Source organism: Haloarcula sp. Atlit-47R (genome assembly GCF_003665985.1).
GTDB lineage: Archaea > Halobacteriota > Halobacteria > Halobacteriales > Haloarculaceae > Haloarcula > Haloarcula taiwanensis.
The window spans coordinates 997,095-1,107,180 of record NZ_QPLQ01000001.1 but is presented as its reverse complement, the minus strand read 5'-3'; the positions used below and the strand labels follow the sequence as shown (position 1 = coordinate 1,107,180).

Sequence of the window (110,086 nt, the reverse complement as noted above, 5' to 3'; positions counted from 1 at the left end):
GTCCCCGTCGACGACGGTGACGGTGAGGGTCACCTGTGACTGTCCGGCAGCTGTTCCCGCCACCACACCGGCCCCTACCAGCAGTGCCAGCAATACAGCTGGTAACACGGTACGGTGACAGCGCATACCTGATTAATAAATGGGTGGACGTAAATCAGTACTGCCGGTAGGGACTCCCTACGGCCGTCTCGACTGCTGTGAATCGACGACCCGCTCAACTTCGGACGGCTCAAGCGGCGTCAACGGCCCGGACATTGTTCGAGAGAGTGCTGCCGCCGCGACGCCGTGGAGCAGCGCTTCGTCCGTGTCAGCACCGGCGGCCAGTTGCCGGAGCGTCGCGCCAATAAAGGCCTCGTGTTGCCCCGATTCGTCGACGGCGGTCGTCTCGATAGCGTCTTGCTCGTGGACGACGCCGTCGTGGTAGGCGACCGCGCCGTACTCGCTCCGCGTGAGCACCACGCGGGTGAGGTCGTACTCCGTCGCGAGCGTGTGGACGATTTCACGGGGACCCCCCGTCGTGTCGAACACCGCGGAGACCTGCTCCTCGGCGGCGAAGAGGGTGTCGACGGCCGGCAGGAGGTCCGCGAGTGCGGCCCGCGCGTCCTCGGCGTCCCACAGCCCCGGGTGGAAATCGAGGTCCAGCGCCCGCATCCCCGCGGCCGCTCTGAGTAACGCCCCCGTCGTGTCGGCAGCTGTGTCCGACAGTGAGAGGGTTGCGCCCGAAGTGAACACTACGTCTGCGTTCTGTATCTCGCCCATCGGCAACTCGCCGGGTGTCAACGTCGCCATCGCGGTGTCGCCGCGGTCCTGTAGCAGCCGCTCGGCACGGGGCGGGTCGGCGTCCTCGTGGAAGGTAAGTCCCTGCCGGCCGGCCGCCGGGTCGGCCCAGACGACCTCGGTCTCCAGTCCGAACTCCTGCAATTCGGCGACGACGCGCCGGCCCAGCGGCGTATCGGGGACCTTCGAGAGCCACCGCGCGTCGGCTCCAAGTCGGCCGGCCGTCGCCGCAACCCCGCTTGCTGTCCCGTCGACCCGAATCGACGCCTCGCGGGCCGTTTCGAACCGCTGTCCGTCTGGGGGTGCAAATCTGAGAGCAGTCTCGCCGAACGTTACGAGTGACATACCGCGTGCATCGGGAGACGAAGGTTTAGTTTAATCGGCTGTATCGACTGCTGTGTCGGTGGTCAGACCGGAGTCCTTCGCTATCGCCGCCGACCGCCGTGACCGGGGTAATCACGCTCGAACCGGTCTTCGAGTTCTTGCCGGTCGATGTGGATGACCGTCGGTCGTCCGTGGGGACACGCGTAGGGGTTCTCACAGTCGTCCAGCGCGGCGAGTAGCTCCCTGACGGACCCCTCAGTCAGCGACGTGTTCCCGGTCACAGAGGGGTAACACGCCAGGTCGCCGAGCAGTTCGTCGGCCGCGGCTTCGACCGTCGCCGCCGCTTCGTCGTCGCCGGCGACGAACGCGCCCAGTACATCCCTGACGATGTCCGGGCCGGCCGCGTCGGCGATGACGCCTGGGAGGGTTCGGACCTCGACGGTCCGCTCGCCTGTCCGCGCCGTGTGAAAGCCCAGGCTCGCCAGCGCGTCGCTGCGCCGGTCGAACACCTCGGCCTCGCGGGCGGTCAGTTCCAGTTCCACCGGTTCCGCGAGCGCCTGCGTCGTCGTCTCGCCCTCGAACCTGGCCTTGAGCCGTTCGTAGTTGACTCGCTCGTCCGCCGCGTGCTGGTCGACCAGTACGAGGCCGTCGTCCGTCTCCGCGACGACGTAGGTGTCGGCTAACTGCCCGAGAATCCGCATCGAAGGCAGCGATTCGTGGGTCGCCTCTGGGTCGTCGCCGAGGCGTGCCTGCTCCTGTCCGCCGGTGAACTTCCGGTCGCCGCGCTCTGTCTCCGTCCGGCCCGCTGTGGACGCTTCCCGGCGCGCATCGGGGCTATCTCCACTCGAAACGCTACCCTCTGCCTGCCGATTCTCGAAGTTGCCTGACGTATCGTCTTTCGTCTCGGCTGTGGAGGGGCGTTTCGTGTCGACTGACTGCTCTGCTGCGGTCGTGTCGCCGGACTGATGAGCCGCTGTCTCCGTCTGGGCTCCGTCAGACCGCTCTGTGTGTTCAGCAGCCGATTGTCCTGTCGTATCAGCACTGCTCTCCGCTGTTGTGCCGTCCGTCCGCGCTGATGGTGCTGTTTCGTCCGCGGTGTCCCGGCCGTCCGGACGCGACAGCTGGCGCTCGCCACTGCTCGCTCCCTCCGATTCCGGCGTTATCTCTGTCTGCTCTGGTGCTGACCGGCCACGCGGCGCTGTCGAGCGCAGCAGCCCTTCTCGTAACAGCGCGTCCTCGACGGCGGTCCGGACCTGCTCCCGGACGCCCTCGTCGTCGGCGAATCTGACCTCCATTTTCCGGGGGTGGACGTTCACGTCCACGTCGCCCGCGGGCACGTCCAGGAAGAGGACGGCGAAGGGGTAGCGGTCCGGCGCGATCTGGGTCCCGTAGGCGTCGACGACGGCGTCCCGGACCGTCCCGGCGCGGACGTACCGGCCGTTGACGTACGTCGAGAGGTACTCGCGGCCCGCGCGGTTCGTCTCGGGGTGGGAGACGAGGCCGTGCACGCCGTCGAGTGGCCCGTCAGGGAAACTCTCCGCCTCGTCGCCACCCCCGTTTGCTCCCGAACCCGCACCGACCGAAATCATCGACTCGGCCACCTCCCGGCCGTAGACAGACATGACGGTCTCGCGCAGGTCGCCCTGGCCGGTCGTCGAGAACGTCTCCCGGTCGCCGTGGGTCAGCGACACGGCCACGTCCGGGTTCGCCAGCGCGTAACTGGCGACGACGGTGTTGACGTGGGCGAACTCCGTCGACTCCTGTTTGAGGTACTTCCGGCGGGCCGGGACGTTGTAGAAGAGGTCAGCGACCTCGATGGTCGTCCCCTCGGGACAGCCCGCGGGGCCGACCGACGTGACCTCGCCGCCCTCCAGCACCAACTCCGTCCCCACGTCGCCCCCGCGGGGCCGGGTCCGAATCGTCAGCCGCGAGACCGCCCCGATTGCGTGCAGGGCCTCGCCGCGGAAGCCGAGCGTGCCGACGCCGCCCTCCAGGTCTGCGATGTCGCGGATCTTCGAGGTGGTGTGTTTCTCGACGGCTGTCTCGACAGCCTCGCGGTCCATCCCGACGCCGTCGTCCGTGACGCGAATCCCGTCGGTTCCGCCGGCCTCGACGACGACATCGACCCGGTTCGCGTCGGCGTCGATGGCGTTCTCGACTAGCTCCTTGACGACGGAGGCCGGCCGCTCGACCACCTCGCCGGCCGCGATACGTTCGACGGTCCGGTCGTCGAGTCGCTGGATGTCGGTCATACGTGCCCCCGCATGTGACTGCTACCGGCTAACGAGCGAAGCGACTTGATACTGTCTGCCTTCGCCGCGCCTATCAGTCCGATCATGAAAATAGTTAACACAAACCAGTCCTGACCGTCGGATGGTGACGACCCATGTGCCACCACAGAGAACGCTCTTGGACCGAAGCGACGGCGGACGACGAGGCGACTGAGGAGGACGAGGAGGAGGAACTGCCGTCCTTCCTCAACGAGGAGGCGCCCGAAACCGAGGTGCTGACCGACGGCGGCGACGAGGCGTAGCAGGGGTTCCCCTCGGCAGCGGTGTTGGCAAACCAGCCCTTCTTTGCCGTGTCCCGCAAACACGCAATTCCGTCATGTGTGGGTATCGCAAACCCGATAGCTAAAGTACGCTCGCCGTCAGTCGCCACTATCCTGTGGATCTCGACATGGAACAATACGACCAACTATACCGTCTCTACAAGAGCGTAGACACGACAACGCTGCGCGGCTATCAGGAGTTCGTCGACCTGTTTCCCCCGCTCAGTTCGACCGTCGCGCTGGAACAGTGGGAGACCGCCAGTGACCGCCTCGACGACCTCAAGGCCGACATCACCGAGGAGTTCCCCGGAACCGGCGAGACCTACGCGGAAATCGCGGCCCGGCTGACCCGCGACGAGGCCTTCACCGCCTTGGACCTCTACTCGAAGTACGGCCGGTCGGCGAACGTGCTCGTACTGGATGTCGACGAGACGCTCCGCTCGGCCGGCGACACCGACAACGAAATCCCTCGCGACACGCTGTACCTCCTGACGCAGTTCCACGAGGCGGGCGTCCCCATCGTCGTCTGCACCGGCCAGACCCTCGAAAACGTCAAGGGATTCATGATACAGGGCCTTGGTAACGACCTCGTCTCCTCCGGACAGATGAGCATCGTCTACGAGTCCGGCAACGGCGTGTTCACGCCCAAACACGGCGCGGACACGAAGCGACTCCTGTATGAACGCCTCGACGGCGCGGTCGTGGACGTGTTCGAGTCGGTCCGCCGCCGTGTCCTCTCTGAGGCCCCCGAGGCCGTCGGCAAGCGCTGCCACCTCCAGGGCAACGAGTTCAACGTCACGCTAAAGCCCAACGCCGAGGTCGGCAGCGACAACGCCGTGGAAATCATCGACGAGTCCCTGCGGTACCTCTGTGGACTGGTCGGCGACGCTATCGCGGGGCAGGTCGATGCTGACGTGTCGGACCCGGCAGCGTACGCACGGGCCTACTTCAGCCGCGACCCGGAGATTCACGATGTCTTGGAGGCGGGCGACCTGTCGACCGATGCCGACATCGACGACGCGCCTGCGGCGTTCCGCGACATCCTCGAACGCGTCGACCTCGGCTATTACGAGGGCGACGCGGCCGAACTCGTGAGCCTCGAACTGGACAAGTCCGCCGGCGTTGAGGAAGCCTTCGACGTGCTCGGCATTGATGACCCGTTCGCGCTCGTGATGGGCGACAGCAAGAGCGACTTGCGGGTGATGCGCTGGATCGACGAAAGCGACGCCGGTATCGCCGCCGCCCCCGCCCATTCCTCGCCCGACGTACTCGATCACGTCAGTTCGCGCGACGACCTGGTGTACGAGGCCGGCGACGCCAGCACGGTCCTGCGAACTGTCTACGGCATCAGCCTGATCGAGCAACTGGACGAGCAGGGCGAGTGAGCCCGCTCCCTACGTATTGACCACACTGTCGCCGTTGCGGTGCTGCTCGGGCCACTCGCCGGCAGCGGGGCACTGCGGGTCGATGTCAGCGACGAACCGCATCGTCGTGATATTGAGTACGAGCCCCAGAAACCCGCCGCCTACGATTCCGATGAGCAGGCCGACCGCAGGGACGTTGACGACAACAGCGGTCGCCACCGCTGAGACGAGCAAAACGAGTCCCAGATAGCCGACTGTGTAGGCGAAGTACGCCCCACCGTTGACAGCCAGTTGGTACGAGCCTCTGGCTGCTGCCACAAACCCAGTCCGGCGCAGGACAATCAGATACGGCGTGGCCCAGAACAGATACCCGGCAGCTATGAATGCTGGAATCAGAAGAAGCACAGCGCCGACTATCGCGCCCCCCTCACCGAGGCTCCCGAAGCCAAACAGCCCCAGTGCCAGTGGGACGAGAACAACATACGGGAGGGCAGTTATCACCAGAAACGGGACAAAGTATGCTAGCACGCTCATCGCGAAGCCCTCGTGTCGACCGAGGAGTTCTGCCGCGATAGTTCCGAAGTAACCCGCACTCAGACCGGCACGTAGTAATAGCACTCCCGGTACGACCACCATCGCAAACGGAGCCGACAGAGGGAGGCCAACATTTGCCGTGACACCGCTGCCAGGTAAACTCACGAACTGCCAGACAGTCACGACGGACGCGGGGACGCCGAACTTAATGCCGATGTGGATTCCGTCGTAGGTGAGTATCTGTCGGATACTGTCCGTCTGCGTGACCGCCAGCAGCATTGGAACCAGTGCCAGCGGCAGTTGTTCGCGCGCCCGCTGCCACCCGTCGGCCAGCCGAACGGTGAATGACGGCATCAGTCGTGGTCCCTCGCTGACTCCGTCTGAGCGGGTGCCACGCCGTCTGGCGTCTGCGGGACCGTCGGTTCGAGGCGTCGCTGTGGAGCGTTCGTCCGGGTACTGGAGGGCATCGGCTTGGATATCCGTACACGCAACAATATGCGTTCTGGTGAGACTGCACCCAACTGTTAGGCGTCCGCCGACCGAACTGCCGCCATGAGTCTTGATACCGTGTTCGGACAGGTGCCGGACCCGCAGTCGTACTCGTTCCCGGACTACTCGCTCCCGCAGGGCGACCCCGTCAAACCGGTCGCACTGACCGCCGGCGAACTGACTGCGCTGCTTGACCTGTACGACGCGTTCAGTACCGTGGACCCGACGGGCATGGACTCGAACCCGTTCCTGCGGGCGACCAGCGAGTTCCTCCAGCAGACACTCGGTGCGCCGCTCACCCGACCGGATGAGCAGCTGCACGACGATATCGCGGCCTTGCTCAACGACTTTTCGGGAGACTTGGGCGAGCGATCAATGGGTGTTGTGGACGCGACACCGGCTCACCACCGGACGCTGTACTTCTTCTTGACCAGTTGCAAGGCATACCATACGGCCCCGCATCTGCGGTTCGACCCCGACCCGAGCGCCGTCGAGACGCTGTATGCAGTGTACGAACGCGTCACTGAGCAGGCGTTCTACCTCAAGCGGCCGAAAAGCGTTCTGGAGTGAGAGCCCGTGGTCCGGACTGTTTATCGGGCAGCGAAATAAATTGCCGCCAATGACAGCCGATCAGCCCGAAATCCCGGTCGTGTGCGAGGAGTGCGGGACACGGACATCGGTCGCGTTCGAGGACGTTGAGGACGCCGTCGCCCGCCACAACGAACAGCTCCACGACGGTGAGCCAGTCGCCGAAGTCGACCCCGACGTACTGGAGGAACTCGCCGACCGACTCGCGAAGGACATCGGCCTGCTGGAGTAGCCACTCGACCAGTGTCACTCGTATCGTATCACTCCCCCAGCGGGAGCCGCTCGTAGGCCTCGCGGTCAGCGCCGGCAGCGAGCGTGCGCGGTCGCAGTCGACAGACGTTCTTCACGGTACGCGGACCAAGCACGCGGGGCGAGACGAACCGCGGTCGCTCCGGCTCAGTTCCGGGACCGTCGCCCAGCGCGAGTACTGCGCCGTTGAGGTCGACGAGCGGGATGCACGCCAAGTCGCCGTTCATCGATTCGAACTGGACGTGGGTTGTATCGCCGGGCATCGCCGCCGCCTCCAGCAGGTCGAACACGGCGACGCCGGTGTACCTCCGTTCGATCCGGTCGCCGGAGGCACACTCGAACGCGACCGGCCCGCGGACGACATCGAACGGGAGCTGTGCGGGCGCCACGTCCCAGGGGACCAGTAGTGGGTCGGTCCCGTCGATTCGGACCGTCGGCCGTTCCTCCGACGTTTGCCCCATAGGTACAACTTCTGACCGGACGGACTTGAGATGTTCGTCGTTAGACCGCGCGGTCCACCGGGCAGACCACTCGGAGCCTCACTCCCGAGAGTGAAGCGAGTACGCGATAAAGAGCACGCCAACGAACTGGAAGGCGCGAGTGACGAGCGTCAGCGGTTGCTGGAACTGGCTGGGAAGCAGGCCCTGGCGAAGGAGGACTGAGCCGACAAACGCGACGACGAAGGCCACCGCCGTGAGGCAGAACAGCCCGACAGAGAGGTACTGCATCGCGCGACTGTTGTGCCGTCGATACCCGCGGTAGGCCTGGTAGCCAACGTACCCACCCAGTACTGTCGAGCCAAACGCAAGGGCGGTGATGAGCCAGTTCATCAGTGTCTCGATGGCAACCATGTCAGAGATTCTCCCACATTTTTGTGAATCGGTCCGCGGTGTCCTGTTCGTCCTGTCCCGGGAACGCCGGGGGTTCGGTCCGCTCGATTTCGGTTTCGAAATCACCGTCAGCAAGCGCCAGCGAGAACTCCGAGAGCGTGGCAGCGAAGACGCTGTAGTCGTTGCCGCCCGTCTCTATCTGGGTCTGTTCCTCGATGAGGCCGTACTCCTGAAGCCACTCGACCCGTCTGTACACGGTCGGTTGTGACATCTCACACTGGTCGGCGAGCTGTTTCGCGGACATAGGCTTGACACTCGTTGCTGCGAGGATGTCCCGGGCATACTCGTCACTGAGCAGGTCGAGGATGTCGCCCACGGCCGGGTCCTCACTCACGTACTGGACCAACGCCCCGTCCCTGAATAAAAGGTCCCGTCAGTTTCCGAGTCAGAAGTCAGCCACATTAGAGAAGGGCGCAGTGTCAGCGGAGACCGGCGCGATCAGGGCAGTTCCTTCGGGCGAAGGTGGGGCGAGGGAGGGGACCAGTTCACGGGCGGCGTGGCCCACATTCCTCCCCAGGGTGGCACCCCGGGGAACCCTAGGCAGTGTGGTGGACAGACAGCGGCTATCGCCGGAGGGCGGTGGTGGCACGGTGTTGTTAGGGCCGCTGCACTTGTAGTGAGGAGTGGTTCCATAATATAACGTGCAGTCGAACTTCTGACCCAGAAAACGGCGGCTTGATATGCCAGCGTGGGTGTTTCACATGCTACCGGGACAGCCGATTGACTGGCCGACCGTGACGAGTCGGTCCGCAGACACTCCTTCACCACGAATCGTGTACCGGTAGCGCTCACAGTTCCACGACACCGATGTTGTCAGCCCATAGCTGATCTGTACCGGTTGCCCGTCGATTGTCACTCCCTCGCTGGCGTTCTCTCCGACAACCAGCCGGTCGTACTTGGCAACAGTGATCAGACTGGTTCGGTTCGCGTAGCGGAGGCCGACGCTGTGGATTCGTCCCTGCGTCTGGGTCGCGTAGGTCAGTTCGTACCCCGGCGGAATGTCGGGTTTTGGAACCCGGACCTCGGTGTCGGCTTCGAGCGCACCGATCGACTCGTAGGTCTGTTGGTCCGGTGTCTCTGGGACGGTGACAGTCGTGTTGTCCGGGAAGTCAGGGGTAAACACGTCCGCTGACACACCGGTGTCGTAGGTGACGTTCGTATGCGTCGTCGTCACGACTGTTCGCTCACTGTCGGCTGTCCATGCGGTGCGTTTTTTCACCGGGAAGAACCGCTCTGTGTCTACCCAGATCGTCTGTTCGTAGGCCGCTGTGTCGTCTTTCGGTGCCACGTGGATGACGTACGCCTCACGCCCGTCAATCGATTCAATACCGCGGTAGCCGACCATCATCGAGCCGGCGGACACGCTCGGCCGCTGCTCGCCGCGGGGCACAACGGGCAACGGCTCAACTGACTGTGGCTCGCTTGTCGCGTTGGCTGCCGTGGACGTATTGAGACTCGCAACCAGGCGCTGCAGCCGTTCACCCCGGTCTGACTCTGTCCTGCTGAGAGAGATTCGCGTGGCGCTCGCGCGGCGCTGGTCGTACAGCCACAGCGCCGATCCGTTCGACACCCGGAGATCGTATCGGTCGACAGTACTGCTGATGACTGCCAGCCGTTTCTTCTGTGTCCCTGGCTGGAGTACGGCGTCGTAGGTCGTCCGACTCGCGACCGTTCCGTTCCGGCTGATAGTGGTTGTCTGTGTCGAATTGACGCCGTCTATCGCCTCGTAGCGTTGTTGCACGTCCGCGCTGATCTGAGGTTGATCGGCGGTCCCGGTACTCGCGAATGCGAGCGACCAGACCGCAACCGCAAGCACACCAATGACGACCACCGTCGCGATGGTGAGCACCAGTCGTTCCGAGGTGAGGTGTCGAGTGACCATTTGTGGGGTACAGGGCGGGGACTGCCTGACGCTGTGCGGTCAGTCCGAGTGACAGCGTTACGTATCACATTACCGGCATCATAAGTAAAAGCATCTGTCTACCTCGGTCAGTAGTCGCCGAGCACGCCGAGCCGTCTGGCTCGCCGGGTCGTGTACTGGAACACGACGTACCCGAACAGGACGTAGCCGACCGGGACACCGATGAGGAGGCCCAGGTCGACGGGGGAAAACTGCCAGAGTCGGGTCCCGTCGACCATCGCTCGCTGCAGGAGCGCACTCCCGTGAGCCAGCGGCAGAATTCGCGTCCAGCCGAGTTCGAACACGGGCGCGGAGATGAGGATGATGAACCCGAACTGGAGCAGATTGAGCCAGTTCCCGATGCGTTTGTACAGTACCGCGACGCCGCCGGCCGCGAAGCCCAGCCCCAGCACCGAGGCGATAGTCAGCGACGCGACCACGACGACGGTGAGGACGTTCAACTGGAGCGACGTTCCGGTAATCGCAAGCATCACTGCAAGCACCACTGTCGAGGTGATGAACGTCCGGACAACTTTCGCGACCCCCTTGCAGAACGCGACCGGCGCGAAGCCAAACGGCGTCATGACGTGCCGTTCGAGGGTGCCCCACTGGGCTTCGCTGCCGATATCGTTCGAAATCGACTGGTAGGCCCCGACCGAAAGCGACCACAGGAAGTAGCCGACGATGATTCCCTCGATGGAGTCTGTTATCGCCTGCCCGGCGAGCATCCGACCGCCGTAAAACAGCAGGCCGAAGAAAAACACCGAGATGACGACCCCGCCGACGGCGTTGGCCGGATAGCGGACGAAGATGAGGTACTCGCGGTACAGCACCGCCCGTGCGAGATCGAGATAGCCCGCCTGCATGCCGGCACGGGCATCCTCACTGCCGTCCGTGTGCGTGTCGGCGCTCGCGGTCATCGGCCCGGCCCCTTCCGTTCCTGCCCGGTAATCTCGACGAACACGTCCTCAAGGTCTGGTTCGACTGTGCCGACGCCAGTCAGCGTCACGCTGTGGTCCCGGCACAGGGCCAGCAAGCGGTAGAACCCGTCGCTGTCGGTCGCCACCTCGACTCGCCGCCCCCGCTCGACGTTCGTCACGTCGACCACCTCGAAGCGCTCCCGAATCGTCGCAAGCAGGGCATCGGTGATGTCCGGACTGGTGACGGCGAAGGCGTTCGCGGTGAACTGGTCGAGCACAGCCGCCACGCTGTCGTCTGCGATGATCTCCCCGTCGTTCATGATGATAACCCGGTCACAGACGTCCTCGATGACGTCCATGTCGTGGCTGCTGACGACCGCTGTGAGGTCGCGCTCGTCGACGATGCGGCGCAGTTCCCGCCGCAACGTCAGCGAGCTTTCGACGTCCAGCCCAAGCGTCGGCTCGTCGAGAAACACCAGTTCGGACTCGCTGGCAAGTACACTCGCCAGCGACACCTTCTGTTTCATCCCGCGGGAGAGGTCTCGGACCGGTTCGTCGGCCTTCTCCAGGAGGTCGAGTTTCGCCAGCAGGCGCTCGTGTCGGTCGGCAACAGCAGCCGGCTTGACACCCTTGATGGTCGAGAAATAGCGCAGGTTCTCACGGACAGTCAGCCGCCAGTAGTCGTTTCGCGCCCCTTCGAGCATCCCGTCGACGTGACGGTACGCTGCCCGCGGGTGCTCGCTCATGTCGATACCTTGCACCCGGACACTCCCGGAATCAGGCAACACCAGCCCGAGAATCGATTTTATGGTCGTCGTCTTGCCCGCCCCGTTGGGTCCCAGCAGGCCGACGACCGTGCCCTGCTCGATGCGAAACGACACGTCGTCGACGGCCGTCACCGCGTCCGAACCGCTGCCGAACTGCTTCGACAGCCCCTCGACGGCGAGTGCAGGCGTCGCTCCGTCTCTCGACGCAGCCGACTGCTCGGCGGTCCGCGGACCCTGCCGAGCAGGGCGCTGGGATGACATGACCAGTACTGAGGGCTTCAGAACCAAAAGGCCAGTCACGTCTCGCGGTAGGTCTGTCGTCGTCGCTGTCCCACATTCGGGACTGGCTGGTCTGCTCAGGCGGGGTCGAGGTCTGTCACCTCGAACCGTGCGCCGCCGGCCTCGCTCTCGGTAGCTGTGACCGTCCACCCGTGGACCTCGGCGGTTCGCTGGACGATTTTGAGACCGAACCCGGTCCCGCTCTCGCCAGTCGAATAGCCTCCTTCAAACGCCTGCTGGCGGTCGTCCTCAGGGATGCCCGGCCCGTCGTCGGCGACGTAGAAGCCGTGCTGGTCCAGCTCTTCAATGACACCGATTCGCACAGTTACGCCCCCGCCACGCTGGTCAGCGTCTCCGTCAGCCGACATCTGAGCGCCCGCGGACCCGTGTTCCACACTGTTGCGGATAAGGTTCGATAACAGTCGACGGAGCTTTGCCGTGTCTGCCCGAATCTGTCGGTCGTCCTCGACGACGAGCGTTGCCTGTTCATCTTCGACGCTCTGCCAGCATTCCTCAACGATGTCGGCGAGCGCGACGGTTTCGAGGTCGGTCGCCGTTTCGCCGGCACGTGCAAACGCTAGGAGGTCGTCTATCAGCGCTCGCATTCGCTCATGGGCACGCGATACCGTGTCGAGTGCGTCGCTGTCACATTCTTCTCTGGCCAGTTCCAGATTCCCCTCCGCGATAGTCAGCGGGTTCCGGAGGTCGTGGCTGACGATGCTTGTGAACTCATTGAGGCGCTCGTTCTGGCGTTCCAACTGCTGTTCGTATGCCCTGTGCTGGGAGATATCCCGGCCGATACCCACCGTCCCAGAAACTGCTCCATCGGTGTCTGTCAACCGAGTACCCGAAAACTCGTATGGAATCCGCTCTCCATCGGCAGTCAGGACCTCTGCTTCGACAGTTACCCGGCCGCCGCTTCGTGTCTCATGTATCGCCGAAGCGATCGTCTCGTGCTCGTCACCCGGGAAGAACTCAGAGACGGACATCCCGTCGATCTCGTCGTCGCTGTATCCTGTGACTTCGGGGATGCGCTCGTTCCACCGCCGGAGGCTGCCGTCCGTGTCGACGACGTAGAAGAGGTCGTCAAGCGTATCGAGCGCTTGATCGATGAACTCCCGTTCCTCGCGGAGCTGGTGGTCGCGGTCGAGACGATTGAGGGCCGCTGTCGCGTGGACGGAGAGCGTCTGTGCGAGCGTAACGTCCGTCTCATCGAATGCACCTGTCTCGCACGAGCCGACGAGGAGGACGCCGTGGTCCCCGAGCGGGAGGATGATCTCGCTACGGATATCGGTCTCTGGATTGTACCGGCCCGGAACCGACGTGATATCGTCGTGGACCTTCGCCTCACCGGTTTCGAAAGCCTGCCACGCGAGTGATTCTCCGGCCTCGAACACCGGCGGCGTGCCGAGGAATTCCTCGACCTGTTCGGTCCAGGCGACCGGATACAGACGCTCGCCGTCGGCGAAGTGGACGCCGTTGGCCGGCATGTTGAGGATTGTCCTGGCAGTGTCCACTGTGATCTGCGCAACCGCATCCGCAGTCGTGGCTCGCATGAACGCCCTGGCGGTGGTATGAAGCTCTTCAATAGCGCGTTCACGACGTGTACTCTGTGTGTATTCGATGTCATCGGCCGTCCGCTCGACGGCGTCGACGACGGTGTGTGCCAGTCGTGCGTACGGTTCGGCCCCGCCATCGGCCCGGATGTACTCGGTGACGCCCGCGGAAATCGCGTCGCTTGCGGCTGCTTCGCTCCCCTCACTGGCGAACAGCACGAACGGCAGGTCCGGCGCTCGCTTGCGGACCGCATCGAGGAACTCGACGCCGGTCTGCTCCGGCAGCTCATAGCCCGCGACGACACAGCCGAACGTCCCACTGTCGAGCCGTTCGAGTCCGTCGGCGACGCTCGTCTCCGTCTCGACCGTAATGCCACAGTGCGCCTGTTCCAGAGCGCTCGTGGCCGCCTCGACGATAGCCGTGTCGTCGTCGACGTGGAGAACGCGAATCCGGTCGGTCATTGGCTTCTAGCAGTGAAAACTTCCGTATACACCTTCCCCCGCGAGTATCTCCGTTGAAAATTGGATGCTGCCCGCTACGCGTCGTCCAGCTCGGCCTGCCACTCCTGTACTTTCGCCATCAGTTCGACCGGCGGCGTCTCGTTGACATCCAGCTCCGTCAGCTCCGACAGGACAGCCTCGGTTTCCGGGTCGAGCGACGCTGTTGCTGCATCGCCATCGACGGCATCAGCCGCGGTCTCGCCGGGCACGTGTTCGGGATCACCGTCGGTCGCAACCGGCTCAGCAGCCGAACCAGCCGTCGTGTCCCCCGACTGGGCCACGCCGTCTCTGAACTGTCCCGACTCCAAGTCGAACACAGCCTGTGTCGTTCCGCCGCCGTCCCCCTCGCTGCCACGCACCTCGATGGCCTTGTCGTCGCGCAGGCGGTCGAGTACTTCGTGTGACCGGTCGACGACCGGCTCTGGGACGCCGGCGAGATCGGCGACGTGGACGCCGTACGAGCGGTCGGTCGGTCCGTCTCGGACTGTTCGGAGGAACGTCACGTCGCCGTCGCCCTCCGCGGAGCGTGGCTCGCCGTCGACCGCGACGTGCACGTTCTCGACGGTCGGCAGCTCCTCGCCCAGCGCCGTCAGCTCGTGGTAGTGGGTCGCAAACAGCGTCTTCGACCGGACGGAGTTGACGATGTACTCCGTCGCTGCCCAGGCAATTGAAATGCCGTCGAAGGTAGCCGTCCCGCGGCCGACCTCGTCCAGTATCACGAGTGATTCGTCTGTCGCCGAATGGAGGATGTTCGACAGCTCCTGCATCTCGACCATGAACGTCGAGCGCCCCTGTGCGAGTTCGTCCAGCGCGCCGACGCGGGTGAAGATGCCGTCCACCAGACCGACGGTCGCCGACCGCGCCGGCACGAAACTGCCCACCTGGGCGAGCAGCGTGATGAGCGCCGCCTGGCGCATGTACGTCGACTTCCCGCTCATGTTCGGGCCGGTGACGATGAGGAACTGCCGTTCGTCGTCCATGTAGAGGTCGTTCGGGACGAACTCGGTGGTCTGTTCGACGACCGGATGACGGCCGGCCTCGATGGACAGTTCGTTGCCGTCGACGACCGCCGGCCGGGTCCAGTCGTTCTCGACGGCATGGACCGCCAGTGACGCAAAGGCGTCGAGTTCCGCCAGCGTCCGGCCCACGTCCTGCAGTAGCGTCGCGCGCTGGGCCACGCGCTCGCGGAGTTCCTGGAAGCGCTCGTACTCCATGTCGTGGCGGCGCTCCTCCAGGCGCAACACGTCCCGTTCTTTCTCGTCGAGTTCGGGCGTCGTGTAGCGTTTGGAGTTCTTGAGCGTCTTGATGTGCTGGTAGTCGTCGGGAACGGTGCCGGTCTCGCTCTTACCGACCTGAATGTAGTAGCCGTCGGTCTTGTTCCGGTCGACCGAGAGGTGGGTGATGCCGGTCCGCTCCTTCTCGCGGTCCGGCAGCGTCTCCAGCCACTCCAGGGCGGCCTCGTGCTCGTCGATGATTTCGTCGAGGTCGTCGTCGTACCCGCGCTTGAACAGGCCGCCCTGGCGCACTGTCCCCGGCGGGTCCGCGACCAGTGCCCTGTCGAGTTCCGCAGCCAGCGCGTCGGCCGCCTCGCGGTCAGCGCCGTCGAGCGCCTCGGCGAGCGGTGACTCGGCCAGCCGCTCCGTCTCGGTGACGGCGTCGGCAACCTGTCCCAGCAACGCCAGCGTCTCCTGGACCGCTCGCAGGTCCCGTGCGTCTGCACTGCCTGACGTGGCCCGGGCGGCCAGCCGTTCGAGGTCGTAGGCGTCCGACAGTGTCTCTCGAATCCGCTCGCGGGCCATCGCTGCCTCCGACAGCGCCGCCACGCAGGCCTGTCGGCGCTGGAGTTCGGCCCGGTTTCGCCGTGGTCGCTGGAGCCACTGCTGGAGCAGCCGCCCGCCGGCGGCCGTGACGGTGTGGTCGATGGTGTCGAACAGCGACCCCGAGCTGTCGCCTTGCATGGTCTCGGTGAGTTCGAGGTTGCGCTGGGTCGTTGCGTCGAGGTCGACGTGGTCGCGCTCGCCGTACGCCTGGAGGCGCGTGACCGCCGCCAGCGTCCCGACACCGGTGTCGTCGACGTAGGAAAGCACCGCGCCGGCGGCTCGCAGTGCCACGTCCTGATCCCCGATACCGACGCTGTCGACCGTCTCGCTCCCGAACTGCTCGCGGACGGTGTGGCTCGCCCGCCCCGGTTCGAACGACGCTGAATCATGAAGCGTCAGCGCCGCGTCCGTCCGTTCGCGCAGGCGGTCCAGAAACGCGTCGTCGTTCCGGAGTTCCGGGCCGGGAAGAATCTCGGCCGGCCCGAACGTATACAGCTCTGTCAGCGCCTCGCCCGCGTCGGCGTCGTCCAGTTGTGTAACCTGAAACTGGCCCGTGGTCACGTCCGTCGCGGCGATGCCGTAGGTGTCACCGCTGTCCCGGCCGGCCTCTCGAACCACCGCGGCGAGATATTGGGCCGACTCGTCGCCGGTCTCCAGATGCGTCCCGGGCGTGACGACCCGCGTTATCTCGCGAGCGTGGCCGTTCTCGGTCTCATGCTGGTCGGCGATGGCGACCCGGTAGCCCCGTTCGACCAGCGCGGAGACGTACGGTGTCAGGTCGTCGACCGGGACCCCGGCCATCGGATACGACGAGCCATGTGAGGACTTCTGGCTCACCTTCAGGTCGAGCTCGTCGGCGACGATCTCGGCGTCCTCGGCGAAGAACTCGTAGAAGTCGCCACACTGCATCGCCAGCAGGTCCGCGTCGGTCCCCTCCTTGAGCGTGAGGAACTCTCCGACGATTCCCGTCGCCTCTGTCATACACGTCCGTGTGGCCGTCCGCGGCGTAAGGATTGCGGGTCGGGAGAGTGTGGTCGAAGCCGCCGGACGTGACCAGTGAAGGGGCCACAGGCTCAAGTGTCGAATATGGATGCGACAGAGACCATCGAGGCTTACTACGCAGCGTTGCGGGCCGGCGAGCCGCTCGGCCCCTTTTTCGCCGCCGACGAAGACCGCTCGGTGGTCAAATTCGGTATCTCTGAACAGTTGGCCGGGACCGACGCTATCAGGACAGGACTGCGGGAACAGACCGAGACGACGACCGACTGGGCCGTCGAGAGCCAGGCGCTCGAGGTGACAGAGCGCGAGGGCTACGCGTGGTTCAGCGACGTCGTGCGACTGTGCTGGACCGACGCCGAGAGCGGGGCCCGTCACGAGTACGACACCCGTTGGAGCGGGACGCTGGTGGCCACAGACGACGCTCGCCCGTGGCAGTTCGTTGGGATGCACGTCAGCACTGCCGACGACCTGCGTGCGTGACTCAGTCCGCGGCGAGCGTGGCGAAGACGAACTCGCTGTCGCTCCCGAGCGGGTCCGTCGCAGTGACCGTCTCCGTCCCGGTGAAGCCGGCGTCGGCCAACTGGTCGAGCGTCGCCCGCCGACCCGGTGCCGAAAAGAACATCGACCCGCCCATCCAGCCCCGCCGGACGGTCTCGAATTGGCCGCTCGGCAGCGTCAGCAACACGACACCGCCCGGACGGAGCACGCGAGCGAACTCACGGTAGACAGTCGGGTGCTGGTCTCGCGGGACGTGAAAGACGGCGTGATAGGCAGTGACGGCGTCCACGCTGTCGGTCGCGACTGGGAGCGCCGTCATGTCCCCCTGTACAAGCCGGCTGTCGGGCACTGTCTCGGCGGCGAGGTCCAGCCCCGCTCTGGAGAAGTCGAGACCGACGCTGTTCGGCGGGAGGTTCGCAAGCGTCCGCGCGCCGTCACCACAGCCCACGTCGAGGACAGTCGGCGCTTCGGAGAGGCGTTCGAGTAAATCGTCGAGCAGAGCTGCGTCCGATCCGGTCGGGTCACGCCGCTCGGCGTAGGTTTCAGAGACGCTGTCCCACGCGCGGCGCACCTCGTTGCGGTCCATACATCTTGTGAGCGCGCCACACAGTTATGCGTTCAGCTACCCCGACCTATTCCGATGACTCGTCGAGGGCGTCAATCGCCGCGCCGAGCGTGAACTGGCCCTCGTAGAGCGCGCTGCCGACGACGACGGCGGCGGCCCCGGCCGACCGGAGCGCCAGCACGTCGTCGACGGTCGCCACGCCGCCGCTGGCGACGACGGGCATGTCGACGGCTTCGACCAGCCGGCGGACCGGCTCGGTGCGAACGCCCTCTAACTGGCCTTCCACGTCCACGTCGGTAAACAGGATGCCGCCGGCCCCGAGGTCGGCGTACCGCTCGGCAGCGTCAGCGGGGTCCAGTCCGGTCCCCTCGGTCCAGCCCGACACCACGACTTCGCCGTCCTTCGCGTCGAGGCTCACCAGCACACTGCCGGGGTGTTCGGCGCTGATTTCGCCGACGACTTCCGGCGTCTCGACGGCGGCGGTTCCGAGGATGACGCGGTCCAGTCCGCGGTCCAGCAGCGAGACGGCGTCCTCGGCGGTTCGGATGCCGCCGCCCAACTGCACGTCCACATCGGCTCCTACTGCGTCAAGGACGGCGTCGATGGCCGCCGCGTTCTGTCGCTCGCCCTCGAACGCGCCGTCGAGGTCGACGAGGTGGAGCGTCTTCGCCCCGGCGTCGACCCACCGCTGAGCGGCCTCGACCGGGTCGCCGTAGGTTTTCTCCGTGCCGCGTTCGCCGCCGACAAGCTGGACCACTTGTCCGTCCTGCATATCGACCGCGGGGATGACCTCGAACTCGGGAAACATGGCCGGTGGTCCGGCGGCAGCCGTCGAAAGCGTGTCGGTCCGATGCGTGCGGACGCCAGTGACCCGCATGCTTTTACGCTGTGATGGGAAAGGTCCGCCATGGGTACTGCTACACTCGTCCTCACACCGCTCGCCCGCCGGCTCGAAGCGCTCATGTTTGGGCCGTACGAGCGTGAGTACCAGCTCTTCGAACAGGCCGTGATGGTCGTCGCCGCCGGTCTGGCGCTGGCCTGGGGGCTGGCCGAGTTCGGCGTTCTCCCGCTCGGTGCCGGCGCGGTGTCGGTACTTGCGACCGCGGCCAGCATCGCCATTTCGGCGTTCGTCGTCGTCGGGTTGCTACAGTTTCTCGTCCTCGCGAACGTCCTCGAACGGACGAACGAGGATGTCGCCACCAAAGCCGCTGAACTCGAAGAGGCCGCCGAGCAACTGGAAACGACAGCTGAGGAGCTAGAGACGACCGCCGACGAGGTCGAAACCGCCGCTGAGACGGTCGACAAGGCCGCCGAGGATGTCGAGCAGACCGCCGACGAAGTTGAGCAGACCGCCGACGAGGTGGAACAGACTGCTGACGAAGTGGAGGAAACCGTCGACGAGGTCGAACAGACAGCCGACGAAGTCGAGCGGACGGCCGACGAAGTCGAACAGACTGCGACCGAGGCTGGCGACGAGGACGCCGCTGAGAAGGTCACCGAGGTCAAGGACAAGACGACCGAAGTCAAGGACAAGACAACGGAAGTCAAAGACAAGACAACCGAGGTCAAGGACAAAGCGACAGAAGCGAAAGACAAAACGACTGAACTGAAAGACAAAACGACTGATGTCAAGGATAGGACCAGCGATGCGAAACAGACCGCTGAATCAGTCACCGACGAGGTCGAAGCGGCCAAGGAAACGGCAAGCGAGGTCGAGGAGACAGCGTCAGAAGTCGAAGAGACGGTGCCGGCTGACAACGGCGATGGCGACCGCGACTGAACGGCTGTGACGGTCGGCCATCGATTGTGCGCGATGGACGGGCGTACGGGCTGCTCTGTGGCCCATCCCGACGAGACGCCAGCGTTGAATCGTGTGTCTCCGAGAGCGGTCACGAACGGTATTATTTAGACCCGTCAGGAGTTGCTGTTGGACATGGTCTCGATTCTCTTCGCTATCGGGCTTCTGGTTGCCATTTTCGTCGGTTTCAACATCGGTGGCTCTTCGACCGGTGTTGCTTTTGGTCCGGCAGTGGGGTCGGACACGCTCTCGAAGGAGTGGGCCGCCGTCCTGATGTCGGCGTTCGCACTCCTCGGCGGGGCAACCATCGGAACGGAGGTCATCGATACGATGGGCGGTCGCATCGTCCCGAGCGGACAGTTTACCCTCCTCGCGAGCGTCGTCATCCTCTTTTTCGTTGGACTTGCCCTGCTGGTCTCGAACCTGTTTGGGGTGCCGGCATCGACTTCGATGACTGCCGTCGGTGCTATTGCCGGTCTCGGCGTCGCGACCGGGACTATCGACTGGACCGTGATGGGGCGTATCGTCTCGTGGTGGCTCGTCGCGCCTATCACTGCGTTCTGGCTGTCGGCAGTCGTCGGACGCTACCTCTACCCACATCTCGAAGTCAGGGTCGCCTTCGAGAGCACGGGGCCGGACACGTCGCGGCGTGAGCGGATCGGACAGTTTCTGGTCGTCGCTATCGGCTGTTATATGGCGTTTTCCGCGGGGGCGTCGAACGTCGCCAACGCTGTCGCTCCCCTTGTCGGCAGCGGCGAGCTGGGGCTCTATCCGGGCGTCGCGCTCGCTGGTGGCGCTATCAGCATCGGTGCGTTCACCATCGCTCGGCGAACGCTCGATACGGTCGGGAACGATCTCACCGAACTCCCGATTCTCGCGGCGCTCATCGTCGAGACCGTGAGTGCGACAATCATCGGGTTGTTATCCTGGGCCGGAATCCCAGCGAGTCTGGCGGTCTCAGCAACAATGTGCGTCGTCGGTCTGGGGTGGGGCCGGGCCACCCGGACGACAACTCTGGCTGACGCAGCGGGCGCGGCTGTCACCGGGGCCGCCGCTAGCGGTGGAGGTGGTAGCGTTACCGTTGACGCGCTGACGACCGACCGCGATGAAGCTGCGTGGTCGCCACCGGAGGAGCGCGAAGTCGAACCAATCGGTCAGGAAGACCCGGAGTCCGTAACCTCGGCGGCAGACCTCTTCGACCCCGCCGCGACTGGTCGCGTTGTCATGCTCTGGATACTGGCACCGTCGATGTCAGCCCTTGCGTCGTTTCTGGTATTCCAGTACGTTCTCGCCTACTGATTCACTCACGTCTGGGATATTCGCTCCCGGCCCCGACAGTCGTCACCGACAGAACGGTGCATCACTGCGTCTCGCCACCTCGGTCGCACAACGCGCTGGCGAAGGCGGTACCCTTTACCTGACGACGACAGTTGGTAGCGTATGGTCGAAGTTCTCTTTGCCCTCGGTGTTCTGGTAGCTATCTTCGTCGGCTTCAACATCGGGGGGTCATCCACGGGTGTCGCGTTCGGGCCTGCGGTCGGATCGAACACGCTTTCGAAACTCTCGGCAGCGGCCCTGATGACGATATTCGCGATGGCTGGCGGGCTCCTTGTCGGCCCGGCCGTCGTCCAGAGCCTGGGCAGTGACCTCGTCGCCACGCAGTTCTCGCCGCTGATCAGCATCGTCGTCCTGTTTTTCATCGGCGTCGCGCTGTTCCTCTCGAACGTGGTCGGGGTTCCGGCGTCGACGTCGATGACGGCCGTCGGCGCTATCGCTGGCCTGGGCCTCGCTCGCGGGACGTTGAACGCCGCCCTGATGCTCGAAATCGTCTCGTGGTGGCTCGTCTCGCCGATTATCGCCTTCTGGGTCAGCGGCGTCATCGGGCGGTACTTCTATCCGAGACTCGTCGAGTGGTTCGCCGTCTCACAGAGCGAGGGGGCGCTACTGGATTTCGACCGCTCCGGTGCGATTCCGCGGCCGGCGCTCGGCGAGAACACGACACCACGTGAGTTCGTCGGGACCGTCGTCGTCATCGGTATCGGATGTTACATGGGCTTCTCTGCGGGAGCATCGAACGTCGCCAATGCCGTTGCACCGCTTGTCGGCAACGGCTCTCTGGAGCTGTACCCGGCCATTCTGCTCGGTGGCGGCGCTATCGGCCTCGGTGCGTTCACCATCGCCCGCCGGACGATGGACACGGTCGGCAACGACCTGACCGACCTCCCGCTGGTCGCCGCCATCGTCGTCGCGGCAGTCGCCTCGACTATCGTCACCTTCCTTTCCGCGCTGGGTATCCCTGCCAGTTTCGTCATCATCGCCACAATGAGCATCGTCGGACTCGGGTGGGGTCGTGCGACGCGAACGACGAGCCTCTCAGACACTGTGCAGGGAGAAGCACCCGTCGCGTCTGTCGGTGCGCTGACCACCGACGCGGAAGCCGCAGACGCCCCGACTGTCGGTGGCAACAAAGGGACGCCGAAGCCGGCCGAGACCGACCCCATCGGCGAGGAATCGCGTGAGGACATCCCGTCGGCGTCGGATCTGTTCGAACCCGGGACCACTGCGAGAGTAATTTTCCTCCAGAACGTCGTCCCCTCGATTGCGACCCTCGCGGCGTATCTGGTGTTCAGGTTCCTCCCGATCACCTGAGCAGTAATCGGCCCCGCACAGCAGTCCTCGATTCACGGCGAATCCCCGCGTTGTCCCTCATTATTTTGCACGACCTAAAACGGAAGGGCAAAGTCTAACAGGGCGGGGTTCGAACCAATCAGGTGATGCCCACGGTAGAGTACCTTAACTACGAAGTAGTGGACGACAACGGCTGGGACATGTACGACGACGACGTCTTCGCAGAGGCGTCGGACCTCGACCTCGACGACGAGGACCACGGGTCCCTTGACGTGAACGAAGGCGAGTACATTCTGGAAGCCGCCGAGGCGCAGGGCTACGACTGGCCCTTCTCGTGTCGCGCCGGTGCCTGTGCGAACTGTGCCGCCATCGTTCTCGAAGGCGACATCGACATGGATATGCAGCAGATCCTCAGCGACGAGGAAGTCGAAGACAAGAACGTTCGCCTGACCTGCATCGGCAGCCCGGACGCCGACGAGGTCAAAATCGTCTACAACGCCAAGCACCTCGACTACCTGCAGAACCGCGTCATCTAACGCGGCTCCTGCAGCGCACTACACTTTCTGCTTCCAGTAGCGACTGCCACTGACAGCTGTTGTACCGGAACCATTAGGGGGGCCGCTGTACTGCGTATAGCCGTGCTTGGGTCGATACCGGACCTGCTTCGGCTGGTCGCCGTCCCGGTGTTCGGGTGGGCGGCCTACCGCGATGTGAAAACCCGCCGGGTGCCGAACCGGACCTGGACCCCGCTTGCCGCGCTGGCGGTCGTCCTCCTGCTGTGGGACGCCTACACCGTCTGGACCGGCCCGACAGCGGTCGGCCAGCGGCTGTTTCTCATCAGGGTCGCCATCAGCCTCGGCTTCGTCATCCCGCTGTCGTACGGCTTCTGGCTCATCGGTGGGTTCGGCGGGGCCGACGCGAAGGCGTTCATGCTCGTCGCTGTCCTCTTTCCGGTGTATCCGGTGTACTACCTGCCGACTGTCGCGCTCCCGCTCCAGCAGAGCGCCATCGGCGTCTTCTCGCTGACGATTCTCTCGAACACCGTGCTCGCCGGCGTCGTCTACCCGCTGGCCGTCGCCGCCGGGAACCTCGCCCGGGGTCGTTTTTCGCTGGCGATGTTCATCGGGCGGCCCGTTTCCGTCTCCGCCGTCACCGAGGAGTACGGTCGGCTGCTCGAATCGCCCGACGGATTCGACCGCGGCGGTCTCGACCTCGATGCGCTCCGGATGTACCTCCAGTGGCGTGGCTGCTCGCTTGCCGATATCCGCGCCGACCCGGACCGGCATCGCCTCCCGACCTCGCTACCGCGGGTTCCCAACGACCCCGGCGACGGCTCGCTGGCGACCGACGGCGGCGACCCGGTGGCCGACGACGTGAACGGGACGGGCGGTCGCGGTGACGACGCATCCTCCCAGGCTGTGACTGATGACACCGACGCCGTCGACGACCCGTGGGGTGCCGAGCGGTTCCTTGACGATATCGACCACTCGGCCTACGGCACGTCACCAGCCCAGCTCCGTGATGGGCTGGACGTGCTGGTCGAACAGGACGAGGTGTGGATTTCGCCCGGGATTCCGTTCCTCGTCCCGATGTTCGCGGGGCTGGTCGTTTCACTCACCTACGGCGACGTGCTGTTCTCGCTGTTGCAGGCAGTCGGGCTGGCCTGACCCCAGACAGCAGAAGACCTATTTTCCGGACACGCCTCGGCCTGAGTATGACCGACGTCGACCTTGCGTTCGACGAGCAGGAGTACATCCCGGCTGTCGCGCAGGACGCAGACTCCGGCGAGGTGCTCATGCTCGCCTACGTCACAGAGGAAGCGCTCCGGAAGACCCGCGAGACAGGGGAGGCTCACTACTACTCGCGGAGCCGGGACGAACTCTGGCACAAGGGCGCGACGAGCGGCCATACACAGGCCGTCGAAGAGGTGCGGGTCGACTGTGACGGGGACGCGCTGCTGTACGTCGTCGACCAGACCGGCGGCGCCTGCCACACCGGCTACGAGTCCTGCTTCCACCGGACTGTCGACGGCGAGACGGTCGGCGAGCAAGTGTTCGACCCCGACGACGTGTACTGATGGCGCGGTCCGATACTGAGACCGAACTCAGCGCGGGCACCCCGGACGTCGTCGAGCGCCTCGAACAGGTCGCCGAGGCGCACGACCGGGCACAGACGCGCGTCGAGGAGGTCGGCGCAGACGCGCTCCGTGACTGCCGTGACATCTACAGCGAACTGCGGAACCTGCTCGAAAGCTACGACGGGCGGGCGACCGGCGGCGGCGACTTCGAGGCGTTCATGGAGTTTCAGGGCCGCGTCGGGACGCTGACCGACGACCTTCCCGAGGACCTGCCCGAGCGCGATACCTTCGAGGAAATCGACGACTTCCTCCAGCAACGGCGGCTCACCGAGGGCGACTTCGAGCAGGCCCGCGAGATGCTGTCGCCCATCGGCGACCTCGTCGGGCGGCTCGACGAACTCGACGACGCACGCGAGCGGTACAAGAAGGCCCGGACCGAGGCGAACCGTCGACGCAACGAACTGAGCGACCGCATCGATGATCTGGAACGCCTCCAGCGTCTCGGCGACGCCGACCTCGATGCCCCGGTCGAGCGCCTCCGTGAGCCAATCGAGCGCTACAACGACGCCGTCACCGAGGCGTTTGCCGAGTTTCGGCGCAATATGCCGGCTAAGGACGCGCTGGCAGTCATCGACCGGGCGGACGCGTACCCGCTGGTCGAGTTCCGGTCCCCACCTGCGGAACTGCTGACCTACGTTCGCGAGCACGACGCCGGCCGGGAGCCGATTCCGAAGCTACTGGAGTACGCCGACTACTCTACCTCGAAGCTAGACCACTACGTCGACGACGCCGCGGCGCTCCGCAGCGCCGTCGCCACCCGACAGACGTACCTCCGGCGGCTCGACGCCGAGCCGGTACGGATCAACTGGCCGCCGCCGTCGGCCGATGCCCTGCCGTGGTACTGCCGGGAGTACCGCTCGGTCGTCGCCCGATTTGCCGACGAGTCCGTGGTCGCGGCGCTACGGGAGGTGCGTGGACTCGCGGAGCGGGACGACTACGAGCGCCTCCGGGAGAGCGCCGTCGCTCGCTCGGAACTCACGGAATCAGAGCGCGAGCGACTGGCAAGCGGCGCTGTCGAACAGGAACTATCGACCGCCCGCGAGGCCAGGGCGGCTATCGACGACGCGCTGGAGACTTATTCGCCGCTGTAGGTGTCTGTCCGCTGGGTCGCGCGACTGACCATCGTTTCGGCCAACTCTTCAGCGCGGTCGAGCGTGCGCGCTTCGGCATAGACACGGACGACGGGCTCTGTGCCGGACGGCCGAGCCAGCACCCAGCCGTCGCCGTAGTCGAGGCGATAGCCGTCCGTCGTGTCGAGGTCGGCCGTCGCGTCGTTCGCGTGGGCCTCAATGCCTTCGAGCATCGCTTCGCGCTCGTCTTCGGTCTCGTATTCGAGGTTCCGCCGGACGTTGTAGTAGTCGTCGTAGTCCGCGGCCACCTCGCTTGCGGGCCGTTCGGCGACGAGTTCGAGGAACTTCGCGGCGGTGAACGCGCCGTCCCGGGCAATGCGGTAGTCGGGGAAGAGGATGCCGCCGTTGCCTTCGCCGGCAATCGCGACGTGGGTCCCCTCGTTCTGGAGTTTGCGGATACGGCTGACGATATACGTCGAGCCGATGGGGGTAAGTGAGAGAGTCGCGCCGGCGTCTTCGACCACGTCCACAAGGCGCTGGGAGGCGTTGACCGCCGAGACGACGCCGTCGTCCGACTCGATTTTTGCCGCCGCGAGCGCGGCCAGCGCGGCGTCGCCCTCGATGTGGGTTCCGGCCTCGTCGACGAACATCCCGCGGTCGGCGTCGCCGTCGTGGGCGAAACCGAGGTCGGCGTCGGTCGCCCGGACGAACGCCCGCAGGTCTTCGAGGTTCTCCGCGACGGGTTCGGGGTCGCGGCCGGGGAAGTGGCCGTCGGGCTGGGTGTTGACGGTGTGGACTTCACAGCCGAGTTCGCGGAACAGGTCGGGGCTGGTGAGGGAGCCAGCACCGTGGCCGGGGTCGACGACGATGGTGAGGTCGGCGTCGGCGATGCGGTCGCGGTCGACGGCAGACAGTACCTGCTCGCGGTAGCGGCGGCGGGCGCTCTCGATGGCGGTGTCGGACCCGACCGTCTCCCAGTCCGCGTAGGCCGGCGTATCGTCCCGGAGGGACTGTTCGACGCGATCGAGCGTATTCCGCGTCAGTTCGACGCCGTCCGCGCCGATGAGTTTCACCCCGTTGTACGCGGCCGGATTGTGGCTCGCGGTGATCATCACGCCCGGGACTGCCTCACGCTCGCAGTAGGCCTGCAATCCCGGTGTCGGCACGACGCCGAGGCGGTCGACGTCGAACCCGACGGTCGTCAGGCCGCTCGTCGCGGCGTTAATGAACGTCCGCCCGGTCGTCCGCGTGTCCCGGGCGATCGCCACGCGGTCGTGGTCGTCACGCCAGACGTCCCCGGCGGCCTGTGCAACCCGAAGGACGTACCGCGGTGTCAGCTCATCGCCCGCGACACCTCGGACGCCACTCGACCCGAACACTTGCATTCGAGCGAGTGTCTGATGCGGAGGGGCTTAGGAATGTCGCTGTCCGAATTCAACAGTCATTAGCCCCGTGACCGTTCAGTGAGCGTATGGCAAACGACGACCTCATCGCGGCGCTGCGGGACGCTGACGCCGTCAAGTTCGGGGAGTTCGAACTCTCTCACGGCGGCACGTCGAGCTACTACGTCGACAAGTACGTCTTCGAGACCAACCCTGCCTGTCTGGACCTCATCGCCGGGGCCTTCGCCGAGCGCATCGCTGAGTGGGACACGGACGCCACACTCGCTGGTGTTGCCCTCGGTGCAGTCCCGCTGGTCGCGGTCACCAGTGTCGAGACGGGCATTCCCTACGTCATCGCCCGCAAGCAGGCAAAGGAGTACGGCACGGGCAACCGAATCGAAGGTGACCTGACCGACGGTGACGAGGTCATCATTCTTGAAGACATCGCCACGACCGGCCAGAGCGCGGTCGACGCCGCCGAGGCACTTCGCGAGGCCGGCGCTGTTGTCAACCGCGTGCTCGTCGTCGTCGACCGCGAGGAGGGGGCCAGCGAGAACCTCGCCAACCACGACCTCGAACTGTCCTCGCTCGTGACTGCCTCTGACCTGCTCGCCGACGCACCCGACGATATCGACGTGTAGCGCAGGCGGAATCGCTGTCGACGGTGCGCGGCCGAGACACAGCACCGATGTGTTCTTGACGCTGGCTCGCTTACAACCGGTGTAATGGCTAATCTCGAACTCTATGAGCTCGAAGGCTGTCCGTACTGTGCAAAGGTAATCAAGAAACTCGACGAGCTGGGCCTCGACTACGAATCCCACATGGTCCCGCGGTCCCACGACGAGCGGACCGAAGTGAAGAAGGTTTCGGGCCAGACGGGCGTTCCCGTCCTCGTCGACGAGGACAACGGCGTCGACGGGATGCCTGAATCCGACGACATCGTCGAGTACCTCGAAGAAACGTACGGGCAGTAGACTCGGCGCTTACGGTAGTTCTCGTTTTTATGTGACAGCGAAGACTGAGAGCGCCCGCTCAGGCGACTTCCTCGCGGTCTTCGCCACGCTCCATAATGAGGTCGCGCAGGTCGATGGCGTCCTCGATGTTTTCCATCTCCTCTTTCTCGATGAGCGCGGTCCCCTCGACGGATTCGCGTCGGAGCTCGTCGACGACGTACACCGACCGGGTCCGGGTCACCTCGCCGACTGAGGACATGATGCGCGCTCGCTTTTCGGCCGTTTCGGTGAACGCCGAGTGACCGGCAAGGACCTGCCCGTGTTCGTCCTCGCTCTCGTTGACGCTCTTGAACGGCGCGCGGTCCGTCGGGTGGACCTCGAAGCCGATACGCGTGAACACCGTCACAATCGGCTCGTCTTCCGGTGCAACGTCTGGGTCGTCCGGTGTCGGCTCGTCGTCTCGGACTTCTTCAGCGCCGTCGAGGACGCTCACCGGCGAGGTCAGCGGCGCGTCGAACAGGTCTTCCAGTTCGGCGGCCACCTCGACTGAGGCGTCCATCCCGTCCTCGTATTTCGAGACTGTCCGCCGGGAGACGCCCAGTTCCTTCGCCAGCCGGCCAAGCGACCAGTCGCGGTCCTCGCGCACGTCGGCGAGGATCTCGGAGTCGATGTTGACGTAGAGTCCGCCCGGGGCGGCGTAGATGAGCGGCGGGACCTCCTCGACGAACAGGTCCATCGCGGTGTCGGGAGACAACACGGGGACGCCGTGCCGGAAGTACACAACACCGGGTTTCAGCTCCTCGTCGCGCGTCCGGAGGCCGATCACGATCGGTGTGGCATTCAGATACGTGCCCAGTCGCCGCATCTCGCCCCCGGTCTGTGCGTCGAAGGCGTCGATGTTGCCCAGTATCTTCAGGAGCAACACGTCCTCGCCGCGACGGGCAGCGATGTCGAAACTCTTCGGGCGAATCGCACAGCGGTCGCTGACGAGGAAGCCAGCGTCTTCGAGCATCGCCATGACGTTTTCCACCAGCGCCGACCGTGACATAGTACTCTGTACCTCTACTGAGTCTAGCCCGCTCACCCATTATATGTATTGCGCCGTCCGTTGCCTCTCAGGCCGAATTGGGGGGTCCGTGACGAAAGGCGTTTGACCGCTTCGGGGCTACAGCGTAGCGTGACTGTCGTCGGCCTCGATGATACGGACTCGCGCGAACGGGGAATGTGTACGACCTACGCCGCCGCCACCCTCGCAGAGTCGATACGGAACGCTGGGGGGACCGTCGAGCGACTGCTCCTCGTCCGTCTGAACCCCGCCGTCGAACACAAGACCCGCGGGAACGCGGCGCTGGCGGTCCATACTGACCTCGACGCCGACGTGGCGCTGGGGCTAGTCGAAGACGTGTTTGACATGGCCGAGACCGACGACCCACGGACCAATCCCGGCGCAATCGTCGCCGACTGTGACCCCGACGCCGTCCCACCGCAGGTCGCAACGTTCGCCCGCGAGGCAATCCAGTCGATACAGGACCCGATGGCCGCGACGACGCTCGCTGACGTGGTCGGGTTCGCCCGCTCTCAGCGGGGCAACGGCCGCGGACTGGTCGGCGCGCTTGCGGCGGTCGGGGCCTGGGCCGCGCTGTCGGACTGGACCTACGAACACATCGCCTACCGGGAGCAAGACCGGTGGGGCACCGAGCGGACGGTCGACAGCGCGAGCGTCCGGGCCGCGGCTGAGGAGTACTACCCCGACGTGTGGGACACTGTCGACCGTGCATCTGGCTATCCGGTCTGTGTGCCGCGGACGCCGTGTCCGATTCTCTACGGGATTCGCGGCGACGACCCCGACGCCTGCCGCGCCGCCGCCGACGCTATCGACAGCGAGCCCATTGCTCGTCGGGCGACGTTCGTGACGAATCAAGGGACCGATGTGCATCTACAGGATGCCGCTGTCGACGCGGTCACGGCCGACAGCGCCTACCGCGTTACCGGCAACGTGGTCGAAACTCCGGAGACGCGGGCGGGGGGACACGTGTTTCTCACCCTCGAAGGCGACAGCGCGACCCTCGACTGTGCGGCTTTCGAGCCGACGAAGGGCTTTCGCGACCGGGTCCGCTCGCTCAGAGTCGGCGACCGAATCACCGCCTGTGGGGAAGTGACTGACGGGACGCTCAAACTGGAGAAGTTCGCGGTCCGGAACCTCGTCCGGACAGAATCCGTCACACCGGACTGTCCGGACTGTGGTCGGTCGATGAAATCCGCTGGCCGGAACCAGGGCTATCGGTGTCGGGACTGCGGGACCAGCGCTGACGGCAAAGCTGAACAGTCCATCGAGCGAGGACTGGAGTACGGGTGGTACGAAGTGCCGCCGGTCGCGCGCCGCCACATCGCGAAACCGCTGGTTCGCGGCGGCTTCGACGCGCCTACTCACCCGTCTCGCTGAGAGGAAGTGGTTCGCTGTCTCCCCGAAGCGTGTCGAACACGGGGCGGGACGATCAGGAGAGCGCTGACAGCGTTTGTGTGTGGTTGGCGGAGCTGTGTACTCCGCTCGCCCGGTGGTCATTCGGCGTTCAGCTTTTGCCTGCTATTCGGTTCGAATTGGCTACTGGCGAGTAAGCACCACGAATGTTCCAGTAATACGGGGATATACGTCAATTTAGACTACGGATAACAATGTTGATATACCGTTATGTGGGACCATGAGCACGGACGGGTCGGATACTCAGCGGTGACATACGGCAGACGGCGACATCGCCGAGAAGCTATTGACTGTCGAACACGAGCCGGCTGCGGGTGGTGGCCAGCGTTCAGTTCTCTATCCGCCCAGCAGCACGGGCTCCGGACTGGCTGGCCGTTTCGTCGAACCTTCTCGTCTCTCTCGACGACGTTCAGTAGTCCTTACGCCCGATAATCGACTGGTAACAATAGTAACACCTGTCGTGAGTCCGGACATGGACTCCGATACCCGGTCGACGAGCGAGGTGACGGCGGCGACTGCTGACGACGAGGGAACGCTGCCTGCCGTGGTACGCTCCCGTCCCGACGGCACCGAGCGGCTCATCTGTTACGCGCCAGATGTCGACACGGCAGACGTAGAGGACCAGTGGCTCTCCGTCGATGCCGACTTTCCGGTCTCGACGCTGCTGATGCGTTAGTTGTTTCGTCCGGTCAACGCGACAACCACGTCGTCACCGTCCTGGAGTTCTCCCCGCTCTCTGAACTGCGTCAGCGCCGCTGTCGCCGTCGCACAGGTCGGTTCAACGTGAAACCCCGCTGCACCGAGCCGATCACGTTCCCGCGCCGTTGCTGCCGCGGAGACAGCGATGGCGGCCCCATCGGTCTCGTCGATGGCGTGCCGTATTTGCTGGCCACGCGGCGGGTCCCGGATGTGAATCCCGTCGGCGAGCTCGTTGGCAGCAGCATCGTCTGAACTGCTCCCGTCCTCGTCAGCGATAGGACTGTACCCGACCGCTTGCGTCCCCAGTATCCGAGGGACAGCATCCGTCCATCCAGCTTGCTCAAGTGCCCGAAATCCGCGGTAGAGACCGAGATACAGCGTCCCGTGACCGAGCGGCGTGACGACGGCGTCCGGGACGGTCCAGTCCCGCTGGGCGGCGATCTCGTAGGCGGTCGTCGCCGTCCCGGCGAAGAAGGCGGGGTTCCAGGCGTGGCTGGCGTACCACCCCGACCCGCTCTCCACGGCGTCGATACAGGCCTCGGTTACGGCCTCTCTACTTCCCTCGACTGGGAGCACGTCTGCGCCGGTTCGTTTGATGCGGCGAACCTTCGCGTCTTTTGCGCTCGCGGGGATGTATATCTCCGCGTCCAGCCCCGCCCGCGCCGCGTAGGACGCGACTGCCAACCCAGCGTTGCCCGAGGAGTCTTCGAGTACCCGGTCGGCCCCGACGTCAAGCGCTTCGGCGATGACCGTTGCCGCGCCGCGGTCCTTGAAACTCCCAGTCGGGTGGAGATACTCCAGTTTAAACGAGGCGTCCCACCCGGGCGCGTCGACCAGCGGCGTCCAGCCCTCGCCGAGGCTGACTCGCTCGTCCACAGGGAGGAACTCGGCGAAGTCCCAGACGCCGCTGGTCCGTGAGAACTGCCCTGGTTGGCTGTCGGGCAGTGGCTGGCTGGCGTAATCAAGCGGTGCCCCACAGGAACACCGCCAGGGACTCTCGCGGGGGTACTCTCGGTCGCAGACGCTACAGGTTCGCATGGGCTTGCTCCGTGGCGAACCGTCCAAAAGCTGGCGGCGTCTGCGGTCGCGGTCGTCGGTGCCTGCGGCCAGTGTTGTGGAGCCCATAGCGCGGTGGCCGGGCGGCCGCTCCGTCGGCCGCCCCGGGGAAAGGCAGGTCAGTAAGCGAGCAGACGCGGCGCGAAGCGCCGCGTTTCACAGGACCGAGCGGAGCGAGGTCCCGCGTTTTCCAAGCTCTTGTAAGCGGAGTTCGCGTAGCGACTCCCTTGCGGTGAAAAGTGGTTCCTAGTAGGTATCGATGTTCGTCCCGACTGAACAGACGTATTCGCCGGTCGCAACCTGCGGGAGCCGGCGAGCACGCCAGAACACGCCACTGGAGTCGGCAGTGATTTCGGCCTTCGGGTCGCCGAACACGTCGGTCACCTCGAACAGCGTCTCGCCGCGGGAGACGCGGTCACCGAGGTCGGGCTTGAGGTCGATGAGGCCGCCAACGGGGGAGCCGTACTGTTCGAACCCGGTGGCACGAGTCTGGGGGCGCGTATCGTGGTGGCCGTCGAGGAAGCCGTAGTAGTGCAGGACGTTGAAGACGCCGTTGACGCCCCGCTGGATAGAGCCTTCGTCCCAGCCGACACAGCCGCCGAGTTCGGGGTCGATCGTCGGCACGCCCTCGTCTGGGGCAGCGCGGGCCAACTGCCCGTCGGGACCTTTCTGGTCGAGGATGTAGCCACAACCGAACACTTTTGCGAGTTCGAGACACTCCTCGTGGAGGCGATGGCGGGTGCCACACCGGACCCGCACCTCGTCGATCATCTGTGAGGTCGAGCCCTGATGCAGGTCGAGCACGTAGTCGGCGCTGATGGCGGCGTTGAACGTCGCCGCGGCAATGCGCTCGCTCGACGTTCCAGTCTTGTCGCCCGGATACGCCCGGTTCATCTTCGTGTCGTCGATTGGATTACGGTGCTCGGCGACCTGAAACGCGTGGTAGTTGACGACGCCACAGACCAGAATCGTCCCGGACAGTTCCGTCGGGTCGAGTTGCGGGAGCGTCCGCTGGATGACGCCGACACCGTTCAGTTCGTCGCCGTCGCTGGCCGCCTGAATGTAGAGCGTCCGTCCGTCGTCGACACCGTTGACGACGGCGACCGGTAGCCCGAACGTCGACCCGTCGCGGGTCTCACCGACCTCCAGCCGCCCCGTGTCTTTCTCACCGGGAGCGGCGGTCGCCGTACCGAAAGTAACCATTGTTCCCACGTTTGCCTTGGGAGCCTTTACTGGTTCGGATTTCGCCAACAGTTGCGCCGGATCGACGGCATCTTGGGGACGCCGACCCTACTGGCCGGTGTGTCCCAGTCCGAGCCACAGAGCGGCAAAGCGGCAATGGTCGCGGCGCTGAACGTGCCACGCAACGCGAAAATCGGATTCGTGCTCGCTGGCCTGTTTACCGCGGGGCTGTTCGCTCTGTTCGTCCTGCCAGGGGCCCAGCGACCGATCGGATTCTACGTGGCGCTGGCGTTCGTCCTCGCGACGTCGCTGGGCGGGCTGCTGACAGCGCTGTTCACGGCGGTCTCGGCTGTTCGGCTCGCCAGGCAGTAACGAGCTACTCTCCCCCGGTCAGGTCCGTAAGCCGGTCGCCCCCGGTTCGAGTTCCTTTCGCGATGAGTACGTCGCCGGTTCGAATCTCCGTTTCCGGTCCCGGCGAGATAACCCAGTCGCCGCCTTTCCGGCCGGTGCGTTCGCTCTCGCCGGCCGCCCGCCGGACAGCGATGATGCGCATGCCGGTCGCCGTCTTGACTTCCGCGTCGCCGATGGTCCGCCCGGCGAGGTCGCTGTCGGGGTACACCGTGGTCCGAATGATAACCTCGTCGGACTCCTGGACGGCCTCGGCGACGACCGGGTGGGTCGACAGCCCCCGCAGGACGCCCTCGCTCATCTCCAGTGCGGCGTCTGAGATGACCTCCGTCGACCGGGCTAGGTGGACGAGGCCCCGCAGCGACACGGGGTCGTCGATGTCGGCGGCGGCCCGGAGCGTCCAGGCCTCGAACCGGGACTGGAGCGCGTCGACCTCGGCTTCGAGCTCGACGACCTCCTCGGCGACCTCCGTGCTGTCGAACAGCACCGCGCCGTAGGCCAGGTCGACCGCCAGTTCGCCCATGTCTTTCATCAACACGATGGAGTCGACGGCGCGTTCGAGGTCGCGGACGCCACCTTCGGGCGGCTCCGGCGGCTCGTACGCGTCCCCGGTGGCGTCCCGGTAGACTTCGGCGACGCCGGTCTCGGGGCCGCGAAACAGCACCACGTCGCCCGCTTCGAGGCGCGTCTCCCGGTTGGGATTGAGCAGCCAGTTCCCCTGCCGGCGAATCGCCAGCGCGCGGACGCCGGTCTCGGTTTCGAGGTTCAGACCCCCGAGCGTCTCGCCGGCTAGCGGGGAGGCCGAGCCGATTGTCGCCCGCACGAGCGTCTCGACCGCCTCGGGCAGCGCCGCCCGCATCGTGTCCGGGAGGCCGATGTCCTCCAGTACGACCTTGGCGATGTCGCCGGCGGCGTCGCTTATTTTCTCTGCGGCCCCGACCATCCCCAGAACTGGGGCGAGCGATTCCGCGTCCGCTGTCGACCGGCAGGCCATCAGGAGGCTCATGCGTGCGCGCAACTGGAGCACGTCCATCTTCTCCTCCAGTTCAAGCACCTCTGCGGCCACGTCGTCGCTCCCCAGCAGGACGGCCGAGTACGAGAGGTCGATGAGCAGCTCAGCGGTGTCTTTCATCTCGGCCAGCACCTGCTTGACGCTGACCGGTTCGTACTCGACCGTCCCTGTCGGGTCCATAGCCGCCGGTTCGACGGCCCCGAGCAAAAGCGTTCCTCACTGTGTGGAACGGTAGCGTGATTTCTCGACGGCCCCCGACGTGCCGGCGCGGGCGGCGACTATGTACGGCTCGGGTCGATTCACGCTACTTTTCAGTCCAGCGAAATTTGTTTCGGCATGTCCGAAATAGCCGACACTATCCACGATTTCGGAGAGTCTACGCCCCGTGTTGTCGCTGACCTCCACAGCACCACCTTCGAAATCGAGTACATCCGCGACGACGTGGCGGGCAGGTACTCCGATAGAGATCTCGACAAAGCGTACAAACTCATCATGGCACACACCGTCACCGGCGACGATTTCAAGTCGCTCATCGGCGAGGGGCGATTCAACGCACAGACGTTGTTTTTCGAGGACATTATCGTGTTTTTCTTCCCATCGAAACGATACGAGGGGGTTTTTGCGTCCTTCGATTATGACGACAGCTTCCCCGTGAACGACCTCGTGAGGGCAGTCTCGGAAACGCGGTCGGACCGGTAGCGGCTGCTCGACGGCGGTGGGACCACAGGCTGACCAGTCACCATCACAGGGCTGAGCCTACTGAAACGGCGGTGACGGCGACTAACAACTGAACGAACGTCCAGTCTCGCGATCCTGACATTGTGCCACACACGCTCAGAAAGAAAATGTTTTTCCCGGAAGGTAAGGAACTGATTGCGTATGTCCGACGACCTCAAGAAGGGACTCGAGGGTGTCATCGTCGCCGAGTCCGAACTCAGCGTTATCGACGGCGACGCTGGCAAACTCGTGTATCGGGGGTACACCATCGAGGACCTCGCCAAGGGTGCCAGCTACGAAGAGGTGCTGTACCTGCTCTGGCATGGCCACCTGCCCAACCGGGACGAACTCTCCGAGTTCAAGCGTGCGATGGTGGACGCACGCGACGTGGACGACGACGTCATCTCGACCGTCCGACAGCTCGCCGAGGCGGACGAGGACCCGATGGCAGCGCTCCGGACTGCGGTGTCGATGCTCTCGGCGTACGACCCCGCGCCCGAGGACGCCGAACCGACCGACGAGACGGTCAACCTCGAAACCGGACGGCGGATCACCGCCAAAATCCCGACCATCATCGCGGCATTTACCCGCATCCGCGACGGCAAGGAGCCTGTCGACCCTCGTGACGACCTCGACCACGCGGCGAATTTCCTCTACATGCTCAACGGCGAGGAGCCCGACGACGTGCTCGCTGACGTGTTCGACCAGGCGCTCGTGCTCCACGCCGACCACGGTCTCAACGCCTCGACGTTCTCGGCCATCACGACGGCGTCGACGCTGTCGGACGTTCACAGCGCGGTCACCTCCGCCATTGGAACGCTGAAAGGACCGCTCCACGGCGGCGCCAACCAGGACGTTATGGAGATGCTCAAAGAGGTCGACGACGCCGAATCCGATCCGCTCGACTGGGTCAAAAACGCCCTTGACGAGGGCCGCCGCGTCTCCGGCTTCGGCCACCGCGTCTACAACGTCAAGGACCCGCGGGCAAAGATTCTCGGCGAGCGCTCGAAGGAACTCGGCGAGGCCGCCGGCACGCTCAAGTGGTACGAGATGTCGACCACCATCGAAGACTACCTCATGGAAGAGAAAGGTCTGGCCCCGAACGTCGACTTCTACTCGGCGTCGACGTACTACCAGATGGGCATCCCCATCGACATCTACACCCCCATCTTCGCGATGTCCCGCGTCGGTGGCTGGGTCGCCCACGTCTTCGAGTACATCGAGGACAACCGCCTGATTCGCCCGCGCGCCCGCTACGTCGGCAAGAACCCCGACGAGACCACGTTTGTGCCGCTGGACGAGCGATAGGCCCGTACCGCTACTTTTCGTCTGAAGAGTGGGTTACTGACGGCCGTGAGCGCGTTTCATCGCGCGAACCGGGGACGGGCAGGGCGGCCAGCATCCGGCGGCGACGCCGCCGGTTCTCGGAATCGGCCCAAGATGCATCTCCTGTCGAGTCTCTCCAATATCGAACTCTGCGGTAACGGACGCGTAGCGACTGTCCGCGAACGAAGTGAGCGGTTCACCGAACGCGAGCATAGCGAGCGTTCGGCCTTTTTCGCCACCGAAAGACTCGCGAGGCTCGTCTTTCGAGCCTTGCTTTGCTCCGCTCAGCAAGACCACGTTTTTGCGCCGAGCGGTGCGTGAAGCGCACCCGAGCCCGAAAAAGGTGGTTAGCCAAACACCGATTTGAACCGCGTCACGCCGTCGTCGGTGCCGGCGATGACGAGCTTATCGCTCGGTTCGATAGTCACATCAGGACCGAGGTCGGTGACAACGGTGCCGTTGCGCTCGATGGCGACGACCGTACAGCCCGTCCGCGAGCGGACATCGGCCTCGCCGAGTGTCGTATTCCCAAGGCTGTTGGCGGCGACGCGGATGACCTCGACTTGCTGGTCCATCGAGATGACGTCTTCGTCTTCGAGAATCGTAGATGCGAGCATCCGGCCGCTGACCGTCGACAGTGCGAGGACGTAGTCAGCGCCCGCACGGTACATCTTCTGGACGTTCTCACTTTCCTCGGCACGGGCGATGATTTCGACGTCCGGATTGAGATCACGGATGACAAGCGTCGCGAACTCGGTATCGGTATCCGACGACAGGGCGAGGATAACCGTTCTGGCTGTGCCGACGCCAGCGTGCCGAAGCTCCTCGGGTTCTGTGGCGTCCCCGACGACATCGACGCCCGGCGCGTCGGCCTGATCGAGCACCGTATGTGGCACCCCGGCGTTGGTAAGCGCCGACGTGATGGTCTGACCGACCTCGCCGGCACCGATGATCACCGTCTCCCCGCGGCGGAAGCCACGCACGCTGGAGAGGGTCATCTGCTTGAGTTGCTCCAGCTGTGACTCGGTCCCTGACACCAGTAGAACCGTACTACCGTCGAGTTCAGATTCGGGGTCGGGCGGACTCACGAACTGGCCGCGGAACCACGCGCCGATGACGTTGACGCCGGTCTCCTCGCGGATGCCGCTGTCGGCCAGCGTCGTTCCGACGAGGTCGCTCCCCCGGTGGATCGGGAGTTCCGCGATATCGAAGTCCTCGCCGATCTCGATGGAGTCCCCGAGCGTCGTCGAAATGCCGGTCGTCACCTTGCTTGCGAGGCTCTCGCCGAGTAGGCCTCGCGGTGAGAGAACGGCGTCGGCACCGGCGAGGTCGTGATACTTCGCGCGGTCGGGCTCCTTGACGACGCTGACGGTCTGGACGGACTCATCGACTTCGCGAGCGGTGAGGATGATACTGGTGTTCACCTGGTCGGATGCGTCGGCGACAAGCGCACGGGCGGACGATAGGTGGGCCCGCTCAAGCCCGTCGACGGACTGCGGGTCGGCGTGGATGACGTAATACCCGTCCTCATAGAGGTCGTTGGCCCGGTCCCGGTCCGGTTCGACGATGACGTAGTCAACGTCCCAGGTGTCGAGTTCGGTGACGAGCGTCTCACCGCGGGGAGAGAACTGACAGATAACGACGTGGTCGCTGAGGCCGTTCTCGACCGTGTTCGGGGCTGTCGTCTCCATCGCCTCTTCGAACAGCGGAAACAGCAACACTGGCAGCGCGAGAAAGATGAGCACGACGCCGGTGATATCCATCACAATAACGAGTAGCCGCATCTCTGTGGTGCTCCACGGCGCGTCCGAGCCGTATCCGGTCGTGGTGAACGTTTCGACCACGACGCGAAGCGACCGCAGAAACGGTTGCGGGTCGTTTTCGAACGCCGCCATTCCGTAGTCGTATGCGAACGCATACCCCAGAATGATGCCGCCGAGCGCGACGATATACACCAGCGTCCGTCGCAGCCAGGTATCCATCTACTACTTTCTGGGATACCGAGTGTAAAACAGTTCTGTCCGGCTAGCCAGATCTACTTGACGGGATGCGCGGCAGGGTGAGCGGCTCTACCCGCTCGCAGTCCTGCACTTTCACTTTCACCGCGCTACGACCGGATTTAAGTTAATCGCGTTCGTTCTCCTATATGCAGTCACACGCTCCCCCTTTCCGTTTCAGGACACTACCCGAGCAGTCCCGGCTGTCCCAACCGCCGATACTGCATGGTCGGCCGACAGTATAACATGGTCCGGTGAATAGCCACTCCCATGCTCTCATTTGAGGATGTCCTCGCAGCACAGGACACTGTTTCTGAGACAGCCAGACACACACCGCTGGATTACTCGCACACCTTTTCCGCGATGACGGGCGCGGATATCCATCTCAAACTCGAGCTGTTCCAGCGTACGGGGTCGTTTAAGATACGGGGCGCGACCAACCGCATCGCGTCGCTCTCGGACGCCGAGCGGGCAGCTGGCGTCGTCACAGCGAGCGCCGGTAACCACGCCCAGGGGGTCGCACTGGCCGCCACGCGAATCGGCGTTGATTCGAAAATCGTGATGCCGGAACGGGCCCCGGTTTCGAAAGTGAAGGCGACCCGAAGCTACGGTGGCAACGTGGTCCTTCACGGTCGGGACTACGACGCGGCCGCCGAACACGCCCACGACCTTGAGCGAGAGGAGGGCCGGACCTACGTCCACGCCTTCGACGACGAGAAAGTGATGGCGGGGCAGGGGACCATCGGACTGGAAATCTACGAGGACCTCCCCGGCGTTGATACGGTCGTCGTGCCAATCGGCGGCGGCGGACTCATCAGCGGTATCGCCACAGCGCTGAAGGGCAAAGACGAAGATATTCGCGTTATCGGCGTTCAGGCCGAGGGGGCGTCAAGCGTCGCGGAGTCACTGGAGAAGGGCTATCGCATCGAGCGTGACAGTGTCGAGACCATCGCCGACGGTATCGCCACTCGTACCGTCGGCGAGCAGACGTTTGCGGTCATCAGTGAGCGGGTCGACGAGGTCGTGACGGTGTCGGACTCGGAAATCGCTGTCGCGCTGACGACGCTGTTAGAGCGTTCGAAAACGCTTGCTGAGGGCGCGGGTGCCGTGGCGCTGGCCGCCGTCATGGAGGAGAAGTTCGATTTCGAGGACGACGAGACAATCGTCCCCGCGCTGTGTGGCGGGAACATCGACCTGAATATGCTGACCAACGTCATCATGCGCGGCCTCGTCGAGACCGGCCGCTATCTCAAGATTCGGACCGTCCTCCAGGACCAACCCGGCGCGCTGGAAGAACTCGTCGAGGTCCTGTCACGCGAGCAAGTCAACATCTACGGCATCGAGCACGACCGGACCAGTCGCGACGTGGCGATGAGTTCGGCCGAGGTCGAACTGGACCTTGAGACCCGCGGCCACGACCACGTCGACGAACTCATCGACGCGCTCACCGACGAGGGGTACGAGGTCGACGTGCTGGTCTGACTCGACGCGCCTGCGTCGCGCCCGTCCCGACGGCGTCCTCTCGATACTTGTATCTGTCACTGGCCTGCGCCGATTTCGGCGGGGTTTTAGCCGCGGCGGCCCCCGCTTCGTGTATGCGACGGCTCGCACAGACAGTCCCTGCCGAGACAACAGCACGGAGCGGAGGGCGTTGATGGACCCGCGAACGAAGGCCAGCCTCCTGTGGGGCGTCGTCGGGGGCCTCGCGTTTCTGGTTCTCGTCCAGGGGTACGAACTGCTGGCCGGGATTCCGGTGTCAATACCGGCCAAAGCCGGTGTCGCCGTCGCCGTCGGCATCGGTGCGACGCTCGCCTCTTACCGTCTGCAGCCACGGCTGGTCGGAAACGAAAGCCCTTAATCGCCCGCCCTCGCACTCTCGAAGTGCGTGCCAGGATGGCCGAATCTGGTAAGGCGCACGCCTGGAAAGCGTGTTCCCATCTGGGATTCTGGGTTCAAATCCCAGTCCTGGCGTAGCGAGGTTCGAACGGTGTGCGAACCTCGGAAAACGCGAACGGTGCGCACAGTGAACCGTGAGCGAGTATTTTTATGACTGACTGCGAGTGAGGAGCGACCGCTTCTAACAGCGTAGTGTAACCACCGCACCGTTTTCCCGCCGCCAGTACTGATACTCGGTCGATGGTCGAACAGCGCGACGGTGACGAGATCGACTTGCTGGACTCCTCGATTCGGACGACCAGCGGAGCGCTGGTGTCAACGACGCTGTTCGTTCTCAGTGGCATCGTCTACGCGTTCGTCACGTCACCTGCGGCGACCGGGACCTATTTTTTCATCGCCCTCTCTGTCTCGCTGGTCCTGCGTCCGATTCGGGGCATCAGCCAGGCGCTGAAGAAGGTCGGCAGCGAACGGGGTGAACTCGTCGGTCCGTATCTCGGTCTGGCGGCGCTGTTCGCCCTCGGGTATCTTCTCATCGTCGGTGTGATCGTGGCTGCGCTGGCCGGTGTAATCGTCCGCAACACGGTGGTTTCGCCGGGACTGCTCGTCCCAATCGGCCTCTACGCGCTTTCGGTCGCGGTGTCGATGATTGTGTCGAGCCTGGTTGGTGCCATCGGCTACCCGAGCGTGGAGACGTGGCTCACCAGCACGCAGAGCGCCATCCAACTCGTCGTCCTGCTGGCGCTGGCTCCGACACTGACGACCGCCGTCGACCTGCTACTTGTTGTTGCCGGCGTCCGGCTGGCGGTGCTCGGTCCGGTCGCCGTCGCGCTGGGTGTCGTCCCGACGCTGCCCGACCGACACGCCATCGAGCGTGCCTGGGACTTCGCCAAGTGGAGCATTCCGGACCAGATTTTCGACCGCCTGTCGTACAACATGCCGGTGTACGTACTGGGCATCGTCGCGACCCCAGCGGCCGTCGGTATCTACGAGGCGGCCGATCGGTTCGCCGACTTCGGCGCGACGATTTCCTGGCATCTCTCCTCTCCGCTACTCACGAAGGTCAGCGGGGACTCCTCTGTCGGCGACACGCGTCTCGCCTACCTCGACGGTGCGGTCACCGGCGGAACGGGCGTCACGTTCGTCGTGTTCGGCTACCTGCTGGCCGCACACGACGTGGTCGCACGGATCGCCTTCACCGGCTCGGAGGGTGTCTTCTCGGCGACGGTCCTGCTCGTCGGCGGCGTGAACATCCTCCGTGGCTTCTGGACGCTCACGTCACATGCCATAGAAGGGGTCGGGAAACCGAGCGTGAGCTTTCGGACAAAGCTCTACGGACTGGCGTTCAGCGTTCCAGTCCCGGCGATATTCGGTGCGGAGTTCGGAGCTGTCGCCGGGGCCGCCGGGTACGGAGTGATGAATCTGGTCATCTTCGGGTACGTCCTCTACTACTCCCGGTCTGTCTTCGGACGGATTCCGCTCGAACCCGGGGTAGCAACAGCCCTCACCGTCGGCCTCGGCGTCTCGTTCGCACTCACGACCGGTGCAGTCGCTGGCCTCACGCGCGCTGGTCTCTCTCCGATTGTCGTCGCCAGCGTGGCCGCCGTGACGTGTCTCGCCGGCTTCGGCGGCTTCCTCGTCGCCGTGTCCTCACCGGCCAGACTCGTCGCTGCTCGGACGGCAACGCTGTGGCGCAGTCGCGCTCGCTCCCTGCTCGGGTGAGCGCTGGCCGTTTGTCGCTGCCGTTCAGAGCCAGCGGTAGAACTCGAGCGTGTACCCCTCGGGGTCTTCGACGAACGCGGCGAAGGCATCAGCGGCGTCGACTTCCGTCGGTTCGAGGACCGGCGCAGCGCCGGCGTCGATGGCCGTCTCGTAGGTCCCCTCGACGTCGTCGACGGTGAACGCGATGTGGTCCACGTCGGCGCGGTTTGGGGCAATCGGGGTGGTCCGGTCCGGGTCGTAACGCAATTGCAGGTCACCGTCGCCGCCCCGGCCGAGGTAGACGTTCTCGACGCCGTCTAACGTGAAGCGGTTCGTTTCCTCGAAGCCCAGCGTGTCGTAGAACTCTATCGCACGGTCGAGGTCCGAGACGCAGATAGCGGTGTGTGCGAGATCCATGCCGCGGCGTTGTGGACGGGTCGAAATGAGTGTGGCGGTACCGCCGGTGGCGCGGCCAGTTACAGCAGGTCACCGCGAGCAACGGGAACGACGCTGCCGCCGACCCGGACGTTGATATCCTCGCCGCTGCCGTCAGTCGAGAGATGCAACAGCGACGGTCGCCCCATCTCGTAGCCCTGCTCGACACGGGCCTCGACGGCAGGGCTCCCGAGCATCTCGTGGCGGGCGAGATACGCGGCCAGGCAGCCGTTCGAGGAGCCGGTCGCGGGGTCCTCGGGCACGTCGTAGAACGGCGCGAACACGCGGACTGCGAGGTCGTTGGCCTCGCTCCGCGGCGCTCGACAGACTGCTAGGACGTTCTTCGCGTCGCGGTCGCCGGTCACGGCGTCGTAGGCGTCCCGATCCACATCGATGGCTTCCAGCGCGTCGCGGTCGGCCACCGGGACGACAATTGTCGCCAGCCCCGTCGAGACGATTTCCACCGGCCAATCGTGGTCCAGTCGGTCAGCCGACAGGCCGAGGACGGCAGCGAGGTCTTCGTGGGCTAACTGCTCACCGAACTCGGGGGTCGGCTGTGTCATCCACAGCGTCTCGCGGCCGTCGCGCTCCCCGATGTCGACCGGGACTTCACCGACGGGCAGGTCCAGCGTCACCGTTTCGGGGGTTCCGTCAGCGATCTGGTCTCGGATGACCTGTACCGTTCCGAGGGTTGGATGGCCGGCGAAGGGTATCTCGGCTGCGGGCGTGAAGATACGGACCGGCCACGCGCCGTCGCTTGGCTCCCCGGTGACGAACGTCGTCTCCGAGTAGTCTATCTCGGCGGCGATGGCCTGCATCTCGTCCTCGTGCAGGTCGCCGGCGTCGGTCACGACGGCCAACTGGTTCCCGGTGTATCGCTCCCGGGCGAACACGTCGACGATGTGAAACGGGTGGGACATACCTGTTCGCTCGGTGGCGTCCCCAAAGAACACTCCGGCTGCCTGCTGTATGATACCAAATCACCTGAAGCCACCGGCTATTTCTCGCTGTCACCCATCTTGTGGGCATGGAAGCTGTCGCAATCGCCTGTTTCGACGGGTTCGACGAACTGGACGCAATCGGCCCCTACGAGGTGTTCGAGAACGCGGCGCGCTTTGGCGCGTCGTGGGACGTGACCCTCCGTTCAGTCCGGGAGAGCGGGACCGTCACCGCGAGCCACGGACTCCGGGTCGAACCGGACGGCCCGCTCGCCGACGTGACCCCGGACCTGCTTGTCGTTGCTGGCGGCGGGTGGAACGACCGAAGCGATGCTGGCGTCTGGATGGAGACCGAGCGCGGAGACCTACCCGAGGCTGTGGCGGCAGCCCACGACCGCGGCGCGACCGTCGCCGGCGTCTGTACCGGCGGGATGGTGCTTGCCCGCGCCGGCCTGCTCGACGGTCGGCCGGCGGTGACACACGGCGGTGCACTAGAGGACCTGCGAGCGACGGACGCGACCATGGTCGATGCCCGGGTTGTCGACGACGGCGACGTGCTGACCTGTGGCGGCGTCACGTCCGGTCTGGATCTCGCCGTCCACCTCGTCGAACGCGAGTGGGGCGCGGACGTGGCCGCCGCTGTCTGTGAGGAGATGGAGTACGAACAACGGGACGACGTGTTCCGCGGCGAATCGGGATAAGAGCGACCGAGCGGCTCAGGCGTTCGCGCGGGCGTCTTCAAGCAGCGCTTGCACGTCGACGGCCTCGCCGGTCTCGCTGCTCTCGATGGCGGCGAAGACGATGGCCATCGACTGGAGGACGCTGTCGACGTTCGTCGGCATCGGCTCGCCGCCGTCGATCCAGTCACAGAACTGCTCGATGAGCCAGGCGTTCTTCCAGTGGGGGCGCTCGGCGAGTGGCACCGACTCGCCGTCGCCCTTGCCGATGCTCTCGAAGTTCCCGGTGTGGTAGTCCTCGGCGTGGAACCGCTCGACGTCGCGGCGGTCGAGGACGACGGTCTGGTCCGCACACTCGGCGCGGAACTGTTCGTGTCCCCAGCCGTTCAGCGTGGTCGCGTTGGCGTAGCTGCCCTCGTACTGGGCGCGGGTTCCGTCGGCGAAATGCAGCGTCACGAAGCCGGTGCAGTCACCGTCGTAGTCGGCTTCCTCGGGCGTCCACGTTTCGGCATACACCCGCTCACAGGGCGAATCGGCCAGCGACGCGAGGATGTCGAGGTGGTGGATTGCGCCGTCGAGCAACAGCATGTTCTCCATTTCGTAGACGTAGTCGGCGTAGAAGTCTCGTTCGCGGACGTTCCCCGTGTACCGCGCCGTCAGATAATCGACGGGGCCGGCGTCCTCGACGGCCCGCTGGAACGTCGCCTTGTCCCGGTCGAACCGGTGGCTCATCGTAACGCCCATTTTTTTGCCGGCCTCGTCGACTTTTTCGGCGACGCGGACCGACGCCTCCAGCGTGTCGGCAATCGGCTTCTCCGAAATGATATGCAGGTCGTGGGCGAGTGCCGTCTCCACGACGGCCTCGTGTGTCGACGGCGGCGTCACGATAGAACAGATGTCGGCCGGCCGCTCAGAGAGCGCGGTTTCGAGGTCGGCGTAACACTCTTCGGGCGACAGGCCGAGTTCCCGCTCGGCCAGTTCGTGCCGCTCGGGGTCGGTGTCGACCGCGGCGACGACCTCGATCCGGTCGTCGCGAACGTTCGGTGGGATCGCGTCCGTCGCCCAGGTGGACCCTTGGCCCCCCAGACCGACGTGGACTAATCGGTATGTCATGGCTCCGCTACTGCTTCAACGAATAAATGCTGCACTATCTCATCAGGATTCGCCCGCGTCCGGGAACTCGACGCGGCGCTCCATCCCGTCTTCGGCGAGCACGACCTCGCCGTCGAACGCGTCCCGAGCTTCGTCAACTAGCTTGTCGGCGCTCGCGGCGTAACGCGTCGAGATGTGCGTCAGTGCCAGTGTCGACGCGCCGGCCTGTCGCGCTACGTCGGCGGCCTCCCGGGCAGTAGAGTGGGCTGTCGCCTTCGCCCGCTCTTTCCGGTCCTCGGCGAAGGTGGCGTCGTGGACCAGCAGGTCAGCGCCCTCGCTCGCTTCGATGACGCTCTCGGTCGGCAGCGTGTCGCCGGTGTAGACCAACCGCCGACCGGGACGGGGCGGCCCGACGACGGCCTCCGGCTGGATGGTCTCGCCCTCGTGTTCGATGGCCTCACCGCGGTGGAGCTTGGAGTATTTCGGCCCCGGCGGGATGCCGAACTCTTCTTCGGCTTTCTCCCGGTCGAACTTCCCCTTCCGGTCGTCCTCGTCGAGGACGTAGCCGACGCTGGCACAGCGATGAGCCGTCTCGATGGCTCGAATCTCGTACTCCGGCCGGTCGAGGACGACGTCTCCAGCCGACACCTCGTTGATGCGGACGGGAAACGACGGTGTCGTCCCGTTGGCCTGAATGAGCTGTTTGATGTTCCCGCGCGTGCCCGCCGGCGTGTGGACGGCGATGGCGCGGTCGCGTTCGTTGAAGTCCCACGTCTGGAGCAGGCCCGGAATCCCGAGGACGTGGTCGCCGTGGAGATGCGTGACGAACAGGTGGTCGATAGCGAAGCCGGTCCCAAAGCGCATCATCTGTCGCTGTGTGCCCTCGCCGCAGTCGAAGAGGAGGTAGTCGCCGTCGCGGTTGACGAAGATGCTGCTCGTGTTGCGCTGGGTCGTCGGCACGGCCCCACTCGTCCCGAGAAACGTCACGCGCATGGTCATCGCATCCTCTACTGTCGACGGGTAAACCGGTGTCGAAAGGGCGCTGTCAGTGTAGGGTAGCACCCGCCGTCTTGTTCGCTCGGGTCGCTGCGGCGGTCGTCTGTATGTGTGGTTGTCCCATGGCTATTCGTACTAACCCAAAATAACGGCTGCTTTCCGCCATCTCTCGCCAGCGTACGCGCTTCTCTGCCGAGAGCTTAATCACCGGCAAAAATTTTTAATACCACGTATCTATCGCTCAATCTCACTTTCCCGAGCCAGCAGTCACAGCGAACGGCTTAGCAGGTTATTATTCTCTGCTGAACTGTCTCGCCGGTTTATGTGTCGTTCACCCGTCGAACAGTTCGCATTGCCTGCCGATCACCGCAGAATCGAACCATGATACGAACTCGCACACTCGCCGTTTTCGCTGCGCTCCTCGTCGTCGGCGGCCTCACCGCACAGGTCGGGGCCGTACCGGGCGTGACAGCGCAACAGGAATCGCCGTCAGAACAAGCCGCGAACACGGGGGTCACTCTCGATTCCCTGACCGCACCCCAGAGCGTCGCTCCCAACTCGACTGCTGACGTGGCCGCGACGGTCACGAACAATCAAAACACCGCGGTGACTGAATCCGTGGCGTTCCGGTTCGACGGGGCCGTCGTCGACCGGACGCTCGTCACACTTGAGCCTAACGAGAGCGCAACCGTTCAGTTCTCGGCGGACACGACCGGCATCGAACCCGGTGACTACCGCCACGGTGTCTTCACCAGCGACGACGGACAGGTCGCCGCGGTTACCATCTCTGACTCGTTCACGCTGGAGAGCCTCGACGCACCGACGAACGCCACCGCCGGTGACAACGTCACGGTCACCGCAACTGTCGCCAACCCGAACGAGTTCAACACGACCCAGAGCGTCGAGTTCCGACTGAACGGCCAGCCGCTGGTCTCTGAGTCCGTGAGCCTCGACGCGAACGAATCTGCTGACGTGACGTTTACCGTCGACACGACCGGTGTCGGGCCGGACACGTACATCCATAGCGTCTTCACGCGCGACGACGGTGCGTTCGCCGAGATCACTATCGAGCCACCAGCGAATGAGACCGAAGAGCCACCAGCGAACGAGACCGAAGAGCCACCAGCGAACGAAACTGAAGAGCCACCAGCCAACGAAACTGAAGAGCCACCAGCCAACGAAACTGAAGAGCCACCAGCGAACGAGACCGAAGAGCCACCAGCGAACGAGACCGAAGAGCCGCCCGCCGACGAAACTGAAGAGCCGCCCGCCGACGAAACTGAAGAGCCGCCCGCCGACGAAACTGAAGAGCCGCCCGCCGACGAAACTGAAGAACCGCCAGCCAATGAGACTGAGGAGGCTGACGAAGGCGACGAAACTGACGAAACGGACAACGGGACTGAAGGAAACGCGACGTCAGAAAGCTAAGCCCCGTCACCCTGTCACCCGTTCACATTTTTAATGGTGGCCGTCGTACCGTAGTCCATGAAGTTCGTTATCGTTGGCTATGGCCGCGTCGGCATCCGGACCGCACGGATTCTGCAAAGCGAGGGCCACGAAGTCGTTATCGTCGACAACGACCCTGTGAAGGTCGAACGGGCCAGGGAAACCGGATTCGAGACTATCCAGGGTGATGGCAACGAGGAAAGCGTCCTCGTCGATGCCGGCATCGAAAGCGCAGACGCTATCGGCGGCCTCACGGGCGATCTGAACACGAACTTCACTGCCTGTATGATCGGCAAAGAGTTCGGCTGTCGAACTGTTCTACGAATCGACGCCGACTACCGCGAGGAAATCTACGAGAAGTACGCCGCTGACGTAGACGAGATAATCTACCCCGAGCGGCTGGGCGCGGCCGGCGCGAAGACGGCACTGCTTGGCGGTGACTTCAACGTTCTCGCCGACCTGACCGAACAGCTATCGGTCGCGAGTATCCGAATCCCCGATGACTCGCCGTTCGTCGGCAAACGAGTCGTTGAGGTGGACCTCCCCGGCGACGCCCGCATCTACGCCCACGGAAAGGATCACGAACCGATGACGATTCCGCTCCCACAGACCGAGATCGAGCCCGGCGACAGCGTCGCCATTATGGCCGACCCCGGCGGGCTGGACGACATCCGGGCAACGCTCCGGGGCGACGCATCAGCCTGAAACTTCCCGGGTCCGCTCTGCCGCAGTCGCTCTCAGACTGACAGTTTCGCTGTCTTCGACGAAAGCCGGGGGGAAGTAGGATATGAAAGGGAGGATCGCGGTGTCCGGGCGCGCCTGGGGAGGATAGGATGGCACGCAGTGTCACCGACATCCACTGCAGCCGTGGAAGCGCGCCCGTACCGGGTGGAATGCTACCGGTAGGCATAAATGCCCGTCAGACAGGCGCGCGACAGACGACAGACGGCACGGGTTTTTCATCGTTCGACCACTGCCTTCTCGTATGACCTGGGCGACGCTGTTTGAACGCGCGGCAGACCACCAGACTACGGTCGACGCTGTCTGTGCGGCCCTTGAAGCGCACCGCGCGGAGGACAAAGACGATGCATGAGCCGTCGCCAGCGCGTGTCGTCGCCGATGCTGATGTCCTCGCCGCCGACCTGCTGTGTGGGCCAGACAGCGATGCCCGTGCCGCTATCGACCACGTCCGCCGGCACTCGTGGGTCACGCTCGTCGCGAGCGACCACCTGTTAGATGATGCCGCTGCCGTCATCACCGACCTTGCTGACGCCGATCTGGCGGCCGACTGGCGGGCGCGGATCGAACCCGGCTGTGATATTGTCGACCACCCGGCCGGAGACCATCCCGCGCTGGCCTCGGCTTACCGGGGCGGCGCACAGCACCTCCTGTCCTATGCGGACGACCTGCGTAGCGCCCGGACCAGCGCGTCGCTCAACCGTCATATGTCCCTGAGTGTCAGACCGCCGGATGCCTTTGCTCGCCTGTTCGATCCGGAGTCACTGTATCCCGTCGTCGAGAACGGCGAGTATCCCGGTCCAGATCGGGACCCACGCGCATAGCGAGTCATCAGTCGTCAGCGGTCGTTATCGTGGGTGCAGAAACGGTCCTCGATGGCCCTGCTGCGTCCTCTGTAACCTCGAACTCCGCAAGCACCTCACGCAACTCGTCGGTCTGTGTTGCCATCTCCTGTACCTCGGTGGTCACTTCGGTAATCGTCGCGGTCTGTTCCTCTGTCGCGGCGGCAACGGCCTCTGACTCCTCGTTTGTCTGCTCGCTCACTTCGGCGACCTCGTCGACCATATCGACGACCTCCTGCGTGGTTTCCGCCTGCTCGGCGGTGGCTCCCGATATCTCCTGAATCGAGGCGTTGACCTCGCCGAGCACGTCGACGATGTCCTCGAAGTCCCGGAGCGCCGACTCGATTGTCGCGGCGCTGTCGGTCACCTGCTGGTTCGTCGCCTCCACGTCGCTGACGGTCTCGCTGGCCTCGTGCTGGACTGCCTGTATCCGGTCTGATACGTCTGTTGCGGCGTCGCGGGTCTCTTCTGCGAGTGTTTTCACCTCGTCGGCGACGACGGCGAACCCGTCCCCGCTTGCGTCCGCGCGGGCCGCCTCGATGGAGGCGTTCAGTGCGAGCATGTTGGTCTGCTCGGCGATGTCTGTGATGACCTCGACGATGTCGTCGATCTCGCTGATCTGGTCGACCAGACTTTCGACCGCAACGGCGATATCGTCGATACGGGCCTCCATCTCGTCGAGTTCGTCGATCGCCTGCTCGGCGTCCGCGCGTCCCTCGCGCCCTCGCTGTGTCGCCTTCTCGGCGGTGTCGGCCGCGTTCTCGGCGGTCGCAGCGATCTCTTCGACGGTGGCAGACAGCGTGTTCATCTCGGAAGCGACGTCGTCGTGACGTGACGCCTGCTGGCTGGCACCAGCCGAGATTTCCTGAATCGACCGGGAAATCTCGTCGCTCGCGTCGTCAATCTCTTCGATGCTTCGGGTGACGTGATCGCTCGTCTCGTCGACGTCCTCTGCGAACGCGGCGACGGTTGCCACCGTCCCTCCGAGCGTCGTCACGAGGTCGTTGTAGTTCTCGACGACGGCGTCGAACTGCTCGTCGTCGGCGTCGAAGTCCTCGTCTATCGTGGCCGTCAGGTCCCCGTCTTTTGCCCGTTCAGCGGCGTCACCGAAGGCGACGACGAGGTCGTTAAGCGCCTGGGAGCGCCGTTCGAGGTCGCTGGTCATCGTCTGGAGTTCGGTGGTATAATCGTCCATACTAGCGGCCATCTTCTCCAGCGACTGCCCGAAGGTCCCGGGCACGTCCTCGTCGAGAACGTCGGCGTCGAACTCCTGCCGGGAGAGCGCGTCGGCCTGTTCAGACACTGTCAGCAGATAGGATTGCATCGAGCGAAACGAGGAGAGCAGTTCGGCGACCTCGTCGTCGCGCTCGCTCTCGGGCAGTTCCACGTCGAGTTCGCCAGCCGCGATATGGTCCGCACCCGCGGCCATCGCTGTGATGGGTTCGACGAAGTCCTCGCGGGTAATGAACACCGTGTTGGCGAACGCGACGATAGCGCCAGCAAGCAACACGCCCGTGACGACGAACCGGACGGTCCCGCTGGCGACAAGCGAGACAACTGCCAGTGCGACAGACGCGGCAAACTGCAGACCGACGGCCGCGAGCACTTTCCGCTCGACTGAACCGGAGACACCGAAAATATCGAGTGATCCACGTATCACCGACTTGTACTGTTCGACGAGGGCTGTGAGCATACGCTCCTTTTTTTTACACTGTATAATAAGGTTCGAGTCCAATTCTCGGAGATTGAAAAGGAACCGGCGGACGAAAACCAGACAGGAGACGAGACGAACACTGGATTCAACGGCAGTCTCGGAACTGATTCTCTACCTGTCTTGGTTGACCAGCGCTGCAACGCGCCGGACGACCCAGCGCGGTGTCACCCGCACCAATCGGTCGATAAGCCGCATCGACCGCCGCGGAATGACGACAGTCTCACCAGCCGCGGCCCCGGTATACGCCGCCGATGCGACGGCCTCGGGCGAGTTCGTGGCAACCGACCCAACCGTCGAGTCCGTCATCCCTGCTCGCTCCTGAAACTCTGTGTCGACTGGGCCGGGACAAACCACCGTCACGTCGACCGGTGTTTCCCGGCATTCCTCTGCGAGCGCTTCGCTGAAGCTGTTGATGTACGCTTTGCTTGCGTAGTAGCCGGCGAGGTTCGGCCCCGGCTGGAATCCGGCGACTGAACCTATATTGATAACCGCACCGCCATCGTCGAACTCGTCGATGAATAGTCGGGTCAATTCGACCGGGAGCATGACGTTCAGGCGCAACTGCGTCCGCTCTTCCGACAGATCACTTTCGGCGAACGGGCCGTATGTCCCCACGCCGACGTTGTTAACGAGGACATCAATGGTTAGACCGCGCTCGGTCACCTCCTCGTACAGCGATTCGGCGGCCGTCGCGTGGTCGAGGTCCATCACAATAGAGGTCGCTGTGACTCCCCTTGTTTCGAGGTCCTCGGCCAGCCGCTCCAGTTTCCGCTCGCTCCGGGCGACCAGCACTACGTCGTGGCCGCGTGCCGCGAACTCACGCGCTAACGCTTCGCCGATGCCCGCCGATGTACCGGTTGTCAACGCGGTGCCGCCGGTCCCGACGACCGACACGTCGCTACCGCTCACCGTACCACTCCGCGAACTTCGCCAGCGCTCGCCCACGGTGGGAGATGGCGTTCTTCTGCTCGGTGCTCATCTCCGCGAAGGTCGTCCCGTCGTGTTCGAAGATGGGGTCGAAGCCGAACCCACCCTCGCCGCGCGGGGCGACGATTTCGCCGTTCACACGCCCTTCGAACAGCTTTACCGGCACTGTCTCGCTGCTCTTTGCGCTCCCGTCGTGAACCTGCTCGTCAGTCGTCGCTGCGCCGCGGGCGTCGGCCGACAGGTCCTGTCCGCGCCGGGCCTCGCGGTCGATGCCGTCCGGGTCCGGCGTCGCCTCGAAGCCCTCGCCGTCGCAGTAGGCGATGACTGTTTTGAACGCCGCGCCGCGGTCGTCCTCTGGTTCGGTCATGCGCCACACGCGCTCGACGCCGACCGTGTCCTCGACGTACGAGGAGTACGGCCCGGGGAACCCATCGAAAGCGTCGATGAACAGCCCCGCATCGTCGACGATGACCGGCCCGCCCGCTGCGTGATAGGCCGCTCGTGCCCCCTCTGCCGCGACCGTTCGCAGGTCGTCGGCCTGGACCTCCGGGTAGTCGAAGTCGAACTGCTGGACATCGTCGTCGAGATACTCGGTCGCCTCCCGGACTTTCCCGGGGTTAGTCGTGACAAAATTGAGCATACCGGCATACAGCGGCCGGCAATAAAAGAGCCGTCGAAACAGCGGTCAGTCGACAACGACTTCGACCGGCTCGTCCTCGCTCTCGGACTCGAACTCCTCGCTGCTGCCGCCGCGTTCGAGGTACAGCATCACGCCAGCGACCGCCAGCACGACCCACGAGCGCCAGTTCGCCAGGTTCAGCGTGTAGCCGATGCCGAACGGTTTTTCGACCAGCATGTCATCGCCCGGCTTCCAGTAGGCCGACACCAACCGCTTGAGGCTCGGTCGTTCGAAGTTGTACGGCACGCCGAACAACGTTCCCGACTGGGGTTTTTCTGCCATACTGCGTTCTACTCGGGCCGAGGTTAAACCATTTGTCCACCACCTTCTTCGTCGTCACCGTTCCTCGCTCGCTTCGCTCGCTGCGGGGACGGCTCTCTGCTCACGGGCGCGAAGCGCCCGTTCGCACGGTCAGCGGGACCTTCAGTCCCGCTTGACTCGAAAAACGCGGGCGAAAAAAAGCGCGAATCGCGGAGCGATTCGCGTGAGATCGCGGCCGGAGGCCGCGGTATGCTTGCTCCGCCGACCGCAACTCAGCACCGCCCGTGGTTCATATCCTACTGATATCGGCCACGACCCTCGATGTCGTCGAGGCTGGCGAACACCGAATCGGCGTGGTCGCTCTCCGTTCGATAGGCGTCTTCGGCTGCCGACAGCAGCGTCTCGGGGTCGTCCGCGGTGCCGGCGAGCGACTGGGCGAGGACGTGGAGGTCCATCGCGTGGTCCTCTGCCTCCTGCGTGTAGTAGCCGAGGCCGAAATCGATGAGGAAGGTTCGGTCCGCCTGCCCGCTCCGGCCACCGACCCGGACGTTCCGCGTCGTCGGGTCGCCGTGGACGAAGCCGGCGTCGTGGATGCGGGCGAGCCAGCGGCCCACGTCGGCGACCCGCGACTCGGACAGCCCCTCGCGGAGGTCGGTCTCGCCGACGCGCTGGAAGACGATGCGGGCGTCCTGCGGGTCCACGTCCCGGACCAGCGGCGTCGGGACGCCGTGGCGGCGCGCCTCGCTGGTGAGCCGGGCTTCCTGTCTGGTGCGTTCGGTTCGCAGCCGCTCGTCCAGTGTTGGATGGCGGTAGCTCCGCGGCACTCGCTCTTTGATAACGCGGTCCCCGTCGAAGCGGACGGTCGCCTCCGCGCCCTGGACTTCGTCGTCCGCCGCCCGATAGCTGTCCACCGACTCTTCGGTCCCGCGCCAGGTGACGGCCACCTCGTCGGGCCGGAAGTTCGAGTCGATACGGGAGTCCTCGATAGCGATGGTGTCGCCGGCCGCGTACATCTTCGCGCCCAGAATCGCTATCATCCCGGCGTTGTCCCGCAGGAAGCGGTGTTCGGGGGCGTAAAACGTTGCGCCGCGTTGCTCGCACATCTCGCCGAGCATCCGCTGGAGGCGGTCGTTCTGGCCGACGCCGCCGCCGAGCACCAGTTCGTCGGCACCGGTCAGCGACAGCGCCCGCTCGGCCACCTCCGTCAGCATGGCGAAGATGGTCTCCTCCATGCCGCGACAGACATCGTCCACTGGGACGCCGTCGTCGACGGCCTGCTTGGCGGCGCTCATGATGCCCGAGAAGGAGAAGTCCATCCCCTTGACCACGTAGGGCAGTTCGTGGTACTCGCCGTCGCGGGCGTGTCTTTCGACCTTCGGTCCGCCGGGGTGGGACCAGCCGACGTGGCGCGTGAACTTGTCGATGGCGTTGCCGACGCCGGTGTCCATCGTCTCGCCCAGCACCCGGTACCGGCCGTTCCGATAGCCCAGGATGTGGGCGTTCGCGCCGGAGGCGTTGAGACACACCGGCGAGTCGAAGCCCGACCGGTGGCGGCCCACTTCGAGGTGGGCGACCATGTGGTTCACGCCGACTAGCGGCACGTCGAACCGCTGGGCGACCGCCCGAGCGGCTGTGGCGACGATACGCAGGCAGGGGCCAAGTCCCGGGCCACGAGCGAAGGCCACCGCGTCGATTGGCGCGCTGTCGTCCCCGTTTGCACCGCCAGCCCGCTCGTGTGCGTGTTCGATGGCCATCTCGACAACGGTCGGAATGGCCTCGCCCATGTGTTCGGCGGCCTCGCGCGGGTGGATGCCGCCGCTATCCGGCGCGTAGGCGTCAGTCTCGATAAAAACGTGGTCGTCGTCGGTCGCCCGGGCCGGGTCCGGCGTCTCGAACACCGCAGCACTGGCTGCCCAGGCGGTTCCTTCGATACCCAGAACGCGCATCGGGCGGCCTTACTTCCACTCGGTGTAGCCGCACTTCCCGCAGTGCTGGCGGTCCTCGTGTTCGGCGAGGACGGTGTCGCCACACCGGGGACAGGTCTCGCGGTCGAGTTCGCCGTCGTCGTTGTAGTACTCGTTGTGTGGCATCTATGCTTCCTCCGCTTCCTCTTCGCCGTCGGCAACAATCTTGTTGCGTTCGAGCATGTGGTCTTGCTCGACGTCACGGGCGTACTCGGGGCTGTCGTAGACCTTCGCGTAGCCGACCGTCTTCCGCATGCCGAACTTGGTGTCGAGCTTGTGGATGACGACTTCCTCGGCGTCCTTGTTCAGCGTGGCCGCAAGAGAGTCGCGGACAGAGAGACGGGAGGGGGTGGCTTCGTCGTGGACGACCTCGAACCGGACGTCCGTGCGGTGCAACATGGGATTCTCGTCTTCTTCGATGATGTCGATATCCATGGTTCGTTGTCCGTATCTACCCGCCGAAGCGCGTAAAAGGATTTCGAACCGGTTGACGCCGTCTCCGTCCGCGATTCCGTGTCACCGCGCCGTGGCCCGGTTCAGCGGTGGGGCAGGAACGTGTTATACCGGCTAGCTGTGTCCGGTACAGCGCTTCCAGAGCGATAGCGGCCGGACCACATCCCTCATCGCTCGCCAAGCTGTGCGAGGAGATGTGAGAGGTGAATTCGCTCGTTCGCCGCATCGACGAGTGCCATATCTGTCTCGCCGGCCAGTCGGTGGACCTCCGCGAGTCGGTCCCCGGAGTAGCGCGACCGGGCCACGTCCAGCATGTCGTCGAGGATATCGGACGCGCCGTACCCTTCATCGACGAGCAGGTCGTCCAGCGTCGACCGCGCGTCGGTAAAGCGCCCGTCCTCGGCCGCCTTGACCATCTGCTCGACCTGGTCATCGGCCTCGACGGCGTTCAGCGTCTCGAAGGCGGCGTCCATCGTCACTTCGCCCTCCGCCTCGGCGGTCGTCTGAGCGGCCAGCACGGCCGTCCGGAGGTCCCCCTCCGCGTAGCCGGCGACGTACTCGATGCCGTCGTCGTCGTGGTCGACCTCCTCCGCGGTGACGATGTCCTCAAGTACCGACACCGTCTCCTCGTGGGTCGGCTCGCGCATCACGACCGGGAAACACCGCGAGCGGATCGGCGGAATAACAGCAGAGGGCTGGCGCGTCGCAATGACGAACTGCGTCGCCTCGTAGTACTGCTCCATCACTCGGCGCAGCGCCTGCTGGAAGTCCTCGCGCATCCCCTCGGCGTTGTCCAGCAGGATGGTCTTGTAGCTGCCCGACACCGGCGAGTAGCTTGCCGACTCCTTGAGAACGTGGTTGATGAGGTCGGCTTTCGAGGACTCGCGCCGTCGCTTGCTGTCGATGAACGACGCGAACCGCGGGTCGTTGGCGACCTCCTTTTTTGTCATGCCGAACACGTCGGCCATATTGAGTTCGGTGAAGTCCGCGTCGGGATTCTCGTGGACCTCTCGGGCAAAAGCCCGGACAGCGGCCGTCTTCCCGCTGCCTTTCGGCCCATGGACCAGGAGGTTCATCGGCTTCTCGATGGCTCCCTGTAGGTGCTCGCGGGCCTTCGGCTGGCGGATATCCGACAACTCCGGGGCGTGTGTCTCCGTCCACAGCGGCGCGTCCATCTGTTGGCACTGGGTATGCCCGGCCCCGACAAGTATTCCGCGGTCCGCGGGTTCACGCCGAGTGACCTCACTCGCCACAGCAGAACAGGACGGGGCGCTGATTGCCCCAGCTATCGGCTCGCACGCACACGAAGCGACCGAGACGGCCGGTTACGAGTCCATGCGTTCGGCCTCGGGCTGCCACCCGCACTCCACGCACTCGAACTCCCCGTCGGCTGTCTTGATTACCGGCTCGTTGCATTCCTTACACTCCAGCAGGGGGTTGTGTGGCCGAGTGGATGGTCGAGGCATATGTTAACGTGATTCACATTCTTCGGACATAACTGTTCACCCTACGTACCTAGAACCCTCCGCAGGGCTGTCCGTGCGTGCCCCGTTTCGGCTCTCCCTGTCGGTTTCGGGCGGTTCGCAGTACAATTCGCTGGCCGGGAGTGAGCACTCACAGAGCGATTGCGAACATCGGGCGGGAAGCGACCGAAGGAAGTGCGCCGGCCGGGAGTGAGCAATCGCAGAGCGATTGCGAACATCGGGCGGGAAGCGACCGAAGGAAGTGCGCCGGCCGGGAGTGAGCAATCGCAGAGCGATTGCGAACATCGGGCGGGAAGCGACCGAAGGAAGTGCGCCGGCCGGGAATTGAACCCGGGCTATTGCCTTGGGAAGGCAATGTCCTACCACTGGACCACCGGCGCTCGGTGACCGGGGCTTGCGGCCCCTGCGGGACCGCCAACCGCCGGCGTGCTTCGTACCGGACTGTCAACAGCGGCCGCACTTGAACGTAGCGTTTTGACTGGACGCGCGTCCGAAAATATCACGTCGATAGATGGGTATTAGTTCCGCCCGTCCAACCAGTAGACATGGCAACGGCCGAATCCATTGTCCGTGCCGATGAGCCGCTGGACCTGTCGTTTTCCGACGCCGAGCTGGAGGCGCACCGCGACCACATCACCTCGTTCATCACGGACCAGGTCGACGCCGCCGGCGTCGACACCGTCGTGATGGGGCTGTCGGGGGGCATCGACAGCACGCTCGTCTCCCATCTGGCCGTCGAGGCGCTCGGCCGCGACGCCGTCCACGGGCTCGTGATGCCCAGCGAGGCCAACCGCGCGGACAACATGAGCGACGCCGAGCGGGTCGCAAACGACCTGCTCGGCATCGAGTACGACGTCATCGAAATCAACCCGCTGGTCGACGCGTTCCTCGACGCCTATCCAGACGCTGAGGGCGACCAGCTTGCCGTCGGCAATCTCCGGGTTCGCTGTCGAGCGGTGCTGAACTATCTCGCCGGCAACCACGAACAGGCGCTGGTACTGGGGACTGGAAACCGGAGCGAGGCATTGGTCGGCTACTACACGAAATACGGCGACGGTGCGGTCGACTGCCACCCTATCGCGCCCTTGTACAAACAACAGGTCCGACAGCTGGCGAAACACGTCGGCGTCCCCGACGACCTCGCCGAAAAGACCGCGAGCGCCGAGATGTGGGCCGGGCAAACTGACGCCGACGAGATGGGGATGGACTACGACACGCTCGACTCCATCCTCGCCCTGCACGTCGACGGCGGCGTCCCGGCGGCCGCGACGGCCGACCACGTCGGCGTCCCGACGGACGCCGTCGAGACGGTCCGCGAGATGCACGAGTCGAGCGCCCACAAGCGAGCGATGCCGCCGGGTCCGGACCCGCTGTACTGAGTCACCTCAGCGGACCGGGTTCTCCGGGCCGCGACCCAGGTACTCCGAGAGGAACGCGTGGACGGTCTCGGCGTCGTAGCCGTCCATCGTCAGCTCGTGTCGCCACGCCGTCATGACGTAGGGTGCGCGGGGGTCGTCGCTGGGGTTCGGGACGACGACGACGCTCCGCCAAGTGCCGGTGTGTGTGCTGGAAAAACCCCGAAGACTCTCTCTGGCTCCGGGCGATATCTCGTCGGGGTCGTAGTAGACGATGACCGCGCCGTGTTCGAGCGTGTGGACGAGCGAGCCAAGCAACGGCGTCGCCTCGTAGAAGCCCGCACCCACCGTCGACGCATAGTGTGTCCCGGAGAGCGGCGGAACCCGCTGATAGTCGATGGCGCTGCCCTCTTCGACGTGGTTGGCACCCCGGTCCGGGAACTGCTGGACGCCGGCCAGACGGTCGCTGTCGCCGGTCTCGTTGAGCGACGACGCCTCGATTCCGGAGGCTTCGACCGTGGAAAGGGGCTGTGCGCCTGCGGTCCCGACCAGATTTGCGCCACTTCCGCCATCACCGCCACTCAGCTGGGTCACGTACGCCGTGAGCCCGACGGCGAACAGGACGACGACGCCGATAACGATGGGGCCGACCGGAAGGGCGTTCCCGTCTGCGCCGCCGGTCTGTGCCTCGACGCGCCGACGGTCGATAGCCCCCAACTCGCCGTCGTGGGCGTCGGCGAGGTGGTCGAGGTAGGCGTCCTCGCCGTCGAACGATTCCGAGCAATACTCACAGTCGACCATTGCCAACCCGTATGCGAGGCGGCGTCTTGTACCCTTGCCTACTCGGTCTTTGCGTTGAGATCGGCGAAGGCCTGCTGCTCGCGCCGCTCCTGTGTCTCCTTGTCCGCGTCGTCTCGGATCCGTGTTTTCAGCACTCGAAGCGCGTCCCCGTCGACGCCCGCCAACTCCTCAGCGACGGCCCGTGGCTCCGTAGTGATCCGCGAAACCAGCCCCATCCGCAGCGCCGTCTTTGCGTCGAGCGTTCGGCCGGAAAGTGCGATGTCTAAGGCGTCGCCTGTCCCGACGACCTCGGGGAGCCGTGCCGTCCCCCCCCACGCGCCGAACAGCCCGAGTTTGACACCGGTTTCGGCCAGGGTCGCGTCGGGCGTGGCCACCCGGATGTCACAGCCCAGCGCCAGTTCGACGCCGCCGCCCCGCGCCGCGCCGTCGATACCAGCAACAACGGCCCCGTCGTAGGATTCCAGTGCGTGAGCGACCCGCTGGCCCAGCGCCGCGAACGTCTCGGCGCTCTCCGAATCGAGGGCCTTGACTTCGGTAAGGTCCGCGCCGGCACAGAACGCCTCGCCAGCGCCGTGGAGATACAGCACCGACTCGGTCGCTGCTTCGATTGCTGCCTCGAGGTCACGCAGCGCCGCGCTGGTGAGCGCGTTGCGCTGGTCGGGCCGGTCGAGCGTCAGGGTCCGGATACCATCGCTGCTCGTGGTCTGTACCATGCCTGCTGTGACTCTGCGGTTTCCAAAGGTCTTTGCCCTTCCCGTCGCTAGACCCTCATAATGGAGGAAGTGGCGGCAGTTCGCCGAGCGGCGTTGGCGGCAGTCGACGATGTCGAGCCTGACCGGCTTCACGAGCGGATCGACGCTCGCCTGGACGACGCGTCGCTGGCGCCCGGCGTCCTGACGCTCGTCAGCGCGGGCGCGACCAGCGACCCACCGGTCGATCTGGCTGACGGCGTCGCTGACCGAGCCGCTGGCGTCCAGCTCATCTACGAGGGGCTCTCGCTCACTCGGCAACTGGCCCGGGACGACCCCTGGGTCAGCGGTGACCGCGACACCGCCGACTTGGATATCCTTATCGCGGATATCCTCGTCTCACGTGGCTTCTACCTGCTCGCCAGAACCGAGGCCGCCGACGCTGCTGTCGCTGTCGTCCGTTCGTTCGGCCACGACCAGACAGTCCGTCAGACGACCGACGACGAAAGCCTCGACACCGCGCTGGAAACGGACATTCTGGAACTCGCCGTGGTCGCTGGCGTCACTGCCGCCGGCATCCGACCTACCCCGACGCTTCGCGAGTACGCGACCGAGCTGGCCGTCGACGGCCTCCCGTCGAACGCCGACCTGCTCGGTGAGGAGGTCGCTGACGCGCTCCGAGCGCGAGCCGGGGCCGAACAGCCAACCGGCGACGGGACCGAGGCCGCCGCCGACCACTGAGACTAACCGACACACCGGCCCCGAATCGAAACGACTTTAGACAATTGCCGGATACACATTGATGCGTGCCTGGGTAGCTTAGCGGTAAAGCGCGTCCTTGGTAAGGACGAGACCCCGGATTCAAATTCCGGCCTAGGCTTTTTCCAAGCGAATGACCCAGAGCGCCAGCGATGGGTCCGGAACGCGTGAAACGCTGGACGCGGGATTTGAATCTCTGGAGGGCCAGCAACGCGACGCTGCCTCCGGTTCAAATCCCGCTCCGGGCGTTCCTATTGTGAACAATCCCCACGAGCACCGCTTAGCGTGTGCTCGTCATCGTGAGCGATGAAGCGCACAACAGGGATTTGAACCCTGGAAGTCGCAGCGCCGAACGGAGTGAGGCGACCGTCTTCCGTCGGTTCAAATCCCGGCCGGCTCGATTCTGAAGCGCATCGCCGCGGCCACCGAAACCATGCCCGGCGCTTATGTGAGCGTGGCCGCTGGTGAGAGATATGCAAGCCGCGGCTATGCAAGACCATCTCCGAGACAGGATGTACGAGGTGTCACCGGAGCAGTTCGAGATTCTGTGCAAGATGGTCCTCAGCCGCCGCCTCGATACGGAGTCGATGCAGGTAACAGCGTTCCGGCAGGACGACGGTATCGACGTCGAGGGCGTCATTGAGGAGGATGTCGTCCGGGTGTTGTTCGGCGCGCAGGTCAAGCGATACGACGAGGGCAACACGGTTAGCAACGGGCACGTACAGCGGTTCAGTGGGGCACTGACGCAAGGGAACTACCAGACGGGAACCTATCTCACCTCCAGTTCGTTCACAGGGCCGGCGAGACGAGCGGCCGAGAACCTTCAGATACACCTCGTCGACGGGGAGCAACTCGCGGCAACGATGGTCAGCAACAACATCGGTGTTGCGGAGAGGGGCAGTGGCTACGAGCTACAGCCGGCCTTTTGGGACGCGCTGACTGAACCGGAGCGGACCGATACGATTCCCTCTAACGAGGTACCGCTTGCCAATAGTTTCGAATCGCTTCGGGAGTTCCTGGCGGCCATCGACGAGACGGGCGGCACTAGAGCGGAAATCAACCGCGCGGTTCCGGAGTTTGATTCGCGGCACGCTGATCTCTATGGCACTGCAGGCTGGCTGTTGGGGTTTGTACACGAGGACACGCCGACGGCGGTCGACGGTCGTGAGGTCCGTCGCTGGGGGTTGACCAAGAACGGCGTCGAGTACCTCCGCCTGCACGAGTCGGGTGACACCGAAGCGGCCCGTGAGCGACTCATCGCTGGCCTTCGACAGGTCGAAGTTGTCGACCGCCTTGCGACGGTGATAGCGGAGCGCGGGTCTCTCTCGCACGATGAGCTGAAGGCGGTACTGGCTGCCGAGACGGACCTGTCCGAGTCGAGCGTGGCTCGCCGAGCGAGTACGCTCGGCCAGTGGCTCACCGTACTCCCAGAGATAGCCGAGCGGCCCGAAGGCCGTAGCAAGAAGTTCGTCAGCGTCTAAGTGTTGGCCGGCGCGCCTCCCAGCCGACTGACTCGCCTCAGTCTCGCTCGGGTTCCTCGGCCAGCGCTCTGTCCCGCAGTTCACGGCACTCCTCGCTTTCGGCGGTCAGTTCGGGGACGGGCGTCGGTTCCCCGTCGTCGACGGCGACGAAGGTGGCGTACGCGCTGGTCGTCTCTTCTGTTTCGCCCGTGTGTGGCTCCTCGCGGGCAACCTCGATGCGGACCCGGACGCTAGTTCGGCCAGTAGCGTAGGCGTATGACTCGATGAGTGCGGTGTCACCGATGGGTATCGGGCGCTCGAAGTCGACGCGAGACATCTGTGCGGTCACGCAGGTCTCTCTGGCGGCCCGCATAGCCGACATCGCGCCGATTTCGTCCATCCACTTCATGACGATGCCGCCGTGGGCGCTCTGGTAGTTGTTCGCGTGAGTCGGCTGGACGCGCTCGCGGTTGACGATGTGCGTCTCGGCGATGGTCGGCATACCTCCACGTAGCGTCTGTTGCGGCAAAACGGTGTGGTGCGCACCTGATACTGCCTGACGGCGACCGCCCGAACCGATGCTGTCGCCGCGGCTCGCAGCCGACAGCCACGCAGCCGAACTCCCGGCGTTACCCGGTGAACTGGTGGTATTCGAGGCCCTTGTGCTTCATCTCGTTGTGTTTGCGTTCGAGGAACGAGTAGACGGAGCCGTGGGGCGCGCCGTCGAGAATCATTTCGGCGGCTTCTCGCACGGCGTCGACCTGTTCGGGGCCGCCGATGATGCCCAGCGTCGAGCCGTAGATGACCACGGCCGCGCCGGAGAGTTCCTGCATGAGTTCCCGCGTCCGGCCGCCTTCGCCGATGAGGCGGCCCTTCTGGCGGCGGAAGTCGTTCTTGTTTCGGGAGGCGGCCTCGATATCGATGAGTTCGAACATCATCATGTCGTCCTCAAGCAGCGCCAGCGCGTCGTCGGGCGCGAACCCGCGGCCGATGGCCTTCACGATGTCGGGGCCTTTCAGCGCCGTCACGGGGTCGCCGACTGACTCGACTTTCACCGTGCCGTCCTCGGAATCGATATCCAGCCGGACCTCTGCGCGCTCCTCGATTTCGCGCATGGTCTCACCTCCCTCGCCGATCAGCACACCGATACGGTCCTGCGGAATCTTCACGTGTTGCATAAGTATACCTGCTTTTACGAGGGTCTGCCTGTTTAAAACTTCGGCGTCGGTCACGCCGTGCCGCCGTTCACTCGTCGTCGCGGCGGTCGGCCGGTGTTCCCTGTGGGACAGCGTCGTCGTCGCTGCCCGGCGCGGTGTCGGCTTCGTCTTTCGGCGTCGCGTACTCTCGGACGTACGCGAGCAGGTCCGCTGGCGCGGCGTCGACGCCCTGTCTGGCGAAGAAGTTCGCGACGTTACGGCAGTCCCGTTCCAGAAAGTCGTCGGCGTTGGGATGGTGGATCGTAACCGCCTGCCCGAGGTCGATGATATACAGTTGCCCCTCGTGAAAGACGATGTTGTACTCTGAAAGGTCTCCGTGGACGAGGCCGGCGTCGTACAGCCGACGGACGTACTCCTTGACGACCTCGTACGCCGTCTCGGGGTTCTCGATGTGAACTTCGCTGAGACGTTTGCTGCGGCCCTCTTCCGTCCCGAGATACTCCATGACGAGGACGTTCCGCTCGACGGCGATGGGTTCCGGCGTCCGGACGCCGGCCCGGCGGGCGCGCGTGAGGTTCGACGACTCCTTGCGAACCCACGCGGTAACGACCTTCTTTTTATCAGAGCCGATACCCTCGAAGCGAGGGTCTCCGTCGAGATAGCTCCGCATATCCTTGAAATCAGAGGCGTTGATGCGGTACACTTTGACGGCGACCTCTGTCTCGCCCGACAGCGCCGTGTAGACGTTGGCCTCTTTCCCAGTCGAGATGGGACCGCCGAAGGCGTCGATATGGCCGTCCTGGACGAGCTTGTACAGTGCCCCGTAGGTCGCGTCATCGAAGACGCTGGCCTCGACTTTGAACTGGTCGGCGTCCTTGATTCGCTTGCGGAACTCGCTGAACTCGCGGTCCCGCTTGCGGGCGATACGGTCGGCTTCCGTGTCGGAGACGTCGACTTCTTCCCACTCGTCACCCGGTGAGTCGACATCGTCCGTATCGAGCAGGCCGAACTGCCCCTCGGTCACGCTTGCGCCTCCGTCTGCACCGCGGCCAGATACATGTCAGGCTACTCCTGGATGTGTCCCTCCTCGCGCAGCTGGTCGGCATCCTGTTTTTCGTAGCGCCATGTGATGTCGGCTTTCTCGTCCTGCCAGTCCCATGGTTCGACGAGGACCACGTCGTCTTCGCGTATCCAGATGCGTTTTTGCATCTTGCCCGGAATCCGGGCTGTGCGCTCGACGCCGTCCATACAGCGTACCTTGACGCGGTTCGCGCCAAGCATGTCCATGACGACGGCGAACACCTCGTCCTCTTCCGGCATCCGAAGGTTCTTTCTGCTGTCGTTGTCGCTCATAGACGGTACTTCGACGGGGAGAGGTTTAAGGTTTGGAAAAGTTGGACCGTGAACCCGGTCCGTGGCCCCCGTTTCGGTGTGGGACAGACGCTGGGGCCGTACAGAAACGCGCGGTCGTCGCGTCAGTCAGCGCCGAGGCAACCGACCCACGAGCAGTCGGTGCAGGTCTCGATGCCTTTCGCCGTTGTCGTCTCGCCGCGGCAGCGCGGACAGACGGAGCCGATCTCCGCCGACTGCACGGACTTACTCATCGGTGATGATATCGGCTGACAGACCCTGTGCCATCTCGATATCCTTGGAGTTGTTCAGTGTCCAGGCGGTACGCTCGGTGACAGCCTCGATGACCTCGCGGCCACTCGGGAGGCCGTTGCCGGACTTCTTGACGCCGCCGAAGGGCAGGTGGACCTCCGCACCGATGCACGGGAGGTTGCCGTAGGCGAGGCCGATTTCAGCCTCGTCGCGGAACTGGTTAATCTGGCGGTAGTCCTCGGAGATGATGGCCCCGGCCAGCCCGTAGTCGACGCTGTTGTGCATTTCCAGCGCCTCATCGAAGTCACCCGAGTACTCGAGTAGCGCGACGTGGGGCCCGAACACTTCCTCGTTGATACAGCGCAGGTCCTCGTCGTAGTCGATCTCGTAGACGAACGGGCCGACCCAGTGGCCCTCCTCGTGGCCCTCGGGAATCTCTTCGGCACCGAGGTCGGCGCGGTCGACGAGCACGTTCGCGCCCTCCTCGCGGGCGAGGTCGTTGTACTTCTTGAACTTCTCGACCTGATCGTCCTCGATGAGCGGCCCCATGAACGTGTCTTCCTCCAGTGGGTCGCCGACGGCGATGTCTTCGGCGACGTCGACGAACCGCTCTTTGAACTCGTCGTACACGTCTTCGTGGACAATAAGTCGCTCCGAGGAGACACACCGCTGGCCGGTCGTCTTGAAGCTGGACATCACGGCCGAGTGAACGGCGATATCGAGGTCCGCTTCCTCCGTGATGACGACGGCATTCTTCCCGCCCATCTCGCAGGCCGCGATCTTGCCGGGCTCGCCGCCGACCTTCGAGGCTATCTTGTGGCCGACCTCGGCGCTGCCGGTAAACAGGACCGTCTCGACGCGGTCGTCTTCGACGATGGCGTTGCCGGCGTCACCGTAGCCCTGCACGAGATTGAACACGCCGTCCGGGATACCCGAGTCCTCGAACATCTCGGCGATGATGTGAGCACACCACGGCGTCTGCTCTGCCGGCTTCCAGACGACGGTGTTACCCTCGACCAGCGTCACGGCGAGGTGCCAGAACGGGATGGCGACCGGGAAGTTCCACGGCGTGATACAGCCGACGACGCCCTTCGGCTTGCGGCGCATGTAGGCGTCCTTGCTGGCGATTTCGGACGGTACCACGTCGCCGTGGGGGTGTCGGGCGTTGCCGGCCGCCCACTCGACCATGTGCCAGGACTCGGTGACATCGGCCAGCCCTTCGCTGATCTCCTTGCCACACTCCATGGTGACGATTTCGCCGAGTTCCTCGTGGCGGTCACGCAGCTCGTGGTAGATGTCCCAGAGGTATTCCGCGCGGTCGATGTGCGAAAGCGAGCGCCACTCGTCGTAGGCGTCCTCTGCCGCGGCCAGTGCGCGGTCGACATCGGCTTCGGTTCCGCGGTGGAACGAGGCGAGCGCCTCGCCGGTGGCCGGGTTCTGGCTTGTGAACGTTTCGTCGCCGGTGCCTGTTGTCCATTCACCGTCGATGTAGTGTCGTCGTGAGTCGTCTGTACTCATGGTAGGTACTGTACGCGTCCCCCACCAATATGTTCCACCGTCCATGGTCAGGGGGCCGGTACCACCCTGATACATCATCTACAACCCGGCATTATTTCCCATGGTCGGTGTTCCCCTTATGAACCGCACCTTTATTTGCGTCCATATCGTGACTCCCTTTAGCACCCCTTCATACGGAGGGCGCACAGTATGAGTGAAGCACAAGCAGAACACGGGGGACTCCAGCTTACCCTGAGCATCTGGCATCCTGACTGCTGGACGCTCGAAGTGACCGACAAGACGGCGGCTGGTTTGCTGGCACACGGCGTGTACAACACACAGAACGGTAGCGTAAAGGGCCTGTTCACGGCGTACGCCGACAGTATTAGCGAGGTTGAGGACCTCATCGACGCGACTCGTGACTCGTCGCTGACTGACTCCGTGCTGGAACTGCGCGAGCGCCACGGGGCGACTGGCACGGGCTCGTCACCGGGGAACACGACCCGCGAACTGTTCGTTGAGTACGATCCGGACAACACCATCAGCGACAGCCTGCTCTCGCGCGGGTTCATTCACAATGACCCGGTTCGGGTCCGGCACGGTCGCGAACATTGGCCGGTGTTTTTCGCGGACTCTCGCGACGAAGCCGAGTCACTCCTCGACGATATCCGCGAGGAGCAGTCAGCCGATATCGAAGTCACGCGAATCACGTCCGCCGGCGGCGGCAATCCGCAGCAGCTCCGGCGGATGGACCGACTCTCGGACAGCCAGCGCGAAGCGTTCGAACTCGCCCGGCAGGAGGATTACTACGCGTGGCCACGGGGTATCTCGACGCGCGAACTCGCGTCGAAGCTCGGCGTTTCGAAGACGACGCTGCTCGAACACCTTCGCAAAGCAGAAGCGAAACTACTCGACCCGGACCAGTAGTTTAACTCAGAACGGCCCGGACGGCAAACAACGCGTTCTCTTTGCGCTCGCGGACACGCCGGTAGAAGTAGGAGAACCACTTGTCGCCGTAGGGGATGTACTGCCACATCGGGACGCCCTCGGCGGCGAGGTCACGCTGGGCGTCGTCGCGGACGCCCATCAGCATCTGCACTTCGTAGTCAGTGCCGTACTCGTCGTGGAGGTCCTTGGCGTAGTCTATCATTGCCGGGTCGTGGCTGCCGACGCCGATGCCGCCATCGAACTCCTCGAACATCAGTTCGAGACAGTCCCGATAGGCTTCGTTGACGCGCTCTTTCTTCTTGTACGAGACCTCCTTGGGCTCGGAGTAGGCCCCCTTGACAAGCCGGACTTTCCCGGGAAGGGGCGCGAGCCGTTCGAGGTCTTCGGGCGTTCGCTTGAGGTTTGCCTGTGTACAGACGCCAATGCCGCCTTCGTGTTCCGTGACGAGCCGTTCGTACGCGTCGAGGGTCACGTCGGTCGTGGTGTAGTCCTCCATATCAACCCAGACGAAGACATCGCGGTCGTCACCCGCCGCGACGATGCGTTCGAGGTTCTCGACGAACACCTCGTCGCCAACGTCGAGGCCGATCTGTGAGGGCTTGACCGAGATAGCGCAGTCGAGGCCGCTCCTGTCGATTTCTTCTATCAGCTCGATGTACTGGTCTGCGTCCTCGTCAGCCGGCTGGCGCTCGTCGTAGTGTTCGCCTAACAGATTTAGGATGCCCTTGACATCGTCGTCGTTGAGTGAAGCGACGTGGTCGAGTGCCCCCGACGCTGTCTCCCCGGCGACGAAGTTGTTCGCTATCGGCGGAATCATTATCGAAACTACGCCACTATATCAGCCTAAACGCACCCCCTACCAAAAAAATCAGCAGTTACTGACTGAAATCAAGCGAGAGTGAAACTGCCGAGCGTATCGTCGTCGGTCCGGTAAAACGTGTGCTCGCCTGTGATATGCGCTGTGCCCGAGACGACCGGGCTGGTCACGGTGACGCCGTTGGCGACGCTGGTTTCGCTGATGTACCCCTCGAATGTTGATCCGACCGGCCCGGTCACTTCGACACGCTCGCCGATAGCGAGATCGCCGTCGGCGTGGTGAAGGGTCAATCGCGCACACGTGCCTGTTCCACAGGGGGAGCGGTCGACGGAACCGTCGGCGAACACCACACAGCTCCGGTCGCTGTCGCCACCACCGGTGAGTTCGACTGCCGAGACGGTCACCCGTGCGCCGGTGACTGGGTCCTCCGGTGCGGCGTCGTTGACTGCTCGGCGGAGTTCCAGTGCGGGGTCGATACACTGCGTGGCGTCTTCACGGTCGAGCGTGACGCCCAGACTGTCGGCGTCAACAACGGCGAAATAGTTCCCCGAATAGACGATACGAGCCTCGACCGGGACGCCGTCCTGTTCGACGGTAATCGTCCCACAGACGTAACTGTCGACGTTTTCGAACGCAACACGGCGAACGACGCCGTCAGCTATCTCGGCCGTCACGTCAACCAGTCCGGCGGGGGTTTCGACGGTCAGTTCTGGTGTCTCGTGGAGTTCGCCCTGTTCGATGAGTGCGGTCACGACCCCGATGAGGCCGTGGCCACACATATCCAGATAGCCGTCAGTATCCATGAAGAAAACCCCGAGGTCGGCCCGGTCTGTCGGCACCGGGACCGCTCCGAACATATCTGCGTGCCCACGGGGCTCCTGCATGAGGAGTTTCCGGACATCGTCAGCCGTAGCTGCAAACTGGTCGCGCTTCTCCCGGACGGTCTCTCCGGTGAGTGTGTCGGCCTCGATCCCGTCGAGCACGATGCGCGTCGGCTCTCCGCCCGTGTGTGTGTCTACTGTAATAAACTCCGTTCGTTGCATAGCCGTAGCGATACTCTATACACTGAACGCGTTCCAGAAGTATTAATTGACGGCTTTCCGTACGCCGTCCAGAACAGGGTACCTACCATGGACGGGGACACGGTTATACAGGGAGTTACGAAAAAGGATATCAGTATACCATGAACGACCATGACAAGCGTTCGATTGACAGGCGAACCGTAATCAAAGCCGCTGCCAGTGCTGGACTCGTCGGCCTCGCCGGCTGTTCCGGTGGTGCTCCCGAGGACGGTGATGGAGGTGACGGCGACGGTGGCGACGGCGGTGACGGTGAATCGACGGACACTTCGACGGACTCCGGGTCCGAAACTTACACCATCGGGATGGTTGACAGCCTCTCCGGCTCACTATCGGCGTTCGGACAGCGGAATCAGCGCGGCAAGGAAATCGCGCTTGACGACGTCAACTCGGTCGGCGTCGGTGGCGGCACACTGGAAATCTCACAGCAGGACGACCAGAGCACGAGTCAGGGTGGCGTCAGCGCAGCACAGACCCTGGTCAATCAGGAGGGTGTCCCGCTGCTCATCGGTACCGTCGGCAGCGGTGTCAGCACGGCTATTCACGAAAGCGTCGTCCAGAACACTGACGTCGTCCAGATCAGCCAGAACAGCACCAGCCCGAACCTGACGAACTTCCCAGACCTGCTTCGGATGCCGCCGGCAGGCAAGGCCCAGGCGGAGGCAATTTCGTCGCTCCTCAGCGAGGACGGCAACGAGTCCGCCGCCCTGGCCTGGATTAACAACGATTACGGCCAGTCCGTGGGCGAGGCATTCATCGAGGCCTACGACGGAGAAATCGTCTACAACGAACCCCACGACCAGGGCCAGTCCTCCTACAGCAGCACCATCTCCTCGATGTCCGACACCGACGCTGACGCGTGGGTGTTCATCACCTACCAGCCGGAGTTCGCGACAATGTCTCAGGAGGCGTTCGACCTGGGAGTCACCGATCAGGCCGCCTGGTACGGCGGTGACAGCGTCAAAGGGCCGAAGGTCCTCGAATCCGCTCCCGAGGGGAGCCTCGACGGAATGAAAGCCGTGGTTCCAAGCGTCCCACAGGACGCCGAGAACTACCAGGCGTTCGTCTCGGAGTTCGAGGAGCGCTTCGGCGAGGAACCCACGTCGTGGTCGGCGTACGCGTACGACGCGGTAATCGTCAGCGCACTCGCTATCGAAGCTGCAGACGAGTTCACGGGCTCGGCACTCATGGAGGTCGTCCGGGACGTGACCCGTCCCGAGGGTGAGGAAGCGACCACGTACGAGGAGGCACACGAAATTCTGGCCAACGGTGGCTCGCCGTCGGACGTGGACTACACCGGCGTGAGCGGCCCCATCGACCTCGACGAGAACGGCGACCCCGTCGGGTTGCTACAGGTGTTCGAAGTCGTTGACCACGCGTACGAATCCGCTGGCTTCATCGAGGGCTAAGGCGGCCACGACTCTTTCCCATTTTCACCAATGGCGCAGATATTACAATACCTGGCAAACGGGCTCGTTTTCAGTAGTATCATCATCCTCGGGAGTATCGGGCTCTCGCTGGTCTACAGCATCGCCGATTTCGCGAACTTCGCACACGGCGATACGATGACCCTGGGCGCGTACGGGGCGTTCGTCGCCTTCGGCGTGTTCGGCGGTCTCGGCGGCACCGTTCTCGGCCTCCCAATCGGCTTCTTCCTGGCCCTTGCAGTAGGGATGGCGCTTGCTGCCGTTGTCGCCGTCCTCACCCACGTGCTCGTGTACAAGCCCCTCGATACGGACTCAATCGGGTTGCTTATCACGAGCATCGGCGTGGCGTTCGTCTACCGTGCGGTGCTACAGGGGACGTTCGGGACTGACTTTCTACAGTACGACATCAGCCGTAGCGGACCGATTCCGCTGCTGCTGGACACACTTGATGTCGCCGTGACACAGCGAGACGTGGCGATCATCGTCAGCGCGGCGGTGCTCGTCGTCGCCCTGCACCTCCTGCTTCAGCGGACGACGCTGGGCCGGAAGATGCGCGCGACAGCTGACAACCCCGACCTCGCACGCGTGAGCGGTATCCGAACTGACCGCGTCATTCTCGTCATGTGGGTCGTCGGCAGCGCTCTGGCTGCCGCCGGCGGCGTTTTCCTCGCGTTGTACAGTCAGCTTGACCCCCGAATCGGCTTCAACATCCTGCTGGTCGTGTTCGCCGCGGTCATCCTCGGTGGTATCGGCTCGGTGTACGGCGCGATGCTCGGTGGCCTTCTCATCGGGATGCTCCACGAACTGACGCCGCTGCTCAGCGATGTCGGCCTTCCGATTAGCAACGCCTACGCGCCGGCTGTCGCGTTCGTCATCATGGTCGCGGTTCTGCTTGTCAGGCCTCGCGGCATCGCGGGTGATATGACATGAGCACGCTTGATGTCGGTGCCTATTCGGCCCGCGAGAAAGGCGTCGTGGGACTGCTCGGCGCGCTCGGTGCACTCCTGCTCCTGGCGGTTGTGACTGGCTTCCTCGCCCCGGCGTACCTGCTGTATCTCGTTGGGCTGTCGGCGATGTATATGCTCCTCTCGATGGGGCTGAACGTCCAGTGGGGGTACGGCGGCATGATCAACTTCAGTGTCGCGGCCTTCTTCGGCCTCGGCGCGTACGGGACCGCATTGCTGACGGCGTCCGGCTCGCCTATCTCCGGGGGGGTCAGCCCCGTCATCGCGCTGTTTGGTGGTCTCGGACTCGCCGCAGTGCTTGCGGTCATCATCGGCTACCCGACGCTGAAGCTCCGCGACGATTACCTCGCAATCGCGTCGCTGGGCCTTGCAGAAGTCGTCCGCATCTTCATCCTCAACGAATCGCAGTGGACAGCGGGGAGCGCCGGCCTGACCGGCATCCCGCTGTTTTTCTCCGACTGGCCTGTGCTCGGGGACCTGACGTACCCGTACGTCTTCTACGTGGGCGGAGCTCCGCTGTTTTACACGACGCAGTCGGTCGTCACCAGCTTCCTGAACGTCGTCCTCGTCACTGTTATTGTGGCGGCGGTTTACCTGTTCCTCCGCCGCATCCACCGGTCGCCGTGGGGCCGCGTCCTGCGGACGATTCGGACCGACGAGGACCTCGCGGAGACGCTGGGCAAGAACACCTTCGCGTTCAAGATGCAGGCGTTCGTCATCGGGAGCCTCATCATGGCGCTCGCCGGCGTGTTCTACTCCCACCTCGTGTTGTTCGTCAGCCCACAGGACCTTCAGCCAATCACGACGTTCTACGTCTGGGTCGCCGTCATCCTCGGCGGCACGGGCAGCGACCGCGGCGCGATGCTCGGTGGGTTCACCATCGTCGCCATCCAGCAGGGGACCCGCTTCATGACCGACACGGGCGCGCTCCCAATCGGCGCGGCACCGCTCCGGCTCATGCTGGTCGGCCTGCTCATCATCTTCATCGTCAGGCTCCGCCCGGAGGGGATTCTCCCGCCGGAGCGCGAACTCATCTGGCCCGACTCGCTGGGCGGTGGTCGCGATGAGTGAGCAGTCGCTCGTCTCAGACGGGCCAATTCTCGGGAAGGACGATCCGGTGCTCCGGGCCGAAGGACTGGAGAAACGCTTCGGCGGTCTTGTGGCGACTGACGACGCGTCCATCGAGGTCGAACGCGGCACGATTACGGGTCTCATCGGTCCCAACGGGGCCGGTAAATCGACGCTGTTCAATCTCGTCTCGGGCTTTTACGAACCCGATGCAGGCTCCGTCTCGGTCAACGGCGTCGACGTGACCGGCCAGAAGCCCCACGAAATCGCCGATCAGGGGATGATTCGGACGTTCCAGACGCCGCGGAAACCGGAGGGGATGACCGTTCGGGAGGCGCTACTGGTTGGGCCACACAACCAGACCGGGGAATCGATTATCCCGCTGTTCACCTCGCCGAGCACCGTCGAACAGGAGGAACGGCGCTCGCTGGAACAGGCCCAGCAGATGCTCGAACGGTTCGAGATCGGCGATCTGGCCACCCAGCCCGCAACGGACCTCTCGGGTGGACAGATGAAACTGGTCGAACTGGCCCGCGGGATGATGGCCGAACCCGACCTGCTCCTGCTGGACGAACCCGTCGCCGGCGTCAACCCCGTACTGGCCGACAAACTGGCCGGGTTCATCGAGGAACTCAACGAGGAGGGCATCACCTTCCTCATCATCGAACACGACATGAACTTCATCATGCGGCTCGCGGACCCGATTGTCGTCCTCAATCAGGGCAGTGTCCTCGTCGAGGGGCCGCCGGAGGCGGTCCGCAGCGACGAGCGCGTCATCGACGCCTACCTGGGGGGGCCGTCGGAATGACTGACCCCATCCTCACCGTCGACGGCGTCGACAGCGGCTACGGCGAGGTGCAGGTGCTCGACGACCTCTCCTTGACCCTCGGCGAGGGGGAGATAGCCTGCCTCGTCGGCCCGAACGGGGCCGGCAAGTCCACCGTCCTCAAGACGGTGTTCGGCATGCTGGAGCCCTGGACCGGCTCGGTCCGTCTGGGCGACCGCGAAATCGGCGGGATGGCTCCAGAAGACATCGTCCGAATCGGCGTCGGCTACGTTCCACAGACCGAGAACGTGTTCGGGTCGCTGACCATCGACGAGAACCTCCGGATGGGTGGGGTCGCCCGCGACGGCGGCCTCGACGAGGTCGTGGCCGAACTGTACGACCGGTTCCCCATCCTCGACGACAAGCGCAGCGCGAACGCGAAGACGCTGTCGGGCGGTCAGCGGCAGGTGCTGGCCTTCGCCCGCGCGCTCGTGATGGAGCCCGACGTGTTGCTCATCGACGAGCCAAGCGCCGGGCTGGCACCGAACACTGCCAAAGAGGTGTTCGACGACGTGGAGACGGTCAACGAACTGGGCACCTCGATCCTGATGGTCGAGCAGAACGCCCGCGAGGGACTGGGTATCTCAGACCGCGGGTTCGTCCTCGACCAGGGGACGGTCAAGTTCGAGGGCGAGGCCGACTCGCTGCTCGACGACCCGGAGGTGTCCCGGCTGTATCTCGGCGGCGAATCCCGTCGCTGAGGCCTCGGTTCGCTGTTTTCGTCGCGCTCGTCGCGGAGCCACAGCAACGACTTCCCGGGTGTTGCACTCGAACAGACAAGGCAACACAGAAAAGCCCCCCTTGCATACCGCCTGCCAATGACTGTGACGCTGCCGACTGAAGCCGATGACTGGGCCGCTGCGTGGCGCGACCGGATCAACGAGCGGGCCGCGTTCGCTGACAGCGCCGACGGCTTCACCGCCGCGTTCTGTTTCGAAATCCGTGCCGACGACGCCTACACTGGTGAGCCGATACAGTTCTCCGTCGCCATCGAGGACGGCGTCTGTACCGCCGCTGGGACGGTCGCGGACCCCGAGTACGACTTCGCGTTCCGTGGCCCCTACAGCGAGTGGGTCACGATGCTGCAGGGCGATCTGGATATCTCCGCCGCCGCGATGGACGGCACGTTCGACGTCGAGGGTGACACGATGCGACTGCTTCGCCGGCAGGACACCATCGCCGAGATGGTCGCGGCGGCACAGAACGTCGACACCGAGTTCGAGTACTGACCGACGGGCTTTTGTCCGCCCGCTTGGCCTACACGGGTATGCTCGATAAACTCGGTGCGGTTGGTATCGGCGGCATCGTCGTGTTGCTCGCCGGCATCGGTCTGGTCGCGTGGAAGGCTCCCATCGTCGCCGTCGGTATCGCTCTGGTCGTTGGCGGCCTCGGGCTGGTCGTCTACGGACTCGTCACGAGCCTGCTCGGCGCGTTCGGACTCGGCGGCATGGGCGGTATGGGTGGCGGCGGCATGGGCGGTGGGGGTATGGGCGGCGACGGCATGCCCTGAGGCGGACGCAACTAACAGGCGGTGTCTGCACCGACATCGAACTCGAACCGTGCACCGCCGTGTTCTGCTGCCGTGGCACGCACTGTCCAGCCGTGGGCTTCGGCGATTGTCCTGACGATGTAGAGGCCGAACCCAGTGCCGTCAGCCGCCTGTGATGCGCCCGGTTCGAACACCCACTCCCGGTCGTCCGGGTCGATTCCCCGGCCGTCATCCTCGACAGCGAAGCCGTCGGCCGTCAGTACGAGACGAACTGTGATGTCGGTAGTGCCAGCTTTGCGCTCCTCGTCAGATACGTGTTCGTCGAGTTCCGGACCGTGTGTGACGGCGTTGATGAAGACATTCTCGAACAACCGAAGCAGTCGCTTCGGGTCAGCCTCGACCGGTATCGGCGGCGGCGGTTCCAGCACTGCACTGCCGGTTTCGACGTGGTTCCACGCCGTCGTCGCCACGTCGGCGATATCGACCGCCTGCTCGTCGGTTGCCAGCGCGCCCTCTCTGGTCGCCGTCCGCATATCGTCAATAATCGCTTCTAACCGCCCCAACCCGTCTCTAGCGGCGTCGATACGCTCGGGTGACAGCTCCTCGGCAGCGAGTTCGAGGTGGCCGCTGGTGACGGCAAGCGGCGTCCGGAGGTCGTGTGCCAGGAGGTCGGCGAACTCTGTGAGCCGCTCGTTCTGTCGCTGGAGGTGCCACTCCCGTTCGCGCCGGTCCGTGATGTCGCGACCGACACCACTGAACCCCTGCACTGTGCCGTCGTCCCCCGTAAGAAGTCGACCGCTAAGTTCGAACGTCACTACCCCTTCTGTTGTCTCCGCCCGCGCTTCGACGCTCGTTTGACCTGATTCAAACACCTCCTCGATGGCTGCTTCAACGGCTGCCCGGTCGTCCGCGACGAAGAACTCGGTCGGCGCTGTGCCTGACAGTTCGCTATCCGTCAGGTCGAACAGTTCGTTCAGCCGAGCGTTCCAGTACGCAAGTTTGGCGTCTGCGTCGTAGACGTAGAAGACGTCGTCGAGCGTCTCGACCGCGGCCGCCAGAACACGACACTGGTCTTCCATGCGAGAGAGACGCACCCGAAGAACATAACTACTCAGTACAGATTCGCACTATCGGAGCAGCACCCCGGTAGCAGGGCTGCCCCGTTACTGCCTGCCGGGTCCTAGCACAGCGTTTAGTTCTCGCTCGTCGGCCGGTCAGCCCGGTGTTCGCTGATGATCTGGTCGACCATCTCCGCGTTCTGCTCCTTCCGTCGCTCGGCGGCCCGCTCTTCCCAGTCCTCGATTGCCGCCTCGACCTCGCCTTCGCGGGCGACGGCCAGTTCGTCGACTTCCTGCACGGTGACTAGCTCTGCCGGTGCGACGGGAATATCGTTGTCGAACAGCACCTGATCGGCGATGTCAGAGAGGTTCCCGTTCCGGAGCACGATTTTCGGGTCGATATCCGCCAGTTGCTGGGCCGTCGACCGGCCCGCGCCCGAGGCATCCCGAAACATGACGATGTCGTCCTCAACGAGGCCAAATCGCTCGTCGGCGTCGGCGATGGCATCTCTCGTGAACTGTTCGACCACCTTGACCGGGGTCAGTCCCTCCTGCTTCTCCGATACGTCGGCGAAGTTCGAGTGGTCGAGCTTCCACAGCGCCTTCAGTCGGTCGAGCTTGTCGGCCAGCGTCTCCCGCTTCTCCTGTTCCTCCTCGACCTTCCGTTCGAGGGCTTCGTTGCGCCGCTGGAGCCGCGTCACCTCGCGGTCCTTCCGGACCTCGCGTCGGCCTTCGCTGCGGGCTTTCTCCAGTTGTTTGTCCTTCTCAGAGAGCTGCTCGTCCTTGCGCTTGATCGTCTCTTTGAGGTCGTCGACGTGCGATTCGAGCCGCTCGATGCGGGCGTTCAGCCGCTTGATCTCCTTCTCGTCGTCGGTGAGTTCCCGCGGTTCGTGCGCCGTAGCCTCCTCGTCCTCGCCGTCGTCGTCTTCGAGGTCCCGCAGCACCGTCTCGACACTCTCCTCGCCGGCGACGACGCGGTCGACGACCGGTCCCACATCGTACTGCGGCGGGACCTTGCCTGCGACGCGCTCGAACTGGTCGGCGTGGTGGTCGAACGCGTAGAGCGCGGCGGCCATCGCGTCGCGCTCGTGGTCGTTGTCGTAGGCCTCCTCGCGGGTCCGGTGTTTCTTCTCGTCGACCGGGAGGTCGGTGTCTGGCTCCCAGCCCGCGGCGCTAAATGAGCGCCGGAGTTTCTCGACGGTTTCCGGCATCGGCGTCACGTCGGCGGCGACGACGACGGGCCGACCGCGCTCGATAATCCACTCCGTCGTCGCAGCGGTGTCGTCGGTCCGCGAGGAGTACACGTCCAGCACAGTGCCGTCGAGGGAGACGATGGCAACGGCCGTCGTCGTCCCGGGGTCGACGCCGACGATGACGTGGTCGCGCCGTTTCGCCAGCGGCTTGAACTCGATGCCGTCACGTCGCTGGCGCTCGATTTCGACGCGCGTGTCGCCCGACCGTGCTCTCGACACCGGAATGTCCTGCGGTCGAGCCGACACCTGAAACACGGCGTTGGAGAAGCCGCCGTACTTCTCGGTCACGTCCCGCTCGTATTCCAGGCCGGCAGCGTCGAGTTCGGACTCGACCTCGCGGGCGCGTTTCTTGACCGCGCCGTGAATGCGTCGCGTGTAGCGGTCTTCTGACCATCCCCCTTTTCCGGTCGAGCGGCCCCGCGAGACCTTCACCTCCGTCGTGTCGGTGAAGGCGGACACCTCCTGGCCGACGTTCGCGGCGGCCAGCCGTGCCGCGGCCTCGGCTTCCTCCATTGGGTCCTTGCCGTAGGGGACGCCGTGGCGCTTGGCGACCCGCGACAGCGGTTCGGGCCGCTCGTCGCCGGTCACCTGCACCAGTTTCGTCTCGTCCGGGAGCGAGCCCAGGACGTGGATCAGGGCGTCCTTGTCCTCGGCGAGCTCGTACATGTTGTCCGTCGCGACGATAGCCGGCTCTTCGTCCTCGATGCGCCGGCGGAGCTTCCGCCGCGAGACCACGTCCCGCTCGACTGATTCCCCGTCGAAGACCACCAGCGCGTACGACGGCGCGTCGCCGCGTACGTCGCCGCTCTGGATGTCGACACCGAAGACGACTGCGTCGAGCGCTGCCGTGCGGTTCACGAATCATGGTAGGCGACGGTCGATTATAAATCCGTTCCGGGGACGAGTCCCCGCACTGACTCCCAACGGTCAACCGAAACGCCTCTTGGTCGGGCCAGTCAACTGTCGGACATGATTGCACAGCGGCGTCGCGGTACCGCTCCGGAGGTCAGTCGGGATGCCCTCTGAAAAGGAGAAGATGCTCGCGGGCGAACGCTACGACGCGAGCGACCCGGAACTCGTCGCTGCCCGCGAGCATGCGAACGCGCTCACTCGGGAGTACAACCGGACCGACCCGTCGGAGACCGACACCAGACAGGCGCTCATCGAGGATTTGTTCGGCTCGGTCGGCCCGGACTGTCACGTCGAACCGCCGTTCCGGTGTGATTACGGCGAGCATATCCACGTCGGCGAGGGCTTCTACGCGAACTTCGACTGCGTCGTGCTGGACGTCTGCCGGGTGGATATCGGCGACGATTGCCTGCTCGGGCCGGGCGTCCACATCTACACCGCAACGCATCCGCTCGACCCGGATGAACGTCGTAGCGGCGTCGAGTACGGGAAGCCGGTGTCTATCGGCGATAACGTCTGGGTCGGCGGGCAGGCGGTCATCAACCCGGGCGTCACAATCGGTGACGACGCGGTCATCGGTTCTGGTGCAGTCGTCACCGACGATGTTCCGGCCGGGGTCGTCGTTCAGGGGAACCCAGCATCGGTCGTGCGGGAGATCGAGGACTGACGGCCACGCACAGCAACCGCGGCTGTGGCCTGTCGCGGGGTTCTTCGCGCTGTGGCACGTACTAGCCGTATGGACACGACAACGGAACACGGCGTTCGGACGGTCGAAACGCGGGACGAACTCGACGACGTGCTGGCGACGACTGACCGCGTACTGGCGATGGTCCGGACAAGCGGCTGTACAATCTGCAAGTCGATGGAGCCGATACTCGACATCGCAGCGAAGGCGACTGATGCCACGGTGGTCGTGTTCAATCCCAAACGCGACCTCGATGCCGTCGACGCATTCGACGTCCGGAGCGTCCCGACGCTCCTGCTATTTGTCGACGGGGCGCTTCTCGACCGCCGCGCCGACGGGTTCGTCCCGGCAGAGGAGCTTATCGAGTTCGTCGAGAGTGAGTCGGAACCGGGCGCGTGAACTGAGTGGCAGTGTCACACTGAGGCAACACTTTTGCCATTGCTTGTCGAAGCGCTCCGTTGATGGCCCTCCAAATCGGCTCCGTCCTCGAAGAGGCGGGGTATCGGCTGTTCAGTCGTACCGGTGCGATACTACTTGCAGCGTTTTTCGCCCTGATGATCGGTTTTCAAACGCTGTTCAACACAATCTTGGCGACGACTTACGCCAGAATGGGATACGGCGAAATCGCTGCAGCCCTACCGCTCACCCTCGACATCCCGCTTTCCGTCGCGGGTGCCGGTATCGCCATCGGCTCCGTAGTCTCACTGTATCTCACCATCGTGTCCTTCCGGACGTTCGCTGCCGGAGCGCGTGACAGTTTCCCAACGGGAGCGCTCACACGGAACGTACCGCTGGCGATGGTGAACGTGTTTGTCGGCGGAATCGTCTACAGCCTGCTGGTGTTCATCGGGTCGGTCCTGCTCCTCATCCCCGGTATCTTCGCTTACGTCGCGTTCATCTTCATGATGCCGTACGTCATCGTCGACGACCGGAACTTCGTCGCGGCGCTCAAAGAGAGCTATCGGCTCACCGAGGGCAACCGGCTGGCGCTGTTCGGACTGCTGTTGATTGTCGGTACCGCCGCGGCGCTCGTCGGTGGTGTCATCGGATTCGTCGGCGCGCTAGCGCTTTCGGGGCCGACTTCGCAGCTTCCGACCATTGTCATCCAACCTCTGGCGTCGCTGTACGGCACCGCAGTTGTCGCAGTCGCGTTCGAGCAACTACGCGAGAGTACCGGGATGCCGCCGTCGGCTCCGAGCGAGGACGACACGACGACGACGGCGCTCTGACTGGAACGGCTGGCCGCTGCCGTCTCCACTCAGGATTCCAGCGCCGATTTGCCGGACCGTGACTGTCTTGTCCGTCCAGTTTCCTATCGGGAGCAATGCGACGGCATCGAGTCGGCACGAGCCTGTACGCCGGCGTGCTGTTCGTCGTCCTCGGAACGCTTGCGTGGGCAAGCGGGCAACCGTTTATCTTCCCGAGCCTCGGCCCCTCGGCGTTCGTCCTCGCCTTCCACCGGGACGGTGACCGGACAGGGCTGGTCAGCGTTGTCGCGAGCCACCTCATCGGCGGCCTCGCGGGGCTGGCCGCGTACAGCCTGCTCGCCGGCGGTGTCTCACTCGTCGCGGACCCGACCGCGTTTTCCACGGCCGGGCTCCGCCTCGTCGCGAGCGCGACGCTCTCGCTCGTCGTGACCAGCTGGGGGATGATTGCGACCGACACCGTCCACGCGCCGGCCTGTGCGACGACGCTCATCGTCTCCTTAGGGCTGCTCTCGACGCCGCTACAGGTCGCAGTCATCGTCGTCGGTGTCGCCGTCCTCGTCGCGTTCCATGCGCTCGCGCTGTCAGCGTATCACCGAGCGACCGAGCCGTTCCGGACAGGCCCGGTCGACGGCTGATGCGGTCGCGGGGTCGCCGTGGTCACTCCTCGGACAACTGGATGGTCAGCACCGGCACCGGCGACTCCCGAACGACCGTCTCCGCGACGCTTCCGATGAGATAGTGGTCCAGCCCGGTCCGGCCGTGGGTCCCCATCACGACGAGGTCTGCCGGGAGTTCCGTGACCGCGTCGACGATTTCGCTTTTCGGGACGCCCTCTCGCTGTGTGGTTTCGACCGACACGTCGTCCGGCAACTCAGCGACGGTCGCCTCGATGGCCTCCGCGGCGCGCTCGCGCTCAGCGTCGAGCCAGGCGTCGGCCGAGAGGCCGCTCGACGGGCTCTCGAACCGGTTCCGGGTGTCGACGACAGAGAGCACGTGGACCGTCGCGTCGAACCGGCCCGCAATCGTGCCGGCGTGGCGCGCCGCCGCACCGATACCGTCGCTGCCGTCGGTCGGGAGGAGAACCGTGTCGTACATCGTCTCAGACACCACCCGTCGCCATCAGGAACAGCGCGGCGGCGATGACTGCGAACAGCCCGCCGACGAACTTCTTGATGGTCCCGGTGTCCAGTGCGGTCGAGACGTACGGTGCAATCTGGCCGCCGGTGACTGTCGCGGGCACGGTCCAGACGACCATGTTCCACGGCGTCGACGCGAGGTCGATAGAGTGAGCGCCCGGAACGAGGCCGCCGCCGAAGACGTGGACCACCGAGGCCAGAACGGCTGTCAGTGCCACAACGATGTGGTTCGTACCGATGGCGACCCGGACGGGGACATCCGTTCGGAGCATCGAGATGATGCCCAGTTCGCCGACGCCGAAGCCGGCCAGGCCCTGGAAGACGCCGCCGATGCTGTAGTTGGCGAACCGCTCAAGGTAGCCGCCGCGCGTGTAGCCGTAGTCGTTGCCGTCGCGGTCGACGCGCGTAACCGCCCCGTCGTCAGCCGTCTCGACGCCAGCCGGCCCGAGTTTGTTGGCGTCGTCGGGCAGGGTCTTGTCGCCGCCGTCGGCCGACACGTCGGGGTCGCTGTCGCCCGCCTCGCCCGGCTCTTCGTGGCCGAGGTCGGCCTTGAAAAGCAGGTACGAGGCCGCCAGCAGGGCGATGCCGAGCAGCGCGTGAAACAGCGGTTCGGGGATGACAAACGAGAGCAGCGCCCCGGCGACGACGAAGGGCACGCTCCCGAGGACGAGGCTCAGTGCGAGTCGTCGGTCGACGAGCCCGTACTGGATGAACGCCAGCGCCGAACTGGAGAGGCCGAACGACTCGCTGATGAGGCCGACTTTCACCAGCGTCTCCGGGGTCAGCGTCTCCCCGGCGAGCACCGGGAAGACGAAGATGAGAAACGGGACGAACAGCGCCGACCCGCTGATACCGACCGTGTTGACGATGGTCGCACCGGTGACGAAGGCGATACAGAGCCACCAGTACTCGAACCAGTAGCCGCTTCCCGCGTCCGCGGGCGTTGGCGCGGCGGTGTACACGCCGACGACGAACAACAGCGGTGCCAGGAAGACGAAGACATGCTGGTACTTGAGAAACCCCTTCTGGAGTCGACTAGACGGTGACGACGTTGTCATTGACGCGTGAAGCCAGCATTGTGAACTATCGGTTAAAGCCCTTGTTGTCTGTACTTGTTTCAAAAATCGTTGTAAAAACCGTCGAAGACGGCAAAAACGCATGGCTCCGCCGGCTCCCTAATATCCCTAATATTTATTTCACAGGCCGTGGTAACATCTAGCGTCATGAGTTTTCCACAGGGACCGATGGAGTCGGGCGGCCGGTCGAGTTACGACGAAGACGCCAGCGACGCCGTAGACGGCGGACTCTTCGGAGCCCTGCACCGCTTCTCGAAGCGGTGGTCCCGCCGCTACGTCGAGATGCGCGTTGACGCGCTCGACAGCCGCCGGGACTGAGCGGTCCGGCGCGTTCCGGAAAAGGACTATACCGTCCCCGCCGCAGGGACGGGTATGGATATCGACAGAATCGCCGTCCACGAGTCGGTCGCGAAGGCCTGTCCGCTGGAGGCGATGGTCGCCGCGTTACAGGGGTCCGACGTTCCCGTCGAGGCTGTCGGCGACGACGCCTCATTCGACGCCGGTGATTGCGTCGTCACGTTCTCCCCCCGAGACGTGTTTCTGGACGCCGCCTGGGTCCACGGCATCCGCGCGGGCTACGACGAGTTCGACGTGGCCGCCTACGAGACCGCCGGGACGGCGCTGACGAACAGCACCGGCATTCACGGCGACACCGTCCCGGAGACTGTCGTCGGCTATCTGACGGCGTTTGCCCGCCGGCTCCACGTCTATCGGGACCGACAGGGCGACGCCGACTGGACCCACGAGCCGTACGAAGCGCCGTTCACGCTGACCGGCGAGCGGGTGTGCGTGGTCGGCCTGGGGACCATCGGCCAGGGCGTCGCCGACCGGGCCGCCGCGCTCGGCATGGATGTCGTCGGCGTCCGGCGCTCGGGCGACCCCACAGAGAATGTCGAGCGCGTGTACACGCCCGACGAACTGGCCGCCGCCGTCGGCGACGCTCGCTTCGTCGTGCTGTGCTGTCCGCTCACCGAGGCGACCGAGGGGATGGTCGACGCCGCCCTCCTCGAAACGATGCGGGACGACGGCTACCTCGTCAACGTCGCCCGGGGGCCGGTCGTCGTCGAGGACGCGCTGCTGGCCGCGCTCGATGCGGGGGCGATTGCGGGGGCGCCCCTCGACGCCCACTGGGAGGAACCGCTGCCGGAAACCCACCCGCTCTGGGACCACGAGTCGGCTATCGTGACGCCACACGTCGCCGCGTCCACGAACCGGTATCACGAGGACATCGCGGCGCTTGTTCAGGAAAACGTCGAACGGGCCACACGCGGCGAATCACTCCGGAACCGCGTCGCCTGAGCGCCCGACAGCGCCCGCTCAGGTGCCTTCGACAAGCCGCTCTAGCTGCTCTGGCGGAACCGCACCGCGGGCGGCGTGGCCATCGTGGGCGAACGTCGGGACGCCGGTGATGCCCTGGCGCTGTGCCGCGGTAAACTTCTCCCGGACCGCTGAGCGGAGCGCGTCGTCCGCGAGCGCCGAGCGGATTTCGCCGCCATCGACGCCCGCGTCCTCGGCCAGGTCGACCAGCAGGTCCTCGTCGCCGATATCCTGGCCGTCCTGCCACAGCGCCTCGAAAACGGCCACGTCGAAGGTCAGCCACGTCTCGTAGTCGTAGTGCTCTTTGACGTAGTAGGAGGCAATCTGGGCGGGCAGGGAGTCGATGTCGGTGGCGATGTCTAAGTCCATCTCCACGCCGTACTTCTCCTGGAGCCGTCGCACGCCCTGCTTTGCCTGCTCGTAGTAGTCCTCGTCCTTGCCGTCGTCGACGGAGTGGTCGATGGAGCCGTCGGGGTTACGCTTCCCACTTCGGAGGTCAAAGGGGTGCCAGTCGATCTCCAGTTCCTCCTCGCGCGTCGACTGGTACTGCCTGAGCGACTCGCGTCCGAGATAACAGAACGGGCAGACGTAGTCCGAGAAGACCGTAATCCGCTCGCTCGACTGTGTCTCACTCATACGTTCTGATATGCGTCGCTCGGGGTTAAACGCGGCCACCGTCTGTGTCAGATCAGCGCACGACCGCTCTACTCCGCCCGGTTCCGTTACGCCCCGTCGTCGACGGCCTCGTGGACCGTCTTGACGCGCGAGACGATGGCATCGACGGTCGCCCCGAACAGCATCGCGTGCTCGTCGGTACCTAGCCCCTCACGGCCGACGACGGCGACGGGCGGGTCGTCGCTGGCTCCGAATGCCCGGTCGACGCCCCATTGGGCCGTGGCGTCGGCGGCGACCCCGTCCGGTCGCTTGCCCGGGTCGTACGAGGCACTCGTGCCGTCTAGCGACGACAGCGCGTCCTCGACGGCGTCGGTCAGCCGACAGTCGATGGCGAACCGGAGCGACGGGTCGTGTTCACGGGCGGTCAGCAGGGCGCGAGCCACCGTTGTGGACGCGCCGAAGCGGACGCCGCGGTTCGGTCGGACGCCGTCCATCGTGCGGGCGATGCGGCCCTCAACGGCGGCGACCGCGTCGGGTGTCTCTGCGTAGGGGGTCGCGCCGGCGACGGTCATCCCTCGCTCGGGAACCAGCCCGGACACGTCCGCCTCGACGAGCGCCGACACAACTCGCTCGACGGCCTCGCTCGTCGGATGGTGTGCGGCGTCGTTACGCGCCTGGACGAGGTGGTGGACCGCACCGGGACCTTCTCCGATGTCGACGTTATATCGAACTGCGCTCGCAAGCAGGTCGACACTGCTTCCGACTGCCGTCGGCAGGTCGTCGCCGTGGGCTAACTGTGTCGCGATGGCCGAAGAGAGCGTACAGCCAGAGCCGTGAGTGGCTTCGGTGTCGATGCGGTCGTGGCGGAACGTCGTCACCCCGTCTTCGGTCACGAGCGTATCGACGACGGCGTCACCCGGGACGTGGCCCCCCTTTACGAGCGCGCTGTCGGCCCCCATCTCGACGAGGTCGCGGCCAGCCTGTTCCGCGGCCGCGGCGTCGTCGACATCGCGCCCGGTCAGGACGGCGGCCTCGTCGGCGTTCGGTGTGACGACCGTCGCCTCGGCGATGAGCGATTCGTAGGCGTCTTCGGCCTCGGCGGCCAGCAGCCGGTCGCCCGAGGCTGCCACCATTACTGGGTCGACGACGAGGTTCGGCAGGTCGGCGGCGTGGTCCACGACTAGGTCGATGACCTCGCTCGTCGCAAGCATTCCCGTCTTGACTGCGGCCACGTCGAAATCACCCGTCACCGCCTCGATCTGAGCCTCGATCTCCTCAATCGGGAGCAGATGCTGGCCCTGTACGCCCGTGGTGTTCTGTGCCGTCACACTCGTGATCGCGCTGGTCCCGAAGCCGCCACAGGCCTCGATAGTCTTGAGGTCAGCCTGGATACCGGCCCCACCACCGGAGTCGCTGCCGGCGACAGTCAGCACGACTGGCAGTGTCACTGGGGCGTCCGCTCGTGTCATATCAGATGCCTTTGCCGGCGGCCACATATCGGTGCTGGTCTCTCAGTAGGACTCTGTTGTTCAGCAAAATCCTAGTATGCTAATAATACTTCATACCACATCCGAGAAACACTTATGTAGCGCTGTGTCGGATGTGCCCTTGTACCACAATGGAACCAGCGTCGCGCGATACTACCGACTCCGACGAGCAGTACGGCAGCTTCACCACTGGCGGCGGCGACGTCGTCGTCTACGACACCGAGAACCCGACCGCGTGGCTTCAATCGAGCTATGCGGTACAGGTTGGCTGCGCGTCGGAACGAAAGTCGGCCTGACTTTTCTATCCGACCGATATCATCGCGATACCGACGATAGCGAGCCCCGCAGCGGCCAGCCGTGCTCGGAACTGCGCCTCGTCGAGTACAATCGCACCCAGAATGACGGCGACGATAGCCTGCCCGTTGACGATTGGTGACACGATACTCGCCGGGAGCAACTGGAAGGACAGCAACACGATGTGGTTTGCGTAGGCGACGAACATCGCTGCGACGACGAACTTCGGGAGATCCCCCCGCCATCCCGACGGGACCTGATACCGGAACGCGAGCGGCGTCATCAAGACGGCGATGCCGACGGCCATCACCGGGATGTACGTCGTCGGTTCGATGGCCAGTTCCTGCATCAGCACCCGCTTGCTTACATCAACGAGCGCGAACGCCGCAGCCGACAGCAGCGCCAGTTGTGCGGGCCGGGACTTCCGGGCCCGCTTGAGCGGGGCCAGTAACGCTGTCCCCTGCCAGTTTGCGACGTAGACGGCGGCAGTCGCGACGACGACGCCGCCGACCTGCAGCGCAGAGAGGTGCTGGCCCAGCAAACCGACTTCAAGCGGCAATACGAACACGGGGACGATTTTGCTGATCGGCGACACGTAGGAGACTTCGCCGACGCGGATCGCTCGAAAGAGGGTGAGCAGCCCCACTGCCGTCACCGCCGTCACAGCGAGTATTGACGAGAGGGCGTTGATGCGGCTGCCCGCCGGGAGGAACGGCTCGTTGCTGGCGAAGACGATCGGGAGGTAGACGACGGGGACCAGGCTGTAGGTAAGCAACAGAAACACCGGCGACGGGTAGTCGGTGAACCACCGCTTCATCACGAACAGGTACACCCCAAACACCAGCGCCGACAGGACGGCATACGCGATTCCGACGTTCACGGTTGACAACGACTGGCCGACCGCAATAACTGTTCCCTTCGGGCTCGTGTCAGGAACGACGCTGGCGGGCAATCAGAGCTGCAAGCAACACCGCGAGACCGGCGATAATCGCGGTAAAGCCGTCGCCCTCTCCCGCTGTCGTCCGTTTGTCTGTGGGCATCTCCGTCGGGCTCGGAGTTGACGGCGGTGCCGCCGTCTCCGTTGAGACGACCACGTCGACCGTCGTCGTCGTTCGTCCGTCACCCACCGACAGCGACACTGTTCCGCGTTCACCGCGTTCATCGAGGGTGACTGTTCGCGTGACTGTTGTCGTTACCTGTGGCGAGAGATACAGCCGCTGTTCGGCGAACACGACATCGTTGCGGCGGAACTCGACCGTTGCTGTCCCCGGAATATCGTTGTCGTTGGCGACAGTCGCAGTCACGTCGACCCTGTCCCCCTGCTTGACTTCGCGGGGACTCGCGGTGACGTCGGTCACGCTGGCTACCGCCGGCTCCGTCACCACGACAGTGACGGTGTCACCGTCGACGCTGATCACGTATCGGCCGGGGGCAGCAAACGTGTGTGTCACTTCAACCTCGGTCCGTACTCCCGGCTCGATCTGGCCCTGTTTCGCGTCGACGACAGTCTCGTTGACCGCGAGCGACACGTTGTACGCCCCTGCCTCGCCGCCAGCGTTCTCGACGACGGCATCGACCGCGAGCGTCTCGTTTGTCGCCAGCCGGATCGGTTCGCTACCGCCGACCGGTGTGTCCGACCGGTAGAGACTATCTGCGCGGTAGGCGTCCGCCCTGTCGACCGGCGGGAGGCTGTAGCCAATACGGGCGGGAATCGAACCGAACAACCGCCGATGTGTCGTCTCGTTCCACATCGTCACGGCCGCTGCCGTCTCGGTCTCCGTCGCGGTCGCGTCCCGGACGCTCGGGTCACTAGCGGACTCGATCTCAGCGAGGAGCTGCGACTGCGTGACGGGGTCACGGTAGCCGTTCAGCGACTGAAACACGCGCTGGAGTGTCTGGTTACGGCCAGTCGCCGAACGGATGTGGACATCGGTTCGTCCGGCGACGAGCGCCCCTTTCCAGTAGTTCGCGTCGTTCGTCCAGCTTGTCCTATCGGTCAATCTCACGTCACTGTAGACCGGCCGCCCGCCCGCCGCGAGCTGTGCCTGAAACTCGTCGAACCCGATCCGGTTCTGTTCCAGCGTCAGGACAGCGGCGTAGTACGTCGCCCAGCCTTCGACCGTCCACCGTGTCTTCCCCGTCGTCTCGTAGGCCTGCCGGCTGTGGACGTACTCGTGGAGCCAGACGTTGTTCGCGACATCCAGCGACTGCCGGGACTGGACCCACATATCTGCGTCACCGATCTGATATCCCTCGACCCCCCAGCTGACGGCCCCGGATGGCGCGGCGACGACGAACACCTGCTCGTCACGGTCACCGACCCGGAGCGCGTTCGACGCGTTCGCCATCGAGTCCAGCACCGAAATCGGTGAGGCCGTCATCGTCGCACGCTCTGGCACAGCCAGCGTGAACGTCTGGTTGTGCGCCGTCTCCTCGAAGGTCGCGACCTCGCCGAGGTACACGATTTCCTCGCCCGCCGCACCAGGCCCCGCCGTCCGGAGTGTCCGGTTGTACCTGACGGGGTCACGGCCGGTGTAGCGCCAGCGCGTCGGCGTCTGTGAGCGTGTGAGCAGCGCCCACTCGCCCGTATCGACGCTGAGATACCGTCCCTCGGCACCCTCCGGACCGCTCTTTTCGATGGTCCGATTCGGGTTGATGTGGTAGCTGATCGTCGCTGTATCCGTCGGCTCTTCCCACTCGTACACGGACTCGTTGACGCGCTCGAACCCGTCCGTTTCGGTCACCGTCGCCGCCGCCGGGACGTGCGTTTCGAGGTCGACAACCCGGTCTGGCACCTCGTAGGTCAGAGTCACCGCGACTTCGCCCGGCTGTTCCGGTACGCGCGCGTAAGTCTGTGTCTGCTGAATTACGTCACCATCGCTGGTCTGTGCTGTACCCGATATGGCTGTCCCCGTCTCCATGCCGGCCGCTGTCGTAGCTATGTCCCCGCCTTGTTCCCGTGGCTGTCGTCGATGTGTATCGGCGCTTCTCGTCCGGATTACTGAGCTATTCGCCTCGGCAGTGCCTGTCGACGACTGCACTGTCCCGACCGTCGCCCCACTCCGATTTGGCGCTGTCTCACTTCTGTACGTGCAGTTCTCGCCGACCCCAGCCGCCAGTCCGTCGTCGTCAGTCACCGCCCCGTGGTCAGTAGTCGCCGCCACCGGGAGCGACGCGATTCCCCCACCGAGGAGAAGGACCACGAGTCCGACGGCCACCACCCGCCGGGGTACAACGAACATTGCGAACAGTTACCGTCCCATGGTTGAAATAGTTGACCGCCGATCGTGAGTGTTGGTATCACGCATCGATAGCCGCTGCTCCTGGTTGTACTCAGAAGTTCTCACGACGGCACAAAAACGGCTGGATATAGTTCACTGCGGGCGATCACAGCTGAAAACCAGGGAGTAGGTCACAGCAGCGGCTTGCCACGGCGCTCTCACGAGAACCGTTGGCAGTCAGGAGTTCAGGCGACGTTGAAACCTTTGTCGCGGAGGAAATCCTCGACGCGGCCCGTGTGATTGCCCTGGAGCTCTATCTGTCCGTCCTCGACAGTGCCACCGCAGGCGAACTTCGACTTGAGGTCTGAGGACAGCGAGTCCATGTCGACGTCTTTCGGGTCGAATCCCTCGATGATCGTTACCTCCTTCCCGTAACGGCGCTCGTCGATGCGGATGTTAATCTCCTGGGACTCCTTAGCGACGTCCTCACAGACGCAGAGCTCCTCAGGCAGCCCGCACGTCGAGCAGACTTCCGACATTACAATCGCGCCTACGAACACGACCTATTAAACACTGTCGGGGACTACCGGTCAGAGACGATTCCATCGGCGAGTTCGACTGCCTCGTCGGCAATCGCTTCGTCGACCTCGCCGCCGTACCGGAGTCGCTCCCGTAGCGCGGCCAGTCGCCGGACCCGGTCGTCGGCCTCTATCGCGTCGAGATACGCCCGTACTGTCTCACCGCTCTTGCGGCTCCGGTGGTCCTTTGAAAGGATGTACATGGCCCGCTGGAACGCCCGCTCGACATCGGACTCGGGGTCCACACGACGCTGGTATCGCAGCCATACCGCCCGGTACGCTCGCTCGCTAAGGCCGGACCGGCGCGCGCCCGCTGCGATGCCGAGCAGCGCGACGACGCCCAGCGTCATCTCCTCGCGCGACGGGAGCGCCGGCAGGCGCAACTCCGTCGACTCGTCCGTGTCGGACGCTCCTGTCGTGCTGGTTGGCGTGTCAGTTTCGGTGGCCGTCGGCGTCTCAGTCGGTTCGGTTTCGGTATCGTTGGTCTCAGTCAACGGGGCGGGCGTCGACGTATCGGATGGCGTGTACTGCTCCACCGGGTCTCCGTCGCCGACAGTGGGCGACGGTCCGTCCGCATTCGCGTCCTCGATACGTTGCTGTCTGACTTCTTCGCGCGGCCCGGACGGCGTCGGGTCGAACTGCACCCAGCCTTGCCCAGGAAAGTACACCTCGACCCACGCGTGGGAGTTCAGCCCGCGCACGACCCACTCGTTCTCGTCGATTCGCTGGCCAGAGGTGTACCCGACGGTCATGCGCGCCGGGATGCCCTGGGTCCGGAGCATCGTCACCATCGTCGTCGCGAAGTAGACGCAGTACCCCTCGTCCATCTCGAAGAGGAAGGCGTCGGCGACGTTGAAACCGGGTCGATCGACGTCAAGTGAGTAGCCCTTGCTGTCCTGCAGCCAGCGTTCGATGACCAGCGCTGTCTCGTAGGGGTTCTCGGCGTTCGCGGTGAGAATAGCCGTCCGTTCCTCAACCCGGTCCGGCGTGCTGTCGGGGAGCTGGGTGTACAGCTCCACGGTCGCGTCGTCGTAGTCGGTCCCGGCCTCACGCAGCCCGTCCGGGGTCGCCACGAGCAGCTCGCTCCTGACCTCGTAGCTGTCGCCTGTCGACAGCGTGCCGTCGGGCTGGAATCCGCCCTCGCTGGAGACCGAGACCGACGGTCCCCCAGAGTAACGAACGGGCTTCCAGGCGGCCGGAACAGTCCCGATGGTCGACTCTGCCCGGAACTCCTGTCGAAGCGTCCGAGTTTCACCCGGTGGGCTGTCGAGGCGCTGGTCGCCGTACGGGCGTGGAGTTCCAGTCCGGACCCACCCGTTACCGGTGTAGCGGTCGTAGGAGGCGACCCGCCAGTAGCGCGGTTCTTCGCTTTCGACAGTGTACCGTATCTCAGGCGTCAACGAGATGCTCCCCTGTACCGAGAGGGACTCCCCGGCATCGAAGAGGCTCCCCTCGACGGTCTGACCCTCCGACCCGTCGTCGTACGATAGCAAGCTGTCACGGGTGATTGGTACCTGTGACAGCGCCGCCGGGACGACGATGATCGCCGCCAGCTGTTCGAGGACAGCGCGCCGCCCGGCGTCGATTCCCTCGCCGCCGTCGTCCGGGTGCTCCGTCGCGTCACCGCCAGTCATCGCGTCGGGTCGCTTCGTCAGGTCTGCCGGCTCGTCCGCTGACAGTGTATCGAGCGTCCCGAACCCGATAGTCGCCGCGATGCCGACGACGCCCAGCAGGGTCGTCACCACACCGGCGTCGGTCGTCAGGGCGAAGAACGCGAGCGCTGTGCCGGCCGCCACCGTCGCCGTCACGTACCAGCGCCGTAGCGCGAAATACCAGGTCAGAAACACCGGTGCCGGCGCGAACGACAGCACCCACAGCCTGACCTTGGCAATCTGGAGCAGCGACCGCCCGGTCAGCAGGGCGGCGGTATCCCCCAGCAGGTCTGTCACCGCCGGATTCGTCGAGAGGCTCAGGATGTACGCGACGAGTCCGCCAGCGAACAGCACTGCGCCGACACCGACCGCGAGGGGCGGTCTGAGCACGCGGGCAAGCAGCGTTGCACCCACGAACGAGAGCGCGGCAAGCGCCAGAAACAGGGTCGGGTCGCCGACCACGTCGCTGAGGTAGTACATCGTCCGCAGTGGCGCGCCGATGGCCAGCGCCGCCCCAAGCAACGCCAGTATCCGGGACCCGCTCCACGAGACCCGGCCGCGGACCCGTTCCGTGACGGCGGCGCTCATCCGTTCACCTCGCCCGCGATGGGGTTGTCACGGCTGGCGGTCACGTCGCCGAAGGACTGGCGGCGGCCGTCAACCGACACCGTGACGCCGTCGCCGTTGGCCGTGACGACCACGTCAGCGTCGTCCACACGGTCGGTCCGGCCCGCGTCGGCACGGGCCAGCAGTTCGAGCAGTCGCGTTCGATGGGTGTCGCCGTACCCCTGTTCAACCCCATCGTTCGGAACGGCAAGTTCGACGGCCAGACCGCTCTCCAGCGCGGCCATCGCGATGGTCGCCGCCGCAGCGGCCATCGCGTCGGCGTGCCCTTGCTGGGCTTCCGCGGCAACGAGCAGGGTCCGGTCGCTTCGGCTGTCGGTGAACTCCTTGACTAACAGGTTCTCGCGCTTGGCGCTGGATTTCCAGTGCACGTCCCGCAAGGAGTCGCCGCTGACGTACTCGCGCAATCGGTCGAACGACTGCCGGTCTTCGTTTTCCGGCGTGAACGTCTGCGCGAACGCGTCTGTCCCGCCCAGCCGGTAGACGGGCGGATACACGAGCACGTCGGTTCTGTTTCCGATGGTGTAGTGCTCCCTGACGAGCCCAAGCGCGTCCGTCACCGTCACGTCGACTGGGCCGACCTGTTGCTCGCCCCGGGCCGTGTAGGTGACGCGGTAGGTCACCGTCGCGGGCAGGGACTTCCGGACTGTCGTCTCTCCCTCAAGCCCCTCAGAAAGCCGGTCGGTGACCGTCGCAATCCCGCTGCCGTCGACGCGGAACTCCACGGGCTTCGTCTCGCCGGGAAACCCGCGGCGGAGGCGGCCCCGCTCGACGGTCGGTGCGCCGCTCCAGCGAACCTGCACGGCGGCGGCGAACACACCCACGAACAGCGGGCCGGCAACGGCAGTAAGCCCGGGCTGCCCGAATCTGGCACTGACCAATAGGGCGGCAACGGCGACGGCGAGGACGGCGAAACCACGGCGTGTCGGTCTCATTCGACGTAGACGGTATCGAGTGCCTCCGCGACGAGTTCCCGGGCGTCCTGCTCGCTGCGCTCGGTCCGGATGCGGTGTGGCAGGACGACCGGCGCTTCAGTCTGGATGTCGTCGGGGATGACGTAACTGCGGCCGTCGAGTACGGCGCGGGCCTGTGCCGCCCGGAGCAGCGAGATGCTCCCTCGCGGGCTGACACCCAGCTGTGCGTTCTCCCGCGTGTACCGCGCGAGTCGGGTCGCGTACGACCGGATCGGCTCTTCGACGGTCACGTCGGCTACTGTTTCCCGAGCGGCGGAGAGCGCTTCGAGCGTGGCGACCGACGACAGTTCCTCGATGGGGTGGTGGCCCACCACGTCACCCAGCATCTCCGTCTCCGCCGCCTCGTTCGGATACCCCAGATGGAGCTTCGTCATGAACCGGTCGAGTTCGGCCATCGGCAGGTCGTAGGCCCGGTTCTGCTCGACTGTGTTCTGCGTAGCGATGACCGTGAACGGCTGTGGCACGGGGTGTGTGGTCCCGTCGACCGAGACCTGCTGTTCCTCCATCGCTTCCAGCAGCGCCGACTGCGTTTTCGGCGGCGCGCGGTTGATCTCGTCTCCGAGGACGACGTTGGCGAAGATCGGCCCCGGCCGGAACTCGAACTCCTGTGTCTTCTGGTTGTAGATGTTGACACCGGTCACGTCGGTCGGGAGGAGGTCCGGCGTGAACTGGACGCGCTTGAATTCGCCGTCGAACGACGCCGCGACGGAACGGGCTAACATCGTCTTGCCGACGCCGGGGACGTCCTCAAGCAGGACGTGACCGCGTCCAAGCAGCGCGATGACGATGTGTTCGATGGCGTCGTGTTGCCCGACGATGACCTGTTCGACGTTTTCGATCACCTGATTGGCGACGCGTGTGGCGTCGCGGAGAGGACTGTCCGACTGTTGACTGCGTGAGGTGTCAGTGTCTGTCATAGTCGCAATCTCGTGGGACGACGCCGTGGCACGGGGACTGGTAGGATAGTCTGCCCTGTCGACCAGTAAGTGTCTTGTGTGGGGTACCACATCCTCCGGGCCGTTCAGTTGTAGCCGCGTCTATGGCGTGCGCGTATGTAACTCTGTGGATGGGTGAGAACAACACACATCCGGTTCGCGGCCGGTAGCGCCGCTCACCAGGACTTACACGCCCCACAGACGAGGATGCCGTCCTGTGTCCACCGCCGCTCGACGACCTCCCCACACTCGGCGCAGGCCGCTCCATCGGGCGACCACGCGTACGTCGTCACGGCCGGGTCGACCCCGTCGGTCGAGGCTTCGGCGTCGGAGGCTTCGCTTTCTGTCTCTGTCGTCTCGTCTCTCGCAGACGTGCCGTTCTCTCCCCCATCCTCGCTCTTGTCGCCACCGTCGAGAAAGTCCTCCAGCGAGGTATCTTCGGCCATACTCCTTCGTTTTGCCTGCGGCCACAAAATACTCTGTCGGTCGTTCCGGCCGAGGTCCGTGTTTTGACCGGCTATCCGGGCCGTTATTCCGTGGCGATGCCGACAGTCAGCAACGTCCCAAGTTCGCGGTAGCGCTCGACCATCGCCTCTCGGGTCTCGAACTCGTCGGTTGGAAACGCATCCGCCGGCGGGATCTCGACCTCGCGGTCGGGGATGGTGTCCTGTGATGCCACGGCCAGCCCCGCCTCGCGGAAGGCCTCGCGGTACTCCGGGGCGCTCCAGCGTGTCATCTCGATGTCGATGAACTCCTGCCACTCGTGGGAGTGGACGTTCTCCTCGTAGTAGTTCACCGCGATGTGGGCGGTCCCGCCCGGTCGCAGCACTCGTGCGATTTCTTCGAGCGTGTGTGGCGGGTCGCTGGCGTAGTAAAACGCCTCCATCGAGAACACGTGGTCGATGCTGTCGGTCGCAAACGGCAGGGCGTCGAAGTCCCCGCGCAGGAACCCGATACCGTCGTCGTCCGTGTACTCGCGGGCGTTCCGGAGCATCTCCGGCGACCCGTCGAGACCATAGCAGGGCCCGGCGTCGTTGGTGTCCCGAAGCGCACGGAGCGCATAGCCCGACCCCGTTCCGAGGTCGAGGACCGTGTCGCCCGGTTCGACCGGCATCCGGGCGAGGACGTGCTTGGCGGTGTGCCAGTGCCGGTCTTCCATCCCTCTGTCTTTGCCTTCGGCCGCCCACGCGTCGAATTCCTCGCGAACGCTCATACGTCCCTCCAGCAGTTGTGGCCCCAAAATGCCCGCTATTTTGGCCTGCCAGAAACACCTGTCCACCGATAGCCGTACTCGGCTGGTGATGGACATCTCAGCCCACCGCTGTACACAGACTATCAGATGGGGAATAAGTCGGTCGCCGTACTGCGACACAGCATGCGCTCGTACAAGGCCAAATCGGTAACCTCGATACAGCTCCCACCCCGTGAACGACGTGCGGCCGCGCTCACCGAGGCCGGACACAACGTCTTTAACCTCGCTTCGGATGATGTCTTTATCGACCTGTTGACTGATTCGGGGACTGGCGCGATGAGTGACGACCAGTGGGCGGACGTAGTCCGCGGGGACGAGGCCTACGCCGGTTCGCGCTCGTTCGAACGCTTCCGTGAGGCGGTCGCCGACGTGATGGGATTCGACCGCGTGGTCCCGACTCATCAGGGCCGCGGCGCGGAGAACGTCCTCTTCGGGGCGCTATTGGACGAGGGTGACGTCGTGCTCAACAACACGCATTTCGACACCACCCGCGCACACGTAACGAATCAAGGCGCTACTGCGGTCGACTGCCCGGCAGAGACGGATCTGACCTCCGACAGCGTCGGGACGTTTGCCGGAAACTTCTCCACAGACCGTGGGTGGGACGCCGTCGAAAAGTACGGGGAGGATGCTGTTTCGGCTGTCGTCCTGACGATCACGAACAACTCCGCCGCCGGTCAGCCGGTGTCCATGGAGAACATCCGCGAGACGGCCGCCTTCGCCACGGAAATCGACGCAACGTTCGTCATCGACGCCTGTCGGTTCGCCGAAAACGCACAGTTCATCAAACAACGGGACCCCGAATACGCCGACACGCCCCTCAATGAGATCGCTCGCGAGCAGTTGCGTCCCGCGGACGCAATCACGATGAGTGGGAAAAAGGACGCACTCACAAACATCGGCGGGTTCACTGCCGTTCGCGACGCTGCCCTGTTCGAACAGTGCAAACAGCGCGCGATCCTGTACGAGGGGTTTCCGACTTACGGGGGCCTCGCGGGTCGCGATCTCGAAGCGATGGCCACCGGTCTCCGGGAAGCGGTCCAACCGCCGTACGTCGCCGAGCGGATCGAACAGGTCGCGACCCTCGGCGACCTCCTGCGTGAGCGCGACATCCCGATTGTCACGCCGACCGGCGGTCACGCCGTCTACATTGATGCCGCGGCCCTGTTCCCGGATATTCCCGCCGACCAGTTCCCCGGGCAGCGCCTCGTCTGTGAACTCTACCGCGAAGGCGGCGTCCGGACAGTCGAACTCGGCTCGTTCGCCTTCCCCGGGACCGACCGTCCGGAACTCGTCCGCCTCGCCCTGCCCCGCCGGACATACTGGCGCGAACACCTCGAACACATCGCGGAGACCGCTGCTCGCGTCCGCGACCGCCGCGACGAGTACACCGGCCTGAAAATCGTCTGGGAGCCACCGATGGAAGAACTCAGACACTTCTCAGCGGAACTCGAACCCGTCGCGTAAGGGCGCTCGATTGTAACTCCGGACGAGAGCGGCTCTCGAGCGCCCGTGTGGTGGCCGGGAACGCAAACGCAAAGTAGGGCCACGCTAACGTTCAGGTAATGCAAGGACTGCTGTCGGAACTGCTCCAGAGCATCATCGACATGCCCGGCTGGTTTATCGACGTGGCACTGAACGACCCGCTGGCGGCGCTTATGCTCGCCGTCGGTGCCGTCATCACGACCGTCTCGGTCGCCTTCTTCGGGTACCTGTCGCTGGGGGCCGTGCTTTCGCTGTTCAGCGGCTCCGGCGGTCGCGGACCGCCCCAAGCAAATCGATAGCCGTCTCGACATCCGGCCCGAGCGGCGACGCGAACACCACGCTGTCTGCGTGTTCTTCCAGCACCGCCGTGCGCTCGGCCACCGTCTCCGGCGTCCCGGCGATACAGAACGCGTCCAGCATCGCCTCGGTAACGCCGTCGAATGCGGCCGTGAAATCGCCGGCGGAGATCGCCTGCCCGATATCTTCGGCGGCCTCGTGGTCGATGCCGTGGCGGTCGAGCACTGCCGGGGGTGAGCCGGCGGCGACGAACGCGACCGGCGGCCGCGCGGCCTCCCGTGCCTCGGTCGCGTCCTCGGCGACCGAGACGCTGGCGTAGGCCGCGAGGTCGAACTCGCCGTACTCCTCGGGTCGCTCGTCGGCCATGTCCTCCACCTGCTCGCGTGCCCACGCGAGGTCTTTCGGATGCGCACCGTTGTACAGCGCGCCGTCAGCGTGTTTCGCTGCCATCCGGGTCATGTGCGGCCCCTGCGCGCCGACGTACACCGGAATCTCACCGACCTCGTAGTTCAGCCCGGCGTCGACGGCCTCAAACGTCCCGTCGTGGTCGACCCGCTCGCCGTCCCAGAGCTTCCGGGCGGTCTTGAACGTCTCAAGCACGCGTCGCAGCGCGTCGTCGTGGTCGAAGCCGAGATTGCTGAGCGTCGACTTATCGCCCGGCCCGATGCCGAAGACCGCCCGGCCGTCGCTCAGTTCGTCCAGCGTTGCGACCCGCGACGCTAGCGTCACTGGGTGCGTTTCGTAGGGGTTCGCGATGCCGGGGCCGAGCAGTACCTCGTCGGTCCGCTCGGCCATCGCGGTCAGCGACATGAACTGGTCGCGGTTGTTGTAGTGGTGACTGACGTAGACGGCGTCGAGCGCGTTCGATTCAGCCTGTTCGGCAAACGAGGCGAGCTGTGCGACCGGGTGTTCCGGGGTGAGTTCAATCGCGTACATGTGACCACTGTCTGAGTGCTTGTCTGACTACGTCCTTCTCCGGGTCGCGGAACAGTTGCTCGCTGCCCGCGTGGTCGCCGAAGTCGAAATCGCGGACGACTGCGGCGGGTGTTCCGCCGTCACCCTCGCCGGTGACGAGGTTGGCCGCGGCGGCGAGTTCGTCGACGACGGCCTGGACGGTGGCTTCGAGTTCACGGCCGTCGCGGTCGTGTTCGCCACGCCAGTCCCGTGACGCAGAAAGACCGGCCCAGCCCAGCGCGACCCCGCGCTGGCCGAGACGGAACGGCCGGCCTGACGTGTCAGTAACGATGACACTGGGTTCGACGCCCGCCTGCTCGCGGATGCCGTCACGGATCGCTTCAGCCTCCGCCGTCGGGTCTTCGGGAAGTAAGAGGAGGTCCGAGTCGGGCACGTTCGAGCGGTCAATGCCCGCGTTGACCGTGATGTGGCCGAAATCCGTCACCCCGAGGATGAACGGGGCTTCGACCAGCACTTCCTCACACTCCGCTATAATCGCCTGTGCCATCCGCGGGTCCTTCTCTTCACCGGCGATATCCTCGATGGTCGCCGCGATACGCCGGGCGCGCTCGCCCGGCTCGTACGATGACAGCGACCGGCCGCGTCCGCTGGCTTTGGAAACGATGGTGCTGGCGACACAGACCACGTCGTCATCCCGCAGGTCGGCCTGCTCGACGAGCAACTCGGCTATGTCATCGCCAGGTCGAACCTCGGGCAGCCCCTCGACCGCGAAGACTTCCATACCACTCCTGCGGTCCCTGCGGGAAAAAGACCCGCGTTCGCTGCAAAGCCGGCCAACAGTGGCAACAGCTGCCGGTACGCGGGAGCGAGCCGCGACAGCGCTGCGCTTTACAGCTCGTGCTCTGCTACGTCGAGCGTCCCATCCTCGACTGTCGCGGTCAACATCGTCGGGCGGTCTGCTGGCGAAGCTCCCGTGACGCTGCCGGGGTTAAGCAGCCGCACGCCCTCGTAGACGGTGTCAACAAGTTCGTGAGTGTGACCGGCGACGCCGACAGCGGTACTGTCGGCTTCCTCGCGGACCGCAGCGGCGACACGGTCTGCCCAGCCTTGCTGTGAGCCAGTCCCGTGTGTCACGACGAACGTGACGCCACCGAGTTCGACTGTCGCCCGTTCTGGCAACCCGATCTGCGGGTCGATGTTGCCCGAGACGGCGGTCAGTTCCGCCGCCATGTGCTGGCTGTCAGCAAGCGCTCCTTTGCTGTCGAAGTCACCGGCGTGGATGACGTGGTCGGCGACCTCGATGCGCTCCCGGAACGACGGCGGAATCTCGTGTTCCCGGGACGGAATATGCGAATCGCTAATGAGAGCGACATCCATATCGACCCATCGCATCGGCGTTCGAAAAGGGTTACTGCCACGGAAACGGGTTCGACTGACCGTTCTGGCTACTCTGTAGACGAGAACACGTCTCGCAGCCCGTCCAACTGCTCGATAAGTCTGTCGATGCCGTCGTTGATCGTCGCTACCCGCTCGTCGATGTTGTCGACCGGAATCGCTCCCTGCGGCGTCGGCTCGATGAGTTCGTCGTCTTCCAGCATCCGTAGCGAGTATCGCACTTTGTGTTTCGGAACCCCTGTCTCCTCGGCGAGCCGAACGATGCCGATCGGCCCGTTCTCGATGACGGCTTCGAGGATCGACAGGTCCCGCCCCTCCTTCTCGACCTGATCTTCGAGTCGGTCCATTCCCATAGCAAGTCGTACCTGTGCATTTACGGCCGCGATACATAAACGCCCCAGTTGCGGCACTGTGGCTCGGGTCTGTCAGCTGAAACTGTGCGCTCGGTGTCCACGACCCCTACTCGTCTGAGACCGGTGTCCGCCGGAGTTCGTCGAGCTGGTCTCGGAGCTTACTCAGCTCAGTCTCCAGTTCCTCGCGGCGGTCGATGAGCGCGCTCAGTTCCTCCGTGTTGACCGAGTAGTCGTTATCCATCGCCACGTCCAGCGCGTCTGTCGTCGCGCCCGTGAGGTCAGACGCGACCCGCAACACTTCACTTGGTGTCCCGCGGGATTCGTACAGCTCCTGTTCGCCTGACAGCGGGCTGTAGGTCACCATTGGCGATTCGACACCCCGGTGGTAGCTCACCGCGTAGCTCGTGTCTGTCACCGGATTGAGGCGGTCGTCCGCCCGCTCCGTCCGGACGATGTTGAACGGCTCAGCTAGTGCGGGAAACGTGTCGGCGAGGTCCCGCAACCGGTCAGCGGCGGTCACGTCCAGCTGTGCTTCCACGTCGCCGAAGAACTGCCGCGAATTGGTGAGGCTGAACGCCACGGTGTAAAACACCGACTCGTCGCTGTCGGCCAGATTGCGAACACGGTCGCGGACCTCCTCGTGCCGGCCCTCGATAGTGAGCTTCTCCAGTTCCTCAAGCAGCGCCCGGACGCCCTCTTCGCGTTCGAGGAACGCCTCGACGATTGCGCCGGGCATGTCCTCGCCATCCACGTCCTCCATGGCCTCTCTTTTGCGGGGCCTGGTAAACAGTTTGTCGCTGGCAGCCGCTAATCGGCACGCCTTACACCCAACACAAAACATATGCCATCCCACGTGAAGTGATAGCACGTCCGACCCCGGTGGACGGACACTATGACAGGCCACGGGGGAACTTCCCCGGCCACCTGCTACTGCTCTTGTGACATCAGTATACGCCGTTTTCTCGGCACGTAGGCGGTGTTTACTGCCTGCTGGACGGCTACTAATAACGCACCAGCGGTCCGTACGACGGCGATAAAACGCGTCGCTTGATGATTTGATTTCGAAGAAGCGCCCGGAGCGGGATTTGAACCCGCGTCACGACCGTGACAGGGTCGTATGATGGGCCACTACACCATCCGGGCAGCCTACGAGCACGCACTGCATAGCGCTCGTCAGTTTGGTCGCAATAGAACGCCCGGAGCGGGATTTGAACCCGCGTCACGACCGTGACAGGGTCGTATGATGGGCCACTACACCATCCGGGCCTTCGTTGCATTCTTTCGTACCTTGGTGTCAGTATTAAGACTTTCCAAAGAGACCCGCCCCGGGATGAATGCACATGACGGGACCCAAAGTTCTATGTCCGGTCTGCGCTATGTGGTTGGTAAGAGCAACCACGCCCGCAGTCCGTGAGGGTGGGCGGGTCCGATAGCCACGGCAGAGCGACTTGGTAAGTGTTATATGCGCCCCGACAGTACGGCCCTGTAGTATCTCGTGACAGCCACCTTCTCCAGCAGCAGGCCAAACGCACACGCACACACATGGTAGATGTAAGTCAACACGACCTCGTCCCAGACCACAGTGTCGTCGACGAGGACGACCTCGAAGCAGTACTCACGGAGTATGACATCAAGAAGACGGACCTTCCGAAGATCAAGCGCACCGACAAGGCGCTGCCGGACGACGCCGAAGTCGGTGACGTGGTTCGGATCGAACGCGACTCCCGGACGACCGACACCGCAGTTGTCTATCGACTGGTGGTAGAATAATGGACACACAAGATCGCCGCGCTATATCGCGTGAATATTTCGCCAAGGAACGGCTCGCCGAACACCACTTCCGCTCGTTCAACGCATTCCTCGACCGAGGGATGCAGCAGGTCGTCGACGAGAAAGAGACCATCGAGACTGACATCGGCGACAAGGAAGGACAGGAACCGGTGTGGGTCGAACTGGGCGACGTCCGCGTCGTCACCCCTCGAGTCCGCGAGGCCGACGGCAGCGAGGAACTGCTGTATCCGCAGGAAGCCCGCCTCCGCAACATTACCTACTCCGCGCCGGTGTTCATGGAGATGGCCATCGTCCGCGGTGGCGAGGAGGAACCGGAGGAAGTCGTCGACCGGACCGAGACCAAGATCGGGCGGATGCCCATCATGGTCGGGTCGAACAAGTGCAACATCGCGGGCTTCACCGACGAGGAGCTCATCGACATCGGCGAGGACCCCGCAGACCCCGGTGGCTACTTCTGTGTCAACGGCTCCGAGCGGGTGCTGATGACCAGCGAGGACCTCGCCCCGAACAAGATTCTGGCCGAGTACGACACCAAGTACGGCGACGAGGTGCAGGTCGCCAAGACGTTCTCCCAGCGCCGTGGCTACCGCGCGCTGGTGCTGTGTGAGCGGACGCGGGACGGACTGCTGGAAGTCTCGTTCCCGTCCGTCTCGGGCAGTATCGACTTCGTTACGCTGGTGCGCGCGCTGGGGCTGGAATCGGACGAGGAAATCGTCCACCGCGTCAGCGAGGACCCGGAAATCGTGAAGTTCATGCTGGAGAACCTAGAGGAGGCCGAGGTCCAGACGACCGAGGAAGCAATCGAGACGCTGGGCAAGCGCGTCGCCTCCGGGCAGGGCAAGAACTACCAGCTCAAGCGAGCCAACTACGTCATCGACCGCTATCTCCTCCCGCATCTGCACGAGGAAGGCGTCGAGGAAGAGGAGGTCCGCATCAACAAGGCGTTCTACCTCTGCCGGATGGCCGAGGCGTGTTTCGAACTGGCGCTTGGCCGTCGCGAATCCGACGACAAGGACCACTACGCGAACAAGCGGCTGAAGGTCAGCGGCGACCTGATGACGGACCTGTTCCGGACGGCGCTGAACAAGCTCGCCCGGGACGTGAAGTACCAGCTCGAACGGGCCAACATGCGCAACCGGCAGCTCTCCGTCTCGACGGTCGTTCGCTCGGACGTGCTGACCGAGCGGCTCGAACACCCCATCGCGACGGGGAACTGGGTCGGCGGCCGCTCCGGCGTGAGCCAGCTGGTCGACCGGACCGACTTCATGGGGGTGCTCTCGCACCTCCGGCGGCTGCGCTCGCCGCTCAGCCGCTCCCAGCCCCACTTCGAGGCACGGGACCTGCACGCGACCCAGTGGGGGCGCATCTGTCCCTCCGAGACGCCGGAGGGCCCCAACTGTGGGCTGGTGAAGAACTTCGCCCAGGCGATGGAGCTGTCGCAGGACGTCGAGGATCCACAGGGTCTCAAACAGGAACTCGCGGAGATGGGGGTTCAGGGCATCCCCGGTATCGAGTCGATAGAACAGCAGCCCGCGGACGATTAACATGAGTCAGGGACGCGAAGCCAAAGTATACGTAAACGGTAGTCTGGTCGGCACACACCCCGACCCGGAACAGCTCGCAGAACAGGTACGACAGGCGCGACGACGGGGAGACGTCTCCCAGATGGTCAACGTCTCGGTGAAAAACCGGACCGGCGAGGTCATCATCAACGCCGACGCTGGCCGTGCCCGACGCCCGCTGCTGGTCGTCGAAGACGGCGAACCGCTGATGACCGACGAGGAGGTCGAGCAGGTCAAAGAGGGCGAGCTCGAATTCGAGGAACTCGTCGAGCGTGGCCTCGTCGAGTTCATCGACGCCGAGGAAGAGGAGGACATCCTCGTCGGCGTCGACGAGGACGAACTCACGGAGAAGCACACGCACCTGGAAGTCGACCCGCAGCTGATGTTCGGTATCGGTGCGGGGATGATTCCGTATCCCGAACACAACGCCTCGCCCCGGATTACGATGGGGTCGGGGATGATAAAGCAGTCGCTGGGCCTGCCGTCGGCGAACTACCGCATCCGCCCGGACACGCGCCAGCACCTGCTGCACTACCCCCAGCTCTCGATGGTCAAGACCCAGACCACCGAGCAAATCGGCTACGACGACCGCCCCGCGGCACAGAACTTCGTCGTCGCCGTGATGAGCTACGAGGGGTTCAACATCGAGGACGCACTCGTGATGAACCAGGGGTCGGTCGACCGCGCGCTCGCCCGCTCGCACTTCTTCCGCACCTACGAGGGCGAGGAACGGCGCTACCCCGGCGGTCAGGAGGACCGCTTCGAGATTCCCGACGACGAGGTCCGTGGCGCACGCGGCGAGGAAGCGTACACCCACCTCGACGACGACGGTCTCGTGAATCCGGAGACGAAGGTCGGCGAGAACGCCGTCCTGCTGGGCAAGACCAGCCCGCCGCGGTTCCTCGAAGAACCGGACGACATGGGCGGACTCTCCCCCCAGAAGCGCCGCGAGACGAGCGTGACGATGCGCTCGGGCGAATCCGGCGTCGTGGACACGGTCACGCTGATGGAAGGCGAGGACGGCTCGAAGCTCTCGAAGGTCTCGGTGCGTGACGAGCGCATCCCCGAACTCGGGGACAAGTTCGCCAGCCGCCACGGCCAGAAGGGCGTCGTCGGCCACATCGCCCCCCAGGAGGACATGCCGTTCACCGAGGAGGGCGTCGTCCCGGACCTCATCATCAATCCGCACGCGCTGCCGTCGCGGATGACCGTCGGCCACATCCTGGAGATGATTGGCGGGAAGGTCGGTGCGCTCGAAGGCCGACGCGTCGACGGCACCGCCTTCACCGGCGAGGACGAGGAGGAACTGCGTGGCTCGCTCGAAGAGCACGGCTTCGATTCGTCGGGCAAGGAGACGATGTACTCCGGCGTCACCGGCGAGAAAATCGACGCGGAAATCTTCGTCGGCGACATCTTCTACCAGAAGCTCTACCACATGGTGTCGAACAAACTGCACGCCCGCTCGCGCGGGCCGGTGCAGGTGCTTACCCGCCAGCCCACCGAGGGGCGCGCCCGCGAGGGTGGCCTCCGTGTAGGTGAGATGGAGCGGGACGTGCTCATCGGGCACGGCGCGGCGATGGCGCTCAAGGAGCGCCTGCTCGACGAGTCCGACCGCGAGTGGATAAACGTCTGTGGGCAGTGTGGGATGACGGCCGTCGAGAACGTCGAACAGCGGCGTATCTACTGTCCGAACTGCGAGGAGGAGACCGACATCCACGAGGTCGAGATGTCCTACGCGTTCAAGCTCCTGCTTGACGAGATGAAGGCGCTCGGAATCGCCCCGCGGATCGAACTGGAGGACGCAGTATGAGTTCACAACAGACACCACAGGAAATCGGTCAGCTCAGTTTCGGGCTGATGGACCCGGAGGAGTACCGCGAGATGTCGGCCACAAAAGTGATTACGGCCGACACGTACGACGACGACGGCTTCCCCATCGACATGGGGCTGATGGACCCGCGACTGGGCGTCATCGACCCCGGACTGGAGTGCAAGACCTGCGGGAAACACAGCGGGTCGTGTAACGGTCACTTCGGCCACATCGAACTCGCCGCGCCGGTCATCCACGTCGGCTTCGCGAAGCTCATCCGCCGGCTCCTGCGCGGGACCTGCCGGGAGTGCTCTCGGCTCTGTCTCGACGAGCACGAGCGCGACGAGTTCGCCGACCGACTGACACGGACCCAGGACCTCGGCCGCGACCTCAACGACGTGACCAAGGCCGCCATCCGGCAGGCCCGCAAGAAGGACCGCTGTCCGTTCTGTGGCGAGAAGCAGTACGACATCAAACACGAGAAGCCGACCACCTACTACGAGGTCCAGGACGTGCTGGCCTCGGACTACCCCGAGCGAATCGCCGCCGCGATGGAGGAGGCCGAGGAGCCGATCTCGCCCGTCGAACTATCCGAGGAGACCGGCATCGACAGCAGCCGCGTCCAGGAGATTCTCAGCGGCGAGTTCCGCCCGCGCCAGGAGGACCGCCGCGCCCTAGAGAAGGCGCTGTCGGTCGACCTGACTGAGGAGGACATGAACAAGCTCATGCCCAGCGACATCCGGGACTGGTTCGAGGACATCCCGGACGAGGACATCGAAGTGCTGGGGATGAAACCGGCCCGTTCACGGCCCGAGTGGATGATTCTGACGGTGCTGCCGGTGCCGCCGGTCACCGCTCGGCCCTCGATTACGCTGGACAACGGCCAGCGCTCCGAGGACGACCTCACGCACAAGCTCGTGGACATCATCCGCATCAATCAGCGGTTCATGGAGAACCGCGAGGCGGGTGCGCCACAGCTGATTATCGAGGACCTCTGGGAACTGCTGCAGTACCACGTCACCACCTTCATGGACAACGAGATCTCGGGCACGCCGCCGGCGCGACACCGCTCCGGCCGGCCGCTCAAGACGCTCTCCCAGCGCCTGAAGGGCAAGGAGGGCCGCTTCCGCGGCTCGCTGTCCGGGAAGCGCGTGAACTTCTCCGCTCGTACCGTCATCTCGCCGGACCCGACGCTCTCGCTCAATGAGGTCGGCGTCCCGGATCGGGTCGCAAAGGAGATGACCCAGACGATGAACGTCACCGAGCGCAACCTCGAAGAGGCCCGTCGCTACGTCTCCAACGGGCCGGAAGCCCACCCCGGCGCGAACTACGTCAAGCGGCCCGACGGCCGCCGGCTGAAGGTGACCGAGAAGAACTGCGAGGAACTGGCCGAGAAGGTCGAACCCGAGTGGGAAGTGTCCCGCCACCTGGTCGACGGCGACATCATTATCTTCAACCGCCAGCCGTCGCTGCACCGGATGTCCATCATGGCCCACGAGGTCGTCGTGATGCCGTACAAGACGTTCCGGCTGAACACGACGGTCTGCCCGCCGTACAATGCTGACTTCGACGGCGACGAGATGAATATGCACGCCCTGCAAAACGAGGAGGCCCGCGCGGAGGCCCGGGTCCTCATGCGCGTGCAGGAACAGATGCTCTCGCCGCGCTTCGGCGAGAACATCATCGGCGCGATTCAGGACCACATCAGCGGGACGTACCTGCTGACCCACACCAATCCGAAGTTCAACGAGACGCAGGCGCTCGACCTCCTGCGTGCGACCCGAATCGACGAACTGCCCGAGCCGGACGGCGTCGACGAGGACGGCGAGGAGTACTGGACCGGCCGCTCGCTGTTCTCGGAACTGCTGCCCGACGACCTGAACCTGGAGTTCACGTCCTCCGCCGGCGACACGGTCGTCGTCGAGGACGGCCAGATGACTGGCGGCACCATCGACGAGGACGCCGTCGGCGCATTCGGCGGCGAAATCGTCGACACCATCGCCAAGGACTACTCGCGGACCCGCGCCCGGATTCTGGTCAACGAGGTCTCGGCGCTGGCGATGCGCTCTATCATGCACTTTGGGTTCTCCATCAGCATCGACGACGAGTCTATCCCACGAGAAGCGGAAGAGCAGATCAACGACGCCATCGACAGCGCGTACGACCGCGTCGAGGAACTCATCGAGACCTACGAACGGGGCGAACTCGAATCCCTGCCCGGCCGGACCGTCGACGAGACGCTGGAGATGAAAATCATGCAGACGCTGGGCAAGGCGCGTGACTCCGCCGGTGACATCGCCGAGGACCACTTCGGCGAGGACAACCCGGCCGTCATCATGGCCGAGTCCGGTGCGCGTGGGTCGATGCTGAACCTGACCCAGATGGCCGGCTGTGTCGGCCAGCAGGCAGTCCGCGGCGAGCGGATCAACCGCGGGTACGAGAACCGCACCCTCTCGCACTTCGAGGAGAACGACCTGTCGGCGGACGCCCACGGCTTCGTGGAGGCCTCCTACCGCTCCGGCCTCGGCCCCAAGGAGTTCTTCTTCCACGCGATGGGTGGCCGCGAGGGGCTGGTCGACACGGCCGTCCGGACCTCCAAGTCCGGGTACCTCCAGCGCCGGCTCATCAACGCCCTCTCCGAACTGGAGACGCAGTACGACGGCACCGTCCGGGACACAAGCGACACCATCGTTCAGTTCGAGTTCGGCGAGGACGGCACGTCGCCGGTCGACGTCTCCTCGAACCAGGACGAGGCCGCCGTCGACGTCGAGCAGATCGCCGACAGCGTCCTCGACGAGGAGTTCGAGAGCGAAAAGCAAAAAGAGAGCTTCCTCGGGACCCGCACCGAGCGGACCAACCTCTCGGAGCACGCGGACGACTGGTGGATGGCCGAGGGTGACGACTAACAATGACAGCACACGACGTATCAGCAGACATCGAGGCCGTCGTCGAGGACACCGAGCTGCCGCGACGGCTGAAAGACGAAGTGTACAGCACCATCGAGGAACGCGGCGTCGGCGTCGACGACGCCGACCGCATCGCCAAGGCCGTCGAGTCACGCTATCTCGACACCCGCGTCGACCCGCTGGACCCGGTCGGAACCGTCTCGGCCCAGTCCATCGGCGAACCGGGAACGCAGATGACGATGAACACGTTCCACTACGCGGGGGTCGCCGAAATCGACGTGACTCAGGGGCTACCCCGGCTCATCGAGCTGGTGGACGCCCGGAAGACGCCGGACACGCCGATGATGACGGTCCATCTGGACGAGGAGTACGCCCAGGACCGCGAGCGCGCCCACGAGGTCGTCTGGAAGATAGAGGCGACGCGCATCCTCGCGCTGGGAGACATCTCGACGAACGTCGCGGACATGCTCGTCGAGATAGACCTCAACGAGGACACGCTGCTGGAGCGGTGGCCGACGGTCAACGACACCGACGCCATCGCCGAGGAAATCGCCGAAACCATCGAGTCGAACCTCGGCGTCTCGACCCGGCAGGTCGGGACGGTCATCGAGTTCGGCCCGGAGGAACCCAGCTACCGCGACCTGCTCCAGCTGGTCGAGGAGCTTCGAGAGATCGTCTTCAAGGGCATCGAGGAGATTACCCGCGTCGTCATCCGCAAGGAGGAGACCGACAACGGCGAGGAGTTCGTCCTCTACACCGAGGGGTCGGACTTCGGCGAAGTGCTGGACATCGAGGGTGTCGACGCCTCCCGGACCACGTGTAACAACATTCACGAGATTTACCGGGAACTCGGCGTCGAAGCAGCCCGTGAAACGCTCATCAACGAGACGATGAACACGCTCGAAGAGCAGGGGCTGGACGACGTGAACGTCCGGCACCTGATGCTCGTGGCCGACATCATGACTAACGAGGGGACCATCGAGTCCATCGGCCGCCACGGCATCTCCGGGTCGAAAGACTCCGTGCTCGCCCGCGCAGCGTTCGAGGTCACCGTCAACCACCTGCTTGACGCCGCCATCCACGGCGAGGTCGACGAACTCGACGGCGTCACGGAGAACGTCATCGTCGGGAAGCCGATCAAACTCGGCACCGGTGACGTCAACCTCCGGATGGGTACGACTCAGGACTGATGCGGGTCGAACTCTCGGACGAAGCACGTCGACTGGTCGCCCTCTTCGAGGACGAGGCAGCCGTCACCGTCCGGGATTGCGTCGTCGACGAAGAGCACGACCAGGTGGTGTACCTGGTCAAACGCGGCGAGATGGCCGACGCTATCGGCCCGGGCGGTCAGACGGTCGAACGCGTCGAGGAGCGTCTGGGCCGCGAGGTGAAACTCGTCGAGGCCGCCGAGACGGCCGAGGACTTCGTGGCCAACGCGCTCGCACCGGCCGCGGTGTACAACGTCACCGTCTCCGAGAACGACGACACCGTCGCCTACGTCGAAGTGGCACAGGAGGACCGCGGGGCCGCAATCGGCCGCGAGGGGCGCAACATCGACGCCGCCCGGCAACTGGCCAAGCGACACTTCGACATCGACGGCATCGAACTGACCTGAGCGGGGCGATTCGGACGGGGTGTGGACCCGAGTAGCCGGACAGTCGACGCGGTGACTGGCAGAAACTGTTTTTTCGTCGGCTGTGAACGGACTGCTATGCCTTCGCTCCGGCGTCCAGACGGTAGCAACCTCCTCGCTCCACTGACTATCGTCGGAATCTACCTGTCTCACGCACACGTTCTGGGGAATCCGCCGTCCGCACTCGAGGGCACGTCTACTCTCGCGCTGTTCGTGTTACTGCTAGCCACAATACCCGTCAAGGGACTGCTCGCGTCACTGCCGTACTCGCTTACCGGCGGGGGGCTAGTTGCGCTCTTTTATCTTGTCCGGTTCAGTCAGCGGCAGGATCTCGGCTCTGGCATCGGTATCCTTTTTGATGGTTACAGTCTCTATCAATGGTTCGAGCAGAGTGTCGAACCAGAACTGTAGGTATCAGAATAAAATAACTACGTATTCAGTCGTCGTCTGCTGAGGCGTCTGGCGCGTCGTGTTCGTACACGTCGGTATCGCTGTGTGTAGTTCCGCTATCGACATCGAACGTCTGCAGGAGTTCGCTGAGGTCGCCAGCCTGATCAGACAGAGATTCGATACCGCTAGTCACTTCGTTGATCGTCGCTGTCTGTTCCTCAGCGGCGGCGGCGACGTTCTCGGCGCTGGAAGCGGTTTCCTCGCTGATTGTCCCGACCTCGTCGGTCATTGCGACGACTTCCTCCGTCGTCGCGGCCTGTTCGTCGGTGGCGTCGCTAATGGACTGAATGCCGTCGTTTACCTCCTCGACCCGGTCGACGATGGCCTCAAGCGATTCGATGGCATCGTCGACAGTCTCGATACCGTCAGTGACGGAATCACCCATCTGTCTGATGTCGGTCACGGCGTCACCGGTGGTGTCCTGTACGTCTTCGATAACCGTCGAGACTTCTTCGGTGGCTTCAGTTGTCTCCTGCGCAAGACCCTTGATCTCGTCGGCGACGACGGCGAACCCTTCACCAGCCTCACCGGCGCGGGCGGCCTCGATGGAGGCGTTCAGCGCGAGCATGTTCGTCTGCTCTGCGATGTCGTCGATGAGGTCGACGATGTCCCCGATCTGCT

116 protein-coding genes and 5 tRNA genes (2 of these 121 only partly in view) are annotated in these 110,086 nt (G+C 64.6%); 55 read left to right on the top strand and 66 right to left on the bottom strand.

Annotation, left to right across the window (positions count from 1 at the left end; all coding sequences use genetic code 11):
* The 3 genes from DVK00_RS05795 to mutL form a co-directional block, all read right to left on the bottom strand.
* Positions 1-126, bottom strand: the 5' portion of a protein-coding gene (locus tag DVK00_RS05795) for a carboxypeptidase regulatory-like domain-containing protein (protein ID WP_198560197.1). It extends 1,110 nt beyond the left edge of the window; the window shows 126 of its 1,236 coding nt (coding positions 1-126); the start codon lies at positions 124-126; its stop codon lies off the left edge, out of view.
* 51 nt (positions 127-177) lie between these two features.
* On the bottom strand, positions 178-1,122 hold the full coding sequence (locus DVK00_RS05790) for a sugar kinase (protein ID WP_121577407.1): 945 nt from the start codon (positions 1,120-1,122) through the stop codon (positions 178-180).
* 80 nt (positions 1,123-1,202) lie between these two features.
* Positions 1,203-3,353, bottom strand: coding sequence for a DNA mismatch repair endonuclease MutL (gene mutL, locus DVK00_RS05785; RefSeq protein ID WP_121577406.1), 2,151 nt, complete (start codon positions 3,351-3,353; stop codon positions 1,203-1,205).
* Between the two features lie 134 nt (positions 3,354-3,487).
* Here mutL and DVK00_RS21605 point away from each other — a divergent pair, with 134 nt between their 5' ends.
* A complete protein-coding gene (locus DVK00_RS21605; RefSeq protein ID WP_199722444.1) occupies positions 3,488-3,634 on the top strand; it encodes a hypothetical protein in 147 nt (48 codons plus the stop codon).
* A gap of 134 nt (positions 3,635-3,768) precedes the next feature.
* Positions 3,769-5,037: an HAD family hydrolase gene (locus DVK00_RS05780; RefSeq protein ID WP_101351263.1), complete on the top strand. Its 1,269-nt coding sequence runs from the start codon at positions 3,769-3,771 to the stop codon at positions 5,035-5,037.
* 9 nt (positions 5,038-5,046) lie between these two features.
* Here DVK00_RS05780 and DVK00_RS05775 read toward each other — a convergent pair whose 3' ends face one another.
* Positions 5,047-5,904 carry a hypothetical protein gene (locus DVK00_RS05775; RefSeq protein WP_121535765.1) on the bottom strand — a complete coding sequence of 286 codons (858 nt, stop codon included), beginning with the start codon at positions 5,902-5,904 and terminating at the stop codon, positions 5,047-5,049.
* Positions 5,905-6,102: 198 nt separating this feature from the next.
* Between DVK00_RS05775 and DVK00_RS05770 the strand changes: the two genes are divergently transcribed.
* Positions 6,103-6,609 carry a hypothetical protein gene (locus DVK00_RS05770; protein WP_101351261.1) on the top strand — a complete coding sequence of 169 codons (507 nt, stop codon included), beginning with the start codon at positions 6,103-6,105 and terminating at the stop codon, positions 6,607-6,609.
* 49 nt (positions 6,610-6,658) lie between these two features.
* The gene (locus tag DVK00_RS05765) at positions 6,659-6,859 is read left to right on the top strand and encodes a hypothetical protein (RefSeq protein ID WP_008307333.1); all 201 of its coding nucleotides are present in this window, start codon (positions 6,659-6,661) and stop codon (positions 6,857-6,859) included.
* 28 nt (positions 6,860-6,887) lie between these two features.
* Here the strand turns inward: DVK00_RS05765 and DVK00_RS05760 are convergent, their stop codons facing one another.
* From DVK00_RS05760 to mutS, 8 genes are all read right to left on the bottom strand, one after another.
* Entirely contained in the window at positions 6,888-7,337 is a 450-nt protein-coding gene (locus DVK00_RS05760; RefSeq protein WP_101351260.1) for a hypothetical protein, read from the bottom strand.
* Between the two features lie 78 nt (positions 7,338-7,415).
* Positions 7,416-7,727, bottom strand: a complete 312-nt coding sequence (locus tag DVK00_RS05755) for a hypothetical protein (protein WP_101351259.1) — start codon at positions 7,725-7,727, stop codon at positions 7,416-7,418.
* Position 7,728: 1 nt separating this feature from the next.
* Entirely contained in the window at positions 7,729-8,100 is a 372-nt protein-coding gene (locus DVK00_RS05750; protein WP_044952077.1) for a helix-turn-helix domain-containing protein, read from the bottom strand.
* A gap of 363 nt (positions 8,101-8,463) precedes the next feature.
* The gene (locus tag DVK00_RS05745; protein WP_121577405.1) at positions 8,464-9,648 is read right to left on the bottom strand and encodes an outer membrane lipoprotein carrier protein LolA; all 1,185 of its coding nucleotides are present in this window, start codon (positions 9,646-9,648) and stop codon (positions 8,464-8,466) included.
* A gap of 107 nt (positions 9,649-9,755) precedes the next feature.
* Positions 9,756-10,586 (bottom strand): ABC transporter permease, encoded by an 831-nt coding sequence (locus tag DVK00_RS05740; protein WP_101351257.1) that lies wholly within the window; start codon positions 10,584-10,586, stop codon positions 9,756-9,758.
* Positions 10,583-11,614, bottom strand: a complete 1,032-nt coding sequence (locus tag DVK00_RS05735; RefSeq protein WP_101351256.1) for an ABC transporter ATP-binding protein — start codon at positions 11,612-11,614, stop codon at positions 10,583-10,585. Before DVK00_RS05735 ends, DVK00_RS05740 begins: the two co-directional genes overlap by 4 nt.
* A 95-nt stretch (positions 11,615-11,709) precedes the next feature.
* On the bottom strand, positions 11,710-13,650 hold the full coding sequence (locus DVK00_RS05730) for a PAS domain S-box protein (protein WP_121577404.1): 1,941 nt from the start codon (positions 13,648-13,650) through the stop codon (positions 11,710-11,712).
* 74 nt (positions 13,651-13,724) lie between these two features.
* Positions 13,725-16,490 carry a DNA mismatch repair protein MutS gene (gene mutS, locus DVK00_RS05725; RefSeq protein ID WP_121577403.1) on the bottom strand — a complete coding sequence of 922 codons (2,766 nt, stop codon included), beginning with the start codon at positions 16,488-16,490 and terminating at the stop codon, positions 13,725-13,727.
* Between the two features lie 105 nt (positions 16,491-16,595).
* Between mutS and DVK00_RS05720 the strand changes: the two genes are divergently transcribed.
* Positions 16,596-16,988, top strand: a complete 393-nt coding sequence (locus DVK00_RS05720; RefSeq protein ID WP_121577402.1) for a nuclear transport factor 2 family protein — start codon at positions 16,596-16,598, stop codon at positions 16,986-16,988.
* Between the two features lies 1 nt (position 16,989).
* Here DVK00_RS05720 and DVK00_RS05715 read toward each other — a convergent pair whose 3' ends face one another.
* The gene (locus DVK00_RS05715) at positions 16,990-17,592 is read right to left on the bottom strand and encodes a class I SAM-dependent methyltransferase (RefSeq protein ID WP_101351252.1); all 603 of its coding nucleotides are present in this window, start codon (positions 17,590-17,592) and stop codon (positions 16,990-16,992) included.
* 46 nt (positions 17,593-17,638) lie between these two features.
* Positions 17,639-18,379, bottom strand: coding sequence for a 1-(5-phosphoribosyl)-5-[(5-phosphoribosylamino)methylideneamino]imidazole-4-carboxamide isomerase (gene hisA / locus DVK00_RS05710; protein ID WP_121577528.1), 741 nt, complete (start codon positions 18,377-18,379; stop codon positions 17,639-17,641).
* Positions 18,380-18,478: 99 nt separating this feature from the next.
* On the opposite strand from hisA, the gene DVK00_RS05705 reads away from it, so the two are divergent.
* The 7 genes from DVK00_RS05705 to DVK00_RS05675 all read left to right on the top strand — a co-directional run bounded on the left by DVK00_RS05705 (position 18,479) and on the right by DVK00_RS05675 (position 25,225).
* Positions 18,479-19,351, top strand: coding sequence for a hypothetical protein (locus DVK00_RS05705; protein WP_101351251.1), 873 nt, complete (start codon positions 18,479-18,481; stop codon positions 19,349-19,351).
* A gap of 153 nt (positions 19,352-19,504) precedes the next feature.
* Positions 19,505-20,668 carry an inorganic phosphate transporter gene (locus DVK00_RS05700; RefSeq protein WP_101351250.1) on the top strand — a complete coding sequence of 388 codons (1,164 nt, stop codon included), beginning with the start codon at positions 19,505-19,507 and terminating at the stop codon, positions 20,666-20,668.
* Between the two features lie 141 nt (positions 20,669-20,809).
* Positions 20,810-22,018, top strand: coding sequence for an inorganic phosphate transporter (locus DVK00_RS05695; protein ID WP_101351249.1), 1,209 nt, complete (start codon positions 20,810-20,812; stop codon positions 22,016-22,018).
* A gap of 125 nt (positions 22,019-22,143) precedes the next feature.
* Complete coding sequence (gene fer1, locus DVK00_RS05690; RefSeq protein ID WP_101351248.1) at positions 22,144-22,533, top strand: ferredoxin Fer1; 390 nt, start codon at positions 22,144-22,146, stop codon at positions 22,531-22,533.
* Positions 22,534-22,635: 102 nt separating this feature from the next.
* Positions 22,636-23,664, top strand: coding sequence for an A24 family peptidase (locus tag DVK00_RS05685; protein ID WP_101351247.1), 1,029 nt, complete (start codon positions 22,636-22,638; stop codon positions 23,662-23,664).
* Positions 23,665-23,711: 47 nt separating this feature from the next.
* Positions 23,712-24,074 (top strand): phosphoribosyl-AMP cyclohydrolase, encoded by a 363-nt coding sequence (hisI, locus tag DVK00_RS05680; protein ID WP_101351246.1) that lies wholly within the window; start codon positions 23,712-23,714, stop codon positions 24,072-24,074.
* Complete coding sequence (locus tag DVK00_RS05675) at positions 24,074-25,225, top strand: hypothetical protein (RefSeq protein WP_121577401.1); 1,152 nt, start codon at positions 24,074-24,076, stop codon at positions 25,223-25,225. The genes hisI and DVK00_RS05675 overlap by 1 nt, the downstream gene beginning before the upstream one ends.
* Here the strand turns inward: DVK00_RS05675 and glmM are convergent.
* Positions 25,210-26,589 carry a phosphoglucosamine mutase gene (gene glmM / locus DVK00_RS05670; protein ID WP_101351244.1) on the bottom strand — a complete coding sequence of 460 codons (1,380 nt, stop codon included), beginning with the start codon at positions 26,587-26,589 and terminating at the stop codon, positions 25,210-25,212. The genes DVK00_RS05675 and glmM overlap by 16 nt on opposite strands.
* An 86-nt stretch (positions 26,590-26,675) precedes the next feature.
* Between glmM and pyrE the strand changes: the two genes are divergently transcribed.
* Both pyrE and DVK00_RS05660 read left to right on the top strand, forming a co-directional pair.
* On the top strand, positions 26,676-27,227 hold the full coding sequence (gene pyrE, locus DVK00_RS05665; protein WP_121577400.1) for an orotate phosphoribosyltransferase: 552 nt from the start codon (positions 26,676-26,678) through the stop codon (positions 27,225-27,227).
* Between the two features lie 84 nt (positions 27,228-27,311).
* Positions 27,312-27,560 carry a glutathione S-transferase N-terminal domain-containing protein gene (locus DVK00_RS05660; protein WP_121577399.1) on the top strand — a complete coding sequence of 83 codons (249 nt, stop codon included), beginning with the start codon at positions 27,312-27,314 and terminating at the stop codon, positions 27,558-27,560.
* Positions 27,561-27,618: 58 nt separating this feature from the next.
* Here the strand turns inward: DVK00_RS05660 and DVK00_RS05655 are convergent, their stop codons facing one another.
* Complete coding sequence (locus DVK00_RS05655) at positions 27,619-28,587, bottom strand: transcriptional regulator (protein ID WP_121535750.1); 969 nt, start codon at positions 28,585-28,587, stop codon at positions 27,619-27,621.
* A 129-nt stretch (positions 28,588-28,716) separates the two neighbouring features.
* On the opposite strand from DVK00_RS05655, the gene DVK00_RS05650 reads away from it, so the two are divergent.
* Positions 28,717-29,982: a tRNA(Ile)(2)-agmatinylcytidine synthase gene (locus tag DVK00_RS05650; protein WP_121577398.1), complete on the top strand. Its 1,266-nt coding sequence runs from the start codon at positions 28,717-28,719 to the stop codon at positions 29,980-29,982.
* A gap of 508 nt (positions 29,983-30,490) precedes the next feature.
* Positions 30,491-30,694, top strand: coding sequence for a hypothetical protein (locus tag DVK00_RS05640; protein ID WP_101351490.1), 204 nt, complete (start codon positions 30,491-30,493; stop codon positions 30,692-30,694).
* On the opposite strand, the gene DVK00_RS05635 is transcribed toward DVK00_RS05640, so the two are convergent.
* Together DVK00_RS05635 and DVK00_RS05630 are read right to left on the bottom strand one after the other, a co-directional pair.
* Positions 30,691-31,755 (bottom strand): pyridoxal-phosphate dependent enzyme, encoded by a 1,065-nt coding sequence (locus DVK00_RS05635; RefSeq protein WP_121511856.1) that lies wholly within the window; start codon positions 31,753-31,755, stop codon positions 30,691-30,693. The genes DVK00_RS05640 and DVK00_RS05635 overlap by 4 nt on opposite strands.
* Positions 31,756-32,019: 264 nt before the next feature.
* Positions 32,020-32,976, bottom strand: coding sequence for a succinylglutamate desuccinylase/aspartoacylase family protein (locus tag DVK00_RS05630; RefSeq protein WP_101351238.1), 957 nt, complete (start codon positions 32,974-32,976; stop codon positions 32,020-32,022).
* Between the two features lie 135 nt (positions 32,977-33,111).
* On the opposite strand from DVK00_RS05630, the gene DVK00_RS05625 reads away from it, so the two are divergent.
* The gene (locus DVK00_RS05625; RefSeq protein ID WP_004959447.1) at positions 33,112-33,327 is read left to right on the top strand and encodes a hypothetical protein; all 216 of its coding nucleotides are present in this window, start codon (positions 33,112-33,114) and stop codon (positions 33,325-33,327) included.
* 4 nt (positions 33,328-33,331) lie between these two features.
* Here the strand turns inward: DVK00_RS05625 and DVK00_RS05620 are convergent, their stop codons facing one another.
* A complete protein-coding gene (locus DVK00_RS05620; protein WP_121577397.1) occupies positions 33,332-34,555 on the bottom strand; it encodes a potassium channel family protein in 1,224 nt (407 codons plus the stop codon).
* A gap of 156 nt (positions 34,556-34,711) precedes the next feature.
* Here DVK00_RS05620 and DVK00_RS05615 point away from each other — a divergent pair, with 156 nt between their 5' ends.
* Entirely contained in the window at positions 34,712-35,074 is a 363-nt protein-coding gene (locus tag DVK00_RS05615) for a hypothetical protein (protein WP_101351236.1), read from the top strand.
* Between the two features lie 180 nt (positions 35,075-35,254).
* Entirely contained in the window at positions 35,255-36,400 is a 1,146-nt protein-coding gene (gene citZ, locus DVK00_RS05610; RefSeq protein WP_101351235.1) for a citrate synthase, read from the top strand.
* A gap of 365 nt (positions 36,401-36,765) precedes the next feature.
* On the opposite strand, the gene DVK00_RS05600 is transcribed toward citZ, so the two are convergent.
* Positions 36,766-38,400, bottom strand: coding sequence for a TrkA family potassium uptake protein (locus tag DVK00_RS05600; protein ID WP_101351234.1), 1,635 nt, complete (start codon positions 38,398-38,400; stop codon positions 36,766-36,768).
* 285 nt (positions 38,401-38,685) lie between these two features.
* Here DVK00_RS05600 and ilvA point away from each other — a divergent pair, with 285 nt between their 5' ends.
* The 4 genes from ilvA (at position 38,686) to DVK00_RS05580 (ending at position 42,030) form a co-directional block, all read left to right on the top strand.
* Positions 38,686-39,897, top strand: a complete 1,212-nt coding sequence (gene ilvA, locus DVK00_RS05595) for a threonine ammonia-lyase (protein WP_101351233.1) — start codon at positions 38,686-38,688, stop codon at positions 39,895-39,897.
* A 172-nt stretch (positions 39,898-40,069) separates the two neighbouring features.
* On the top strand, positions 40,070-40,273 hold the full coding sequence (locus DVK00_RS05590) for a hypothetical protein (RefSeq protein ID WP_101351232.1): 204 nt from the start codon (positions 40,070-40,072) through the stop codon (positions 40,271-40,273).
* Between the two features lie 29 nt (positions 40,274-40,302).
* Positions 40,303-40,386, top strand: a tRNA-Ser gene (locus DVK00_RS05585).
* 165 nt (positions 40,387-40,551) lie between these two features.
* Positions 40,552-42,030 (top strand): transporter, encoded by a 1,479-nt coding sequence (locus DVK00_RS05580; RefSeq protein WP_101351231.1) that lies wholly within the window; start codon positions 40,552-40,554, stop codon positions 42,028-42,030.
* A gap of 24 nt (positions 42,031-42,054) precedes the next feature.
* Here DVK00_RS05580 and DVK00_RS05575 read toward each other — a convergent pair whose 3' ends face one another.
* Together DVK00_RS05575 and DVK00_RS05570 are read right to left on the bottom strand one after the other, a co-directional pair.
* Positions 42,055-42,426, bottom strand: coding sequence for a VOC family protein (locus DVK00_RS05575; protein WP_101351230.1), 372 nt, complete (start codon positions 42,424-42,426; stop codon positions 42,055-42,057).
* A gap of 59 nt (positions 42,427-42,485) precedes the next feature.
* Positions 42,486-43,364 (bottom strand): PhzF family phenazine biosynthesis protein, encoded by an 879-nt coding sequence (locus DVK00_RS05570; RefSeq protein ID WP_101351229.1) that lies wholly within the window; start codon positions 43,362-43,364, stop codon positions 42,486-42,488.
* Positions 43,365-43,471: 107 nt separating this feature from the next.
* Here DVK00_RS05570 and DVK00_RS05565 point away from each other — a divergent pair, with 107 nt between their 5' ends.
* Positions 43,472-44,083 carry a DJ-1/PfpI family protein gene (locus tag DVK00_RS05565; protein WP_121577395.1) on the top strand — a complete coding sequence of 204 codons (612 nt, stop codon included), beginning with the start codon at positions 43,472-43,474 and terminating at the stop codon, positions 44,081-44,083.
* A gap of 15 nt (positions 44,084-44,098) precedes the next feature.
* On the opposite strand, the gene DVK00_RS05560 is transcribed toward DVK00_RS05565, so the two are convergent.
* Together DVK00_RS05560 and rnz are read right to left on the bottom strand one after the other, a co-directional pair.
* On the bottom strand, positions 44,099-45,172 hold the full coding sequence (locus DVK00_RS05560) for a Gfo/Idh/MocA family protein (protein ID WP_101351227.1): 1,074 nt from the start codon (positions 45,170-45,172) through the stop codon (positions 44,099-44,101).
* 42 nt (positions 45,173-45,214) lie between these two features.
* Positions 45,215-46,150, bottom strand: coding sequence for a ribonuclease Z (gene rnz, locus DVK00_RS05555; protein ID WP_101351226.1), 936 nt, complete (start codon positions 46,148-46,150; stop codon positions 45,215-45,217).
* A 378-nt stretch (positions 46,151-46,528) separates the two neighbouring features.
* Here rnz and DVK00_RS05550 point away from each other — a divergent pair, with 378 nt between their 5' ends.
* The 3 genes from DVK00_RS05550 (at position 46,529) to DVK00_RS05540 (ending at position 49,155) form a co-directional block, all read left to right on the top strand.
* Positions 46,529-47,575: a CARDB domain-containing protein gene (locus tag DVK00_RS05550; protein WP_121577394.1), complete on the top strand. Its 1,047-nt coding sequence runs from the start codon at positions 46,529-46,531 to the stop codon at positions 47,573-47,575.
* A 57-nt stretch (positions 47,576-47,632) separates the two neighbouring features.
* Positions 47,633-48,298, top strand: coding sequence for a TrkA family potassium uptake protein (locus DVK00_RS05545; protein WP_101351224.1), 666 nt, complete (start codon positions 47,633-47,635; stop codon positions 48,296-48,298).
* Positions 48,299-48,678: 380 nt separating this feature from the next.
* Entirely contained in the window at positions 48,679-49,155 is a 477-nt protein-coding gene (locus DVK00_RS05540; RefSeq protein ID WP_121535726.1) for a hypothetical protein, read from the top strand.
* A 7-nt stretch (positions 49,156-49,162) separates the two neighbouring features.
* Here DVK00_RS05540 and DVK00_RS05535 read toward each other — a convergent pair whose 3' ends face one another.
* From DVK00_RS05535 to DVK00_RS05495, 10 genes are all read right to left on the bottom strand, one after another.
* Entirely contained in the window at positions 49,163-50,866 is a 1,704-nt protein-coding gene (locus tag DVK00_RS05535; protein WP_121577393.1) for a methyl-accepting chemotaxis protein, read from the bottom strand.
* Positions 50,867-50,998: 132 nt separating this feature from the next.
* Positions 50,999-51,796, bottom strand: coding sequence for an SDR family oxidoreductase (locus tag DVK00_RS05530; protein WP_121577392.1), 798 nt, complete (start codon positions 51,794-51,796; stop codon positions 50,999-51,001).
* Positions 51,786-52,454 carry a non-canonical purine NTP pyrophosphatase gene (locus tag DVK00_RS05525; protein WP_101351220.1) on the bottom strand — a complete coding sequence of 223 codons (669 nt, stop codon included), beginning with the start codon at positions 52,452-52,454 and terminating at the stop codon, positions 51,786-51,788. The genes DVK00_RS05530 and DVK00_RS05525 overlap by 11 nt, the downstream gene beginning before the upstream one ends.
* Before the next feature lie 45 nt (positions 52,455-52,499).
* A complete protein-coding gene (locus DVK00_RS05520; RefSeq protein WP_004590574.1) occupies positions 52,500-52,775 on the bottom strand; it encodes a DUF5808 domain-containing protein in 276 nt (91 codons plus the stop codon).
* A 275-nt stretch (positions 52,776-53,050) separates the two neighbouring features.
* Entirely contained in the window at positions 53,051-54,700 is a 1,650-nt protein-coding gene (locus tag DVK00_RS05515) for a bifunctional N(6)-L-threonylcarbamoyladenine synthase/serine/threonine protein kinase (protein WP_121577391.1), read from the bottom strand.
* Between the two features lie 9 nt (positions 54,701-54,709).
* Positions 54,710-54,844: a 30S ribosomal protein S27ae gene (locus DVK00_RS05510; RefSeq protein WP_004516109.1), complete on the bottom strand. Its 135-nt coding sequence runs from the start codon at positions 54,842-54,844 to the stop codon at positions 54,710-54,712.
* Entirely contained in the window at positions 54,845-55,153 is a 309-nt protein-coding gene (locus tag DVK00_RS05505; RefSeq protein ID WP_053966642.1) for a 30S ribosomal protein S24e, read from the bottom strand.
* 185 nt (positions 55,154-55,338) lie between these two features.
* Positions 55,339-56,346, bottom strand: coding sequence for an AAA family ATPase (locus DVK00_RS05500; RefSeq protein ID WP_121577390.1), 1,008 nt, complete (start codon positions 56,344-56,346; stop codon positions 55,339-55,341).
* A gap of 150 nt (positions 56,347-56,496) precedes the next feature.
* A complete protein-coding gene (locus tag DVK00_RS21600; RefSeq protein ID WP_198560195.1) occupies positions 56,497-56,637 on the bottom strand; it encodes a hypothetical protein in 141 nt (46 codons plus the stop codon).
* A 327-nt stretch (positions 56,638-56,964) separates the two neighbouring features.
* Positions 56,965-57,035 (bottom strand) — tRNA-Gly (locus DVK00_RS05495).
* A gap of 165 nt (positions 57,036-57,200) precedes the next feature.
* Between DVK00_RS05495 and DVK00_RS05490 the strand changes: the two genes are divergently transcribed.
* A complete protein-coding gene (locus tag DVK00_RS05490) occupies positions 57,201-58,034 on the top strand; it encodes an NAD+ synthase (protein ID WP_101351217.1) in 834 nt (277 codons plus the stop codon).
* Between the two features lie 6 nt (positions 58,035-58,040).
* Here the strand turns inward: DVK00_RS05490 and DVK00_RS05485 are convergent, their stop codons facing one another.
* Both DVK00_RS05485 and DVK00_RS05480 read right to left on the bottom strand, forming a co-directional pair.
* The gene (locus tag DVK00_RS05485; RefSeq protein ID WP_121577389.1) at positions 58,041-58,811 is read right to left on the bottom strand and encodes a DUF3105 domain-containing protein; all 771 of its coding nucleotides are present in this window, start codon (positions 58,809-58,811) and stop codon (positions 58,041-58,043) included.
* A 38-nt stretch (positions 58,812-58,849) separates the two neighbouring features.
* Complete coding sequence (locus DVK00_RS05480) at positions 58,850-59,524, bottom strand: enoyl-CoA hydratase/isomerase family protein (RefSeq protein ID WP_121577388.1); 675 nt, start codon at positions 59,522-59,524, stop codon at positions 58,850-58,852.
* A gap of 60 nt (positions 59,525-59,584) precedes the next feature.
* On the opposite strand from DVK00_RS05480, the gene DVK00_RS05475 reads away from it, so the two are divergent.
* From DVK00_RS05475 to DVK00_RS05465, 3 genes are all read left to right on the top strand, one after another.
* Complete coding sequence (locus DVK00_RS05475) at positions 59,585-60,241, top strand: hypothetical protein (RefSeq protein WP_101351214.1); 657 nt, start codon at positions 59,585-59,587, stop codon at positions 60,239-60,241.
* 67 nt (positions 60,242-60,308) lie between these two features.
* Positions 60,309-60,380, top strand: a tRNA-Thr gene (locus DVK00_RS05470).
* Between the two features lie 352 nt (positions 60,381-60,732).
* Positions 60,733-61,740 carry a restriction endonuclease gene (locus DVK00_RS05465; RefSeq protein WP_101351213.1) on the top strand — a complete coding sequence of 336 codons (1,008 nt, stop codon included), beginning with the start codon at positions 60,733-60,735 and terminating at the stop codon, positions 61,738-61,740.
* A gap of 37 nt (positions 61,741-61,777) precedes the next feature.
* Here DVK00_RS05465 and DVK00_RS05460 read toward each other — a convergent pair whose 3' ends face one another.
* The 6 genes from DVK00_RS05460 to DVK00_RS05440 form a co-directional block, all read right to left on the bottom strand.
* Positions 61,778-62,221 (bottom strand): acyl-CoA thioesterase, encoded by a 444-nt coding sequence (locus DVK00_RS05460; RefSeq protein WP_101351212.1) that lies wholly within the window; start codon positions 62,219-62,221, stop codon positions 61,778-61,780.
* A gap of 127 nt (positions 62,222-62,348) precedes the next feature.
* Complete coding sequence (locus DVK00_RS05455; protein ID WP_004590591.1) at positions 62,349-62,897, bottom strand: KH domain-containing protein; 549 nt, start codon at positions 62,895-62,897, stop codon at positions 62,349-62,351.
* Positions 62,898-62,964: 67 nt separating this feature from the next.
* On the bottom strand, positions 62,965-63,900 hold the full coding sequence (rio1, locus tag DVK00_RS05450; protein ID WP_101351211.1) for a serine/threonine-protein kinase Rio1: 936 nt from the start codon (positions 63,898-63,900) through the stop codon (positions 62,965-62,967).
* 41 nt (positions 63,901-63,941) lie between these two features.
* Positions 63,942-64,229, bottom strand: a complete 288-nt coding sequence (eif1A, locus tag DVK00_RS05445; protein ID WP_004516096.1) for a translation initiation factor eIF-1A — start codon at positions 64,227-64,229, stop codon at positions 63,942-63,944.
* A gap of 122 nt (positions 64,230-64,351) precedes the next feature.
* Positions 64,352-64,480 (bottom strand): hypothetical protein, encoded by a 129-nt coding sequence (locus tag DVK00_RS22210; RefSeq protein WP_255410202.1) that lies wholly within the window; start codon positions 64,478-64,480, stop codon positions 64,352-64,354.
* Entirely contained in the window at positions 64,473-65,996 is a 1,524-nt protein-coding gene (locus DVK00_RS05440) for an aldehyde dehydrogenase family protein (RefSeq protein ID WP_121577387.1), read from the bottom strand. The genes DVK00_RS22210 and DVK00_RS05440 overlap by 8 nt, the downstream gene beginning before the upstream one ends.
* Before the next feature lie 189 nt (positions 65,997-66,185).
* Here DVK00_RS05440 and DVK00_RS05435 point away from each other — a divergent pair, with 189 nt between their 5' ends.
* The gene (locus DVK00_RS05435) at positions 66,186-66,902 is read left to right on the top strand and encodes a helix-turn-helix domain-containing protein (RefSeq protein WP_121577386.1); all 717 of its coding nucleotides are present in this window, start codon (positions 66,186-66,188) and stop codon (positions 66,900-66,902) included.
* Between the two features lies 1 nt (position 66,903).
* Here DVK00_RS05435 and DVK00_RS05430 read toward each other — a convergent pair whose 3' ends face one another.
* Together DVK00_RS05430 and DVK00_RS05425 are read right to left on the bottom strand one after the other, a co-directional pair.
* Positions 66,904-67,740, bottom strand: a complete 837-nt coding sequence (locus DVK00_RS05430; RefSeq protein ID WP_121577385.1) for a proline dehydrogenase family protein — start codon at positions 67,738-67,740, stop codon at positions 66,904-66,906.
* A 71-nt stretch (positions 67,741-67,811) separates the two neighbouring features.
* Entirely contained in the window at positions 67,812-68,783 is a 972-nt protein-coding gene (locus DVK00_RS05425; RefSeq protein ID WP_101351206.1) for a proline racemase family protein, read from the bottom strand.
* A gap of 140 nt (positions 68,784-68,923) precedes the next feature.
* Between DVK00_RS05425 and DVK00_RS05420 the strand changes: the two genes are divergently transcribed.
* The 7 genes from DVK00_RS05420 to DVK00_RS05390 all read left to right on the top strand — a co-directional run bounded on the left by DVK00_RS05420 (position 68,924) and on the right by DVK00_RS05390 (position 74,615).
* Positions 68,924-70,228, top strand: a complete 1,305-nt coding sequence (locus DVK00_RS05420; RefSeq protein WP_121577384.1) for an ABC transporter substrate-binding protein — start codon at positions 68,924-68,926, stop codon at positions 70,226-70,228.
* Between the two features lie 30 nt (positions 70,229-70,258).
* Positions 70,259-71,176: a branched-chain amino acid ABC transporter permease gene (locus DVK00_RS05415; protein WP_121511832.1), complete on the top strand. Its 918-nt coding sequence runs from the start codon at positions 70,259-70,261 to the stop codon at positions 71,174-71,176.
* The gene (locus DVK00_RS05410; protein ID WP_101351203.1) at positions 71,173-72,282 is read left to right on the top strand and encodes a branched-chain amino acid ABC transporter permease; all 1,110 of its coding nucleotides are present in this window, start codon (positions 71,173-71,175) and stop codon (positions 72,280-72,282) included. Before DVK00_RS05415 ends, DVK00_RS05410 begins: the two co-directional genes overlap by 4 nt.
* Positions 72,275-73,087, top strand: coding sequence for an ABC transporter ATP-binding protein (locus tag DVK00_RS05405; RefSeq protein WP_121577383.1), 813 nt, complete (start codon positions 72,275-72,277; stop codon positions 73,085-73,087). The genes DVK00_RS05410 and DVK00_RS05405 overlap by 8 nt, the downstream gene beginning before the upstream one ends.
* Entirely contained in the window at positions 73,084-73,806 is a 723-nt protein-coding gene (locus DVK00_RS05400) for an ABC transporter ATP-binding protein (protein WP_101351201.1), read from the top strand. Before DVK00_RS05405 ends, DVK00_RS05400 begins: the two co-directional genes overlap by 4 nt.
* 117 nt (positions 73,807-73,923) lie before the next feature.
* A complete protein-coding gene (locus tag DVK00_RS05395) occupies positions 73,924-74,334 on the top strand; it encodes an SCP2 sterol-binding domain-containing protein (RefSeq protein WP_101351200.1) in 411 nt (136 codons plus the stop codon).
* A 38-nt stretch (positions 74,335-74,372) separates the two neighbouring features.
* Positions 74,373-74,615 carry a hypothetical protein gene (locus tag DVK00_RS05390; RefSeq protein ID WP_101351199.1) on the top strand — a complete coding sequence of 81 codons (243 nt, stop codon included), beginning with the start codon at positions 74,373-74,375 and terminating at the stop codon, positions 74,613-74,615.
* Positions 74,616-74,626: 11 nt separating this feature from the next.
* Here the strand turns inward: DVK00_RS05390 and DVK00_RS05385 are convergent, their stop codons facing one another.
* Together DVK00_RS05385 and DVK00_RS05380 are read right to left on the bottom strand one after the other, a co-directional pair.
* Complete coding sequence (locus tag DVK00_RS05385; protein WP_121577382.1) at positions 74,627-75,673, bottom strand: HAMP domain-containing sensor histidine kinase; 1,047 nt, start codon at positions 75,671-75,673, stop codon at positions 74,627-74,629.
* A 113-nt stretch (positions 75,674-75,786) separates the two neighbouring features.
* Entirely contained in the window at positions 75,787-77,763 is a 1,977-nt protein-coding gene (locus tag DVK00_RS05380) for a DUF460 domain-containing protein (protein ID WP_121511829.1), read from the bottom strand.
* Positions 77,764-77,920: 157 nt separating this feature from the next.
* Here DVK00_RS05380 and DVK00_RS05375 point away from each other — a divergent pair, with 157 nt between their 5' ends.
* The 4 genes from DVK00_RS05375 (at position 77,921) to DVK00_RS05360 (ending at position 80,342) form a co-directional block, all read left to right on the top strand.
* A complete protein-coding gene (locus DVK00_RS05375; protein ID WP_121577381.1) occupies positions 77,921-78,481 on the top strand; it encodes a sugar O-acetyltransferase in 561 nt (186 codons plus the stop codon).
* Positions 78,482-78,550: 69 nt separating this feature from the next.
* Positions 78,551-78,898, top strand: a complete 348-nt coding sequence (locus tag DVK00_RS05370; RefSeq protein ID WP_101351195.1) for a thioredoxin family protein — start codon at positions 78,551-78,553, stop codon at positions 78,896-78,898.
* Positions 78,899-78,960: 62 nt separating this feature from the next.
* A complete protein-coding gene (locus DVK00_RS05365; RefSeq protein ID WP_121511826.1) occupies positions 78,961-79,728 on the top strand; it encodes a glycerophosphoryl diester phosphodiesterase membrane domain-containing protein in 768 nt (255 codons plus the stop codon).
* Between the two features lie 95 nt (positions 79,729-79,823).
* Positions 79,824-80,342: an HPP family protein gene (locus DVK00_RS05360; RefSeq protein WP_101351193.1), complete on the top strand. Its 519-nt coding sequence runs from the start codon at positions 79,824-79,826 to the stop codon at positions 80,340-80,342.
* Between the two features lie 22 nt (positions 80,343-80,364).
* Here DVK00_RS05360 and DVK00_RS05355 read toward each other — a convergent pair whose 3' ends face one another.
* The gene (locus tag DVK00_RS05355; protein ID WP_121577527.1) at positions 80,365-80,802 is read right to left on the bottom strand and encodes a universal stress protein; all 438 of its coding nucleotides are present in this window, start codon (positions 80,800-80,802) and stop codon (positions 80,365-80,367) included.
* Positions 80,803-80,806: 4 nt separating this feature from the next.
* Positions 80,807-81,901: a sulfite exporter TauE/SafE family protein gene (locus DVK00_RS05350; protein WP_101351192.1), complete on the bottom strand. Its 1,095-nt coding sequence runs from the start codon at positions 81,899-81,901 to the stop codon at positions 80,807-80,809.
* Positions 81,902-82,066: 165 nt separating this feature from the next.
* Here DVK00_RS05350 and DVK00_RS21305 point away from each other — a divergent pair, with 165 nt between their 5' ends.
* Positions 82,067-82,237 carry a hypothetical protein gene (locus DVK00_RS21305; RefSeq protein WP_157829441.1) on the top strand — a complete coding sequence of 57 codons (171 nt, stop codon included), beginning with the start codon at positions 82,067-82,069 and terminating at the stop codon, positions 82,235-82,237.
* Positions 82,238-82,291: 54 nt separating this feature from the next.
* The gene (gene ddh, locus DVK00_RS05345; protein ID WP_121577380.1) at positions 82,292-83,218 is read left to right on the top strand and encodes a D-2-hydroxyacid dehydrogenase; all 927 of its coding nucleotides are present in this window, start codon (positions 82,292-82,294) and stop codon (positions 83,216-83,218) included.
* A gap of 18 nt (positions 83,219-83,236) precedes the next feature.
* Here the strand turns inward: ddh and DVK00_RS05340 are convergent, their stop codons facing one another.
* The gene (locus DVK00_RS05340; RefSeq protein WP_121535687.1) at positions 83,237-83,872 is read right to left on the bottom strand and encodes a DsbA family protein; all 636 of its coding nucleotides are present in this window, start codon (positions 83,870-83,872) and stop codon (positions 83,237-83,239) included.
* Positions 83,873-83,958: 86 nt separating this feature from the next.
* Positions 83,959-85,347 carry a bifunctional hydroxymethylpyrimidine kinase/phosphomethylpyrimidine kinase gene (thiD, locus tag DVK00_RS05335; protein WP_101351189.1) on the bottom strand — a complete coding sequence of 463 codons (1,389 nt, stop codon included), beginning with the start codon at positions 85,345-85,347 and terminating at the stop codon, positions 83,959-83,961.
* A gap of 122 nt (positions 85,348-85,469) precedes the next feature.
* Here thiD and DVK00_RS21595 point away from each other — a divergent pair, with 122 nt between their 5' ends.
* Positions 85,470-85,634, top strand: a complete 165-nt coding sequence (locus tag DVK00_RS21595; RefSeq protein WP_170082748.1) for a hypothetical protein — start codon at positions 85,470-85,472, stop codon at positions 85,632-85,634.
* A 5-nt stretch (positions 85,635-85,639) separates the two neighbouring features.
* Here DVK00_RS21595 and DVK00_RS05330 read toward each other — a convergent pair whose 3' ends face one another.
* The 8 genes from DVK00_RS05330 to DVK00_RS05295 all read right to left on the bottom strand — a co-directional run bounded on the left by DVK00_RS05330 (position 85,640) and on the right by DVK00_RS05295 (position 94,829).
* Positions 85,640-86,521, bottom strand: coding sequence for a DMT family transporter (locus DVK00_RS05330; protein WP_101351488.1), 882 nt, complete (start codon positions 86,519-86,521; stop codon positions 85,640-85,642).
* A 40-nt stretch (positions 86,522-86,561) separates the two neighbouring features.
* Positions 86,562-88,874, bottom strand: a complete 2,313-nt coding sequence (locus tag DVK00_RS05325) for a peptidase (RefSeq protein WP_121577379.1) — start codon at positions 88,872-88,874, stop codon at positions 86,562-86,564.
* A gap of 224 nt (positions 88,875-89,098) precedes the next feature.
* Positions 89,099-89,392, bottom strand: coding sequence for a stress response translation initiation inhibitor YciH (gene yciH, locus DVK00_RS05320; RefSeq protein ID WP_004516073.1), 294 nt, complete (start codon positions 89,390-89,392; stop codon positions 89,099-89,101).
* Positions 89,393-89,436: 44 nt separating this feature from the next.
* The gene (locus DVK00_RS05315) at positions 89,437-91,671 is read right to left on the bottom strand and encodes a transglutaminase domain-containing protein (protein ID WP_121577378.1); all 2,235 of its coding nucleotides are present in this window, start codon (positions 91,669-91,671) and stop codon (positions 89,437-89,439) included.
* Positions 91,668-92,642 carry a DUF58 domain-containing protein gene (locus tag DVK00_RS05310; protein WP_121577377.1) on the bottom strand — a complete coding sequence of 325 codons (975 nt, stop codon included), beginning with the start codon at positions 92,640-92,642 and terminating at the stop codon, positions 91,668-91,670. Before DVK00_RS05310 ends, DVK00_RS05315 begins: the two co-directional genes overlap by 4 nt.
* Positions 92,639-93,598 carry a MoxR family ATPase gene (locus DVK00_RS05305; protein ID WP_101351185.1) on the bottom strand — a complete coding sequence of 320 codons (960 nt, stop codon included), beginning with the start codon at positions 93,596-93,598 and terminating at the stop codon, positions 92,639-92,641. The genes DVK00_RS05310 and DVK00_RS05305 overlap by 4 nt, the downstream gene beginning before the upstream one ends.
* Before the next feature lie 194 nt (positions 93,599-93,792).
* Complete coding sequence (locus DVK00_RS05300) at positions 93,793-94,062, bottom strand: hypothetical protein (protein WP_101351184.1); 270 nt, start codon at positions 94,060-94,062, stop codon at positions 93,793-93,795.
* 83 nt (positions 94,063-94,145) lie between these two features.
* Positions 94,146-94,829, bottom strand: coding sequence for a class I SAM-dependent methyltransferase (locus tag DVK00_RS05295; RefSeq protein ID WP_101351183.1), 684 nt, complete (start codon positions 94,827-94,829; stop codon positions 94,146-94,148).
* A 162-nt stretch (positions 94,830-94,991) separates the two neighbouring features.
* On the opposite strand from DVK00_RS05295, the gene DVK00_RS05290 reads away from it, so the two are divergent.
* Positions 94,992-96,335: a tryptophanase gene (locus DVK00_RS05290; RefSeq protein ID WP_121512094.1), complete on the top strand. Its 1,344-nt coding sequence runs from the start codon at positions 94,992-94,994 to the stop codon at positions 96,333-96,335.
* Positions 96,336-96,433: 98 nt separating this feature from the next.
* The gene (locus DVK00_RS05285; RefSeq protein ID WP_004516066.1) at positions 96,434-96,652 is read left to right on the top strand and encodes a hypothetical protein; all 219 of its coding nucleotides are present in this window, start codon (positions 96,434-96,436) and stop codon (positions 96,650-96,652) included.
* On the opposite strand, the gene DVK00_RS05280 is transcribed toward DVK00_RS05285, so the two are convergent.
* From DVK00_RS05280 to DVK00_RS05250, 7 genes are all read right to left on the bottom strand, one after another.
* Complete coding sequence (locus DVK00_RS05280; RefSeq protein WP_101351182.1) at positions 96,609-97,586, bottom strand: 5,10-methylenetetrahydromethanopterin reductase; 978 nt, start codon at positions 97,584-97,586, stop codon at positions 96,609-96,611. The genes DVK00_RS05285 and DVK00_RS05280 overlap by 44 nt on opposite strands.
* On the bottom strand, positions 97,573-98,346 hold the full coding sequence (locus DVK00_RS05275) for a coenzyme F420-0:L-glutamate ligase (protein WP_121577376.1): 774 nt from the start codon (positions 98,344-98,346) through the stop codon (positions 97,573-97,575). The genes DVK00_RS05280 and DVK00_RS05275 overlap by 14 nt, the downstream gene beginning before the upstream one ends.
* Before the next feature lie 107 nt (positions 98,347-98,453).
* Complete coding sequence (locus DVK00_RS05270) at positions 98,454-98,942, bottom strand: metallophosphoesterase family protein (RefSeq protein ID WP_101351180.1); 489 nt, start codon at positions 98,940-98,942, stop codon at positions 98,454-98,456.
* 68 nt (positions 98,943-99,010) lie between these two features.
* Positions 99,011-99,307 (bottom strand): winged helix-turn-helix transcriptional regulator, encoded by a 297-nt coding sequence (locus DVK00_RS05265; RefSeq protein WP_198560194.1) that lies wholly within the window; start codon positions 99,305-99,307, stop codon positions 99,011-99,013.
* Between the two features lie 112 nt (positions 99,308-99,419).
* The gene (locus tag DVK00_RS05260; RefSeq protein ID WP_101351178.1) at positions 99,420-100,073 is read right to left on the bottom strand and encodes a hypothetical protein; all 654 of its coding nucleotides are present in this window, start codon (positions 100,071-100,073) and stop codon (positions 99,420-99,422) included.
* A 310-nt stretch (positions 100,074-100,383) separates the two neighbouring features.
* A tRNA-Asp gene (locus tag DVK00_RS05255) sits at positions 100,384-100,456 on the bottom strand.
* Between the two features lie 50 nt (positions 100,457-100,506).
* Positions 100,507-100,579: transfer RNA gene (locus tag DVK00_RS05250), tRNA-Asp, on the bottom strand.
* Between the two features lie 276 nt (positions 100,580-100,855).
* On the opposite strand from DVK00_RS05250, the gene DVK00_RS05245 reads away from it, so the two are divergent.
* From DVK00_RS05245 to DVK00_RS05215, 7 genes are all read left to right on the top strand, one after another.
* A complete protein-coding gene (locus DVK00_RS05245) occupies positions 100,856-101,083 on the top strand; it encodes a DNA-directed RNA polymerase subunit H (RefSeq protein WP_004515447.1) in 228 nt (75 codons plus the stop codon).
* Complete coding sequence (locus DVK00_RS05240; RefSeq protein ID WP_101351177.1) at positions 101,083-102,648, top strand: DNA-directed RNA polymerase subunit B''; 1,566 nt, start codon at positions 101,083-101,085, stop codon at positions 102,646-102,648. Before DVK00_RS05245 ends, DVK00_RS05240 begins: the two co-directional genes overlap by 1 nt.
* 1 nt (position 102,649) lies before the next feature.
* The gene (gene rpoB / locus DVK00_RS05235; RefSeq protein WP_008307505.1) at positions 102,650-104,476 is read left to right on the top strand and encodes a DNA-directed RNA polymerase subunit B; all 1,827 of its coding nucleotides are present in this window, start codon (positions 102,650-102,652) and stop codon (positions 104,474-104,476) included.
* On the top strand, positions 104,473-107,382 hold the full coding sequence (locus DVK00_RS05230) for a DNA-directed RNA polymerase subunit A' (protein ID WP_121577375.1): 2,910 nt from the start codon (positions 104,473-104,475) through the stop codon (positions 107,380-107,382). Before rpoB ends, DVK00_RS05230 begins: the two co-directional genes overlap by 4 nt.
* Before the next feature lie 2 nt (positions 107,383-107,384).
* Positions 107,385-108,572, top strand: a complete 1,188-nt coding sequence (gene rpoA2 / locus DVK00_RS05225) for a DNA-directed RNA polymerase subunit A'' (RefSeq protein WP_101351175.1) — start codon at positions 107,385-107,387, stop codon at positions 108,570-108,572.
* Positions 108,572-108,997: a NusA-like transcription termination signal-binding factor gene (locus DVK00_RS05220; RefSeq protein WP_101351174.1), complete on the top strand. Its 426-nt coding sequence runs from the start codon at positions 108,572-108,574 to the stop codon at positions 108,995-108,997. Before rpoA2 ends, DVK00_RS05220 begins: the two co-directional genes overlap by 1 nt.
* A gap of 96 nt (positions 108,998-109,093) precedes the next feature.
* Positions 109,094-109,426 carry a hypothetical protein gene (locus DVK00_RS05215; protein WP_101351173.1) on the top strand — a complete coding sequence of 111 codons (333 nt, stop codon included), beginning with the start codon at positions 109,094-109,096 and terminating at the stop codon, positions 109,424-109,426.
* A 25-nt stretch (positions 109,427-109,451) separates the two neighbouring features.
* Here DVK00_RS05215 and DVK00_RS05210 read toward each other — a convergent pair whose 3' ends face one another.
* Positions 109,452-110,086, bottom strand: partial view of a methyl-accepting chemotaxis protein gene (locus tag DVK00_RS05210; protein ID WP_121535660.1) — the 3' portion only. The gene runs 1,753 nt beyond the window's last position; the window shows 635 of its 2,388 coding nt (coding positions 1,754-2,388); the start codon falls outside the window, past its right edge — the gene reads right to left on this strand; it ends in the stop codon at positions 109,452-109,454.

Excerpts from the sequence above, each read along its gene's own strand:
- DVK00_RS05790 (WP_121577407.1), bottom strand. The coding sequence starts at position 1,122 with ATGTCACTCGTAACGTTCGGCGAGACTGCTCTCAGATTTGCACCCCCA.
- mutL (WP_121577406.1), bottom strand. The coding sequence starts at position 3,353 with ATGACCGACATCCAGCGACTCGACGACCGGACCGTCGAACGTATCGCG.
- DVK00_RS21605 (WP_199722444.1), top strand. The coding sequence starts at position 3,488 with ATGTGCCACCACAGAGAACGCTCTTGGACCGAAGCGACGGCGGACGAC.
- DVK00_RS05775 (WP_121535765.1), bottom strand. The coding sequence starts at position 5,904 with ATGCCGTCATTCACCGTTCGGCTGGCCGACGGGTGGCAGCGGGCGCGC.
- DVK00_RS05770 (WP_101351261.1), top strand. The coding sequence starts at position 6,103 with ATGAGTCTTGATACCGTGTTCGGACAGGTGCCGGACCCGCAGTCGTAC.
- DVK00_RS05765 (WP_008307333.1), top strand. The coding sequence starts at position 6,659 with ATGACAGCCGATCAGCCCGAAATCCCGGTCGTGTGCGAGGAGTGCGGG.
- DVK00_RS05760 (WP_101351260.1), bottom strand. The coding sequence starts at position 7,337 with ATGGGGCAAACGTCGGAGGAACGGCCGACGGTCCGAATCGACGGGACC.
- DVK00_RS05755 (WP_101351259.1), bottom strand. The coding sequence starts at position 7,727 with ATGGTTGCCATCGAGACACTGATGAACTGGCTCATCACCGCCCTTGCG.
- DVK00_RS05745 (WP_121577405.1), bottom strand. The coding sequence starts at position 9,648 with ATGGTCACTCGACACCTCACCTCGGAACGACTGGTGCTCACCATCGCG.
- DVK00_RS05740 (WP_101351257.1), bottom strand. The coding sequence starts at position 10,586 with ATGACCGCGAGCGCCGACACGCACACGGACGGCAGTGAGGATGCCCGT.
- DVK00_RS05735 (WP_101351256.1), bottom strand. The coding sequence starts at position 11,614 with ATGTCATCCCAGCGCCCTGCTCGGCAGGGTCCGCGGACCGCCGAGCAG.
- DVK00_RS05730 (WP_121577404.1), bottom strand. The coding sequence starts at position 13,650 with ATGACCGACCGGATTCGCGTTCTCCACGTCGACGACGACACGGCTATC.
- mutS (WP_121577403.1), bottom strand. The coding sequence starts at position 16,490 with ATGACAGAGGCGACGGGAATCGTCGGAGAGTTCCTCACGCTCAAGGAG.
- DVK00_RS05720 (WP_121577402.1), top strand. The coding sequence starts at position 16,596 with ATGGATGCGACAGAGACCATCGAGGCTTACTACGCAGCGTTGCGGGCC.
- DVK00_RS05715 (WP_101351252.1), bottom strand. The coding sequence starts at position 17,592 with ATGGACCGCAACGAGGTGCGCCGCGCGTGGGACAGCGTCTCTGAAACC.
- hisA (WP_121577528.1), bottom strand. The coding sequence starts at position 18,379 with ATGTTTCCCGAGTTCGAGGTCATCCCCGCGGTCGATATGCAGGACGGA.
- DVK00_RS05705 (WP_101351251.1), top strand. The coding sequence starts at position 18,479 with ATGGGTACTGCTACACTCGTCCTCACACCGCTCGCCCGCCGGCTCGAA.
- DVK00_RS05700 (WP_101351250.1), top strand. The coding sequence starts at position 19,505 with ATGGTCTCGATTCTCTTCGCTATCGGGCTTCTGGTTGCCATTTTCGTC.
- DVK00_RS05695 (WP_101351249.1), top strand. The coding sequence starts at position 20,810 with ATGGTCGAAGTTCTCTTTGCCCTCGGTGTTCTGGTAGCTATCTTCGTC.
- fer1 (WP_101351248.1), top strand. The coding sequence starts at position 22,144 with ATGCCCACGGTAGAGTACCTTAACTACGAAGTAGTGGACGACAACGGC.
- hisI (WP_101351246.1), top strand. The coding sequence starts at position 23,712 with ATGACCGACGTCGACCTTGCGTTCGACGAGCAGGAGTACATCCCGGCT.
- DVK00_RS05675 (WP_121577401.1), top strand. The coding sequence starts at position 24,074 with ATGGCGCGGTCCGATACTGAGACCGAACTCAGCGCGGGCACCCCGGAC.
- glmM (WP_101351244.1), bottom strand. The coding sequence starts at position 26,589 with ATGCAAGTGTTCGGGTCGAGTGGCGTCCGAGGTGTCGCGGGCGATGAG.
- pyrE (WP_121577400.1), top strand. The coding sequence starts at position 26,676 with ATGGCAAACGACGACCTCATCGCGGCGCTGCGGGACGCTGACGCCGTC.
- DVK00_RS05660 (WP_121577399.1), top strand. The coding sequence starts at position 27,312 with ATGGCTAATCTCGAACTCTATGAGCTCGAAGGCTGTCCGTACTGTGCA.
- DVK00_RS05655 (WP_121535750.1), bottom strand. The coding sequence starts at position 28,587 with ATGTCACGGTCGGCGCTGGTGGAAAACGTCATGGCGATGCTCGAAGAC.
- DVK00_RS05640 (WP_101351490.1), top strand. The coding sequence starts at position 30,491 with ATGGACTCCGATACCCGGTCGACGAGCGAGGTGACGGCGGCGACTGCT.
- DVK00_RS05635 (WP_121511856.1), bottom strand. The coding sequence starts at position 31,755 with ATGCGAACCTGTAGCGTCTGCGACCGAGAGTACCCCCGCGAGAGTCCC.
- DVK00_RS05630 (WP_101351238.1), bottom strand. The coding sequence starts at position 32,976 with ATGGTTACTTTCGGTACGGCGACCGCCGCTCCCGGTGAGAAAGACACG.
- DVK00_RS05625 (WP_004959447.1), top strand. The coding sequence starts at position 33,112 with ATGGTCGCGGCGCTGAACGTGCCACGCAACGCGAAAATCGGATTCGTG.
- DVK00_RS05620 (WP_121577397.1), bottom strand. The coding sequence starts at position 34,555 with ATGGACCCGACAGGGACGGTCGAGTACGAACCGGTCAGCGTCAAGCAG.
- DVK00_RS05615 (WP_101351236.1), top strand. The coding sequence starts at position 34,712 with ATGTCCGAAATAGCCGACACTATCCACGATTTCGGAGAGTCTACGCCC.
- citZ (WP_101351235.1), top strand. The coding sequence starts at position 35,255 with ATGTCCGACGACCTCAAGAAGGGACTCGAGGGTGTCATCGTCGCCGAG.
- DVK00_RS05600 (WP_101351234.1), bottom strand. The coding sequence starts at position 38,400 with ATGGATACCTGGCTGCGACGGACGCTGGTGTATATCGTCGCGCTCGGC.
- ilvA (WP_101351233.1), top strand. The coding sequence starts at position 38,686 with ATGCTCTCATTTGAGGATGTCCTCGCAGCACAGGACACTGTTTCTGAG.
- DVK00_RS05590 (WP_101351232.1), top strand. The coding sequence starts at position 40,070 with ATGGACCCGCGAACGAAGGCCAGCCTCCTGTGGGGCGTCGTCGGGGGC.
- DVK00_RS05580 (WP_101351231.1), top strand. The coding sequence starts at position 40,552 with ATGGTCGAACAGCGCGACGGTGACGAGATCGACTTGCTGGACTCCTCG.
- DVK00_RS05575 (WP_101351230.1), bottom strand. The coding sequence starts at position 42,426 with ATGGATCTCGCACACACCGCTATCTGCGTCTCGGACCTCGACCGTGCG.
- DVK00_RS05570 (WP_101351229.1), bottom strand. The coding sequence starts at position 43,364 with ATGTCCCACCCGTTTCACATCGTCGACGTGTTCGCCCGGGAGCGATAC.
- DVK00_RS05565 (WP_121577395.1), top strand. The coding sequence starts at position 43,472 with ATGGAAGCTGTCGCAATCGCCTGTTTCGACGGGTTCGACGAACTGGAC.
- DVK00_RS05560 (WP_101351227.1), bottom strand. The coding sequence starts at position 45,172 with ATGACATACCGATTAGTCCACGTCGGTCTGGGGGGCCAAGGGTCCACC.
- rnz (WP_101351226.1), bottom strand. The coding sequence starts at position 46,150 with ATGACCATGCGCGTGACGTTTCTCGGGACGAGTGGGGCCGTGCCGACG.
- DVK00_RS05550 (WP_121577394.1), top strand. The coding sequence starts at position 46,529 with ATGATACGAACTCGCACACTCGCCGTTTTCGCTGCGCTCCTCGTCGTC.
- DVK00_RS05545 (WP_101351224.1), top strand. The coding sequence starts at position 47,633 with ATGAAGTTCGTTATCGTTGGCTATGGCCGCGTCGGCATCCGGACCGCA.
- DVK00_RS05540 (WP_121535726.1), top strand. The coding sequence starts at position 48,679 with ATGCATGAGCCGTCGCCAGCGCGTGTCGTCGCCGATGCTGATGTCCTC.
- DVK00_RS05535 (WP_121577393.1), bottom strand. The coding sequence starts at position 50,866 with ATGCTCACAGCCCTCGTCGAACAGTACAAGTCGGTGATACGTGGATCA.
- DVK00_RS05525 (WP_101351220.1), bottom strand. The coding sequence starts at position 52,454 with ATGCTCAATTTTGTCACGACTAACCCCGGGAAAGTCCGGGAGGCGACC.
- DVK00_RS05520 (WP_004590574.1), bottom strand. The coding sequence starts at position 52,775 with ATGGCAGAAAAACCCCAGTCGGGAACGTTGTTCGGCGTGCCGTACAAC.
- DVK00_RS05515 (WP_121577391.1), bottom strand. The coding sequence starts at position 54,700 with ATGCGCGTTCTGGGTATCGAAGGAACCGCCTGGGCAGCCAGTGCTGCG.
- DVK00_RS05510 (WP_004516109.1), bottom strand. The coding sequence starts at position 54,844 with ATGCCACACAACGAGTACTACAACGACGACGGCGAACTCGACCGCGAG.
- DVK00_RS05505 (WP_053966642.1), bottom strand. The coding sequence starts at position 55,153 with ATGGATATCGACATCATCGAAGAAGACGAGAATCCCATGTTGCACCGC.
- DVK00_RS05500 (WP_121577390.1), bottom strand. The coding sequence starts at position 56,346 with ATGGACGCGCCGCTGTGGACGGAGACACACGCCCCGGAGTTGTCGGAT.
- DVK00_RS21600 (WP_198560195.1), bottom strand. The coding sequence starts at position 56,637 with ATGCCTCGACCATCCACTCGGCCACACAACCCCCTGCTGGAGTGTAAG.
- DVK00_RS05490 (WP_101351217.1), top strand. The coding sequence starts at position 57,201 with ATGGCAACGGCCGAATCCATTGTCCGTGCCGATGAGCCGCTGGACCTG.
- DVK00_RS05485 (WP_121577389.1), bottom strand. The coding sequence starts at position 58,811 with ATGGTCGACTGTGAGTATTGCTCGGAATCGTTCGACGGCGAGGACGCC.
- DVK00_RS05480 (WP_121577388.1), bottom strand. The coding sequence starts at position 59,524 with ATGGTACAGACCACGAGCAGCGATGGTATCCGGACCCTGACGCTCGAC.
- DVK00_RS05475 (WP_101351214.1), top strand. The coding sequence starts at position 59,585 with ATGGAGGAAGTGGCGGCAGTTCGCCGAGCGGCGTTGGCGGCAGTCGAC.
- DVK00_RS05465 (WP_101351213.1), top strand. The coding sequence starts at position 60,733 with ATGCAAGCCGCGGCTATGCAAGACCATCTCCGAGACAGGATGTACGAG.
- DVK00_RS05460 (WP_101351212.1), bottom strand. The coding sequence starts at position 62,221 with ATGCCGACCATCGCCGAGACGCACATCGTCAACCGCGAGCGCGTCCAG.
- DVK00_RS05455 (WP_004590591.1), bottom strand. The coding sequence starts at position 62,897 with ATGCAACACGTGAAGATTCCGCAGGACCGTATCGGTGTGCTGATCGGC.
- eif1A (WP_004516096.1), bottom strand. The coding sequence starts at position 64,229 with ATGAGCGACAACGACAGCAGAAAGAACCTTCGGATGCCGGAAGAGGAC.
- DVK00_RS22210 (WP_255410202.1), bottom strand. The coding sequence starts at position 64,480 with ATGAGTAAGTCCGTGCAGTCGGCGGAGATCGGCTCCGTCTGTCCGCGC.
- DVK00_RS05440 (WP_121577387.1), bottom strand. The coding sequence starts at position 65,996 with ATGAGTACAGACGACTCACGACGACACTACATCGACGGTGAATGGACA.
- DVK00_RS05435 (WP_121577386.1), top strand. The coding sequence starts at position 66,186 with ATGAGTGAAGCACAAGCAGAACACGGGGGACTCCAGCTTACCCTGAGC.
- DVK00_RS05430 (WP_121577385.1), bottom strand. The coding sequence starts at position 67,740 with ATGATTCCGCCGATAGCGAACAACTTCGTCGCCGGGGAGACAGCGTCG.
- DVK00_RS05425 (WP_101351206.1), bottom strand. The coding sequence starts at position 68,783 with ATGCAACGAACGGAGTTTATTACAGTAGACACACACACGGGCGGAGAG.
- DVK00_RS05420 (WP_121577384.1), top strand. The coding sequence starts at position 68,924 with ATGAACGACCATGACAAGCGTTCGATTGACAGGCGAACCGTAATCAAA.
- DVK00_RS05415 (WP_121511832.1), top strand. The coding sequence starts at position 70,259 with ATGGCGCAGATATTACAATACCTGGCAAACGGGCTCGTTTTCAGTAGT.
- DVK00_RS05410 (WP_101351203.1), top strand. The coding sequence starts at position 71,173 with ATGAGCACGCTTGATGTCGGTGCCTATTCGGCCCGCGAGAAAGGCGTC.
- DVK00_RS05405 (WP_121577383.1), top strand. The coding sequence starts at position 72,275 with ATGAGTGAGCAGTCGCTCGTCTCAGACGGGCCAATTCTCGGGAAGGAC.
- DVK00_RS05400 (WP_101351201.1), top strand. The coding sequence starts at position 73,084 with ATGACTGACCCCATCCTCACCGTCGACGGCGTCGACAGCGGCTACGGC.
- DVK00_RS05395 (WP_101351200.1), top strand. The coding sequence starts at position 73,924 with ATGACTGTGACGCTGCCGACTGAAGCCGATGACTGGGCCGCTGCGTGG.
- DVK00_RS05390 (WP_101351199.1), top strand. The coding sequence starts at position 74,373 with ATGCTCGATAAACTCGGTGCGGTTGGTATCGGCGGCATCGTCGTGTTG.
- DVK00_RS05385 (WP_121577382.1), bottom strand. The coding sequence starts at position 75,673 with ATGGAAGACCAGTGTCGTGTTCTGGCGGCCGCGGTCGAGACGCTCGAC.
- DVK00_RS05375 (WP_121577381.1), top strand. The coding sequence starts at position 77,921 with ATGCCCTCTGAAAAGGAGAAGATGCTCGCGGGCGAACGCTACGACGCG.
- DVK00_RS05370 (WP_101351195.1), top strand. The coding sequence starts at position 78,551 with ATGGACACGACAACGGAACACGGCGTTCGGACGGTCGAAACGCGGGAC.
- DVK00_RS05365 (WP_121511826.1), top strand. The coding sequence starts at position 78,961 with ATGGCCCTCCAAATCGGCTCCGTCCTCGAAGAGGCGGGGTATCGGCTG.
- DVK00_RS05360 (WP_101351193.1), top strand. The coding sequence starts at position 79,824 with ATGCGACGGCATCGAGTCGGCACGAGCCTGTACGCCGGCGTGCTGTTC.
- DVK00_RS05355 (WP_121577527.1), bottom strand. The coding sequence starts at position 80,802 with ATGTACGACACGGTTCTCCTCCCGACCGACGGCAGCGACGGTATCGGT.
- DVK00_RS05350 (WP_101351192.1), bottom strand. The coding sequence starts at position 81,901 with ATGACAACGTCGTCACCGTCTAGTCGACTCCAGAAGGGGTTTCTCAAG.
- DVK00_RS21305 (WP_157829441.1), top strand. The coding sequence starts at position 82,067 with ATGAGTTTTCCACAGGGACCGATGGAGTCGGGCGGCCGGTCGAGTTAC.
- ddh (WP_121577380.1), top strand. The coding sequence starts at position 82,292 with ATGGATATCGACAGAATCGCCGTCCACGAGTCGGTCGCGAAGGCCTGT.
- DVK00_RS05340 (WP_121535687.1), bottom strand. The coding sequence starts at position 83,872 with ATGAGTGAGACACAGTCGAGCGAGCGGATTACGGTCTTCTCGGACTAC.
- thiD (WP_101351189.1), bottom strand. The coding sequence starts at position 85,347 with ATGTGGCCGCCGGCAAAGGCATCTGATATGACACGAGCGGACGCCCCA.
- DVK00_RS21595 (WP_170082748.1), top strand. The coding sequence starts at position 85,470 with ATGGAACCAGCGTCGCGCGATACTACCGACTCCGACGAGCAGTACGGC.
- DVK00_RS05325 (WP_121577379.1), bottom strand. The coding sequence starts at position 88,874 with ATGTTCGTTGTACCCCGGCGGGTGGTGGCCGTCGGACTCGTGGTCCTT.
- yciH (WP_004516073.1), bottom strand. The coding sequence starts at position 89,392 with ATGTCGGAAGTCTGCTCGACGTGCGGGCTGCCTGAGGAGCTCTGCGTC.
- DVK00_RS05315 (WP_121577378.1), bottom strand. The coding sequence starts at position 91,671 with ATGAGCGCCGCCGTCACGGAACGGGTCCGCGGCCGGGTCTCGTGGAGC.
- DVK00_RS05310 (WP_121577377.1), bottom strand. The coding sequence starts at position 92,642 with ATGAGACCGACACGCCGTGGTTTCGCCGTCCTCGCCGTCGCCGTTGCC.
- DVK00_RS05305 (WP_101351185.1), bottom strand. The coding sequence starts at position 93,598 with ATGACAGACACTGACACCTCACGCAGTCAACAGTCGGACAGTCCTCTC.
- DVK00_RS05300 (WP_101351184.1), bottom strand. The coding sequence starts at position 94,062 with ATGGCCGAAGATACCTCGCTGGAGGACTTTCTCGACGGTGGCGACAAG.
- DVK00_RS05295 (WP_101351183.1), bottom strand. The coding sequence starts at position 94,829 with ATGAGCGTTCGCGAGGAATTCGACGCGTGGGCGGCCGAAGGCAAAGAC.
- DVK00_RS05290 (WP_121512094.1), top strand. The coding sequence starts at position 94,992 with ATGCGCTCGTACAAGGCCAAATCGGTAACCTCGATACAGCTCCCACCC.
- DVK00_RS05285 (WP_004516066.1), top strand. The coding sequence starts at position 96,434 with ATGCAAGGACTGCTGTCGGAACTGCTCCAGAGCATCATCGACATGCCC.
- DVK00_RS05280 (WP_101351182.1), bottom strand. The coding sequence starts at position 97,586 with ATGTACGCGATTGAACTCACCCCGGAACACCCGGTCGCACAGCTCGCC.
- DVK00_RS05275 (WP_121577376.1), bottom strand. The coding sequence starts at position 98,346 with ATGGAAGTCTTCGCGGTCGAGGGGCTGCCCGAGGTTCGACCTGGCGAT.
- DVK00_RS05270 (WP_101351180.1), bottom strand. The coding sequence starts at position 98,942 with ATGGATGTCGCTCTCATTAGCGATTCGCATATTCCGTCCCGGGAACAC.
- DVK00_RS05265 (WP_198560194.1), bottom strand. The coding sequence starts at position 99,307 with ATGGACCGACTCGAAGATCAGGTCGAGAAGGAGGGGCGGGACCTGTCG.
- DVK00_RS05260 (WP_101351178.1), bottom strand. The coding sequence starts at position 100,073 with ATGGAGGACGTGGATGGCGAGGACATGCCCGGCGCAATCGTCGAGGCG.
- DVK00_RS05245 (WP_004515447.1), top strand. The coding sequence starts at position 100,856 with ATGGTAGATGTAAGTCAACACGACCTCGTCCCAGACCACAGTGTCGTC.
- DVK00_RS05240 (WP_101351177.1), top strand. The coding sequence starts at position 101,083 with ATGGACACACAAGATCGCCGCGCTATATCGCGTGAATATTTCGCCAAG.
- rpoB (WP_008307505.1), top strand. The coding sequence starts at position 102,650 with ATGAGTCAGGGACGCGAAGCCAAAGTATACGTAAACGGTAGTCTGGTC.
- DVK00_RS05230 (WP_121577375.1), top strand. The coding sequence starts at position 104,473 with ATGAGTTCACAACAGACACCACAGGAAATCGGTCAGCTCAGTTTCGGG.
- rpoA2 (WP_101351175.1), top strand. The coding sequence starts at position 107,385 with ATGACAGCACACGACGTATCAGCAGACATCGAGGCCGTCGTCGAGGAC.
- DVK00_RS05220 (WP_101351174.1), top strand. The coding sequence starts at position 108,572 with ATGCGGGTCGAACTCTCGGACGAAGCACGTCGACTGGTCGCCCTCTTC.
- DVK00_RS05215 (WP_101351173.1), top strand. The coding sequence starts at position 109,094 with ATGCCTTCGCTCCGGCGTCCAGACGGTAGCAACCTCCTCGCTCCACTG.